Below are 115,343 nucleotides of genomic sequence, written 5' to 3'. Positions count from 1 at the left end.
CGGACTCCATATTGATGAGCTTGGCGGACTCGGCCTCGGTCAGCTTGACCACCGGGATGCCCGTGGTCATGGCCAGCACCTCGGCGACCAGGTTCTCGTCGACCTCGGCCACCTGGTCCAGGTCGCCGTCCTTCCAGGCCTTCTCCTTCTCGGCGCGCTTCTCGGCCAGGCGGCGCTCGTCGTCGCGCAGGGCGGCGGCGCGCTCGAAGTCCTGGTCGTCGATGGCGCTCTCCTTCTCCCGCTTGACGGCGGCGATCTGGTCGTCGATGTCGCGCAGGGCCTGGGGGGCGGTCATACGGCGGATGCGCAGGCGCGCGCCCGCCTCGTCAATGAGGTCGATGGCCTTGTCGGGCAGGAAGCGGTCGTTAATGTAGCGGTCGGCGAGCTTGGCGGCGGCCTGGATGGCGTCGTCGGTGATGACCACCCGGTGGAAGGCCTCGTAGCGGTCGCGCAGCCCGGTGAGGATGCCAATGGTCTCCTCAATACTGGGCTGCTCCACGGTCACCGGCTGGAAGCGGCGCTCCAGGGCGGCGTCCTTCTCGATCTTGCGGTACTCCTCCAGGGTGGTGGCCCCGATGGTCTGGAGCTCGCCGCGGGCCAGCATGGGCTTGAGGATACTGGCGGCGTCCACGGCCCCCTCGGCGGCCCCGGCGCCCACCAGGGTGTGGATCTCGTCAATGAACAGGATAATGTCCCCGCGGGTGCGCACCTCCTTGAGGACCTTCTTGAGGCGCTCCTCGAAGTCGCCGCGGTAGCGCGAGCCGGCCACGAGGCTGCCCATGTCCAGGGAGTAGAGCTGCTTGTCGCGCAGGGTCTCGGGGACGTCGCCGTGGACAATGGCCTGGCTCAGGCCCTCCACGACGGCGGTCTTGCCCACGCCGGGCTCCCCAATGAGGACGGGGTTGTTCTTGGTGCGCCGCGAGAGGATCTGCATGACCCTCTCCATCTCCCTCTTGCGCCCGATGACCGGGTCCAGCTTGCCCTCGCGGGCGGCGGCGGTGAGGTTGCGGCCGAACTGGTCCAGGATGGCGCTGCCCGAGGGCTGGCCCTCCTTGGAGGGGGCGCCGGCGGTGACCGCCTCCTTGCCGTCGTAGCCGGAGAGCATCTGCATGACGGTCTGGCGCACGGCAGGCAGCTCCACCCCCAGCTTGGCCAGGACCTGGGCGGCCACGCCCTCGCCCTCGCGCAGCAGGCCGAGCAGGATGTGCTCGGTGCCGATGTAGTTGTGCCCCAGCTGGAGGGCCTCGCGCAGGGACAGCTCCAGGACCTTCTTGGCCCGGGGGGTGAAGGGGATGTGCCCGGTGGGGGCGGACTGGCCCTCGCCGATGATCTCAATGACCTGGGTGCGGGTGGCGTCCAGGGAGATGTCCATGGACTCCAGGGCCTTGGCAGCCACGCCCTCGCCCTCGTGGATGAGGCCGAGGAGGAGGTGCTCGGTGCCGATGTAGTTGTGGTTGAGCGCGCGGGCCTCGTCCTGGGCCAGGACGACGACGCGGCGGGCTCGGTCGGTAAAGCGTTCGAACATCGGTAGTTTCTCCTCGGCGCATGCGGTTTGGGGTCTCATCGCCAGGGACAGGGACGACGGCGGAGCCGGACGTGGTCCGGGACGTCACCACGGTGGCGACGCGCTGCATGCGCTGACAAGGCTAACCACGTGGATTGCAGGCTCATGTCGCTGTTCGCGGTAGGCGTGTTCCAGCCTTGAGCCACCCGGGCTCAAGGAGGCTCCCCGTCCTCCGGCCCGGGGCAGACGCCCTTGAGGCCGGCTCCGTGAGGCCAGCTCCACCGGGCGCGAGTACCCAGGCCGGCTCCACCAGGGCGCGGGCGCGATCGGGAGCGGCCAGGAGCACCTGGAGCGCCAGGGCCTGGTGGTCCCCCCGGGCGTCGGGGAGGTGTACGTCGCCGACCACGTGCGCGCCGTCCTCGACCTCGTCTACCGCTCCCTCACCCGCTGGGGCAGGGTCCGCAACCTCGTCGGCGCCACCACCGACTGGTTTGAGACCTACGAGGACGGCGTGACGGTGCTTGAGTACGCCGCCCGCCCCCGCTGAGTAGGGGCGACGTAGGCCCATGGGCCCGGCACGCGGCTCCACCGCCTCGCCGGGGCCGCACCACAGCCCTCCTGTACGGCACACCCGTGCCCCTGTGACCACGCGGTCTCCCCGCCGTCAGGACACGGCGGCATTCGTTAGACGTACTACGTGTAACGTAGTACGTTGCTACCATGACACGAGCCCGACCACCACCCGGAAGGAGCCCGCGGTGATCAGCGCCGACGCCATCCGCGGCTACATCGACCTCATTGTGCTGACCCTCCTACGCCGCCGCCCCTCCTACGCCTACGAGCTCGCCAGGACCATTACCGGGGTCTCAGCAGGCGAGTACACCATGAAGCAGACCACCCTCTACTCCGCGCTCAAGCGCCTGGAGGCCGCCGGGCTGACGTCCTCCTACGCCAGCGTCTCCGCCTCCGGCAAGCCCCGCACCTACTACCGCCTCACCGACGCAGGCGCCGCCTACCTGGCGGACAAGCTCGCCGAGTGGGAGGCCACCAAGACCCTTATCGACAGATTCGCGCAAGGACACCACTGATGGATGCCATAGACACCTTCCTCGACGCCATGTTCGCCCCCTACCCCGCCACCCCACGTCTCCTGGAGGCCAAGGCCGAGCTCCGCACCATGATGGAGGACGCCTACTCTGACGCCATCAGCCGGGGCAGGACCCACAACGAGGCCGTCGGCCAGGTGATCACCGACTTCGGCAACCTCGAGGAGCTCGCCCCCACCCTGGGTATCCTGCCCGACCTGCGCTCGGCCCAGGCCGGTGGTGCGGGGGCCGTACCGGGGTCCGTGCCCGGTGCGGGATCCGTACCCGGTGCAGGGGCGCCGGGCGTGCCGCAAGGGGCGCTGGGTGTGCCGCAGGGGGCGCCCGCGGACCCCGGCGGCTACCCCGTGGTCACCCTGTCCGAGGCCCAGGCCCTGGCCCAGGCCCGCCGGTCCACCAGCCGCCTGCTGGCCTGGGGGGTGGCCGTAATCATTATGTCCCCCTGCCCCCTGATCCTCCTGGCCAGCCTGGCCGACGACCACGCCGGGCCGGCCGACGACGTGACCAGCCTGGTCGGTCTGGTCCTGACCCTCCTGGGCATTATCGTCGGCGTCCTCCTCCTGCTGCGTCGCCGCCAGGCCTTCGTGGGCCTGGGCCTGGAGCACCTGATCGACGGTCGCTTCACGCAGAGCCAGGAGGTCTCCGCCTGGGCCTCACGCCTGCGGGCGGACAACGAGGGCCCCCGGTCCCGGGCCCTCATGGTCGCCGTCGGGCTGTTCATGCTCTCACCGGTCCCCACCGTGGTCGCGGCCGTCCTGGGCAGCCGGTACGACCACAGCATCTACCTCGCCGTCGGCGTCTGCCTGACCCTCGCCTTCGTCGCGACCGGCCTGCTGGTCCTCCTGCCGGTCTCCTGGGCCTCCTCCACCTACGAGACCCTCACCGAGGAGGGGCAGCCGACCACCACCGCGGGCAGGTCCAACGCCCTGGTCGGAGCCGTCGCCGCCGTCTACTGGCCCCTGGTCACGGCGGTCTTCCTGGTCTGGGGGTTCCTGGGGTACTGGGACATCTGCTGGATCATCTGGCCGGTCGCCGGCGTGCTCTTCGGCGCGGTCGCGGCCCTGGTCTCCCTCGTCTCCGGGGGCAGCGGCAGCTACTACCGCCGTCAGAGGAGGGACTGGAGGTAGCGCCGGCCCGGGGCGCCCGGTGCGTGTCAGGCACCGGGCTGCCCGGGGCCCGTCTGCCCCCGCCGCGGGGACACGGGGACACAGGACGCCCGGGTTGCCGAGGACCCACTTGCGCTCAGGGGCACGACGTCCTGGGTGAGAACGCCCGGACGGGTGTCGGGGACCCACCCCGGCTGGCTGGCAGCCCGCCCGGGGGCCCCGGCTGTACGTCTCCTCCCCTGGGCGCGTTGAGCCCTACCGCCCGCCCGGGTCCCCCAGGGCCCGCTCAAAGGCCCGCAGCAGGGCCGGGGAGAACAGCACAAAGCGGATGAGGCGCAGCGGGCCCTCCTGGCCGGTGCCAAGGGCGCGGTCCGGGTCGGAGCCGGCGTGTGCACCGGAGTCAGCGTGTGCACCGGGGCTGACGTGTGCGCCGGGGCCACCCAGGTGGGCGCGGGCGCTGGCCACGGCGGTGCGGGCCACCACCTCGGCGTCCCAGCCGTAGGCGCCAGCCGACACGGCAGGCAGGGCCACGCTGGAGCACCCCAGCCCCTGGGCCGTCTCCAGGCTGGTGTCAAAGGCCGAGCGCAGCAGGGCCGGGTCGCTCTGCCCGGCGTACCGGTTGGGGCCCACGGTGTGGATGACCCAGGTGGCGGGCAGGTCGAAGCCGGGGGTGGCCACGGCCTGGCCCACGGGCAGGCCGTCGGGCAGCCTCGTGGCGCGCAGGGAGCGGCAGGCCTCCAGCAGCCGCGGCCCCGCGGCCCGGTGGATGGCCCCGTCCACACCTCCCCCGCCCAGCAGGGAGGAGTTGGCGGCGTTGACGACCGCGTCGACCTCCTGGAGCGTAATGTCCCCGAGTACCGCCTCAATACCCATTTGCCTGCCCTCAGCTCTCTCGTGCTTCCCCTTCCCCGAGGGTACCCCCAGGCGGGGGCCCGGGCGCCACCGACCTGACCGGACTGTACTCTGCGGCGGCAGGGTACCCCCGGGCGCCCCTGCCCTGGTGCGCCAGCCCGCCTACGGGCGTAGGTACCCAGGTGGGGCCCCACTGCCGGGGCTAGTCGGCCTCCACCAGGACGGTGACCGGCCCGTCAGCCTCCATGTCGATCCGCATACGGGCCCCGAACCTCCCGGTGGCCACCTCCAGGCCGCGCGCCCGCAGGTCCGCCACCACGGCGTCCACCAGGGGCTGGGCCACCGGGCCGGGGGCCGCCCCGTTCCACGACGGCCGCCGCCCCTTGCGCACGTCGGCGTAGAGGGTGAACTGGGAGACCACCAGCACCGGCGCCCCCAGGTCGGTGACGGACCTCTCAGGACCGGAGGCGTCGTCCCCCTCAAGGAGGCGCAGCTCAGCGATCTTGCGGGCGATCCTGGCCGCCTGCGCGACACCGTCGGTGTGGGTGACCCCCACCAGCGCCAGCAGGCCCGGGCGCGTAATCCGCCCGACCACCGTGTCCGCCCCGTCCTGGTGGACACGCACGGCCGCGTGGTTGACCCGCTGGAGGACGGCGCGCACTAGTGCCTGCCCCAGTCGCGGCGACGTCGCGGCCGGGACTGGGTGGTGCCGCGGACCACCCGCAGACGGGAGCGGACCCGGACCGGCCTGTAGACGTTCAGGGCGGGGCGCACGTCGGTCAGGTAGACGGCGGCGGCGGTCACGCCCAGCAGGCCCAGCATGCCGAAGCCGCCCACGGCGGCCCCGGGGTCGAGGAGGTTGCCGGTCAGGACCAGGACGGCGGTGGCCGCGCCGGTGACACCGAGCCAGAAGCCCTTGGTGCGCCTGCCGGCGGCAATGAAGTGGTCGGCCGGGCGGACGGCGGCGTCCAGGAGGGCCCACAGCCCCAGCAGGACGCTGACGAGCTGGGCGGCGTACCAGGACCAGACCACGACGTAGGTGGCGTAGGTGGCGATAAGAGCGAGTACGGTCACGGCCCGTGAGCCTAGCCAAGGCACCTGGGAGCAGCCTGTGCCCTCAGCGCCTACGCAGCTCGGCGCCGGGACGCTGGGCGGGGCTCGCCTGGGCCCGGCCCTCAGGGGCGACCAGGATCTCCTGGGTGGCGTCCACACGCGCCGGGCCGCCCCCGGCCTCGAGCTCCTCCAGGTCCACGCTCAGGGCGGCGTCGGACGGCACCCCCCGGCGCAGCAGCGCCAGGGCCATCGGCCCGCACTCGTGGTGGCGTACCACGCTGGTGACCGTCCCGACCGCCCGCTCCCCCAGGCGCACGACGGCACCGGGGACGGGCGCCCGGCCACCCAGCCCGTCGAGCTGAAGGATGGTCAGCCGACGCGGCGGCCGCCCCAGGTTGAGGGTGCGCGCGATCGTCTCCTGCCCGGGGTAGCAGCCCTTGTTCAGGTGCACGGCGGTGCGCAGCCAGTCCAGCTCGTGGGCGATGGTGCGCGCGTCCACCTCCCGGGCCGCCCGCGGCCGCCCGGCCTCCACCCGCAGCGCCTCCCAGGCCAGGGCCCCGGCCAGACGCCGCCCGTCCGGGGCCTCCTCGCCCAGGAACGCCTCAGCCACCTGGGTGACGGCGTCGCGGGGCACCAGGACCATCCCCGCGCGGTAGTCCTGGCCCGGGTGCGGGCGCGTACGCCCCAGGTCGTAGCTCGTCCCGCCCTCCACGACGCCGGGCCACGGGTCGCGCCAGGTGCCGACCAGGGCCGTCCCGGCGTGCGGGTCGGGCAGGTTCACCGAGCGGGCCGCCTCCTCCAGGGCCTCCAGCCCCTGGCCCATGGCCCCCAGGACCTGGACGTCGGGGCGGTCGGTGGCCTCCACGCGCAGCATAAAGCGCATGGAGTCCAGGAAGTCCGCGAGCGCGGGGCCGGCGCCCGCCTCCGTGACCAGCCAGAGGACCTGGCCGTCGTCCAGGGCGGCCAGGGCGTGGGTGATATGGCCCTGGGCGTCCATGAGCAGGGTCTCCACGCCCCCGTCACCGGGGGCCAGGTGGGTCAGGACCTGGCTGGACAGGGTGGTCAGCCAGCTGAGGCGGTCCGGGCCGGTGACGGCGACGACGTCGCGGGCCAGGGCGCTGAGGGCCAGGCCCGCCACCAGGGCGGCCTGCTCGGGCAGGGGTGAGCCGTAGTGGGCGGGGACGGTGGCGTCCACGTCCTGCGGGGCGCCGGCGACGGCGTCGGCGCGCTCCAGCAGCGGTGAGGGGTGCATGAGGCGGCTCCTTACCTGGCGGCCGGGGCTTCGGGGGCACCAGCCTGGGCGTCGGGGGCCTTGGTCGGGGTACCAGCCGGGGTGGTGGGAGTGGCAGACGGGGCGCTGGCGTCCCCTCCCTCGGTCGGGCCCGCCACGGCGTCGGCCGACAGGGGCCTGCTGGCCCCGGTCCCAGAGGTCCTGGTCCCAGAGGCGTCGGGGGCGGAGGCCCCGGGAGCGGTGGCCGGGAGGGGCGGCAGGGCGGAGCCGGGACGGGTGGCGGGGTCCTCGGGGTCCTCCACGCGGCCCAGACGCCCGGAGGCGTAGGTCCGCAGCTCCTGGACGCCGAAGGCGGCCATGTCCTGGGTCCACATGAGGTCGCCGCCCACCAGGCCGAACATACGGGTCATCTCGGTCACCGGGGCGCTGGTGCGGGTGCGTCCCACGGCCTGGGTGCCCACCTGGGCCCGCGGGCCCCGGATCCAGCCCTCCCAGACGGCCACGTGCCCGGCGGGGTCGGCTGAGACCAGCTCCAGGGCGGTCACGGGGATCAGGGGGCCGGTACGGGTGCCCTCAGGTGCGTCATCGCTATCGGCGGGTCCCGGGGTCCGGGTGCTCCCGGCAGGCTCGGCGCTCTCAGTAGGCCCGACGGGTTTGGCAGGCACGGTGGTCCCGGCTGGCTCAGTGGTCTCAACGCTCCCGGCGGGCCCAGTGGGCACGGTGGGCTCAGCGGGTGCAGCTGACATGGTGCTCCCGGTGGGCGCAGCGGGCTCGGTAGGCTTGCCTGGCGCGGCTGGCCTGGGGCCGTCGGCGGGGAGCGCGGCGCCCTGCGCCGGGGCAGGGCGCTCCTCCTCCCCCTGCGCGGCCGCGGGCTGTTCCTGGCCGACCGCGCGCCAGTAGGTGGTCTCGGTCGACCAGATCTGGGCGGGGGCCAGCAGGCAGGCGCCCTGCAGGCCGGGCGTCTCAAAGTCGAGGTCGCGGCTGCGGGTGGCGTCCACGGTCCAGATGGTGGTGGTCTGGCGCAGGTAGGGGCCGCCGTCGTGGTCGAAGGTCATCTCCTGGTAGACGGCCTGCTCGGGGACGTCCTGCCCGTAGGTGAGGATGCCGTAGCCACGCCAGGTACCCACCAGCCAGGCCAGAGGGTAGATCTCGGGGGCGAGGTCGTCAGGAAGTGTGAATGCCATAGGCCCAGCCTACGGGTCCGCCTGCTGGTGCCACTAGATCCTGTCATCGAGTTGCAGGGCCTCTCCAGCCCGCACGCCCGGGCCCGCCCCGCCCGGGGCACTCCGGCCCGAGCTCCAGGCCCCCCTGACGCCTACCGCACACCTACCACGGCGTCCGACCGCACCGGGGAGGCTGCGTCCAAGGCCGGCACCGCGCCCGGTGACCCGGGCACCATCCAAGACCAGCAGCGCACGCACCATCCATGACTATGAGACGGATTTACAGATAATCATACGATGTTTCACATAATCAATCACCTATGTGCGTGTCGTCCATTGTCCCGGATCCCGGTTCTGTCGCAATCTGAGGATCAGAACGAGGGCCACCCTCGTCCACGTCAGGACCCAGGCTCCTGACCTGCACGGACATAAAGTGTACAAACGGTGGGGCGGGGTGGGGTCAGCTCTGATCCTCAGATTGCGACAAACCTGGACGCCCCTGCCGCCAAGGCGTGAATAGTCCTCGTCCTCACGGCGAGCTGGTTCCGTCCTGAATCGCGCAAAGATGACCACGAACACACCGTTGGCGCCGCCCTGCCCCGTAGGATAGGGCGGGTCAGGACCATGGCAGATGCAGAGGCAGTAATGACAGTGCTTGGCCGCCTTCTCCGGCGCACTCCCAGGGACCACGTGGCCCACGGGACGCCATCCTCCCCTTCCCAGGGGCCCTCCCCGACCCCGCCCACCTCTCCTGAGGGTAGTGCGTCAGCCTCGCAGCCGCCCGCCGGGGCGCCCGTCGCCGACGCCCGGGACCGCACGCCGGATCCCCAGGTCTCGCAGCCACTACCCGACCCGCCCGCCCCGCCGTCCTTCGCGCCCCGGGGCATTATGGCGGTCCCGCTGTACCCCGAGGAGCCCACCCAGGCACCCGCCCCCGGCACCCCCCGGTCCGCACCCAGTCCCCAGCCCGCCCCCCAGGTGGTCGCCGCCGACACCCAGGCTGTGCACACCGGCACCCCCCGACCCACCCCCCAGGATGTCGCGCCCCAGGAGCCCGCCCAGGCTCCCGGCCGGGGCCGTCAGCAGGCCCTGGCCAGCGTCCCCTCGAATGCCGCCGGGGCCGACGACCTGGGCACGGGGCAGCGTGACACCCCCGGGCCCGAGGGGCCTTCCCCGACCGACGTCGCGGCGAGCCCGGCCACGGGGCAGGAGGCCGTCGGCGAGACGGCTGCCGCACCCATGGCTGCCTCCCCCTCGGACACCCCCCGGGAGCCCACGGCCTCCCAGGAGCTCGCGGCACCCGCCACCGACCCCGCCGCGGCACCCGCCGTCCCACCCCAGGACCCCACCCCGGGCCCCCGCACCCTGGCAGTCCCTCAGCCGTCGCCCTCCCGGGAACCCGCCCCCCCGGCGGATCCCGCCGAGCCGCCCGTGCAGGAACCCGTCCCAGAGCCCCAGGAGCCCGACGCGCCCTCCCTCCCGACCCCACCTGCCGAGACGCACACCACCGTCCTGAGGACCTCGACCCCACGCGCCGACCTGGCGACCAGCGTCCTCCAGGTCCCCACCCGACCCACGCAGGACACCACCACCCTGCCGACCCCGGCCGCGGACCACCAGGACCCCGACACGCCCCCTCCCACCATCCTCCCCCGGCGCGCACCCGCGCAGCCGGACGAGGAGGACGACGGGCCCCCCGTATACGCCCCACGCCCTGCACGCAGGCGTCGGCTCCTCAGGCGGAGCCTGATCACCCTGGTCGTCCTGGCGCTCCTGGCCGCCGCCGGCCTGACCGGGGCGGAGCTCTACGTGCGCAGCTCCCTGGACCGCGTCGCCCACCAGGCCCTTCCCTGGCTTCCGGGCGACGCCACGATCACCACCGAGGGACTGCTGCTCCCACAGGTCCTCTCCAGCAGACTGCGCACCGTAGGCATCCAGGCCAGCAGCGTCACCCTGCCCACCAAGACCCCGGACGGCACGGGCACAATGACCCTGAACCAGGTGGACGCCCGCGCCACCGGGCTGGCCCTCGACTCCCCCTACCCCGCCAGGAGGCTGAGCGTGGAGGGCACGCTGTCCTGGGACGAGGTCGGGCGCCTGGCACGCACCAGGACCGACTTCCCCAAGGCCGACATTACGGCGGGCACGGTGGGGACAGCCTCCAGTCCCGGGACCATGACCGCCACCGGCCACGTCCTGGCCTGGGACGTCACCCTGACCCTGGAGCCCTCCGTCACCCCGGACGGGGCGCTGACGGTCACCGTCACCCAGGCCTCCCTACGCGGCGTCCCCCTCCCCCTTGAGGGCAGCTTTATGGGCAAGACGACCATGGAGTGGCTCGGCATGTCCCAGACCAGCGCCACCATAGGCAGCGACTCGCTCCCACCGGGGCTGCGCTTCACCTCGGCCACGGTGACCGACGCCGGCCTGCGGGTCACCGTGAGCGGCCAGGACGTGTCACTCAGCTCCTAGGCGCGCCGGTGGGGTGGACCCCACCGGTGCGCGGGGCTGGTTGCCAGTCCCCGCTGGTCAGGCGCTGGGCCATACCACCACCGACGCCTGTCTCCAGGAGCCGCCCCCACCCGCCACAGTAAGCAGGGGCTCCACCAGCAGGGCCCGACCTCCAGGCGAGGGCGGCCGCGGCAGGGCGGCCGCCAGGGCCCGGCCCTGCCCACCGTACCGGCCAGCCCTGCCCTACCGGTACCGGCTAACCCGCCAGCACCGGCCAGGCACCGGGGGCTCACCCGGCGTCGGCCGGGGCGGGCGGCTCAGGCTCCTCCAGCCCCTGGGGCTCAGAGTCTTCCAACCCCTGAGGCCCCTTGGCCAGCAGGCGCTCGAACCCCTCCTCGTCCAGGATGCTCAGGCCCAGGTCACGGGCCTTGGCCTCCTTGGAGCCGGCGTTCTCCCCCACGACCACGTAGCTCGTCCGCCTCGACACGCTCCCGGAGGCCTTCCCGCCCCGCGAGATAATCGCCTCCTTGGCCCCGTCGCGCGTGAAGCGGCTCAGGGTACCGGTGACCACCACGGTGAGCCCGGCCAGGGTCTGGGCGGCCCCTGCCCCGGCGGGGACGTCATCGGCCGTGCGGACCCCGGCGGTCTCCCACCGCCGCAGGACCTCACGGTGCCAGTCCACGGCCAGCCAGTCCGTCCACGAGGCGGCAATAGCGGGCCCCACGCCGTCGACCTCGCTGAGCTCCTCCAGCGTGGCGGCGGACAGGGCCTCCATGCTGCCAAAACGCGCCGCCAGGGCGCGGGCCGCCGTAGGGCCCACGTGGCGCACGGACAGGGCCACCAGGATCCGCCACAGGGGGCGGGTGCGGGCGGTGACGAGCTGGTCGAGCATACTGGTGGCGTTCTTGCCGGGAGCCGTGGGCCTCTTGACCGCCCCGGCCGCGTCGTAGGTCTCCTTGGACCAGAAGAAGCGGGTCAGGCGCCAGTCCCCCGTGGGCTCACCCTTACGGGTCACCTCACGCCACACCATGACGTCGCGCAGGTCCTCCACCGTCAGGTCGAACAGCCCGGCCTCCCCGGTCAGGACCGGGGCCTGGGCCCCCACCCCGCGCGCCTCCAGCAGCCTCTCAGCCGCCTCCACGCGGGCAGAGGGGTGCAGGGCCCGGAGCTCCTTGGCGGGGATCCGAATCCTGGCGCGCTCGGTCTCCAGGACCCGCCCGGCCGCCAGGGCCGCCAGGGCCTGGGCGCGCCCGGCGTCGGGCTGGGTCAGGGCGGTGGCGGCCTCGTCCCCCAGGCCCTCGACGTCCAGGGCGCCGCGTGAGCCAATGTGGGCCACGCGCTCGGTGAGCTGGGCGGGGCAGGAGCGGGTGTTGGGGCAGCGCAGGTCCACGTCCCCCTCCTTGGCGGGGGCCAGGGCGGTCCCGCAGGAGGGGCAGGCGTCCGGCATAACGAAGACGCGCTCAGAGCCGTCCCGGACCTCCAGGACGGGGGCCACGATCTCGGGGATGACGTCCCCGGCCTTGCGCAGGACCACCAGGTCCCCGATGCGCACCCCCTTGCGGGCCACCTCGGTGGGGTTGTGCAGGGTGGCCCGCGACACCGTGGACCCGGCCACACGGACCGGCTCCATAATGCCGAACGGGGTGACCCGGCCGGTACGGCCCACCTGGACGTCAATGTCCAGCAGCCGGGTACGGACCTCCTCGGGCGGGTACTTGTAGGCGGTGGCCCAGCGCGGCACCCGGGAGGTGTGCCCCATACGGTCCTGGAGGGCGCGGGAGTCCACCTTGAAGACAATGCCGTCGATCTCGTGGAGGAGGTCGTGGCGGTGGTCGGCGTAGCGGGCGATAAACGCCTCCCGCTCCTGGCGCCCCCGGACGAGCCCGTTGTAGGGAGAGGTGGGCAGGCCCCAGGACGCCAGGAGCTCGTACCACCGGTGCTGCTCGGCAGGCAGGTCCTCACCCGGCGCCGGGACGATGGCCCCCACCCCGTGGGCGATAAAGGCCAGCGGCCGGGAGGCAGTGACGGCCGGGTCCTTCTGGCGCAGGGACCCGGCGGCGGCGTTGCGGGGGTTGGCGAAGACCTGCAGGGGCGCCCTCCCCCGGGCCTGCCGGGCCAGGTTCTCGGTGCGGCGCGCCTCGTTGAAGGCGTGGAAGGCCTCCACGGGGAGGTAGACCTCGCCGCGGACCTCCAGGAGCGAGGGGTGGGAGTCCCCGGACAGGACCAGGGGCACGGAGGCGATGGTGCGCACGTTGCCGGTGACGTCCTCCCCCACCGTGCCGTCCCCGCGGGTGGCGGCGCGGGTGAGCAGGCCGTCCTCGTAGGTCAGGGCCACGGCGACGCCGTCGATCTTGACCTCCGCGGTCATGGGCAGGTCCGCGTCCGTGGTGGAGGTGTCGGCAGCCACCCGGTCGGCCCACTCCTGGACCTCCTCCAGGCTGAAGACGTCCTGGAGGGAGTACATGCGCTCGTGGTGCGGGGCCGGGGAGAAGTCCGTGACGGCCCGGCCGCCGACCGAGTGCGTGGGCGAGGAGGGCAGGTCCAGGGCCGGGTAGGTGGCCTGGAGCTCCTCCAGCTCACGGTAGAGCAGGTCGTACTGCGCGTCCGAGACGGGGCTCTGGGCGTCCACGGCGTTGTAGTAGGCGTCCCGGGCGGTCTCGACGGCGCGGACCAGCTCGCCCCAGCGCTCGCGGGCGGGTGCGGGGACGGCGGTCAGGGAGTGCGGCTCAGGCTGGCTCATGGGGATATCCTCCCCCATACCCCCGACACCCCCGCCGCCCGCCCGCCTCTCCGCTCCCCTCCCCTCCGCCCCCCTTCCGCGAGAACGGTACTTATTCGTCGCGAGAACGGTACTTATTGCTCGCGAGAACGGTACTTATTCGCCGTGAGAACGGGTCTGGTCCGTGGAGCGCACCAGCTTCTTGCAGATCTCACAAGTTTCTGCAGGAGGGGCTCGCCGACCTGACGGGATTATGCAAATATCCCGGGGTCGTGCAGGGAACTGGCCACCTACGGGGCGCGGGGCGGCCGCCGACGGATATCCCGGGGTCGCGCACGAGGCTGGCGAACGTAGTGAGATCTGCAAGAACTCGTGCAACCCGCGGGGTGGGAAAGCAGGTGGAGGAGGCCCCGGAGCTCGCCGACGGCGGTGCAACCTGTGGGGGTGAGGCACGTGGCCGCACGCGCGGGGATAATCTGCTGGCCGAGGACCCGCCGCTGGTGCACGCCCTCTCAAGTGGCCGCACGCGCGGGGCTAATCCGGCGTCGAAGGCGTGCAACCTGTGGGGGTGGGGCAAGTGGGGTGTACGCGCGGGGTCACCGGGCCCTGGCTGAGGAGGCCCAGGTCGAGGCGGTCGGGACGTACGTTCTCGCGGAAGTCAGTGGTGTCAGGACGTAACGGGCCCGCCCGGTGCCAGCGGGGCCGCCAGCTGGGGACCCTCAGAGCGGGTGGAGCCCACCTCCGGGCCGACCTCGTGCCAGACCAGCTCCGGGTGCGGGGCGCCCAGCAGCCGGGCGGCTGCCGCGCCGTCGCGCATATCGGGGTCCAGCCAGGCCGCCACCTCCCGGCGGTCCAAGACGACCGGCTCACGGTGGTGGAGCCAGGCCAGGTCCTCACCGGCCTGCCGGGTCAGGACGGTGCAGGTCAGGAGCCAGAGGGCACCGTCATGCCGGTGGAGCGCCGCACCGGGCCGCACACCGGCCGAAGGCACACCGACGTCTCCCGGGCTGCCCGACGTCGTGGCCCGGCCCCTGGCAGCCCGGCCGGAGCCACCCAGCCCACTGGGCCCACCCGCACCACCCGGGCCCGCGACAGGCACCCGCCACCAGGAGGCCAGCCCCGCCAGGGCCAGGGGGCCGCCGTCGGCCGCGCTGACCGCAAAGGGACGCTTGCGCGCGCCGTCGGCCAGCCACTCGTAGTAGCAGTCGGCGGGCAGCACAATGCGGAAGGAGCGCATGGCCTCCCGGAAGGTGGGTCGGGAGGCGGCGGTCTCGCTGCGCGCGTTAAAGGCCCGCGCACCCCGACGGGGGTCCTTGGCCCAGGACGGCAGGAGCCCCCAGCGGGCCGCGCGCAGCTCACGGCGGGTCCGGCCGGGCGCCCCGGCAGCGGCGCGCTCGACGACGACCCTCACGTCACTGCCGGGCGCCAGGTTCCAGGACGGGGGCAGGGCGTCGCACTCGGGCGCCGGGCTGGCACCGAAGGCCTCTGCCAGGACGGGGCCCGCGCTCCAGGATCCGTAGCGACCGCACATGCCCACCACTGTGCCACGCAATCGTTTGACACACCAGATCCGCGTGATTATGCGGCCTCACTCAGCACACAGGTGAGGGGGTCGGCCGGGTTCTCCACAGGCCCGGTCCGGGCGATCGCGCCGCCGGCACCGACCATCCCACCCTGGGTGGCATGTCGCCCACCGCCGCCCCAGCCCACGGCCCCCGCACCCCGGAGACCCTTCCTGACCTGTACCGGGGCCGGGCCGGAGGCGCCCACGGCCTCCGCACCCCGGACGCCCTGGAGGGGGAGCTGGACCGCACACCGCGCTCCCCGTCCCGCGCCTGTCAGGAGGCGCTGGCCAGCGAGTGGTACCTGGCGGTCCTGCGCGGGCCCGACGCCGGCCTGGTCCTGCCGGTGCCGCGCTCGGGGGCGGTCGGCCGGGGCCTGGTGGTCACCGACCCCGAGGTCTCACGCGCCCACCTCCTGACCCGGGTGCGCGGGGACCGGGTCCTGGTCTGCGACGCCGGCAGCACCAACGGCACCCGTCTGCGACGCCGGTGCTGGCGCAGGCTCACCGCACGGCCCCGGGCGTGCCGGGCCGGGGCACGCCTACGGGTGGGCAGCACCCTCGTAGAGCTCCGACGGCGCCCGAGCAGCCTGGCCGCCCCCGTCCCGACCTCGGGCGGCCCGGGCCTGGGGGCCATCCTGGGTGGTGGCGTCACCTGCCTGTTCATAGCCGGACCGGTGCTCCTCATGGTGCACGGCGGCGGGCGCAGCGTGCTGGGGGCGGTCTCCTTCCTGCCCATGGTCCTCATGACGCTCATGCGACTGCTGCCTCGCGGCAGGCGGGCCGGCGGGCGCCGGGGCGGGCCGGGGGCGGCCCAGGGGCTGACCGGCTGGCGGGGGAGGCGGTCACGCCGTCCGGACCCCGCCGCCCTCCTGCTGGCCGTCGCCGCCAGGACCGTGGCGGCCCCGCCCGACGCCCGGACCCGGCCAGCGGCCCCGCAGACGCCTCCTGCCAGCCCCGGTCCACCGGGTAGGCAGCCCGCCCCGCGTCGGCGCACCTGGCTGACAGGGGGTCAGGCGGTCATGGGCGCCTGGCTGGCCACACGCCGACGTCGTCACCTGCTCACCGTGGAGGACGGCGACCACCTGGCCCTGACCGGGCCGGGGGCGCGCACGAGCCTGCGCTGGTGGGTGGCCCAGCTCCTGGCCCGAGGTGTCGAGGTGACCCCCCGCGGTGACACCGCCCGGCTCTCCTGGCAGGAGGGCGGGGCGCTCCTGAGCGCCCGGGTGACCGCGGCGGCCGACTGCCCCGTCCCCGCCAGCGCCCTGACCGTCCGCGGCGCCCCGACGCCCCGGGCCTGGGGCGGGCAGGTCCTCACCGACCGCTGGTGGGAGGCCGTGCTCGGCTGCCTGGGCACCTGCCCGGACCAGGAGGAGGACCTGGGGCAGGGCGCCCCCGCGCTGGTGCGTCTGAGCCGGACCGGGTGCCCGCTGACCGCCGCGCGGATCGCGGCCCGGTGGCGGGAGCCGGGGCGCCCGGGGGCGGGCGGAGGCCGCCTGTCCGCCGTCCTGGGCGTGGGGGCGGGCGGGCCCCTGAGCGCGGACCTGGCCCTGGACGGCCCGCACGCGCTCCTGGCGGGGACCACCGGGTCGGGCAAGTCCGAGCTCCTGACCGCCTGGCTACTCCAGCTGGCCTGCACGGTCCCACCGGACCTGCTCAGCCTGGTCCTGGTGGACTACAAGGGCGGGAGCGCCTTCACCCCGCTGCGCGGCCTGCCGCACACCGCCGGGGTCCTCACCGACCTGGACCCGGCGGACACCGCCCGGGCCCTGTCCTCCCTGGAGGCGGAGGTGCGCCGACGCGAGCGGATCCTGACCCGGGCCGGGGCCAAGGACGTCACGCGCCTGCCGGCGGGGACCGTCCTGCCCCGGCTCCTGGTGGTCGTGGACGAGTTCGCCACCCTGGCCTGCGAGCACCCCGACGTCCTGGACACCCTGGTCCGGGTGGCCGCGCAGGGCCGGAGCCTGGGCATCCACCTGGTCCTGGCCACCCAGCGCCCTGGCGGGGTGGTCTCCCCCGCCATCCGCGCCAACACCTCCCTGCGGGTCTGCCTGAAGGTCCTGGACACCGCCGACTCGCGTGAGGTGCTGGGGCACGACGGCGCCGCGCACCTGCCCCGTCACCCCGGGCGGGTGATCGTGGCCGGGGCGGGGCAGGGCGGTGGGGACGGCGGGCAGGCCGACCGGGACTCCGAGGTCCTCCAGGCTCCCTGGTGCGGCACCGAGGAGCAGGTGGCCGGCGTCGTCGCCCAGGTCCGTGAGGCGGCCAGCGGCTGGTCGGCGCCGTGGCGGCCGTGGGCGGAGCCCCTGCCCACCCACCTGGGGCGCGCTGAGCTCAGCCGGGTGCTCCGCCCCGACACGCAGGACGAGGCCCCCAGACGGCAGGCGTCTGCTGGCGCCCCGGTCTCCCCAGGCAGGACTAGCGCGCCCAGCGCCCCGGGCAGGACCGGCACCCCCGGTGCTCCCAGCAGGAGTGGCACCTCGGGTAGGGCTGACACCCCGCTCTCCTCGGGCACAGCCGCCTTGCCCGCCTCAGCCGGTACGGAGGCGGCCACGAGCACCGGGGGACAGCCGGAGGGCAGGACCGGCACAGCGGGCACGGACCACGCCCCGGGGTCGGGCAGCGGCGTGCCCCTGGTGGTGACCGACCTGCCCGAGCGCCAGTGCCTGGGCTCCTGGTCCTGGGACCCGGCCGTGCCCCTGCTCGTCATCGCCCCACCGGGCTCCGGGGGGACGACGGCGGCGGACTGCGCCTGCCAGGGGGCGCTTGACAGGGGGTGGGACGTCCACCTGTGCGGCAGGCCGAGCAGCGCCCGGGGGCTGTCGGAGGGCGAGGTGGGGGTGGGCACGGTGGTGGGCACCGAGGACCCACGCCGCCTGGCACGCCTGTGGTCCCTGGCCGCCGCGGGGCAGCTGCGCGGCTCGGTCCTGCGCCTGGACGACGTCGAGACGCTCATGACGGCGGTGGACGAGGCCCTAGGCGTCGGCGAGGGGCAGGCGCTCCTGGAGCAGGTGGTACGCACCGCCCCGGCCACGGGCACCGGCCTGGTGGTGACCGCGGCGATCCAGGCGGCGAGCGCCCGGTGGGCCGCCCCGATACGCACACGGCTGGTGCTGGGGGCCAGCGACCCCGCCCAGGCGGCCCTGGCCGGGCTGCCCCGGGGAACCGTCACCGGCCGCACCCCCGGGCGGGGCGTGGTCCTGGAGCCTGGTGGCGCCGTGGCCTGCCAGGTGCTGCTGCCCGACCGCGGCGGAGCCCGCGTCCGGGTCCGGGGCGGGGACACGAGGCCGGGCAGGCCCGTGCCCCACACGCTCAGGGCCCTGCCGCGCCTGGTCACCCCCGGGCAGGTACCGGCCGGGACCTGGGCCCTGGGCGGGGACTCGGCCAGCCCCCTGGAGCCGCCCTGCGGCAGCGTCCTGGTAGTCGGCCCGCCCGGCTCGGGACGCACCAGCTGCGTGGAGGCCCTGCGACGGGCGCTGGCCTGCGCCCGGGAGCCGTCCCGTCCGGAGCCCGCTGGAGCGGGGTCCTGCCCGGGTGCCGTTCCTCCTTCAGCGGGGCCGCGGACGGGCGCGGAGGCGGCTGCGCCCGGGAGCAGCGCCCCTGCACCGGCTCCCCTGCCCACGGGAACGACGGCGGAAACGACCGGAACGACGGCGGGGGCAGCCGGGGCAGTGGCGGGAACGACCGAGGCAGTGGCGGGAACGACCGAGGCGGAGCAGCCGGACCCGCCGGACCGTGAGCCGCCCGCTGGCCAGACAGTGTCCACCGACCAGAGAGCGCCCGCCACGCCCGCGCCAGCGGACCCACAAAGCGCACCGCACCCACAGCCCCCGGGGCTAGGCGCACCAGGCCCGCAGCCCCCGGGGCCGGACGAACCGGCCCCCCAAGGCACACCGGCCCCACAGGCCCCGGGGCTAGGCGCACCAGGCCCGCAGCACCCAGCACCGGACGGGCCGGACCAGCCGCTGGTCGTCGACGACCTCGACCTCGCTCCACCCCAGGTCGTGGCGCAGGTGGAGGCCGCCCTGGCCGCCGGTCGGCAGGTCATTGCCTCGGCCACCACGCAGGGCGCGGTGGGCACCTACCGGGGCGCCCTGGCCACGCTCAAGGAGCGCGCCGACCTGGTCATCCTCTGGCCGGGGCTCGGACCCGCGAGCCAGGTCTCGCACCTGAGCCTGCACGGGACGGTGGACCCCCGGGCCCTGACCGTTCCGGGGCGCGGGGTACTCGTCTCGCGTCGCAGCGTCACGCCCCTCCAGTGCGTGGGACCAGCCTCCTGAGGCGGATCCGTCTCCACCTCCATTTTCCCGCAATAACAAAAGGATTACGGGCTGTGAGGATCGCGACACTCTCCGGACGCAAGTTCCCATGTTCCACCCCTTGCCCCACTGTCCTCACCATGTGATGGTAGGCCCAGGAAACGGCCGTGGAACCTCGCCAACCGCATAGGCGTACCTTTGGGTGCGGCAATGGGGTGTGGTGCCCCCGTCCGGAGGACGTCGCGAAACACATGAAAAGGAGAGCCTCATGGACTGGCGTAGCCAGGCAGCATGTCTCACCGTTGACCCCGAGCTGTTCTTCCCGGTGGGCAACACGGGTCCGGCGATTGCCCAGATCGCCCGGGCCAAGGAGGTCTGCGCGCGCTGTGACGTCGTGGAGACCTGCCTGAAGTGGGCCCTGGAGAACGGCCAGGACGCCGGCGTGTGGGGTGGAATGAGCGAGGACGAGCGCCGTTCCCTCAAGCGCCGCGCCGCCCGCGCCCGACGCTCCTCCTGAGCGCAGGGCACGGGTCCCGCCAGGACGACAGGTCCTGCCCCTACGCACGTCGGCACCGAATCCAGGCCGCCACCGCCGTCGGCCTGGATTCGGTGCCGCTACTGCTGTCACACGCGATTGTGCCGGTGTCACGCCGATGATGATCCTGCTGGCACCTCCGCGACCCGTGATTCCGTCGTGACCGCACCGTCGCGAGCCGTCTCGTCACCATCACGGACCGTCCAGGATGACGCTCCTGTCACGGTGGCGACGATTTCGCCGCCAGCAGCCCGTCTTTGTATCGAGGGCGTATCGGATCCGGCCCCGCGGTCCCGTCACGACCGTGATGATTCCGGTACCGCCCACATCCGTGACGCGATTCCGTCCTCCCTGCATCAGGCAGCCCTGTACCAGCAACCTGGCAACGCTCCCATAGAACCGTCCACAACGGAGACGAAAAGCGTGCGACCCCGTCAAACGCCACTTCTCAATGGGTAGGTGAACAGGATCACTAGCACAGACGGAGCCACAGTCCGCCGTCCCCGGGCCCGCGGCTCCGTCCCGGCGGCAGGAACGGCACCCCCGCCCGCCCCTGACGCGAGAACGGTACTTATTCCTCGCGAGAACGGTACTTGTTTACCGCGAGAACGGACACCACCGGGGGCGGCCAGGAGACAACCTCAGCGGCGGCCACGCCCCAGACGGGCCCAGACCACCACGTCGGTGCCCTTCCCGGGGGCAGGCCTCCAGTCGATCGTGCCGTTCAGCTCGCCGCGCACCAGGGTGGTAACGATCTGGGTACCCAGGCCGGCCATAATCGCCGAGGGCGGCACCCCCACGCCGTCGTCAATGACGTGGACGGTCAGGTCGTCGCCCTCGCGGTGGGCCTGCACCGTCACCGTGCCGTCGCGGTTCTCCAGCCCGTGCTCGACGGCGTTGGTGACCAGCTCGGCCAGGACCGTGGACAGCGCCTGGGCGGTGTCGGCGTCAATGATCCCGAAGCGTCCCTCCAGGCGGGTGGTCACCTGCCCCACGGGGGTGGCCACGACCGCCGCCACCCGCAGGATCGAGGCGAAGACCTCGTCAAAGTCCACCTGCTCGTCCACGTTGTGGCTCAGGGCCTCGTGGACGGTGGCTATTGCCGCCACCCGCCGCTCGGCCTCCTTCAGGGCCCGGCGCGTCTCCTCGTTGGTGGCCCGGCGCCCCTGCATACGCAGCAGCGCCGAGACCGTCTGAAGGTTGTTCTTCACGCGGTGGTGGATCTCGCGGATGGTGGCGTCCTTGTTCAGGAGCACCTGCTCCCGGCGGCGTATCTCGGTGACGTCACGCACCAGGAGGATCGCGCCGGCCCGCTGCCCGGCCTGGAGCAGGGGCAGGGAGCGCACGGAGAGGTAGACCCCGCTGGCCTCCACCTCCGTGAGCCAGGCCTGGCGCCCCATGAGGACCACCGCCAGGGTCTCGTCAACCTGGGTGCGCTCGGGGATGATGTCCGCGATGGCCGCCGCGAGCTGGACCTGGTCCAGGCCCTGGTCCAGCCCCAGGCGGTGCAGGGCGGAGCGGGCGTTGGGGCTGGCGTAGAGGATGGCGCCGTCCCCGTCGAGGCGTACGACGCCGTCGGCCACGCGCGGGGTCCCGTGGCGGATCGAGGTGCCCGCGCCCTGGATCGGGAAGCTGCCCTCGGCGATCATGAGGCACAGGCTGTCGGCGACGTCCTCCAGGGCCTGGTCGATAATGCGTCCCCCCCGGATGACGCCCACGGCGGTCTCCCGGGTGATGACGGCGATGGCGCGACCGTCGCGGACCACGGGCACGTACTCCTCGCGCACGGCCACGGTCCCGGTCCACAGCGGGTCCGCCGCGACCTGACGCCGGCCGCTGGTGAGAGTCTCCAGGGCCACCGCCTCCCGGGAGGAGGGCATGCGCCGGCCCATGACGTCCTCGGAGTGGACCGTGGCGCCCGTCGAGGGCCGGGAGTGGGCAATGGCCACAAAACGCCCGGAGGCGTTGCGGGCCCACAGGACGAGGTCGGAGACGCTCAGGTCGGCAATAACCTGCCAGTCGGCAATGAGCTGGTGGAGCCAGTCGCGGTCGGTGGCGGACAGGTCCACCATGGTGCGCACAGTAGCCGGAAACGGAGACGACACACAGCTATTCTATGGCGGCGCCCCGTTACGGTCCCGGCGATAACGGCAACGCCCGAATACGGCGGCGGGTACCCAGGCTCACCGCCTCCAGCAGGCACCCAGGCTCACGTGGGAGGATTCGCGGCCATGAGGAAGACCCTGACCGTGCGTTACCCCGCCTCCCCCGAGCGCGTCGCCACCATGCTGGCGGACGAGGGGTTCCAGCGCAGCCGGGTGGCGGGCCTGCCCCAGGCCTCCACGACCGTGGAGACCGCCACCCCCGCCGGGGGCCTGGAGGCCAGGATCTCCGGCTCGGTACCCGCCCGCTCCCTGCCGCCGGCGGTCTCACGCTTTATCAAGGGACCGGTGAGCTTCCGGCTCAGGGAGTCCTGGGGCGCCCCGACGGCCACCGGCGCCCGCACCGGGCAGATGGACGTGCTCCTCAAGGGGGCACCGGTGTCCGTGAGGGCCACGACCGCCATGCGCGGCACGGGGACGGACACGGTGGTCCGGTTCGAGGTCAGCCTCAGCGTCAAGGTCCCGATCGTGGGCGGACGTCTGGAGGCCAAGGCCCTGTCCATGGTGGACCAGGTCGTCGCCGACGAGGAGCGCCGCGCCGCCGCCTGGCTCGCCGACCACTGACTCCCCGCCTGCCCTGGCGTTCTAGGAGGAGCCGCCGCCCAGGGGCCGCCGCTGGCACTCCCCCTGCCCCAGCACCCCGGTCCCCGCGGACGCGGGCCGCCAGCCGGGCCCGCGCGGCGCCCCACCCCGCTGTCAAAACGGGGTGGGGCGCCGCGGACAGCCTTGCCAGAGTCGCCCGGGAGCCGCCGGGCTCCCGGCGCGGTAGGGCGCCTCCGGATCTCCTGGAGGCCGCGGGCCCTGCTGAGGCCGGGCTCCCGGCGCGGTAGGGCACCTCCGGGGCTCAGGAACCCACCTTGGTGACGGTGGCCCGGGGCTCGGAGGCGTCCACACCCTCCACCCCCACGCTGTCGGCGCCCACCTGGGTGCCGATCCACTCGGCGTACTGGCGGGTCCAGGCCTCCTTGGCGCCGGGGACGCTCAGGAGCAGGTCAATGCGGTCGGCCACGTGCAGGCCCACGGCCTTGCGCTCGTCCTGGACCAGGCGCACCAGGTCACGTGCCCAGCCCTCGGCCAGGAGGTGGTCGTCCAGGGCGGTGTCCAGGACCACGAAGGCACCCGACGGCAGCATGGCGGCCACCAGGTCCTCCCGGTCCAGGTCAATGGTGGAGGTAATGGTGACGGCCTCGCCCCACAGGACCACGGGCCGGCCGTCGACCTCCACGCCGTCGAACCGCACCGCCTTACCGGAGCCGTCGGGGGCCTGGACCAGGGTCCACTGCCCGGTCTTGACGGCGGCGAAGAGCCGGCTGGTATGGCGGCGCACCTCCGGGTCGAGGGCGCGCGGGTTGAGGCTGACCTCCTGGCTGAGGGTGTAGCCGGTCTCGGCGGCGCGCACCAGGTCCACGCGCTTGACGTTGACCTCCTCGGCAATGAGCCCCGCGAAGGGCTCCAGGCCCGTGTTGGGGGTGGAGGAGGCCACCAGCAGGGAGGCCAGGGGCTGGCGCACCCGCAGCTTGTGGGCCTTGCGCAGGGCCAGGGCGGCCGAGACGGCGGAGCGGACCTCGTCCATGGAGGCCACCAGGGCGGGGTCGGCCACGTAGTCCGGCAGGACCGGCCAATCGGTCAGGTGCACGGAGCGCCCCCCGGTCAGGCCCCGCCAGATCTCCTCGGTGGTCAGCGGGGCCAGAGGCGCCATGACCTCCATGAGGGTGCGCAGGACCGTGACCAGGGTGTCGAAGGCCTGCTTGTCGCCCTCGGTGAAGCGGGAGCGGGAGGTACGCAGGTACCAGTTGGTGAGCACGTCCAGGAACTCGCGGATCGTGGAGCAGGCCCCGGTGATGTCGTAGGCGTCCATCTGGGTGCGCACGGTGTCGGCCACGGACTTGACCTCGGCCAGGACGTAGCGGTCCATGACCGGCAGGGCGGCGGGCTGGCGGGCGTCGAACAGGCGCGCGTCACCCAGGTCCACGCCGGGGCTGACGTAGGGGGCGCCGTCGTCGGCGGTGGCCGCGTACAGGCTCAGGAAGTACCAGACGTTCCACAGCGGCAACAGCACCTGGCGCACGGTGTCGCGGATGGCCTTGCCGGTGACCACGAGGTCGCCCCCGCGCATGACCGGGGCGGAGAGCAGGAACCAGCGCATGGCGTCGGCCCCGTCACGGTCCAGGACTGTGGTGACGTCGGGATAGTTGCGCAGGGACTTGCTCATCTTGGCCCCGTCGCTGCCCAGCAGGACGCCGTGGGACACGCAGGTGGTGAAGGCGGGGCGGTCGAACAGGGCCGTGGCCAGCACGTGCAGGGTGTAGAACCAGCCGCGGGTCTGGCCGATGTACTCCACGATAAAGTCCCCCGGGTAGTGGGACTCGAACCAGTCGACGTTCTCGAACGGGTAGTGCACCTGGGCGAAGGGCATGGAGCCGGACTCGAACCAGCAGTCCAGGACGTCGGGGATGCGGCGCATCATGGACCGCCCCGTGGGGTCGTCCGGGTTGGGCCTCACCAGGGTGTCGATAAAGGGCCGGTGCAGGTCGGTGACCTTGACCCCGAAGTCGCGCTCCAGCTCGGCGAAGGAGCCGTAGACGTCGGTGCGCGGGTGGTCGGGGTCGTCGCTGACCCACACCGGGATGGGGGCGCCCCAGAAGCGGTTGCGGGAGATGGACCAGTCGCGGGCGCCGGCCAGCCACTTGCCGAAGATGCCCTCCTTAATGTGCTCGGGGACCCAGGTGATCTCCTGGTTGAGCTCGACCATGCGGTCACGGATGGCGGTCACGCGCACGAACCAGGAGCCCACGGCCTTGTAGATCAGCGGCCTGCGGCAGCGCCAGCAGTGCGGGTAGGAGTGGACGTAGCTCTTCTGCTCCACCAGGACCGCGCGGTGCCGGGCCGGGGTGGCGGCCAGGTTGCCGGTGGAGTCGCGCAGGTCGCGCACCACCGGCTTGTTGGCGTCAAAGACCTGGATCCCGGCGTAGTCGGGGACCTCGGCGGTGAAGCAGCCGCCCTCGTCCACCGGGATGACGGTGCCGATCCCGGCGGCCTGGCAGACCAGCATGTCCTCCTCACCGAAGGCGGGGGCGATGTGGACCAGGCCGGTGCCGTCCTCGGTGGTGACGTAGTCGGCGGGGATGATCGTCCAGGCGCGGGGCCCCAGCAGGCCGCCCTCGGCACGGTTGGCCGGGGTGTCGAAGTAGGTGAAGATCGGGTGGTAGGCGGCCCCCACGAGCTCGGAGCCGGTCAGGGTGGCCACCACCACCGGATCCTGGCCGACGTGCCGGGCGTAGGCGCCCAGGCGCTCGGCGCCCAGGACCACCCGCTGCCCGGCCACCGGGGAGTCCGCGTCGGCGGGGACCTCCACGACGGCGTAGGTGATGTCGGGCCCCACGGCGACGGCCAGGTTGGAGGGCAGGGTCCAGGGGGTGGTGGTCCAGATGAGGACCAGCTCGGGGGTGGTGGAGTCCGCCAGCAGGGGGGCGGTCAGGCGCAGGCCCACCGTGACGGTGTTGTCCTGGCGGTCCTGGTAGACGTCGTCGTCCATCTTGAGCTCGTGGTTGCTCAGGGGGGTGCGGTCGTGCCAGCAGTAGGGCAGCACGCGGTAGCCCTGGTAGGCCAGGCCCTTGTCGTACAGGGACTTGAAGGCCCAGATGACGCTCTCCATGTAGGTGGGGTCGAGGGTCTTGTAGTCGCCCTCGAAGTCCACCCAGCGGGCCTGGCGGGTGACGTAGTCCTCCCACTCCTTGGTGTAGCGCAGCACGGAGGTGCGGCACTCGGCGTTGAAGCGCTCAATGCCGATACCGCCGGGGCGGGTGATCTCGGTGACGTCGTCAATGCCGAGCAGGCGCTGGGCCTCCAGCTCGGCGGGCAGGCCGTGGGTGTCCCAGCCGAAGCGGCGCTCCACCCGCTTGCCGCGCTGGGTCTGGTAGCGGCCCACGGCGTCCTTGACGTAGCCGGTCAGCAGGTGGCCGTAGTGGGGCAGGCCGTTGGCGAAGGGCGGGCCGTCGTAGAAGACGAACTCGTCGCAGGGCTGCGCCCGGTTGGCGATGGAGGCGGCGAAGGTGCCGTCGGCCTTCCAGTAGGCCAGGACGTCCTTCTCAATGGCCGGGAAGGAGGGCGAGACCGGCACGGACTGCCCGGGGCGGTGCAGGGGGTAGAAGGACGCGCCGGTGTGGGCGCCGGGGGTGGTGGGAGCCGTCTCAGCCACGGGGTACCTCGCTCGTCAGGGTCTCGTTCGTCCTGGGCGGGCGCCCAGGTGCCACGAGGACGACGCCGGTGCCCACCGGCCCCAGGGCCAGCGGGCGGTGCACCGCGGTACCACCTCGTTTGCCGCGCGCCACCGGCTCCCGGCCCGGGGACGCCGCCCGGGGGCGGGCCAGCAGGCCAGGGAGGGGCCGCCGTGGGTGGCCCCGGCGAGGACGTCGCAGGGACCGCCGGGCAGCCCGGCTCCGGCGGTGCACGACCGCTTGATTCTCAGCTGTGACGGGCTGTCCCGTCCGGTTCTACTGGGGCCCGCACCGGGCTCGGGGCCAGGGTGCGGGCCGGTTCTTCCGGAGGCTCGCCGGTGATAGCCGGGTCAGCGCCTTGCCCGCCGGATTGTAGTGGGGACGGCGGGCAGCGGGCCAGCCCGGCAGGTGGCGCCGGGACGTCGTCCTGGCCACACCTGGCGACGGGGGCGGCACCCAGCGGCAGGGCGGCACCCGGCGGCGGGCGGCGGGGGCGGCGGCACGCCCTGGGGCGTCACCGCGGTCCTCTGGGCGGCACCCGGCGGCGGGGAGTGGCACCCAGCGGGGGGCGGCACCTGGCGGCGGGGCGGCGGGGAGCGTCGCCGGAGTCCGCGCCACCGAGTCCGGAACCCGCACCACCGGCCAGGGCCCCTGACCGCCCCCGACCTCGTGACGGTGCTCCTGCGCGCCGTATAGGCTGGCCCCCGTGCTAGCGCCCCGCCTCTTTGCCGCGCGTGACCTGGGGTCGCGCGACAACTCCCTCAACCTGGTCCGGCTCCTGCTGGCGTCCGTCGTGCTCTACTCCCACGCCGTCGGCCTGTCAGGGGCGGGGAACGGCATCGCCTGGCAGGGCCGGGGCCTGGGCGAGTGGGCCGTGGTGGGCTTCTTCGTCCTGTCCGGGTTCCTCATCACCGGCTCACGGGAGCGCTCCGACGGCGGACGCTACCTGCTGAACCGGGTCGTGCGGATCTTCCCCGGCTACCTCCTGGTCCAGGCGTTCGTGGTCCTGCTCCTGGCCCCGGCGGCCCAGGTTATTAACACCGGCGGCCTCGGCGGCTACCTGGGGACCCCGGTCACCCCCCTGAACTACATGTTCAGCAACCTCCTGCTGAGGATCTCGTCCTACGGGATCGGCACCACCCTGGCGGGCCTGCCCGTCGCCGACACCTGGAACGGCTCGCTGTGGAGCCTGTACATTGAGTTCTGGTGCTACATCGTCATCGGTGTCTTCCTGTCCTGGAAGCTGCCCCGCACCCGGGCGTGGCCCACGGTCCTGCTGCTCGTGCTTAGTACCGCCACCCACGTGGCCGTCTCCAGCACCGGCCCGTACAACAACAGCGAGTTCGTGACGCTGGTGAGCATGCTCCCCTACTTCCTGGGCGGGGCGGTGGTGTACAAGCTGCGCGACCACCTGCCCATGCGGGCCCTGCCAGCACTGGCCTGCACGGTGGCGGCGGTGGCCCTGATCGCCCGGTCCGACCAGTTCGGGGCGCAGCTGGCCTCCCCCCTGATCGCCTACGTGGTGCTGTGGCTGGGGGCGGTCCTGCCCTCACCCTCGCTGGTCAAGATCCACGACATCTCCTACGGGGTGTACATCTTCCACTTCCCCGTCATCCAGTTCCTGGTCCTGCTGGGCCTGCACCGCCACGGGTTCGCCCTCCTGCTCCTGGTCACGGTCCTGCTCACCATGGCCCTGGCCACCGCCAGCTGGCTGGGCGTGGAGCGCGCCACCATGCGCTGGACGCGCGGACTCAGCCCCTGGGGCGACCTCCACCAGGCCGCCCGCTGACAACCGACCCCGAGGAGGATACGTGCGCGTGCTCGCGGCCCTGTCCGGCGGGGTGGACTCCGCCGTCGCCGCCGCGCGCGCCGTGGACGCCGGGCACGAGGTGGTGGGCGTCCACATGGCACTGACCCGCCACCGCGCCCAGACCCGCTCGGGCTCACGGGGCTGCTGCTCCATCGAGGACTCCTCCGACGCCCGGTGGGCCGCCGAGATCCTGGGCATCCCGTTCTACGTGTGGGACCTGTCCGAGCAGTTCGAGGAGCAGGTGGTGGCCGACTTCCTGTCCGAGTACCAGGCCGGGCGCACCCCCAACCCCTGCGTGCGCTGCAACGAGCGGGTCAAGTTCGACGCCCTGCTCTCCCGGGCCCTGGCCCTGGGCTTCGACGCCGTGGCCACCGGGCACTACGCGCGTCTGGAGGGCGGGGCCGCGTCCGGCTCCCCCGGGAGTACCGAGAGCCTGAGGCTGCGCCGCGCGGCTAACGCCGCCAAGGACCAGTCCTACGTGCTGGCGGTCTCGGGGCGGGAGGGCCTGGCCCGGGCGCTCTTCCCGCTGGGCGACGCCCCCTCCAAGGCGGTGGTGCGCGCCGAGGCGGCGGCGCGCGGCCTGCCGGTGGCCTCCAAGCCCGACTCCTACGACATCTGCTTCGTGGCCGACGGCGACACCCGCGGCTTCCTGGCCCGCAGCCTCGGCGTGCGCGAGGGGAACCTGGTGACCCCCGACGGGCAGGTGCTGGGACGCCACCAGGGCTACTTCGGCTTCACGGTGGGACAGCGCAGGGGCCTGGGCCTGGACCGCCCGGCCCCCGACGGCCGCCCCCGCTACGTGCTGGGCACCCGCCCGGACACCAACGAGGTGGTGGTCGGCCCGCTCGAGCTGCTCAGCCGCAGCAGCATCGAGGGCGAGGCCCTGGTCCTGCTGGCCGGGCCCGGCCAGCTCGACGGCGCCCGCGGCTGGGACGACGTCACCGTCCAGGTGCGGGCGCACGGCCGCCCCGCACCCGCGCGCGTGGAGGTGGACGAGGCGGCGGGCAGGTTGCACGTGAAACTGGCCGAGCCGCTGCGGGGCCTGGCGGCTGGCCAGTCCGTCGTCGTCTACGGCGGTCAGTCCGGCGACCAGGTCCTGGCCCAGGCCACCGTGGCCTGAGGCGCCTGGGCCCGGTGCCCTGGTGCGCGACGCCGTGCGGAGGGTAGAGCGCGAGAACGGTACCGTTCTCACGGCAAACAAGTACCGTTCTCGCGGGCAATAAGTACCGTTCTCACGGAAGGGGGGAAGGGGCGGTTCCTACTACGGCGCGGTAGTCGGCGTAGCACTCGGCCAGCAGGACGGGCGGCACCTGGTCCAGGGGCACCGGGCGGCCTGCGCGACGCAGGGTCAGGGCGCCGGTGGTCGTGGTCTGTCCCTCGTCCCAGGCATCAGCACCGTCGAGGTCAATGACGCTGCGCAGGCCCAGGTCCGGGAAGTCCTTGGTGAGCTCCCGGTAACGGTACCTGGTCGAGGCGCGCTCATAGCCACGGGCCTGCGCCGCCCGCCGCAGGTCACGCGCCACAACACGCCGTCCGGCACCGTCCTGGATGGTCGTCTGACCGGCGTCGACGTCGACGGCGGGGGCCGAGAACTGGTCGAACAGGGGGTCCACCTGGTAGTCGGCCAGGTGGGCCCGCCAGGCCTCCACCTGCCCGGGCCCCAGGAGCGTGCCGTGGGCCAGGCGCACGCCCACGTCGTCAGCCAGCTCGACGCCCGCGTCGTCGACCCCCAGGAGCACCCCGTCCTCGGTGGGCCGGAATGTGACCAGCCCCTCGCCGGAAGCGGTCCACACCAGGCGGACGACCAGGTGCCTGAGAAGCGGGTGGGTGGCCAGCAGCTCGCGCCACCGGGCCAGCGGCCAGGTCCGTCCGGCGCACATGGCCTCGTACAGCCGACGCCGCTGGGTGTCCAGGACGGCGCGCAGCTCCTTGCGCGCCGCGGCCAGGCGCGCCCTGGCCTCGGCCACGACCTCGGGATCCTCGCTCTTACGGGGCGGCGGCAGGGTCTTGCGGGGCCGCCCGTCGGCGTCGCTCAGGCTCACGGTCAGTCCGGGGGTCAGGCGCCCGAGGAACTCGCGGTCCCCGTAGGACAGGTGCAGCAGGCCGTCGTCGGAGAAGCCGACGGTCGGGACGGTGCGGTCGCCGAGCTCCGCGGGGCTCCAGCCGCGCTCGGCGGCGGCGGCCTCGGCCAGCGACCGGGCTGCGTCCCGCACCCGGGGCAGCCGGTGGCCCGCGGCCGCGGCGAGCACCACCTGGAGGGCCTCGGGCGCCCGGTTGGCGGCGACGGCGGTCAGCACCGTCTCGGACTCGACCCGCCAGGCGGCGTTGCGGCGCAGAGCCGACCTGGCGTCGGCGGCGAGCCGGGCGCCGTCCATCCCGACGGCGAAGGCGAGCAGACCCTTGGTCCTCAGGCTCTCCCCCTTGCCCAGCTCGCGGTTGCGGGCGATCCAGGACTCCACGACGACGGCGCTCAGCTCGCGGGCGGAGCGGGGGTCGAGCAGGCTGAGGTAGGCGGCGACCGTGCCGCGCCCGTCGGGGTCCTTCAGGCCGTGGGCCAGGAGGACCCAGCGTCGCACGGCGTCGGCGTCCAGGGCGGTGCCGTCGGTCAGGCGCACGGCCGGCAGGGTCTCGAAGGGGAACCAGGCCAGCGCCACCGGCACGCGGGGCCGTCGCGCGGGCACCGCCAGGGCCTCGGGTGCCACAATGTCGGTGACGTCGTCGCCGTAGGCCACCAGGGCGCGCAGGATGTCACCGCGTACGAGCTGGTCCCCCTCAGCGGCCCAGGCGGCGCGCAGGCGTTCCGTGCCCCCAGGTAGTCCCAGGTCGGCCAGCCAGGCGGCACCGGCCCTGCGCGTAGCGGCCTGCGGGCTGCCCAGGGCCTGGAGGGCGAGCTCGGCGGCCGCGGGAGTGCGGGCGAGCAGCCTCTGGGCGAGGGCACGGTTGCCCTCGGAGCGTCCTACGGCCGCCTGCGCCAGGGCGGGCAGGAGCACGGTGGGCAGGGAGGGGGCGTAGGTGAGCGCCCGCAGCACCGCCCTGGCCGAGAACCAGTCCTCCCCCAGGGCCCTTAGGGCCAGGTCGGGGTTCTGGAGGATCCACGGCCAGGTGGCCTCGGGCCCGGCGTCGTACAGGACCCAGCTGGTGACCACCTCCTGCGCCTGGGACGGTGGCAGGCCGCCGCGTTCCAGGGCGTCCTGGACGGCCCGCGGGTCGGTGTCCCAGGTCAGGCGGGATGCCAGCAGGCTCCACTCCAGGCGCTCGCCCCAGGCCAGGAACAGGCGCGTGAGGTGGGTCAGGCCCAGGCTCGGGACCTGGTGGGCGACCCACCAGGCGCCCAGGGCCAGCACCGAGGCGGGCAGCTGGTCGGCACGCCCCTCGGCGACGGCCACGAAGGCGTCCAGGTCGGCGTCACCCACCTGCCGGGCCGCCTTCCCTGGGGTGCCGGGCTCGTCGGTGGTGCCGGTGGCGCCCGGCCCCCACCCCAGGGCGCGTCGCAGCTCGTCGGCCGCCGGTGCCGCGCTGGCCGCCGGTTCCGCACTCGCCTCCGGTGCCGCGCCCGGCCCGGGCAGGGGTGCCACGGGCGGGAGAGGGACCGGCGCCCCCTCAGGAACCACGGCCAGGGCGCGCTCACGGCCGCGCAGCTCGTCGGCCAGGGCCATGAGGTCAGGGCGCTCGGCCCCCAGGTGGGTGAGGACCTCCTGCCCGCCCTCACGCCGCAGGAGGTGGGTCAGCGCCTCGGCGGCCCGGGTGAGCGGTGCCACCCGGAGCGCGGCACCCAGCCCCTGAGACTCCAGAGCGGCCAGCCCCTGGCGGCCCGCGGCGGGCTGGGCCTCGGCAGCTGACCCCTGCCCCAGGGCGAGATCGGTGTCCTCAAGGGCCTGGACCGCGGCACGGCGCACCGCCTGCGCCCGGTCAGTGCTGAGCGAGGTCAGGACCAGGACCAGGTCGGGGGTGGTCGGCAGGGCGTCGTGGACGGCGCGGACGAGCCTGAGCCTGTCCTCGACGGCGGGCACGGGCGAGCCGAGCGGGTCCGTCAGGTAGCCGACCACCGCCTGGAGCCTGTCGTCCAGGCCGGTCAGGGCCCCCAGGGCCCGCGTCATCCGGTCACTCGCCCGGGGCAGCGGGTTCACGGGCGCGTCCTGCCACGGCCCCGACGGCGGACCGGGGCGGCCTCGGCCACGGCGCGGTAGTCGGCGTAGCACTCGGCCAGCAGGACGGGCGGCACCTGGTCCAGGGGCACCGGGCGACGTCCGCGGCTGAAGGACAGGTCACCCAGGGTGCAGGGGGCCTCCTGCTCGAGAAACTCCGCCCCGGAGAAGCTAATGACCGCTCTCAGGTGAAGGGAGGCGAAGTCCTTGGTGTAGTCCATGAACCAAGGGCCGTCCACGGCCTCACCGTGCTGGTAGCCGCGCCTGGTCGCGCCCTGGCGCAGGGTGAAGGTCGTGGTCGGCCGCCCCTGAAGGTCATCGATCCGCTCCGTGCTGTGCACCGCCTGGGGCGTGGTGGCGGTCAGCTGGTCGAACAGGGGGTCCACCTGGTAGTCGGCCAGGTGGGCCCGCCAGGCCTCCACCAGCCCGGGCCCCAGGAGCGTGCCGTGGGCCAGGCGCACGCTCACGTCGTCAGCCAGGGACACCTCGACGTCGTCGACCCCCAGGAGCGCCCCGTCCCCGGTGGGGCGGAATGTAATCAGCCCCTCACCAGATGTAGCGGTCCACACCAACCGGGTCACCAGCCGACCCACCAGGGGATGGCCCGCCAACAGCTCCCGCCAGTCGGCGCCGGACCAGGTACGCGAGGCGCACATGGCCTCGTACAACCGGGCCGACTGGAGGCCCAGGACCGCCTTGGCCTCCTTACGGGCAGCACGCAGCTCCTTCTTGGCGGCGTTCACGACCACGCTGTCCTCGCTCACTCGCGCCTCAGGCAGGGTCTTGAGGACCTTACCTGAGGCGTCGGAGAGCACAATCCGAAGGTCAGGGGTCAGACGCCCCGTGAACTCCCGCTCCCCGTAGGACAGGCGCAGCACCCCGTCAGAGCCGAAGCCCGCGGTCGGCACGGTACGGTCCGCCAGCTCCTGGGCACTCCAGCCGCGCCACTGCGCGACCTGCTCGACCAGGCCGACAGCGGCCTGACGGACCACGCGCATCTTGTGCCCGGTGGCCTCCTGCAGCACGGTCAGGGCCTTGGGGTGGCCGTTGGCGGCCAGGGCGGTCAGCAGGGCCGTAAGCTGGGCGCGGTGCTCACCCTGGGGGCGCTGCGCCTGGCGCTCGTAGGCGCGCACGACCTGCGCCAGCTCGGCCCCGTCCATGCGCACGGTCAGCGCCAGCAGCCCCTTGTCGGCAATGGCCGAGCCCGCAAACAGCCCCCGGTAGTAGCGCAGGGCCCGCTCCACGTGCTCCTCCAGGGGAACGGCGGCCCCCTGGCGCGCGCTCTCCAGCTGCTCCGGCCTCCTCATCCTGGCCACCGGCCTGCTCGCCCTGGCCAGGAAGCGCTGGGCGGCGTCGTACTCGCGGCGCCCGTCGGCCTGCGCGCGCGAGCGGCACTCGTCCTCACCCAGACCCCGGGTGTCCTGGGCGATCCAGGCGTGCAGGACGTGGGAGCCCAGGGCGGCGGCGTCGGCGGCGTCGAGCCGGTCCAGGTAGAGCTCCCACAGGCCGTGACCGCTGGGATCCTTGAGCCTGTCGGCCAGCACCACCCACCAGCGCACGACGTCGGGGGCCACCGTGCTCCCGTCGCGCCACCGCAGCGCGGGCAGGGCGTCGAGGTCGAGCCAGCTCAGTGAGTCAGGTACCTTCCTCCTCAGGCCCTTGGCCGCCTCGGCCCCCAGGGCCGCCGGTGAGAGCAGGTCGTCGGTGTCACCGCCGCAGGCCGCCAGCGCGTGCAGGAGCGCGGCCCGCACGGAGGCCACCTTCTCCCCGACGACGGCCCGGCGCAGCGCGGGCACCGCCGCCGAGTCACCCAGGTCCGCGAGCCACTGGGCCGCGGCCTCCCGCACAGGGGCGGCGCCACCCAGGGACCGCTCGGCCAGCTCGCGGACGTCGGGGTAGGTGCGCAGGACCTTCTGCGCCAGGAGCCGGTTGGTCGCCGAGCCGCCCACGGCCATGTCCGCCACGACCGGCAGGAGCTGCTCGGGCAGGCCGGGAAAGAACGCCAGGGCCCTCAAGGCGTCAGCGGCCTGGGAGGTGTCACGCAGGCGCTCGAGCACCAGGTCAAGGTGGGTGGCCGCCCACGCCCAGACCTGCTCGGGGGCGTACGCCTCCCACACCATGCGGGTGAAGTCCTCACCGGTGGGCACGCCGACCGCGCGCAGGGCCTGCTCGAGGGTGCGCGGGTCGCTGCAGGTGGAGTCACTGCGCAGGACCCGCCACGGGGACGGGTGCGCCGCGCGGGCCTGGAGCTGGCACAGGTGCAGCAGGTACAGCCTGGGGCACCGACGCGCCTCCTCCCAGATCATCCACTCGTCGAGAACGCCCAGGGGACCCTCGCTCACGCCGTCGGCGATCGCCACCAGGCGCTCGAGGTCGGCGTCAGTGACCTTCTTCAGCGCACGCCGCTCGTAGGAGGAGCCGGTGGCGCCCTCCAGCCGCGCGATCCTGGCGTCGATCTGCTCACGCAGCGCGGCCTTGGCGGGCCCCGCCGAGGGGGCGTCCAGGGCGGAGGCGAAGGGGGGCAGCTCGAGGGCCCACTCGCTTTCAGGGGCGTGCCCGTCCCCGGGGCCGGTCAGCGCACCGGCCAGGCGGGCCACGGCGGGGTTGGCCTCGGCGCTCTTCCTCAAGGCCCGCTCACCTCCCGGAGCCGTGGCGAGCCAGGTGACGACCTCCTTGAGGCGGGAGGGCCTGGCGGTCGCGAGGCCCTCGACCAGGGCGGGGTCGCGTACCTGGGTGGGCAGGGCGGCCAGTGCCGTGATCGCCGCGCGTCGTACGGTGGCGGCGCTGCCCACCGCCAGGGCCACCAGCAGGCGGGAGCACTCCGCGGCGGCCTGCGGGTGGGACCCCAGGCGCTGGACCAGGTGGGTCCTGGCCCGGGCGGACAGTGCGGTGAGCGTGCTGGCGGGGACCTGCCCGCCGTGGGCGGCCAGGTAGTCCTCAATACCCGGCAGGCGTTGTGCGGGACCGTCGTACCAGGCGGAGACCCCGGTGGCCTCGGCGAGCCAGGCGAGGAGCACGACGGCGGGGACCTGCCCGGGGGCCGTGCCGGTGGCCTGCAGCAGGTCCGCGACCGTCGTCGGGTTCCAGCGCCCGGACACCGGGGGCCGGGCGCTGGCGTCCCTGTAGCCCGCGGGCGCCATGTAGCCCACGTACGGCTCGGTCACGACGACGTCGTTGAGCAGGGCGCACAGCCAGTCGGGAACCCCTGGGGCGCACCGGTTGGGTCCCTCTCCGAGGGCGGCGAGGAGGCGGCCGAACCGCTCCCACTGGGCGGGCGCGAGGTCCCCCCACAGGTACAGGACGGCCCGCAGGGAGCGCACGGGGTACTCCATGGGCTCCTCCGGGTCGTCAAGCCGGTTCGGGTCGCCCACGCCGACCGCGTGCAGACGCCGGCGCTCCTGGTCGCCCAGGTCCGCCCCCGGCCCGATCCGGCCGGGGTCGGCGAGGAGCAGACGGGTGTCCGCCAGCGAGACGTCCGCGGGCACCTGCGGGTCGGTGCCGTCAAGGACGTAGTCGACGGCGCGGGTGTGCAGGGTCGTATCGACCGCCCTGAGCGGCAGAAGGGCACGCTCGGTGAGCTGGCGGGCCGCCAAACCGGTCACGGCACTCTCCTTTCCCATCCCACCCCCCTGTGGGGCGGCTCTCATGTCCTGAGAGTAGCGGCCGGGTACGACACGAATCCGCCCCGCCAGGGCGGGCCCGCCACCAGCCCCGGCCCCGGTGAGCCGGTCGGCCCGCACGGCCTCAGTGGCCGCCGCGCCGGCCCCCGGCCCTGGTGAGCAGCCGGCCCGCGCTCACCACGGGCTGGCGTTCCTCCTCCAGTCGGGGTCAAAGGGGCCCAGGTCCGCCACGGCGCGGTAGTCGGCGTAGCACTCGGCCAGCAGGACGGGCGGCACGGTGGCGAGCCCGACGTCCTGGCCCCTGCGCGTAAAGGACAGGCTGGTGGTGGCGCACGGCATGCTCTCCTCGGGCACCCAGGAGCCGGTAAAGCCCAGCACCGCGGTCAGGTCCGCGGAGGGGAACCTCTTGACGTAGTCGTGGAAGGTGCCCGAGTCCACGTCCCCGCGCTGGTAGCCGCGCCTGGTGGCCGCGCCCCGGAAGGCGAGGGTGTCGGTCACGTGCCCCTGGAGGTCGTCCAGGACCGTCTGCCTCGGGCCGACCTGGGGCGTGGTGGCGGTCAGCTGGTCGAAGAGGGGGTCCACCTGGTAGTCGGCCAGGTGGGCCCGCCAGGCCTCCACCAGCGCGGGCTCCAGGGCCGTGCCGTGGGCCAGGCCCACGCTCGCGTTGTCAGCCAGGGACACCTCGACGTCGTCGACCCCCAGGAGCGCCCCGTCCCCGGTGGGGCGGAATGTGACCAGCCCCTCACCAGATGTGGCGGTCCACACCAGCCGGGTCACCAGCCGACCCACCAGGGGATGACCAGCCAGCAGCCCCCGCCAGTCGGCGCCGGACCAGGTACGCGAGGCGCACATGGCCTCGTACAACCGGGCCGACTGGAGGGCCAGGACCGCCTTGGCGTCCTTACGCGCCACACGCAGCAGCCTCCGCGCCTCCTTGACCACCTCGGGATCCTCATCCACCCGTGGCGCCGGCAGGGACCTGACCGGCCTGCCCGAGGCGTCAGAGACCACAATCCGAAGATCCGACCCCAGACGCCCAACGAACTCACGCTCCCCGTAGGACAGTCGCAGCAGCCCGTCAGAGCCGAAGCCCGCGGTCGGCACAGTACGGTCCGCCAGCTCCTGGGCACTCCAGCCCCGTTCGTCAGCCACCTCCTGGGCCAGGGCGGTGGCGGTGGCCTGGACGCCGGCCATCCTGTGACGGCGGGCGACGCTCAGGAGCACCTGGAGCGCGGCGTCCTGCCCGTTGGCGGCCAGGGCGCGGACCAGCATCTCGAACTGGGCCCGCCGCCCGGGGTTGTCGCGCATGTAGGAGCGCACCAGCCCGGCCAGCTCGGCCCCGTCCATCCTCACCGCGAAGGCCAGCAGCCCCTTGTCGGCGATCGCCGAGCCCACGTAGGTGCGCTGGTGCTCCGCGTAGGCCTGGGCGACACGCTCCTCCAGGCCGACGGCGGCCTCGGCCTCGGCCTGGGGCAGGGAGTCCGCCAGCCGGGGGGTCGTACGGCAGCTGGCGAGCCACCGCCGGGCCTGGTCGTACCGCTGCCGACCGGCGGTCTGGGCGTACGCCTGGCTGTCCTGCGCACTGGGGTGGGCGGTGTCCTGGACCACCCAGGCCCGGACCACGTGCGCGGCCAGCACCGCGGCGTCGGCGGGCTCCAAGAGGGACAGGTAGAGGTCAACAGGCCCACGGCCTGAGGGGTTCTTCAACCTGTCGGCCAGCACCACCCACCACCACAGCGTGCGGGGGTCGACGGCGTCGCCGCCCTTCCAGCGGACGGACGGCAGCGAGAGCGGGTCGAACCAGGACAGTGAGGCGGGGATCTTCCTCCTCAGGCCCTTGGCCGCCTCGGCCCCCAGGGCCTGGGGGGAGAGGAACTCCGTCATGTCGGCGCCGCAGTCCTCCAGGGCGGCCAGCAGGGCGGCCGGTACCACGCCCCCTTCTCCCGGCTCAGGGCCGTGCGCAGCGCGGGCACCGACTCAGGGCGCGCCAGGGAGCCGACCCAGGCCGCCGCCGAGGTACGCACCGCGACCGTCCTGGCGGCAAGCCCCTGCTCGGCCAGCTCACGCACCCGCGGGTGGGAGCGCAGCGCCGCCTGGGCCAGCGGGCGGGCCACCTTGGAGGGGCCCACGGCGGCGTCGGCGACCGCGGGCAGCAGCTCGGTGGGAACGCGGGGGAAGGCCGCCAGGATCTCCAGGGCGCGCGGCGCCGTGGCGGCCTCCCCGAGCCGCTCGCGCAGCAGCTCGGGGCGGGTGGCGTACCACGGCCAGGACGTCCTGGCGTCAACGGCGTAGAAGACGTGGGAGGGCAGGCCCTCCTCGTACAGGTCCCGGACGGCCTCAGGATCCAGGTCCAGGCGCGCCACGAGGTCCTCCACGGCCCGCGGGTCGGTGTCCGGCCCCGTGTAGTGGCGCAGGACGGTGTACCAGTGGTCGGAGCGTTTCACGGCCCGGAGCCGCAGCGCGTGGGCAAAGGTCAGGCTCGGGGCGTGCTCAATGAACCACAGGACGCTGAACATGCTCAGCAGCGCGGGCGGCTGGTGGCGCCTGCCGTCGGCGACGGCCACCAGCGCGTCCAGCGTCTCGTCCACGACCTCCATCAGCTCCCTGACCTGTCCTCGCACCCACGAGTGACGTGAGTCGGAGCGGCTGGCGACCTGCTCCAGGGCGGCGCGCAGCTCGTCCTTGACGGGTGCGGCCTCCGGCCCTACCTCCAGGGGGGTGAACGGGGGCAGGTCCAGGGGCTCATCGATTCCCGCGGCGTCGAGCGTGTCGTGGCGGGCCCGGGTCGCGCCCACCAGCTCGGCCAGCCTCCGGTTCTCCTCGGCAACCCGGGTGAGCAGGTCGGGGCCGCCGGGGAGCTGGTCCAGGAAGTCCACCAACTCCTGGCAGCGTGACGCCGAGGCCTGGGCCAGGACCGGGGCCAGCGCACCGGCCCTGGTCGTAGCGTCCAGGCCCTTGAGCAGGTCAAGGGCCTCCCGACGCAGCTCCTTGCAGTCCCCCACGGCCACGGCGGCGACCATGTGGGCTCCCGCGGCGGCCCACTGTGGGCTGGCCGCCATACGCCTGAGCACGTTATGGCGCTCCTGGCGGCGCAGGCTGCCCAGGAGCGGGCCGGGCAGGGCGGGCGCGTGCTCGGTGAGGTAGCTGGTGATCCCGGGCAGGTCCACGGCCGACAGCCTCCGGTGCCAGGTCGGCTTCCTGGTGGACTCGGAGTAGGCTGCCAGGAGGACGACGGCGGGGACGTCGTCCTCCTGGCAGCCCGCCTGCCGCAGCAGGGTCACCAGGCGCCCGGCGTCCCAGGACGGCCGCTCCTGGCTGACCTTGCGCGCCCAGGACTCGGGCGTGGAGCCGGCGTCCCGGGCGTCCACGGTGAACACGACGTCCGCGAGCAGGGCGTCCAGCCAGCCGGGTACCTGCTGGGGGGCGGGCGGGTCGTAGACGGGGTCGGCCTGGAGGATGGCGGCCAGGAGGCGTCCGAGCCGCACCCACTGGTCCGGGAGCACGCTCCTGCCGCGGTAGAGGGCGTCACGCCGGGTCAGGAGCGGGCCCGCCGAGCCGTCCCCCCTCTTCCACCTGATCCCCGCCTCCTCCTGCAGGGACCTGAGCCAGGTCCGGCCGTACCAGTGGGTGTAGGAGGCGTTCGAGGTCGCCAGGACCAGGCAGTCGGCGGGGTCCCTGCCCTTGGTGGTGGCCTCCCGCAGGACCTCGGGCTGCGTGCCGTTGAGGACGTAGTCGACGGCGCGGGCGCACAGGCCCGCGTCAACCACCGTGAGGGGCAGCAGGGCGTCGGAGACAAGTCTGCGGGCGGAGGCCGGGAGGAAAGCGATCATGACAGTCCGTTGGTCGTAGCCGGGTGCGGCCACGGCTCCGGGGCCGGGCCTGGTTGGTAAGGATAACGTGCTGGTCTCGGGCGCCCGGGCAGGCACGGGGCCAGCTGCTCGTCCGGCCCTCCGGCTGCGTGTCCGGCCCGCGACCACCGGTCCGACCCCAAACACAGCGTGATATACACCACTTTGTGTCATAGCTAACCTATGTGGTCCTACGCTGGCCCCATGCCTGCCGCGCCCTCCCCAGCACCCACAGGCCCAGGGGCAGAGCACACCCTAGACTTCGCCCCGCCTGCACCGCTCCCGCCGGATGACGAGCCGTTCCCCGCGCCACCCGCCCCCGGCGCCCTCCCGCCCCGCCCCAGGGCGTCGAAACCTAGCCCGAGGTGGTACACCCTGCCCCTGAGCCGCCGTGTCATGCGCCGGCTGGTCGTGACCCTGGTCGTGGCCCTGGTGCTGGCGCTCACCGGCTGGGAGGTGGTCAGCTCCTGGACGTCCCTGGACCACCGCAGGCCTCCTGCTGCCCCGAGGGCCAGGCTGGACCTGTCAGCCCTGGGCCAGGACCTGACGCCCGTTCCCGTCAACGCCCGGGGCGACCTCGTCGTGAGGTTCCAGGACGTCAGGGTCATGCGGGTGGCCCAGGACGGCCGCGAGGCGCTCATAGGTACTGACGACCTCACCAGCGGCAGGATGTCCTACCCCAACTGGCAGGTGCCCGTGCCCGACGAGCTGGTCGGCTCGCCCCTGAGCTGCCAGCGCGTCGGGACGCTCCTGGACTGCGGCCAGATGCTGCGTGTCGACATGACGGCCGGCGTCAACCAGGCCACCGCCCCCTACACGCTGTCGGCCGCCCCGGCGATGGAGGGGACGACCGGGGCGAGCTCGCCCGCCCCGGCGGGCACAGGGAGCACAGCGGCCCCGGCGGGCCCGGGAAGCACGGGGAGCCCGGCCGCCTCGTCAGGGGCGGGCACGTCCACGGGGCTCACGGAGCCCAGCGACTGGATGTCGCCCCCCGCCGTGCGCCTGGGCCCCTCCGCCTCCGCCACCACGCCCCTGGCCGTGGGCGCGGACGGGACCCTGAGCGTCCGAGGGACGCCCGTGACGGGGCTCACGCTTGACGGCTCCGTACCGGTGTGGGCGTCCCGCGTCGACATGCCCCGCAGGCTCCTGGGCCTGCCCCTGCCCCTGAACCGCCGGGTGTGGCTGGTCAGCGACGGCACCACCCTGGCGGGGGTGGAGGGCACCACCCTGCGGTGGTCCGCCACCCTGCCCCAGGGTTCCGGCAGGCTCAACTCCCTGGGCACCCAGGACCCGCCGCGGTGGCTGGCCGGGCGGGGCGCCCTGGTCCTGGCCCACCCCGACGCCCTGGTGGCCCTGGACCCCGTGGACGGCAGCACCCTGTGGCAGGTGCAGGGCCCGGTGACCTCGTGGGCCAGCTTCGGCAACACGATTATGGCCTTCAGCGGCTCCATGGCCTCCCTCATGTTCTTCGGCGGCTCGTCCGACCCCACGCCCGCCCTGGCCACAGAGCCCTTCAAGGACCTGAAGGCCCCCAGCCCGGAGGAGCTGAGGAACTCCGCCCTGGACGTCCCCGACCGGTGCGCCCCCGCCCGGACCAGGGACCAGGGACCAGGGAGCAAGGCGGTCTTCGTCGACAGCAAGGCGGTCTTCGTCAACGGCGTGGCCACCGGGCCCGCCGACTCCGGGCAGGTGCCTCCGACCGCCACCATGAGCGCGATCAGGTCGGGGGTCGTGGACAGCTGGCCGGTGACCATTGCCGTCCTGAGGTGCTACGGGGGCGGCAACACCGTCTCCGACGTGGTCGCCGTCTACGACGTCGACAAGCACCTCAAGGGATCCGTGGACCTGGTGCTCAAGGACAGCACCGGCCACGCCGACCAGGTGGTGGCGCACCTGCGTGCGGTAGGTGACACCCTGGTGTACACCGTGCCCGGTATCAAGGTGGCCGGTGACACCGACTGCCACGCCTGCCGCGGCAGCGCCAGCGCCACGGTCACCGTCCAGTGGGACAAGACCTCCCGATCCTTCGTCCTCGCCAGCACCCTGTACCACCTGCCCTCAGGGGACGTCCGGGTGCCCTCCGCCCAGGACGTCCAGACCGCCTACGACGCCATTGCCTCCGGCGACGCCGCCAGCGCCTCGGGCCTGGTGTCCTCCCAGGCGCTCACCACGCTCGACCAGCCCCTGGGCACCGACAGCCTCGGCCCCTCCTCCACGGTGCGCTCGTTCCTGTTCCCCTCCGGGGGCCGGGTGGTCAGCTGCACCCTGGCCGGGCCCCCCGGGGTGGGCTACGGCGTCCCCGAGCCCGCCACGAGCCTGCCGTCCGGGGCGATTATCTGCCCGGTGACCAGCGACGACCCGTCCCGCACCTGGCTGCAGCCGGCGGCCGACCCCAACGGCCGCGACATCTACCCCGTCTGGCTCGTGCTCACGGCCGACCGGTACGGCAGCTACCAGGTGGTCGGCGTCCAGTGGTCCCTCTTCGGCTGACCGGGGCCACCCGGGGCGGGAGGGAGCCCACTGCCAGCTGGCGCCGGTAGCAGGGATCCGGGGCCACCCCGGGGCGGCGGGAGCACCGGCCCCTGCCGGCCCTGCCTGGGCGAACCGGCAGGGGCGCGGCGTCAGCGTGCCAGCGCCCGCACCCGGTCCACGAGCGCGCAGGCACGTAGGAGGGCCTGCGGGGAGCACCCGGCCTCCACCTCGTCCAGGGCGGCGGCCAGGGTCTGGAGCTGGAGGCCACGGGCCGTACGGGCCCGGGTGACCAGCACGTGCGCACCCGTCCCCTGCGCACGCGGCGCCCCGGAGGCCGCCAGCGCCGTCAGCGTCTCGCGGACGTCGGCGCACAGGACCTGAACCGGCCCCGTCTCGGGAGGCGGCAGGGTACGCACCTCAGAACGCAGACGCTCCATGCGCCCGGCCAGACGGCGGTAGAGGCCGGGGTCGTCGGCCCGCACCGAGGAGATGGTGGGTGAGAGCAGGGTGGGCACGCCCCGGTCGCGCACGAGTATCCCGGCGGGCCGGTCCCCCTCCAGGGCGACGGCGTCCACCGGGAGGTCGCGGGTCAGGACGGCCGCCACCAGGCGACAGGAGGCGTCCTCGGCCCCCAGGCGCAGCAGGTGGTCCTGACCGGCCAGGTCGCGCACGGGCCACACGTACTGCTGGTGGAGCTCGTCAAGGTCGATCCGCCCCAGGCCCGGGGAGCAGGTCAGCAGCAGCGTGACCGGTGGGGGCGGGGCCTCGAAGCCCGCCGCCTGCGGACCGTGCCGCAGCGCCCCCAGCTCCCGGGCGATCCCGGCCAGGTCGATGCCGTCGTAGCCGCCGCAGCGGGTCACGGTGGTACGGGCGGAGGGGGCCAGGGTGCCGTCGCCCCGCCGGGTGGCCCCCGTCAGACGCAGCGGACCAGCCAGCAGGGTCCGCACGCAGACGCCCCACAGCAGCACGGCGTCCTCACTGCGCCGGAAGGTGGGGTCGGTGCCCGCGGCCCGCCCGGTGGTCACCGACTCCAGCCGGTGGTTCTCAGCGTCCCAGAGGCGGACGGTCAGGCCGCGGCTGCCCGAGACGGCCGACCACCAGGTGGCCGCCAGGGGCACCAGCAGGCCGGGCTGGGCCTGCTCGGTACCGGCGCGCCCGGTCAGGGCGGGGTCGGCGTCACTGGCCTCCAGGGCCCGGGCCAGGGACCAGGCGGCGGCCAGGGCGCTGAGCGCGGTGTCCTCCTGGACGGCGTCGTCGCGGCGGGCCACCGCCCGCACCGCCCCGGCGGCAGAGGTCAGGAGCCGGGCCAGGCGCGGGACCTCCTCCAGGCGGGCGGCCTGGGCCAGGCTGCTGAGCTCGTCGGCGCTGCGGGGCCCGGCGTGGGAGATCCCGGCGGCCACGACGCCCTCAAGGGTGGCGGCGACCGAGGCGAGCAGGCGGCGCTGGCCGGCGCTCAGGGTGGTCTGCCGGACCTCCCACGGCCAGGCCCTGCCCGCGAGGGCGAACAGGCGCACCACGGCCTGGAGGCGCCAGGTGGCATGGGCGACCTGGGAGTGGCGGCCGGAGACGACCATTCCCGCCGGTCCCAGGCCCGCGACCACGACGACCTGCGGGGAGCCCGGCCACGACACGCTCAGGCGCCCCGGCGCGCGGGCGACCAGGGTGTCGGCGGCGAGCCGGGCGGGGTCGGTGCCGGCCAGGGCGGTGGTGGCGCGGCGCACGGCGGCCGCCCCCAGGCTCCGGGAGACGGCAGCCGGGTCCCAGGTGAGCACCTGGGCCAGGACCGGGTCGTCCGCACCCGTCCCCGGCCCGGTGGCCTCGGGCCCGGCGGGGGCACCAGCGGGGCCACCAGCGCCCTCAGATCCAGCGCCCTCGGGCCCGCTCCCGGGTGCGCCCGTGCCGGCGGTCCCGGTGGAGCCAGCAGGCCCGGTGGAGCTGGCTGCCCCGGCACCGGCTGTCCCGGCACCGGGCGGGGCGGTACCGGCACCGCCCGCCACGGCCTGGCGCGCCCACAGGCAGGCGGCGACCACGTGGACGCACACCCCGGCCACCGGGCAGGGGCAGCGTGCCTGCGCCGGGCCGTCAGCGGTGAGCACCACCTCGACCCCGGGCCGCCCGACCACCACCGTGACCGCCTCCTGGTCCGTCTCACGGGCCTCCACGCGCCCGGCGGCCACCTCGGCACGGGCGCGCCGCACCAGCCCGCGGCTGGCCAGGGCGGCCAGGGCGACGTCGTCAAAGGCGGCGTAGAGCGCCCCCCAGTCCGGCAGGGCGCTCATGTGGTCACCTGGGCCAGCCACTGGGCGAAACGGTCCGGGGTCATGGCGGCCACCCGCATACCGGCGTCCACGAGCCTGTCGGCCACGGCCCGGTCGAACCAGGGCGCACCGGCGTCGGTCAGGGAGGCCAGCCCCAGCACGTTCACCCCCGAGTCCACCAGCCCCCGCACGTGGGACACCAGGGCGGAGACCGACCCGCCCTCCTCGAAGTCGCTGACCAGGGCCAGCACCGTGCGGGTGGGCTGGGTGACCTGGGAGGCGGCGTAGGCGACGGCGTTGGCAATGTCGGTGCCGCCGCCCAGCTGGGAGGTCATGAGGATCTCCACGGGGTCGTGGGCCAGGTGGCTGACGTCCACCACGGTGGTGTCGAACAGCACCAGGCGTACCGACATCCCCGGCAGGGCAGCCAGGATCGAGGCCATGACGGCGCTGTGAAGCAGGGAGGAGGCCATGGAGGCGGACTGGTCCACCAGGATGACAATGTCCCAGGCCACGTTACGACGTCGCTGGCGGGCCGTGAAACGCAGGTCCGTCACGAGCACGCGCCCGGTGCCCGGGTCCGTACGACCCAGGTTCGCGGCAATGGTGCGGCGCCAGTCGAGGTCGCGCGCCGAGGCACGGAGGCTGCGACGGTGGCGCTGGCGCGCACCGCTGAGGGCCGTCGTCACGGGGGGCCGCAGCCGCTCGACGACGTCGGCGACGACACGGGCGATCAGCGCCCGCAGCCCGTCGGCCAGGGCGGGCGAGATCGTGCCCTTAATGCGCAGCAGGGCGGCTCCGAGCTCGGGGCTGGTCCTGACCGAGCCCACCGCGCCGGGGTCGGCCAGCAGGTCGGTCAGCCCGTAGCGGGTCAGGGCGTCACGCTCCAGGCGCTCCAGGGTGGAGACGGGGAACAGGCGGCGGGCGCCGTCGAGCCAGTCCACCGCCCGCAGCGCCGAGGCCTCACGGCCACCGCCACCACCGGGGCCCGAGGGGTCCGGCCCACCCAGGACGTGACCGCGCCCGGTGTACTCCCGGTCGTAGAGGTAGCCCAGGGTGTCGTCCAGGCCGATGTCGGCGGGGCTGCGCGGCAGGACGGGCTCGGCGTAGCGTCCCAGGACCATGCGCCAGCGGCGCGCCGCCAGGGCGGGGTCAATCCCCTCGCCCAGGGCGCCGCTACCGGCCGGGGTGCCAGGCGGGCCGGCCTGGGCACCCCCGCCCGGGCCGGCGCGGCGGGGCCCACCGCCGTCGGCCGCGTGCCCGCCGCCCCCGGGCGGCCTCACGACGCTCACGTCCCCACCCACTGCCCCAGGCCGTCACGCACCAGGGAGGCCACGAGGTCACGCTCGATCTGCCAGCCGAGCTCCGCCTGGGCCGGGTCCACGTCCCACACCACGTCGATCCGGGAGGCGTCGGTGGCCGTCAGCGCGGCGACCTGCTCGGCCAGGCGGTGCGTCTCAAGAGGACGCAGGACCGTGAAGGCGCGCCGCAGGTCGGGCAGGAGCGCCAGGAACCCGGGCTCCTCCAGGCCGGTGAGGGTACGGGTCAGGGCCACCAGGGTATCGGGGGCGCGCAGGACCACCTCCGGGCAGGTGCGCACCAGCCCCACGAGGAAGTCGGCCAGCGCGGCCGGGTCGGCCCCCGGGCTCAGGTGCGCGGTGACGGCGTCGGTCACCTCCTGGGGGCCCAGGGCCCCGGTGGTCGAGGCGATACCGGTGGCACAGCCCACGAGCACCGGTGCGGTGGCCCTATCCCGGCGCAGGGCGTCGACCTCACGCAGGACGACGTCACGCCCCCAGGCGGCCACGTCAACCGCCCCGACACCATTAGGGACGTCACTACCACCAGCAACACCATTACCGCCACCAGCAGTACTACCAGAAGCATTACCACGACTGACATCACCAGCACTGTCATTAGAGACATGACCGCCGTCATTAGAATGGCTGCCGCCACTAGCGTCACTATTAGAGACGCCACCATGGCCGACCACATTATTAGAGGCGCCACCACCGGCACTGTCACGAGTGCCAGCAACCCGCGTCAGCCGGGCCAGCAGGTCACGCACGGCAATGAGGGCGTCCACCGCCCCGGCCGCCTCGTCGTCCTCCAGCCCGACCAGCTCACCCACCAGGCGGGCGGCCGCGGCCGTGCCCCGCCCCAGCATGAGGCGCAGGCGCGGGACGGCCCCCTCCAGGCTCAGGCGCCCCAGGCCCTCCACGAGGCCGGCCAGGCGGTGCAGGACGTCGGTGAGCTCGGCCAGGTCACTGACCTCGGCCAGGGCGGTCTCCAGGGCGTCGCACACCCGCACCACCACCGGCTCCCCCAGCCCCATGACCGCCGTCTCGGTCAGGAGCCGGGCCAGGTCGCCGGCACCGACCTCACCCTCCAGGTGCCCCTCCAGGCGGGTGAGCACCAGGATCTCCAGGGTGGGGGCCGTGGCGGCGGCACGCACCAGGGCGGCCTCCACCAGGGGGGTCCAGGCGTAAGCCCACTCCTCGATAAACTGCCCCAGGCCGGTACCGGCCACCAGGTCGGCGCCCCCGACCTGACGGGCCAGGCCGACGTCGGCAAAGCGCAGGCGGGCCAGCAGCTCGCGGCGCTCGCGGTGGCGGGGCCTGCGGGCGGTGTCCAGGCTGACGCGGTGCTCCACGGGGTCGTCGAGGTTGAGGCGCAGGGCACTGAGGCGCTCACGCACCTCGGCCACCAGCGGCGGGCTGGGGGTACCCTGGGGAACCTGCCCCAGTCCGGAGGCGGCGAAGACGGTGGCGACGGCGGCCCCCAGGCTTCCCGACAGGCCGGAGTCGTCCTTGACCAGGCAGCTGGTCAGGGCGTCCAGCAGGTCGGTGCGCCCGGGCCAGGCGCGTCCGCGCAGCGCCGCCAGCCCCAGGGCCTGCTCCACGGTACCGAGCACCTGGGCGGTCCCCAGGGGCTCACCCTGGTCACGCAGGGCGGAGGCGACGTCGAGGACCACGGTGGTGGCAAAACCGCGGGGGCCGGTGAGGGCACCGTTCGGGCCAGGGCGGCTGCCCTTGGTCCCACGGCGCCCGCCAGGGGCGGCGTCGGCCCCCGGGGCGGTGGTGCGGGCCCGCCAGGCACGCTGCCACAGGCCCGGGGAGGGCATGCCGGCCCCGTAGCCGCGCAGGGAGTCCAGGCGGGCGAAGTCGTAGCGGATGAGCCAGCCCTGGGTGCCGGTACCCGTCTCGGGCTCGGGCAGCCAGGCGGCCTCGGGGGTGTTGTCGAGCACGTCCAGGAGGGCCAGGGTGTGGAAGGCGCCGGTGACGACGACCACCGGGCCCTTGCCGCCCCCGCCGTCGGCCTGCGGCAGGTGCTGGCGCACGGCGTCGGCCATGACCGCCTCACGGGCGTGGGTGGAGTCGGCGTCGAGGACCTCGCGCCCGGCGTCCAGGCGGGCCAGGGCCGACCAGGCCAGGGTGTCGGCGAAGAAGCCGCGCCAGGCGCGTATGTCGGCGGTGTCCCGGTCCTCGAAGAGCTGCTCCCAGACCTCGTCGTGGTCCCGGCAGCCCAGGCGCCGGGCCAGGGCGTCCAGGGTGGTGGAGCGGGCCAGGTGGTACTCGGCCTGCAGGGTGCGTACCGCCCGCCCGGCGTCGGGGGCGGTGGGACCGCGGTCAATGAAGGCGGCCCTGGCACCGTGCCGCCCGGCCCAGCGCAGGGCGACCCACTCCGGGGAGAACGCGGCCAGCGGGTAGTAGGAGGCGGCGTGGTCGGTCAGTGAGAGCACCGCGACCGGGGGGACAGTGGCCGGGTCCTGGAGGGCGGGCAGCAGGCTGGTGTACTCGGCGGGCCCCTCAATGAGGACGACGCCGGGGCGGACCTCCTCCAGCAGCGCGGACAGGGCCAGGGCGCAGGCCGGGGAGTGGTGGCGGACGGGCACCAGGTGGACCCCGGCCCTCCCCCAGGCGCGCTGGGAGCCCAGGGCGCGGCGCACTCGGGGCGGGACCGTCCCACCCACCCCGGCGGGGTGAGGCGCACGCCCCGGCCCGGCGTCAGGGGCGGGCCCTGCCGTGGGAGCGGGCTCTACCCGCGCCGCCCCCGCCCCCGCCGTCGGCGACACCGCCGTCGGCGACACCGCGGGCCCCGCCGTCGGCCCCCTCACTCCCACAGCCCCCGGGCGGCGGTGAGGAAGTCCTTCCAGTGCGCCGAGGTGCGGGCGCGCTCACGCACCACGGAGTCGACGTAGAAGCGCATGCGCCGGGCGTCCTCCTCCTCGCCCTTGAGGGCCACGCCCACCAGCTGGCGGGCGATGTCGGAGGCGCGGACGGACCCGTCACCCAGGTAGCGGGCGCTCATGGAGGCGGCCACCCCGACGTTGACGGCCTCGGCGGTGGACATGACGGCGTCGGGGCGCTTGACCGGGGCACCGGAGGCGGTGGTGCCGGTGCGCAGGTCCGCGAAGGTGGTGACCAGCACGTCGAGGACCTGCGGGCTCATGGGGGCCCGGTCGGGACCGAGCTCGGCCTCCAGGGCCCGGGAGATGAGCTCGGCCTCGAAGGCCCGGTCGGTAAGAGGGCGCACCGTCTCGAAGTTGAAACGGCGTTTGAGGGCGGCGCTCATCTCGTGGACGCCGCGGTCTCGCAGGTTGGCGGTGGCAATAATATTGAAGCCGGGGGCGGCGGCCACGCGGAAGCCGTCGCCGAGCTCGGGCACCATGAGCTGCTTCTCCGACAGGACCGACACGAGGGTGTCCTGGATCTCGGGCGGGCAGCGGGTGATCTCCTCAAAGCGCACCAGGCGGCCGGACTCCATGGCCTGGTAGACCGGGGAGGGCACCAGGGCGCGGCGCGAGGGCCCCTCGGCAATGAGCAGGGCGTAGTTCCACGAGTAGCGGACGTGGTCCTCGGTGGTGCCCGCCGAGCCCTGGACGGTCAGGGTCGAGGTCCCGCTGACCGCCGCGGCGAGCAGCTCGGAGAGCATGGACTTGGCCGTGCCCGGCTCGCCCACGAGCATGAGCCCCTGGCGTCCCAGCAGCGTGACGACGGCGCGGTCCACCAGGGGGTCGTCGCCGTAGAACTTGCGGGTCACCCCGAGCCGCTCGTCGCCCACGACGAAGGCGCGCACGGAGCGGGGCGACAGCCTCCAGCCGTCGGGGACCTCGGCGCCGGAAGCGGCGTCGGAATCGGCCAGGGCCGCCAGCTCGCTCGCCCAGCGGTCCTCGGCGGGCGGGCGCAGCTCGGCCCTGGCAGGGCCTGCCCCGGCCCCCGTCCCGGCACCCCGACCCGCCCCGCGGGGCGGGGTACCTGCCCGACGCGGGGCGGGGGCTCCTGGCTGCACGACGACGTCCCGGTGGCGGGCTCAGCCGCGCAGGCGGACGAGCTCGTCCACCAGCTGGGGGACGACCTCGGTCACGTCGCCCACGACGCCGTAGTCCGCCATCTCCAGGATCGGGGCCTCGGAGTCGTCCACCACGGCCACGATCGTCTCGGCCCCCTGGATGCCGCTGGTGTGGTGCACGGCCCCGGAGACCCCCAGGCCGACGTACAGGTGCGGGGCCACGGACACGCCGGTCTGGCCGATCTGGGCGGACCGCTCGATCCAGCCCTCGTCGCAGGCCACCCGGGTGGCCCCCACGGCGGCGTCCAGCACCTCGGCCAGCGAGCGGACCAGGGCGAAGTCGCCGTCCACCCCGCGGCCACCGACCACCACGGTGCGGGCCTCGCCCAGGTCGGGCCCGGCGGCCACGGCGGCCCGCTCCCGGGACACCAGGGACACCGTGCCCGCGGCGCCCACGGCCGGCTCCAGGGGCTCGGCGTCCAGGGACCGGGCACCCACGACCGGCTCCAGGGGCCCGGAGGCCGCCTGGGCGCCACCGGGGCGCACGGCGACCACGGGCGGCTGGCCGGGGTGGGGCCGGATAGCCAGGGTGGTGGTCCACGAGCCGGACAGGACCAGCCGGCTGGCGCGCAGGACGCCGTCGGCCACCTCCAGGTCGGCGGCGTCGGCCACGACCGCGGAGCCCAGCAGCACGGCGGCGTGGGCGGCGGCCTCCCGGCCCCGGTAGTCGCCGGGCACCAGGACCAGGCCGACGTCCGCGGCACGGGCGGCGGCGACCAGGGCGTCACCGGTCACGCCCGCCAGGGCGGCACGCTGGCCGACGTCGGCCACGAGCAGGCGGGTGGCCCCCGCCCCGGCCAGCGCCGCCCGGGCCCGCGGTCCCACGTCGGCCAGCGCCAGGGCGATGACGCCGGAGCCGGTCAGGTGGGAGGCGGTGGTGAGCAGCTCCAGGGCGCCGGGGGCGGGGGCCCCGGCGTCGTCCAGGTCCGTGAGTACCAGGACCGGGGAGTCAAGCAGGTCAGACATGGTTCAGCTTCTTTCTGCACCCGGGGCCCGGGCGCCTCTCCTAGACGAGCTTGTTCTCCACGAGCCAGGCGGCGAGCTCACGGCCCGCCTCGCCGGCGTCGGTACGGATGGTCCCGGCCTGGCGGGCGGGACGCTGCCGGGTGGCGACCACCGCGACGTCGCCCTGCCCCGGCTCCTCCAGGCCCAGGTCGCCCAGGTCCCAGGTGTCCACGGGCTTCCTGCGGGCGGCGCGCATGGCGGCGAAGTTGGGGTAGCGCGGCTCGTTGGCCTGGTCGGTGACCGAGACGAGGGCGGGCAGCGGGGCGGAGAGGACCTCGTGGACGGTACCGGCCGCGCGGCTGACCGTCACCGACTGCGCGGTGACCTCCAGGGACGTGGCCAGGGTCAGGGCGGGGATGCCGGCGGCGGCGGCCAGCGCCCCGGGCAGCATGGAGGTCATGGCGTCCAGGGAGGCCATGCCGGTGACAATGAGGTCCACGTCGCCGACGCCGGTGGGGACGGAGGCGGCCTCGACCCCGCCGATACGCGCCACGGCGGCTGCCAGGACCCGGGCGGTGGTGACCACGTCGGAGCCGGCCAGGGCCTCGTCACTGACCACGACGCCGGAGTCGGCACCCATCTGCAGGGCGCGGCGCACCGCGTCCTCGCTGTCCTCGGGCCCCATGGTCAGGGCGACCACCTCCCCGCCGAGCTCCTCGACCAGGGCCACGGCGGCCTCGACGGCGTTCTCGTCGAGCTCGTTGAGGACGTCGTCCTCACCGCGGACCAGGCGACCGTCCTCCATGCGCCGCTCGGACTGCACGTCAGGAACGTGCTTGATGCAGACCACGATTTTCATGCCCCTAAGGTTGCCATATCCCCTCCCGGGCGGGAACGGGCGCAGCCGGGAGCCCGGGTGAGCCATCAGTCACGCCGCGGCCGGGTCTGGCCTGCCACTTTGGTGAGCGGACAGGCGCAGGATGTCACAGCTGTACACGTCACCTCGCGTTGCGACGTCCTGAAGCCGTAGCGAGAATAGGCCTCATGTCCTACTCGTCCTTTGTTACACCGGCGTTGCGTGCGCCGCGCGACGCTACTGACCGCACGCGCCTGGGCGCCACCGTGACCGCGGACGGCACGGACTTCGTCGTGGCGGCCCCCCACGCCTCCGCGGTAGACCTCTGCCTGTTCTCACTGGACACGGACGGCACGATCGTGGCCGAGACCCGGGTGGGCATGCACGGCCCGGCACGCGGGCTGTGGGGCGTCCACCTGCCCGATATCGGGGCCGGTCAGCGCTACGGCTACCGCGCCCACGGGGAGTGGAACCCCTCCGAGGGGCTCCTGTACAACCCCTGTAAGCTCCTGCTGGACCCCTACGCCAGGGCCCTGGACGGTGAGCCCGTGCTGGGCCCCTCCCTCTACGCCCACCAGGTGGACGCCAACCTGTGTCCCACCAGCTCCCCCCCGACCCCCTCGTCCCTGGACTCGGCCCCGGACATGGCCCTGGGCGTGGTCACCGGGCCGTCCTTCGCCGTGGTCCCCGGCCCGCGCGTGCCCCGCGAGCGCACCGTCATCTACGAGACCCACGTCAAGGGGCTCACCCTGGGCCTGCCCGACGTCCCTGAGAGCCTGCGAGGCACCTACGCGGGCCTGGCCCACCCGGCCACGGTGGCCTACCTCAAGGACCTGGGCATCACCACCATTGAGCTCCTGCCCATCCACGCGGCCTTCTCCGAGACCTTCCTGCAGGCCAAGGGGATGCGCAACTACTGGGGCTACTCCACGCTGAGCTACTTCGCCCCGGAGGCCTCCTACGCCACGGTGGCCTCCCGTGAGGCGGGCCCCCAGGCCGTCCTGGACGAGGTGCGGGGCATGGTCTCGATCCTCCACGAGGCCGGCCTGGAGGTGGTCATGGACGTGGTCTACAACCACACCTGCGAGGGCGGGGTGGACGGCCCGTCCCTGTCGCTGCGCGGCCTGGACAACCTGGAGTACTACCTCCACGCCCCCCACCGGCCCGCCACCTACTTCGACGTCACCGGCACCGGCAACAGCGTGGACGTGCGCTCCACGCGGGCGATCCAGCTCATCCTGGACTCCCTGCGCTACTGGGCCAGCGACGTGCGCGTGGACGGGTTCCGCTTCGACCTGGCGGCCACCCTGGGGCGCAATGCCGCGGAGTTCTCCTCCCGCCACCCCCTGCTGACCGCCATGGCCACCGACCCGGTGCTCTCGGGGGTCAAGCTCATTGCCGAGCCCTGGGACGTGGGCCCGGGCGGCTGGCGCACCGGGGAGTTCCCCGAGCCCTTCCAGGACTGGAACGACCGCTACCGCGGCACGGTGCGCTCCTTCTGGCTCTCTGACGCCTCGGAGATCTCCAAGGGCCGCCCCGGGGCGGATCTGCGGGACCTGGCCACCCGGCTGTCGGGGAGTGCGGACATGTTCATCCACGGGGAGTACCCCGGTGGGCGCGGGCCGCTGGCGAGCGTCAACTTCGTCACCGCCCACGACGGCTTCACGCTGCGGGACCTGACCTGTTACGACCACAAGTACAACCTGGCCAACCTGGAGGACAACCGGGACGGCACCGACGACAACCGCTCCTGGAACCACGGCTTCGAGGGGCCCCTGCCCGAGGGCCTGGGCGGCGGCCCGATCGAGGTGCTGCGACGTCGCAACACCCGCAACCTGCTGGGCACCCTCCTGGTGAGCGCCGGGACGCCCATGATCCTGGGCGGGGACGAGATGGGCCGCACCCAGGACGGCAACAACAACTCCTACTGCCAGGACTCCCCCATCTCCTGGTACAACTGGAACCTGGAGCCCTGGCAGAAGGGCCTGGCCGCCACCACCCGGTTCCTGCTGCGCCTGCGCGACAGGCACCCGGTCCTGCGCCCTGACGTCTTCGCCACCGGGGCGGTCCCGCCGGGGGACACCCTGCCGGACCTGTCCTGGTTCAAGGCGAACGCCACCCTCATGGACACCAACGCCTGGCACGACCCCTACACGCGCGTGGTCCAGATGCTGCGCTCGGGCACCCGGTGGGGCGACAACGACCTCCTGGTGGTCATTAACGGCTCCCTGGACCAGGTGGACGTCGTCCTGCCTGACGGGCACAACACCGACTGGCACCTGACCTGGGACTCCACCTGGGCGGTGCCGCGCCCGCACACCTCCGCCTTCGCCCTGGCCCACCGGGTGGAGCGGGGCCCGGCCGCCCAGGCCGAGGTGCGTATCCCCGGGCGCGCCCAGCGCACCCACCAGGGCACCATGATCTGCCGCCAGGACCGGCCGGGGGACACCACCACCCTGGACGCCCTGTCGGTGAGGATCTACCTGTCCGGGGAGACCCTGGTCATGCGCCCCGCGCCCGCGGGGCAGGGCGGGTCGGACGAGCTGGCTGAGGGGCTGCTGACCGAGGGGCTGCTGGCTGACGCCTAGGCCGGCCCTGCATCCTGGCTTACGACATGCGCGACATCCTGACACGCACGTGGGACCGGCTCCGCCCGGACACCGTCGGCCTGGTGCTGGGCGCCGTCTTCTTCGTCCTGGCCCTGACGCCCTCGCTGCTCCCCCGCGACCTGGCCACCCAGGGCCTGGCCTGCGGCCTGTGCGCGGGGACGGGCTACATGCTGGGCACCTTCCTGGCCTGGTGCTGGCGGGCCTGGGCCCGCACGCTGGCCCTGGCCGTGGCCCACGCCTTCGGCTGGTACCCCACCCCGAGGTGGAGCCGGTGGCGCCGGGGGGCGGAGGCGGTGCTGAGCGGCATCGTGGTCCTGACCCTCAACGTCGTCCTGCTGTTCGCGGTGCGGTGGCAGGGGCAGGTCGCCGCCCTGACCGGCTCACGGGCCTACTCGCCCCTGACCTACCTGCTGGTCTTCCCGGTGGGGTTCGGGGTGTGGATGGCCCTGGTGTGGGTCGGCCGGGGGTTCCTGCACCTGGAGGGCTGGCTGCGCGCCCGCCTGCCCCAGCGCCTGCCCGTGGTCGTCCGCTCCCTGACCGCCTGGCTGGTCACCCTGGTCCTGATTCTCGCCCTGGTCCTGCAGGCCGTCCCCGGCGTGCTCACCCAGGGGGCCGACCTGCTGTTCTCCGGCCCTGACGCCACCTCCGTGCCGGACCTGGCCACCCGGCCCACGGTCCCCGAGCGCTCCGGCTCCCCGGCATCGCCCGTGGCCTGGGAGACGGTCGGGTTCCAGGGGCGGGCCTTCCTGGGCCGGGGCCTGGACGCCTCGGGGCTGGAGGCGGTCACCGGCCGGGCGGCCCGGGAGCCGGTGCGCGTCTACGCGGGCCTGGCCAGCGCCCCCACCGACGAGGCCCGGGCGGCCCTGGTGGTGCAGGAGCTGGAGCGTACCGGTGCCGCCGACCGCCGGGTGGTCATGATCGCCCCCACCACGGGGACGGGCTGGGTGGACCCCACCGCCGCCCTGTCCCTGGAGGTCCTGTACGACGGCGACACGGCCATCGCCGCGGCGCAGTACTCCTACCTGCCCAGCTGGGTGCAGTTCATCGCCGACCCGGACACCGCGCGCTCCAGCGGGCGGGCCCTGGTGGAGGCCGTCGTGGCCTGGTGGCGCACCCTGCCGGAGGACCACCGCCCCAGGCTGCTGCTGTACGGCGAGTCCCTGGGGGTGGTGGCCGGCGAGGCGGCCTTTGGCGGGCTCGCCGACCTGGTGGGGTCCGTGGACGGCGTGCTGTGGGTGGGCCCGCCCCGCAGCTCGCGGATCTGGGACCAGCTGGTGGCCCGGCGCGACCCGGGCACCACCCAGGCGGACCCGGTCTACTCCGCCGGGATGACGGTGCGCTTCGCCCAGGACCGCGCCCAGCTCAGCTCCTTCGTGGGGGACCCCACGTGGACGGGCAGACGGATCCTGTTCATACAGCACGCCAGCGACCCGGTGGTGTGGTGGTCGCCCGACCTGGTGCGTACCCAGCCGGACTGGCTCCAGGAGCCCGCGGGCGCCGACCGCTCCCCCTCCATGGTGTGGATGCCCTACATCACCTTCTTCCAGGTGAGCATGGACCTGGCGCGCGCCGCTGACGTCCCCCACGGCCACGGGCACAACTACGGCACGGAGGTACTCACCGGCCTGGCCCTGGTGGGTGCCGACCCCGCCTTCACCGCCGAGCGCATCGCGCACGACCAGGAGGCGGTCGACGCCGCCCTGGCGGCCACCGAGCCGGCTGACGGGTAGGGGTGCGATCCCTCTGACGGGTAGGGGCGCGACCCCTTCGGCCGGGCACCCCCACCAGACCCCGCCCGGGCCCCACCGGCCCCGGTCTGCCGGGAGGATCGGCGCCCCTAGGATGGGCCCATGACACACACCCCCTCCGCGGCCGAGGAGGCCCTGGCCAACGCCACCAACGACGCCTCCCTGGCCCGCTCGATCGCCCGGTCCGCCCAGATCGAGGCGGACATCGCCGTCAACCCCGGCCGCTACCGGATGCTCACCGGCGTGCGCCCCACCGGCAATATGCACCTGGGCCACTACTTCGGCACCATGCACTCCTGGGCCACGATCCAGGACGCGGGGGTGGACACCTGGATCCTGGTGGCCGACTACCAGGTCATTACCGACCGTGACGCCGTGGGCCCCGTCCGCGAGCGCGTGCTGTCCCTGGTGGCCGACACCCTGGCCGTGGGGGTGGACCCTAACCGCTCCACGGTCTTCGCCCACTCGGCGGTGCCTGCGGCCAACCAGCTCATGCTGCCCTTCCTGTCCCTGGTCACCGAGGCCGAGCTGCACCGCAACCCCACGGTCAAGGCCGAGCTGGAGGCCACCGACGGGCGGGCCATGAGCGGGCTGCTGCTGACCTACCCGGTCCACCAGGCGGCCGACATCCTCTTCTGCCAGGCCAACCTGGTGCCGGTGGGCAAGGACCAGCTGCCCCACCTGGAGCAGGCGCGCCTGATCGCCCAGCGCTTTGACAGGCGCTACGGGCGGGCCGTCAAGGAGCACCCGGTCTTCCGCCGTCCCGAGGCGCTGCTGAGCGAGGCCCCCCTGCTGCTGGGCCTGGACGGGGAGAAGATGAGCAAGTCGCGCCGCAACACCATCGAGCTGCGCATGAGCGCCGACGAGACCGCCAGGGCCCTGAGGAAGGCCAAGACGGACTCCGAGCGGCACATCACCTACGACCCTCTCGCCCGCCCGGAGGTGGCCAACCTGCTCGTGCTGGCCTCCCTGTGCGGGGCCGGGGCGCCCCAGGAGGTCGCCGAGAGGATCGGCGACGGCGGGGCGGGCGCCCTCAAGAAGCTCACCATCGAGGCGGTCAACGAGTTCTTCGCCCCTATCCGCGCCCGGCGCGCCGAGCTGGCGGCCGACGAGGGCCACCTGCTCGAGGTGCTCCGGGCCGGCAACGCCCGCGCCAACGAGGTGGCCGACCGGACGCTGGACGCCGTGCGCACCGCCATGGGCATGAGCTACTGAGGCCGTCGGCGGGCCGGGCGTGGACGGGGGCGGCCCCGCACGCGCCCGGGACACGGCGGTCGGTGTGCAGCAGCGGGGACAGGCCGAAAGGCAGCCCCGCCCGGGCCCGGGACACGGTCCGACCCCCCAGGTAGGGCGGGAGCGGGGAGGCGAGATTATAGGTCAGAGCTACCCGTATGTCAATCCGCCGATCGACGGACAGATCACGGCCCGCTCGCCGTGACAAGACCGTGACACGTTCCTATGCTGTACTCAGGCGTGCCGCCCCGCCCCTTCTCCGAGCCAGGGGGCCGGACGGCGCGCCACCTCTTTCGCGAGAACGGTACTTGTTCGTCGCGAGAACGGTACTTATTGCCCGTGAGAACGGGCGGCCACGGGGTGGCAGGGCACCGGCGCCCCCCCAGGGCGCCGCGGCCACCCGACGCCGTCGCCCGCCGCGCGTGGTAGCCGGCCCGCCGCCCAGGCACGACCGCGCCCCGCTGCCGACACCCGGGGAACCCCAGGGCACCCGGCACCGCGGGGCGCGGTCAATCTCAGCGAGCCACTGCGAGCAGATCCAGCTGCCAGCACCCGGCACCATGGCAAGGCACGGCGGTGGGCAGGGCACCGTCGCCCGCCTACCGCGATCGCCTACCGCGCCCCCGCGGACTGGTCTTGACCCACCTGGCGCGGGCCGCGGTCACGGCCTCGCCTACCGCGTCCCCGCGGACTGGTCAGTCTGGTCAGACTGGTCCGTCCCGGGCGAGCCGCTCGCGCGGCCGAGGTACAGGTACAGCACGAGGAAGGTGCCGGTGCAGACGAGGAGCGACAGCCGCGGGTCCTCGTCCGCGGCGAGGAGGAGGGCGCACCAGCCCCCCAGGATCCCCCCGAGGGCCCCGGCCGCCTGCGCCCAGGTGGTGGCGTCCAGGAACTGCTTCCCCTTGAGCAGCACCTGCCTCTCGCCCACGAAGGAGGTCCCCAGCGCCCAGCTCGCGGTCTGGACGAGCACGAGCATGAGGCAGCCAGCATAGAGGCCGCTCCGGGCGGGAAGCAGAAGCGCTGCCCCCAGGGAGGCCGCGGCGCTGGCGGCAGCCAGTACCCGGAGCGTCGTCGCGGTCCCCACGGCGGCCCTCAGCCTGCGGCCCAGCTGCGGCCCCAGGGCCGAGCCCAGGCCGGTACAGACCATGAGCCACAGGTAGAAGTCGTGGCCGTGCACGGTGCCGATGTAGATCAGGACGTAGGAGCCTGACAGCGCGGCGCAGAATGAACGCCCCAGGACGCTCAGTGGGGAGACCACCGGCCGTCTCAGGAGAAAGGCCAGCGCAGCCGTTGACGAGGCGAAGAGCTCCTCGTCCTGCGCGTCCTGCTCCACCTCACCGCCCAGGAGGACGGCCCTCTCCTCGGCACGGGCCCCGAGGTACCTCAGCGCGATGGCGATCAGGGACAGGACGAGGTTGGCAACCAGGACCAGTACGGGCGAGACGAACGTCAGGGCGACCCCTACGGGCACCGAGACCACGTTGTTGACGAGCGCGGAGACGGAGTAGAAGTGCGTGGTGAACCTGAACGACATCTCGGGGTCGAACTCCGCCATCTCGGCGCCGTATATCTCCTCGACGATATCGAGCACGAGCGGGAGCGGGGACGCGGCCACGAGGTAGGCGGCCAGCACGCCACCGATGGGGATCCCTAAGGAGAAGGCGGTCAGGGACCCCAGCAGGAGGACGACGTCGTACACCTCGCAGGCCACCAGGACACGTCCCGGCCTGAGCCCTCCCAGGAGGCGCACGGCCAGCGGGGAGATCATGTCCTCGACGTTCCCCAGGGTGGAGTAGAAGGCGACCCAGGCCGCCGGCAGGGAGGAGAGCACGACCAGCGCCGGAGAGGATCCTTCTGTCAGGGAGCTCCCTACCGCAGACAGGACCCAGCCAAGAAGCATGCTCATCCGGGACTGCCGCACCAGACGGGACAATGCGGCCTGCTGCCGCTTGTCATCGGTCATAATACCGTTCCCTTCCCTTACACCCAATGCAGGCTACCAGAACAGGTGTCAGCAGACGATACTGAAACATGAAGAAAATACCCGCCCCGCTGCCACTGGAGAACCCAGTCGTCGGGCTCGCGCTCAGCCTGACTGCCAGGAACGCCACAGGGAGGCGTAGTGCCCGCCTAGGGCCACCAGCTGGTCGTGGCTGCCCAGCTCGACGACCCGTCCGTCCATGACCACCGCCACTCGGTCGGCGTCGGTGGCGGTGCGCAGCCGGTGGGCGATCGCCACCACGGTCCGGCCCCGCAGGACGGCGTCCAGGACGTGCTCGGCCTCCTGGGCGCTGGCGGGGTCCATGAGGCTGGTGGCCTCGTCCAGGACCACCATGGCGGGGTCCATGAGCACGACCCGGGCCAGGGCCACCTGCTGGGCCTGGCCGGGGGTAAGGGTCAGGCCCCCGGAGCCCACGCCGGTGTCCAGCCCGTCTCCCAGCCCCGTCACCCACTCCAGGGCCCCGACGGCGTCCAGCGCCTGGCGAAGCTCGGCATCGGTGGCCCCGGGCCGCGCGAGCCGGAGGTTGTCGGCCAGGGAGGCGGCAAAGACGTGGTGCTCCTGGGTGACCAGGACCACCTGGCGGTGGAGGTCGGCCTCGCTCAGGGCGGTCAGCTCGGTACCCCCCACGCTCACCGAGCCCGAGGTGGGTGGGTGGATGCCCGCGAGCATGCGCCCCAGCGTGGACTTGCCCGCCCCGGAGGGGCCCACGACCGCCAGGCGCTCTCCGGGGACCAGGTCCAGGCTGACGTCGTGGAGCACCTCGTGTCCCGCCACGTAGGAGTAGCGCACATGACGCAGGCGCACGGCCTGCCCCACCGCCTGCCCCCCGGTCCCTACCGCCGGGGGCCGGTCCGGCTCCACCAGGTCCACCCCCACCACACGGGCCATGGCGGCGCCGGCGGACTGCACCAGGTCGAGCCAGAAGGTCGCCTGGCTCAGGGGCTCGCGCAACGAGAAGGCGTAGAGGGCCAGGGTGGTGACGGCCCCCAGGGTGGCCTGCCCCCGTCCCATGAGCCAGGCGCCCCAGGCCACCACGGCCACCACCGGGCTGAGCAGGACCGCGGTGACGGCGCCCATCATCCAGATCCGCAGCCACATGGTGTACCGCTCCACGGACCACACTTGGGTCAGGCGGCGGTCGAACACCCTGGCGCGCAGCCTGCCCAGGCCCAGAGCGTCCACGGTGACGGCCTGCTCGGCGGTCTCGGCCACGGTGGCCTCCACGACCGCCCACAGGGCGCCCTCGGCCCGGTAGGCGGGGACCGCCCGGGGCAGGTACCAGCGCAGGACGGGGACCAGGAGGAGGGCGGGCAGGAGAAGGGCCGGGCTGAGCAGCGGGGAGGTGAGCACCGCCGCCAGGAAGACGCTCAGGACCGTCAGCACGATGACGAGGATCTGGGACACGCCGCGTTGCACCAGGTACTGGAGGCGGCCCAGGTCGTGGGTGGTGCGCCCCAGCAGGTCGCCGGTGCCGGCGGCCTCCACGGCGGACAGGGGCAGGTGGATGACGGTGGACACCAGGTGCTCACGCAGGGAGGCGAAGACCCGCTCCCCCAGCACCCGCGCGCCGTACTCCCCCACCCCGGCGAGCAGGGCGTGGGCCAGTGCCAGGACGGCGAGCACCACGACCACCCGGGCGACGTCGGCACGCCCCGCCCCGGAGCGGACCATGTCCACCAGGGCGCCCAGGACCCGCGGCACCGCCACGGCCGCCAGGGCGGAGACCACCTGCACCACGGTCACCCAGATCAGGACCCTGCGGTGCTCCCGGGCGAGCTCACCGAAGCGGCGGCGTACCGCCGCGGAGCCGGCGACGGGCAGGCGGTAGCTCACGCCTCCTCCTCGCCGCCGGCGGGCGCCTGCGGGCCGGGGACGCCCCGGCCCTCCTCGCCGGTCCCCTCCTCGTCGTCCCCCTGGGAGCGGTGGACGAGGCGACGGTAGTCGGCCCGGCCGGCCACCAGCGCGCGGTGGGTCCCGCGGGCGGCCAGGCGCACCCGGCGGGGGCACCCGCCCGGCTCCCCGTCCCCGTCGGGCACCGCCTCCAGGAGCACCACCTCGTCGCAGTACCCCAGCACCAGCGGGGAGGTGGTGGCCACCACGGTGGTGCGCCCTGAGCGCCAGGAGGCCAGGGAGCGGGCCACCAGGTCCTCGGTGTGGGGGTCCAGGGCGCTGGTGGGCTCCACCAGCACCAGGACGGGCGCCTGGGTGGCCAGGGCCCGGGCCAGGGCCACGCGCTGGCGCTGCCCGCCGGAGAGGTTGCGCCCCCTCTCAGCCAGGGCGCCGTCCACCGATCCCAGGGAGTCCACGACGTCGTCGCACACGGCGGCCTCCAGGGCGGCACCGACCGCCGAGCGCTGAGCGGGGCTCAGGGGGGCACTGGCGACGGAGTCCTGGCCGTGCTGGTCCCGGCCCGCCTGCTCGGCCAGGAGGGCGGGGAGACCGGCCGGCTCGGCCGGCTGCGCGCTGGCGCCCAGGACCGCCTCGCCCAGGCTCCCGGCGAAGAGCTCGGCGTGGGAGGCGCTGACCACGACGGTGCGCCGCACTGTGTCCACCGGGACGCGCCGCAGGTCCACCCCGCCCAGGGTCACGGCGCCCGCGGCGTCGTCGCCGCGCCCCAGGCGCTCGGCGAGGTCGGCCGCCAGGGCGGGGTCGGGGCCCACCAGAGCGGTCAGGCACCCACCGGCCAGGGTCACCCCGGTGACCTGGTCGCACAGGTCCCCCAGCGGGTCGAGCACGGGCACCGGGTCGGCGAGGCGCGCGTCGGTCACCAGGGGCCTGACCGCCAGCAGGCGTCCCACCTTGCGGGCCCCCACCCAGGAGCGGGTGGCGATGACAATGAGGTCCACGGCCACGTTGAGGGGGTCCACCAGGTAGGTGGTGAACCCGTAGAAGGTGACGAGCTGGCCCACGCTCAGGCGCCCGGCGACGACCTGGAGGGCGCACGCCCCCACCACGACGGTGGTGAAGAGGGCGGGGAGACCGGCCCCCAGCCCCTCCAGGAGGGCCTGGGGGCCGGCCACCCGGATCCCGGCGTCGCGCACGGCCGCGGACTGGGCGGTGTAGCGGCGCGCGTAGACGTCCTCCCCGCCGATGCCCCGCAGGACGCGCAGGCCGGCGACGGCGTCGGTGGTAATGGTGGACAGCCTGCCCTGCTCCTCACGCTGAAGGGACCTGCGGGCGTGGATGGGCCTGCCGACCCAGGCCAGGAGCGCCAGGCAGGCCGGCAGGCCCAGGAGGACCAGCAGACCCAGTCGCAGGTCGGTACGCAGCATAATGACCGCCACCACGGTCACGGTGCCCAGCGCCGCGGCCAGGGTGACCAGGCGGTTGACCAGGGCGCCGACGTAGTCAGTGTCGTCGTTGACGGTAGTGACCACGTCCCCGGCCGGGATCTCGGCGGTGACGGCCCGCCCGCGCTCGCTGACCCGGTGCGCGGCCGCGCGCGCCGAGGCCATGTACCCGGCCCCCCAGGAGGCGATCTCGGCGGTCTGGACCGCGGCGGCGGCCAGGGTGTTGAGCAGGGCCAGCCCTACCAGGGCCGCCAGCGGGGCCGCCAGGTGGGCCCCCAGCCCCCGCTCCAGCCCGGCGTCCAGGAGGTGGCCCAGGGCCAGGGGGATGAGGGCCCCGCACAGGTAGCCCAGGCCGGTGGCCAGTGCCGTGGCCACCACGCTGCGCGCTGACATCCGCACGACGGCGCCCAGGAGCCGACCTGGGGCGGTGGGCAGCTCCGGGGGCGGCCCGAGGGGGACCGACAGCATGCGCGGCCAGCGTCGGGGGTGGCGTGCTACCAGGATCGACGCCGTCGGGCCCGGTCGTATCCCACCCGTCTCGCTGCTGTCCACGGGCGTCATGGTAGGTCGGTGTGCCGACACGCGCGGGTAACGACCGCCCCGAGGCCCGGGGCACGCCGGTGGGCGACCAGTTTCACCGCCAGCCGCACACGAAGTGGCTGACGATACCCTCATGCCTTACCCTGGTCCTGTGACCCGACACACGCAGACCCCCGACAGCAGTTCCTCCGAGCCCGCCGACCCCCAGACACCACCCGCCGACCCCCAGGCGCCACCGCAGCCCGCCCCGTTCTCCTTCGTCGGCCGGATCCCGGTCACCGAGGTCTTCCCGGTGGTGGAGGACGGCCGCTGGCCCGCCAAGGCGGTGGCCGGGGAGGTCATCCCCATCCGCGCCACCGTCTTCCGCGAGGGGCACGACCGCTTCGGCGCCACCGCGGTCCTGGTGCGCCCTGACGGCACCGACGGCCCCAGCGCCCGCATGTACGATATCGCCCTGGGCCTGGACCGCTACGAGGCCCGCCTGGCCGCCGACGAGCCGGGCTCCTGGTCCTTCCGGGTGGAGGGCTGGTCCGACCCCTACGCCACGTGGTCCCACGACGCGGGGATCAAGGTCCCCGCGGGCGTGGACGTCGAGCTCATGCTGGAGGAGGGCGCCCTGGTCATGGAGCGGGCCGCCGCCGTGCCCGGCCGCGCCCCCGAGGACGTCGAGACCCTGGTGTTGGCCGCCACCGTCCTGCGCGACCGCGACCGCGACCCCCGCGAGCGCCTGGCGGCGGGCCTGAGCGACGACGTCGCCGCCGTCCTGGACCGCCTGCCCCTGCGCGACCACGTCTCCCCCTCGGCGGCCTACCCGCTGCAGGTGGACCGCCCCCGGGCCCTGGCCGGCTCCTGGTACGAGATCTTCCCGCGCTCCCTGGGGGCCACCCACCAGGACGGGCAGTGGCACTCGGGCACGCTGCGCACCGCGGCGTCCCGCCTGGACCGCATTGCCGCCATGGGCTTCGACGTGCTCTACCTCACCCCTCTCTCCCCGATCGGCACCACCAACCGCAAGGGCCGCAACAACACCCTGAACGCCCTGCCCGGGGACCCGGGCTCCCCCTACGGCATCGGGTCGGCGGACGGCGGGCACGACGCCATTAACCCGGACCTGGGGACCTTCGAGGACTTTGACGCCCTGGTGGCCCGGGCCGGCGAGCTGGGCATGGAGGTGGCCCTGGACCTGGCCCTCCAGTGCTCCCCGGACCACCCGTGGGTGAGCGAGCACCCCGAGTGGTTCACGGTCCTGGCCGACGGCTCCATCGCCTACGCGGAGAACCCGCCCAAGAAGTACCAGGACATCTACCCCCTGAACTTCGACAACGACCCCGAGGGGATCTACCAGGCCATCCTGGGAGTGGTGCGCACCTGGATCGCCCACGGCGTGACGATCTTCCGGGTGGACAACCCCCACACCAAGCCCCTGCCCTTCTGGCAGCGCCTCATCCGCGAGGTGCGCTCCACCAACCCGGAGATCCTGTTCCTGGCGGAGGCCTTCACCCGCCCGGCCATGATGCGCACCCTGGGCAAGATCGGCTTCCACCAGTCCTACACCTACTTCGCCTGGCGCAACACCAAGCAGGAGCTCACCGACTACCTGGTCGAGCTCTCCCAGGACACCGCCCACGTGCTGCGCCCCGCGTTCTGGCCCACCACCCACGACATCCTCACTCCCTTCATGACCAACGGGAAGGTGCCGGCCTTCAAGCTGCGGGCCGTCCTGGCCGCGACCATGAGCCCCACCTGGGGCATCTACTCCGGCTACGAGCTGGCCGAGTCCACGCCGCGCCCGGGCTACGAGGAGCAGATCGACAACGAGAAGTACGAGTACAAGCCGCGCGACTTCGCCGCCGCCCGCACCAACGGCATTGAGATCCTGCTCACCCGCCTCAACGCCGCCCGCGCCGCCCACCCGGCCCTGCGCCAGCTGCGTGACGTGTGGTTCCACGGCACGAGCAACGACCAGCTCATCGCCTACTCCAAGCGGGTGGACGCGGCCTTCTCCCCCACCGGCAAGCAGGACGTGGTCCTGACGGTGGTGAACCTGGACCCGCACCAGGCCCAGGAGGGCGAGGTCTACCTCAACCTGGAGCAGCTGGGGCTGCCGCCGGGCACCGACGGCTCCCGCCCGGTCCTGCGCGTGACCGACGAGCTGACCGGTGCGGCCTACGAGTGGAGCGGGCAGAACTACGTGCGCCTGGATCCCTTCGAGGGGCGCGTCGCCCACGTCTTCCGGGTCGAGCCCCTGGTCGAGTCCCCGGCCGAGCCCCAGTGAGCGGGGCGGGGTCCGGCCCCGGGTCGGACCCCGCCCGGGCGGGCGCCGGTCGGAGCTCGGCGCCCGCCCCTCCAACCACCTATCCACTCCGACCGCCCTCTCCAATACGATCCGTCCGATACGACAAGGAGCAATAATGCCCCCCACCGATCCGACCGGGCCCTGGCCCGAGCAGCAGGTCCTGCTGACCCACCTGGCGGCGTGGATGAGCGAACGCCGCTGGTTCCCGCTCAAGGACGGGCAGCCGCCCGACGGCGCCGCGCTGCGCGTGGTGGCGGACTCGCGCCTCGCCCCCGGGGTGCGCGACCTGGTCGTGGCCGTGCCCCGCACCGACCACTCCCCGGTCCTCATGCACGTGCCCCTCGTCCTGGACTCCCCCGGGGCCCTGGAGCGCCTCACCGGCGCGGGCGAGGCGCCCGGCGCGGCCGGCTTCGCCCTGCCGGACGGGACGGCCCTCGTGGACGGCCCGCACCACCCCGCCTTCTGGCGGGCCTGGGCCCGGGACGTGGAACGGGCCGGGACCGTGCTGGACGCCGCCGGGGTGCGGGCCATCGCCCGGCGCGCCGAGCGGGTCCGGGTGCTGACGGGCGAGCAGTCCAACACCAGCGTGGTCCTGCCGGCCCCGGACGGCGGGGACGCCCCCGCCCGGTCCCGCCCCGACCAGGGGGCCGGTAGCCAGGACGCGGCCACGGAGGGCCTGATCATCAAGCTCTTCCGCGTCCTGGCGCCCGGGCGCAACCCCGACGTCGAGGTCTCCGTCGCCCTGGCCCGCGACGGCTGGGACCGTGTCCCGGCGCCCGTGGCCTGGTCCACCGTCCAGCTCGCCGGGACCCTTGAGCCCGGGGGCGCGGCGTCCGAGGACGCTGCGCCCAGGGACGCGGCGTCCGAGGCGGCGGACGGCGCCGTCGCCAGCGTCCTGGTGGACCAGGCCACTGACGGCTTCAACCTGTTCTGCTCCCTGGCGGGGAGCGACGACGGCCCAGGCTCCCCGGTGCGGGAGCGGGCCGTGGCGCTGGCCCGGGACCTGGGTGCCACCACCGCCCAGATGCACGCCCACCTGGCGTCGGCCCTGGGGACCTACGAGCCGGTCAGCCCGCGCGCCCTGGAGGCGGAGCTGCGCCGTCGGGCCCGGTGGGCCCTGGCCGAGGTCCCCTCCCTGGGCGCCGAGGTACCTGGCCTCCAGGCCGCTGTGGACGCCCTCTACGCCCGCCTGGGCTCCCTGGACCACCTGCCGGCCTCCACGCGGGTGCACGGCGACGACCACCTGGGGCAGGTGCTCTACTGCGAGCCTCAGGGGCGCTGGTACGTCCTGGACTTCGAGGGCGAGCCCCTGCGCCCCCTGGCCCAGCGCCGTGAGCCCGACCAGCCCCTGCGGGACGTGGCCGGGATGCTGCGCTCCTTCGACTACGCCGCGGCCGTCGGCAAGGCGCCCGACCCCACCTGGCTGCCCGCCGTGCGCGCCGCCTTCCTGGCGGGCTACCGGTCCTCCTCCGAAGGGCCCGGGGGCGAGGAGGGCGAGACCGTCCTGGCCGCCCTGGAGCTGGACAAGGCCCTGTACGAGGCGGTCTACGAGGCCCGCAACCGTCCGGACTGGTCCGCGATCCCCCGGCGGGGCCTGAAGGCCCTGACAGGAGCTGGCCTGCGAGGATAACCACCTTAAGATGATTTCCAGTACAAAGTCCCCCCAACCAGAGCCCACTCATGGGAGAGTGAGAACATGACAGACGTCACCAGCCCCGACCCCGCCCGCACCGCGCCGGCCCCCATCCACGTGGACCCCTGGGTTCTCGCGGACGTCGCCTACGCGCGCTACTACAACCCGCACGAGGTCCTCGGCGCCCACGTCGGCACCGACGGCATCACCATCCGCACCGTGCGCCACCTGGCCGACAACGTGACTGTCCTCACTACCGAGGGCAGCTACCCGGCCACCCACGAGCAGGACGGCATCTGGGTCGCGGTCCTGCCGGGCACCGAGATCCCGGACTACCGCCTGGCCGTGACCTACGGCGAGGACACCACCACGGTCGACGACCCCTACCGCTACCTGCCGACCCTGGGCGAGATGGACATCTACCTCATCTCCGAGGGCCGCCACGAGGACCTGTGGAACGTCCTGGGGGCGCACCTCAAGCGCTACCCGGGCCCCATGGGCGAGGTGGAGGGCACCGCCTTCGCCGTCTGGGCGCCCAACGCCCGGGCCGTGCGCGTGGTCGGGGACTTCAACTACTGGGACGGCACGGCCACCGCCATGCGCTCCCTGGGCTCCTCCGGGGTGTGGGAGCTGTTCGTCCCCGGCGTGGGGGTGGGGGCCCGCTACAAGTTCGAGATCTGCTTCCAGGACGGCAGCTGGCACCAGAAGGCCGACCCCATGGCGCGCGCCACGGAGGTCCCCCCGGCCACCGCCTCGGTGGTCACCGAGGCCACCCACAAGTGGGGCGACGAGGCCTGGATGGAGGCCCGCAAGCACCGTGACCCGCACTCGGGCCCCATGAGCATCTACGAGGTGCACGTGGGCTCCTGGCGCCAGGGCCTGGGCTACCGGGGCCTGGCCGAGGAGCTGGTGCCCTACATTAAAGAGACGGGCTTCACCCACGTGGAGTTCCTGCCGGTGGCCGAGCACCCCTTCGGGGGCTCCTGGGGCTACCAGGTCAGCGGCTACTACGCCCCCACCGCGCGGTTCGGCACGCCGGACGACTTCAGGTACCTGGTGGACCAGCTCCACCAGGCCGGCATCGGCGTCATCCTGGACTGGGTGCCCGCCCACTTCCCCAAGGACGAGTGGGCCCTGGCCCGCTTCGACGGCACGGCCCTGTACGAGGACCCCGACCCCCAGCGCGGGGAGCACCCCGACTGGGGTACCTACGTGTTCAACTTCGGACGCAACGAGGTGCGTAACTTCCTGGTGGCCAACGCCCTGTACTGGCTGGAGGAGTTCCACGCCGACGGCCTGCGCGTGGACGCCGTGGCCTCCATGCTCTACCTGGACTACTCGCGCCAGGAGGGCCAGTGGCACCCCAACCAGTACGGTGGCCGCGAGCACCTGGAGGCCATTAGCTTCCTCCAGGAGGCCACCGCCACCGCCTACCGGAAGAACCCCGGTATCGTCATGGCCGCCGAGGAGTCCACGGCCTGGCCCGGCGTCACCGCCCCCACCGAGTACGGTGGGCTGGGCTTCGGCCTGAAGTGGAACATGGGCTGGATGAACGACACCCTGCGCTACCTGGCCGAGGAGCCGATCAACCGGCGCTACCACCACGGGGAGCTGACGTTCTCCCTGGTCTACGCCTTCTCCGAGCAGTTCGTCCTGCCGCTGAGCCACGACGAGGTGGTCCACGGCAAGGGTTCCCTGCTGTCCAAGATGCCCGGCGACGCCTGGCAGGAGCTGGCGGGCCTGCGCGCCCTGTACGCCTACCAGTGGTCCCACCCCGGCAAGCAGCTGCTGTTCATGGGACAGGAGTTCGGCCAGGGCTCGGAGTGGAACTCCGACAACTCCCTGGACTGGTGGATCCTGGACGACCCGGGCCACCAGGGCCTGCTGCACCTGGTGAGCGACCTCAACGCCCTGTACAAGGACTCCCCCGCGCTGTGGGCGGACGACTTCTCCCACCGGGGGTTCGAGTGGATCGAGGCCGGCGACGGCGACCACAACGTCATCTCCTACCTGCGTAAGGGCACCGGTGCCGACGGCCACAACGACCTGCTGGTCTGCGTGGTGAACTTCGCCGGGACCCCGCACGAGGGCTACCGGGTGGGCCTGCCCTTCGCCGGTGGCTGGGACGAGATCCTCAACACCGACTCCGAGGAGTACGGCGGCTCCGGGGTGGGCAACCTCGGGCACGTGGAGGCCGAGGAGCTGCCGTGGAACGGCCGCCCGGCCTCGGTGCGCCTGCGGGTCCCCCCCATGGGCGCGGTCTTCCTGCGCCCGACCCGCGACTGAGGAGCCTCAGCAGCGGACCCACGCCGGGCTAATATCCCGGGTACCCGGGCCGTGAGACCTGGTACCTGGGCTGTGGTCCAGACCTGGCACCTGGGCTAATATCCCGGTACCCGGGCTGTGGTCGAGGGCCTGAGGGCCGTCCCGGCAGCCAAGGGGGTGCCCCCGCCACCGCGGCAGGGGCACCCCCTTTCCGCGAGAACGGTACTTATTGCTCGCGAGAACGGTACTTGTTCGTCGTGAGAACGGTACTTGTTCGTCGTGAGAACGGACGGCACCCGCGGTGCTACCAGGACGGTCCCGACCAGCACTGTCCAGAGGCCGTGCCGACAGCCCGCGGGGCCTTGCACGGTCTGCACGATCCCCGCACCCGCCTCGGGCCCGCACCGGCCTGTCCTCATGGCCCGCCCGGACCAGGACAGACCCCGGTGGGGTAAGGGCTAGCCTCGCTGAGAGCGGCCTGGCCCCTTACGGGAGCGGGGCCCAGTGAGAGCAGCCCGCAGCAGGTCGCGCGCCTACAGCCCGAGGCGACGGCGCAGGTCCTCAGGGAGGGCGGCCCTGGGGTCGGCCTCCTGGGCCGGGGTGCGCTCGGTGCTGGGCATAATCCCGTAGCCTCCGGCGGAGGCGCCGCCCCCCAGCCCGAAGGAGGCCCCCTGGGCAGGGGCCGGTGCGTCGTCGCCCCCGGCCGATCGCCTGCGTGCCGCCTCCTGGGCCTGGCGGGCGGCCTTGGCGGGGTTGCCGCTGCGTCCCTTCTTACCGCCCTTGCCCCGCTTGGCCTTGGGGGCCTGGCGGGCCCCGGCGCGCCTGCCGGCACCGGGCAGGGAGCCCATCCCGGGCATGCCCGCCCCCAGGCCCCCGCCGCCCGCGGCCATGGCCTCCATCATCTTCTTGGCGGCCACGAACCGCTCCACCAGGTTGTTGACGGCCTGCACGGTGGTCCCCGAGCCCTTGGCGATACGGCTGCGGCGCGAGCCGTTGAGAATGGACAGGTCGGCCCGCTCGGCGGGGGTCATTGAGCACACGATCGCCTCAATACGATCCACCTCGCGCTCGTCAAAGGCCTCCAGCGCCTCACGCATCTGACCCATGCCGGGCATCATGCCCAGGAGCTTCTTCATGGAGCCCAGCTTGCGGATCTGGCGCAGCTGGCTCAGGAAGTCGTCCAGGGTGAAGGTGCCCTGGGCGAGCTTGGCGGCGGCGTCCTCGGCCTCCTTCTGGTTCATGGTCCGCTCGGCCTGCTCAATGAGGGTCAGCAGGTCCCCCATGTCCAGGATGCGGCTGGCCATGCGGTCGGGGTGGAAACGCTCGAAGTCACCCAGGCCCTCGCCGGTGGAGGAGAACAGGACCGGGGCGCCGGTGACCCCGCGCACCGACAGGGCCGCACCGCCCCGGGCGTCGCCGTCGAGCTTGGAGAGGACCACGCCGGTGAAGCCCACGCCGTCGCGGAAGGCCACCGAGGTGTTGACGGCGTCCTGGCCGACCATGGCGTCCAGGACGAAAAGGATCTCGTGGGGGGACACGGCGTCGCGGATGCGGACGGCCTGGTCCATCATCTCGGCGTCCACGCCCAGGCGCCCGGCGGTGTCCACCACGACCACGTCGTAGCCGCTGGCCCGGGCGTGCTCGACGCCGGAGCGGGCCACGGCGACCGGGTCGCCCACGCCGTTGCCGGGCTCGGGCGCCCACACCTGCACCCCGGCGCGCCCGGCCACCACGCTCAGCTGGGTGACGGCGTTGGGACGCTGGAGGTCGGAGGCCACCAGCAGGACGCGCTTGCCCTGGTCGCGCAGCCAGCGCCCCAGCTTGCCGGCCAGGGTGGTCTTGCCGGCACCCTGGAGGCCGGCGAGCATAATGACGGTGGGGCCGTGGGGGGCCCAGTTGATCTCGCGGGAGTCCCCGCCCAGGACCTCGACGAGCTCGTCGTTGACGATCTTCACGACCTGCTGGGCCGGGTTGAGGGCCTGGGAGCGGGCCACGTCCTTGGCCTTCTCGCGCACGGCCGCGGTGAAGGAGCGCACCACCGGCAGGGCGACGTCGGCCTCCAGCAGGGCGCGGCGGATCTCGGTGACGGTGGCGTCAATGTCCGCCTCCGTGAGCCTGCCCTTGCCACGCAGGGAGTTGAAGGAGGCGGTGAGCCGATCGGAGAGGTTGCCGAACACGTGAGGTCCTCGTGGTGCTGGTAGGTGGTCCCACACACCGCGGGGGCGCGCGGGCGCGGCGGAGGGCCGCAGGTTCTGGCCCCAGGATAGCGGGACTGCCCGGTCTGCCGGATACCGGTTTCTGCCGACCCGGCCCGGTCTGCCGGATCCCTGCCCGGCTGGCCCGCGCCGGCCCCGCTCCCCCGCTCCCACCCGCCAACCTGCTCCCACCTGCCTGGCAGGCCCTCGCCGCCCTGGCCGGCCCACGCCAGCCCGCTCCCCCGCTCCCACCCGCCTGGCCCCTGACGTTTGTCATGGTCAGGTAGTGACCGATGGGCTAGGGACGGCGGCCCGACCCGCGCCAGGCTCCGACCATGAGCACGACGACACCGTGGTCCGCCCCGACGGACCCGGACCAGGCCAGACTCCCGGACGCCGTCCACCTGAGCGGCGTCCACCGGTCCTTCGGCGCCCTTGAGGCCGTGGCCGGCATCGACCTGCGAATCCGTCCCGGCGAGGTGCTGGCCCTCCTGGGACCCAACGGAGCAGGCAAGACCACCACCGTTGACATGATCCTGGGACTGGGACGTCCCACCAGCGGCCAGGTGCGCGTCTTCGGGATGACGCCGCGCCAGGCCGTGGACCGCGGCCTGGTCTCCGCCGTCATGCAGGCCGGCGGGCTCCTGCCCGACATCACCGTGCGCGAGACGGTGACCCTGGTCACGAGCTTCTTCCCCCGGCACGCCGACGTCGAGGAGGTCATGCGTCGCGCCGGCGTGCAGGACATTGCCTCACGGACAGTCAGCAGGTGCTCGGGCGGGCAGCAGCAGCGGCTGCGCTTCGCCATGGCGCTGGCGGGCGACCCGGCGCTGCTGGTCCTGGACGAGCCCACCACCGGGATGGACGTCGAGGGCCGCCGCAGCTTCTGGGAGGCCGTCCACGCCGACGCCGAGAACGGGCGAACAGTGATCTTCGCCACACACTATTTGGAGGAGGCCGACGCCTTCGCCGACCGCATCGTCCTGGTCAGCCACGGGCGGGTCGTGGCCGACGGCACCACCGCGCAGGTCCGCGCCTCGGTGAGCGGCAGGACCCTGCGGGCCACCCTGACCGCCGGTACCGACCGGGTGCGTCGCGCGCTGGCGGGCACGGACGCCCACGACGTGGAGATCCTGGGTGACAGCCTCACCCTCGCCTCCCAGGACACCGACGCCGTCGCCGCGGTCCTGCTGAGCGGACGCCTCGCCAGGGACCTGGAGATCACCAGCCGGGGCCTGGAGGACGCCTTTATCGCCCTGACCGGCGACGACGCCGCCTCACCGGCCCCGCTATCCCGCCTACAGCCCACCCGGCCCGCCTGAGGAGCACCACCATGAGCAGCACGAGCAACATCCCCCGCACCCCCCGTACCGTCGTCCTGCCCACCAGCACGGGCTCCCCCGACCGGGTGGCCCGCCACCTGGACGTCACCTCCCGCAGGACGCCACGCCTCGGCGGTCTGAACCTGACCCTCCTGGGCCTGGAGATCCGCAGGCGCCTGCGCAACCGACGGGCCATGATCTTCTCCCTGGCCATGCCGGTCGTCTTCCTCCTCATGTTCACCACCTCCCAGGACGGCACCCAGGCCTACGGGAGCGGCAACGTGGCGTCCTACCTCACGATCGGCATGGCCCTGTTCGGGGCCCTCATGACCACCACGGGCGCCGGGGCGGCGGTGAGCACCGAGCGGGCCAGCGGGTGGAGCCGCCAGCTGCGCCTGACGCCCCTGCGCCCCGTGTGCTACGTCCTGACCAAGGCCGCGGTGGGCATGCTCGTCAGCATGGTCGTGATCGCGGGCGTCTACGCCGTCGGGGCCCTGCGCCACGCCCGGATGCCGGCCGGGGCCTGGGCCGCCTCGGCGCTCATTGTGTGGGTCGGGTCACTGGTCTTCGTGGCCTTCGGCCTGTTCGTGGGCTACGTCCTGTCCTCGGACAACGCCACGCAGCTCGTGGGCGGGCTCATGGCCCTGCTCGCCTTCCTCGGCGGCATGTTCGTCCCCCTGACCCCGGGCTCGCTCCTGGACCGCGTCGGCAGCCTCACCCCCGTGTACGGGCTGCACAGGCTGGCCCTGTGGCCCCTGGGGGCGGAGGGCTTCTCCTGGTGGTGGGTGGTCAACGCCGTCGCCTGGCTGGCCGTCTTCCTGGGCGGGGCCGCGTGGCGTATGAGCCGTGACACCGGCCGGGTATGACCTACGATCCGCTCATGACCACCCTACCCAGGCACGACGGCGCCCCGATACGCCTCCACCTGGTCCTGAGGTGGGCCTGGGCGGTGGTGTGGGTGGTCGTCACCGTGCCCGTGGTGCGCACCGGGCTCGCCCAGGGCAGGCTCGGCGTGGTGGGGGCCGGGTGCGCCGTGGCGGCCTGCGCGGGCCTGACCACCGCCTGGTTCCGCAGCTTCGACCTGGTCGCCCGCGGCAGGCACCTGCCTGACCGCCTCGGCGCCTGGGCGCTGGCCGCAGGCACGTCCGCCACCGCCGGGACCGTGGCACTGCTCGGCGCCTCCGGGGTCCAGATGGTGGTCCTCCTGGTGGTGACCGCCGCCTTCGCCCTGCCCTGGCAGGCGTCCACGCCGGTGACCGTGGCCCTGTGCGCGCTCCTCCTCCTGGCCGCACGCACCTGCCCGTCCTGGAGGGAGGCGGGCGAGGCGGCCCTGCCCACGCTCGGCGGGGGCACCGCCTGCGTACTCGCACGACGCAATATGGAGCAGAGGCGGGAGACCCGCCTGCTGGAGCGGCGCAACCACGAGCTGGGGATCAATGAGGAGCGCAACCGCATGGCCCGTGACCTGCACGACGTCCTGGGGCACTCCCTGACCGTCATCGCCCTCAAGAGCGAGCTCGCCGGCAGGCTGGTGGAGGCCGCCCCCGCCCAGGCCAGGCAGGAGATCGACGACGTCCAGTCCCTGGCGCGCACCGCGCTGGCCGACGTGCGCGCCACCGTCAACAACTACCGGGAGCTGAGCCTGGCCGGTGAGCTGGCCCGCGCCGCCACCACCCTCGACGCCGCTGGCGTGCGCGCCCACCTCCCGGTCACCACTGACGTCGTCAGCCCCGAGCTGCAGGAGCTCTTCGCCTGGGGGGTGCGCGAGGGGGTCACCAACGTGGTGCGCCACGCCCACGCCACCCGCTGCCGGGTGAGCCTGGCCGCCGACGCCATTGAGGTGGTCGACGACGGCGTGGGGCCGGGCGGGCCCACGGACGGCCACGGCCTGGAGGGCCTGCGCCACCGCTGCGAGACCAATGACGCCGAGCTGGCCGTGGGCCCCGGGCCGGGCGGCACGGGGACGCTCCTGCGGGTCACCGCCCACCGCCGGCCCGCCCTGCCCGCCACCCCACCGGGCGACGCCGCGAGGGAGGCCCCGTGATCCGTGTCGTGCTGGCCGACGACCAGGCCATGGTCCGAGGGGCCCTCGCCGCGCTCCTGGCCCTGGAGCGGGACATTGAGGTCGTGGCGCAGGTGGGCTCCGGCGACGACGTTCTGCCCGCCGCCCTGGAGCACCGGCCCGACGTGGTCCTCATGGACGTCGACATGCCCGGGACCGACGGGCTGAGCGCCACCGCCCAGCTGCTCAGACGGCTGCCCGGGATCCGGGTCCTCGTTGTCACCACCTTCGGCCGCCCCGGCTTCCTGCGCCGCGCCATCCAGTCCGGCGCCCACGGCTTCGTGGTCAAGGACGCCCCGGCCTCCGAGCTGGCCGAGTCGGTGCGGCGGGTGCACGCCGGGTTGCGCGTCATTGACCCCGCCCTGGCCGCGGACTCCCTGGTCCTGGGCGACTCCCCCCTGACGGCCCGGGAGACCGAGGTGCTGCAGGCGGCCGCCGACGGCGCCACGGTCGCCGAGGTGGCGCGCCGGGTCCACCTGACCGAGGGCACCACCCGCAACCACCTCTCACAGGCCATGGCCAAGACCGGGGCTCCGACCCGCGCGGCCGCGGTCCACATTGCCGCCGAACGGGGCTGGATCCTCACCTAGGCCCGGGACGCCCGCGACCGTCCGAACCCGCTAATCCGGCCTGGATACCGGGCCAGGACCGGCCTAGTGGGCAGGCCCTACCTGCCAGGCCCTGCTCCACCGGCCGGCCCCGCTGGCTCACCGCCTGGTGCCGCTGGCTCCCGGCAGCGAGTACCACGGGCTCGGCGCGGAAGCCGCCGCCTGGCGCGCCACTCACCGCCTGGCGCGCCGCCGCTCACCGGCTGGTCCCACTGGCGCTGTTCAGCCGTCGCTGGCCGTGTTGACCAGGGTGACGCTGCCCGAGCCGACGGAGACGTCCAGCCGCCCCGCAGCCCCCTGGGCGTCGTCGGCCAGACGGTTGTCCAGCTCCCCGGAGCCCACGTCCTGGGTGAGCGCGTAGTGGCCGGTGGGCAGGCTGAGCCTGGCCTCGCCCGAGCCGACGTCGACGCGCAGCGTCCCGGGAACCTGCGTGAACCAGGCGTACAGCTCCCCGGAGCCCACCCTCACGCTGGCCCGGTCGGCGCCGTCGATGTCCATGCCGACGCTCCCGGAGCCCACGTCGGCGGCCACGGAGTCCGCCAGACCGCTCAGGTTGAGGGTCCCTGAGCCTACGTCGGCGGTTACGTCCTTGAAGCCGGCGCTGACACGCAGGTTCCCGGAGCCAATGCGCAGGGCCGCGTCGAGGGACTGGTGGCACAACGACTCCGGGACGGTCAGGGTGACCTTCTCCGCACCGCCGCCCAGCCACCCGACGCTGAACAGGCCGCCGGAGTCGCGCCAGACCCTCAGCACGCTCCCCTGGCGCTCCATCACCGCATCCTACGGGCCAAGCGCCCCTACGAGCAGGGAGGACCTGGCGCTCGCGGTCGCTCAGGCCAGGAGGGCGTCCACGAACCCCTCGGGGTCGAAGGGGGCCAGGTCGTCGGCCCCCTCGCCGAGCCCGACGAGCTTGACCGGCACGCCCAGCTCCTTCTGGACGGTGACCACAATGCCGCCCTTGGCGGTACCGTCCATCTTGGTCAGCACAATGCCGGTAATGCCCACGGCCTGGGAGAACACCTGCGCCTGGCGCATGCCGTTCTGGCCGGTGGTGGCGTCCAGGACCAGGAGGACCTCGCCCACGGGCGCGACCTTGCCCATGACCCGCTTGATCTTGCCCAGCTCGTCCATGAGGCCGGCCTTGTTCTGCAGGCGCCCGGCGGTGTCCACGAGCACCACGTCCACGTCCTCGGCTGCGGCGGCGCGCACGGCGTCGTAGGCCACGGAGGCGGGGTCAGCGCCCTCACGCTCGGAGCGCACCACGGTGACGCCCACGCGCTGGCCCCAGGTGGTCAGCTGGTCGGCGGCGGCGGCCCGGAAGGTGTCGGCGGCGCCCATGATCACGGTCTTGTCCTGGGCCACCAGGACCCGGGCGAGCTTGCCGCAGGTGGTGGTCTTGCCGGTGCCGTTGACCCCCACCATGAGCACAGCGGCGGCGGGACGGCCCGCGGCGGGGTCGGCGCCGTCGGCGGGCTCGGGGCGGACCAGGTTGAGGGAGCGGTCCATGGTGGGGTCCACCAGGCGCACGAGCTCGTCGCGCAGGACGGCGCGGATGGCGGCTGGGTCGGAGGTGGCCAGGACCTTGGCCTGGGTGCGCAGGTCGTCCATGAGGCCGGTGGTCACCTCGATCCCCAGGTCGGAGGTCAGGAGGGTGTCCTCGATCTCCTCCCAGTCGGCCTCGGTGAGGTCGCCGCGCGACAGGACCGCCAGGACGGCCCGCCCGAACCCGCCGGATCCGGCCAGGCGCGCGCGCAGGCGCTGCATGCGCCCGGGGATGGACTCGGGGTGCTCCAGGGTCCCGACGGGTTCCTGGGTCGGCGCGGCGGGCTCGGACGGCTCACCGGCGTCAGGCTCCCGGTCGGCGGGCAGGACGTCCTGGGCGCTGGTAGGTGTGTGGGCGGTGACCTCGGGCGGAAGCTGTCCGCCCGAACGGTGCCCCGCGTAGTACCACAGGCCACCGACGACGGCGAGGACAGCCAGGACGGCGAGAACGATGAGGATGGGGTCCATGGCCTCATCATGCCCGATACCGGCGGGGTGTGTCCGGGGTCATCCGTCCCGATCGCCTGCCCACCCCCTCCTCCGCGAGAACGGTACTTATTGCTCGCGAGAACGGTACTTGTTCGTCGTGAGAACGGTACTTATTGCTCGTGAGAACGGGGGTGCGCACAGCTGGTTCTCAGGATCACCCTGACCCATGTGGGATCTGGCGGCAGGCTGCGACCCCTGGTAGCCCAGAAGGTCGTCCCGCCCCGCACGGGCTCTGGTATAAGAGGGCTGCGGCCTGACCGGGCCGACGTCGTCAGGACCGGTCGCGGTCCCGGCTCCCGGTCAGCGTCCGGCCAGGATGTCCTCCAGCCGGGCGTCCTGGGGGACGATGGTGACAGGCTCGGGCCTTTCCGTGACCTCGGCCACCAGCTCGTGCAGGTACCCGCGCCAGGTGTGCGGGGGGAAGCGCTCGGAGACGATCAGGGCCAGGATGAACAGGGCGGAGAACAGGACGACCAGGAGAGGCACGATCATTGTCACGCCCCCATTGTGGACCCCGCCCCTCCCCTGGTTTCAAGAGGTTGTGGCCGAGTGTCCAGCACGTGCTCGGCGATCTATGGCACACGTTTGACACAATCCGCTCTGACCTGCGTAAACGCCGTCCGGTGCGGCCTTGCGGAAGCGCGCTCAGGCTCAGTCCGCACGAGTTATGTCACGCAAATCACAAGAACCACTCGGGAAACACGAGTCACAGGCGCACCGCCTGCCGACGAGGACTCCGACGACAGCCGCCCATGCGGCAACCAGTGCCCCACCATGACGTAGGCCACCTGCGACTGGCAGCCCGATGCCGTCCGGAGCGTATTGAGGTTGCCCGGACCGTATCGATGCTGCCCCCAGCAGAACACCCCGGGCAGGAAGAGTGCGCCAATAGCCCCAACCCGGCCCGGCCGCATGCCCCTTCTGCGCCTCGCACCCTCTCGTGAGAACGGTACTTATTGCCCGTGAGAACGGTACTTATTGTGTGCGGGGGTGGCGCGTCATGCTGGGGGTCCAGCTCGGCGCCTGTCTCGAGCGGTGTTTGGTGCGCGTGGTGGTGTGTGTTGGGTTTTAGTGTCCTTGTTTGTGTTCTGCGTGGTCGGTGAGGTGTGTTGTGGTGTCTACTAGGTTGAAGGTGTCAGACTGTTGGGTGGTTGTGACGGTGCCTTGGACGTCGTGCCAGGTTCCGTCCTGGGGGCGGTAGCGGGCGGTCCAGGTGGTGGTCAGGGTGAGGTGGACGCCGGTCTGGGAGTGGTGGTAGCGGTGGGTCAGGGTCTGGTGGGGCCAGGGGGCGCCGGGGCTGGTGGTGGTCGTGGTGGTGGCGTCGCCCCAGTCCCAGTGGTAGGAGGTGGGGGTGGCCTCCACCTCCACGGCCACCCCGGCCACGGTGGTGGACAGGGAGCGGGTGGAGGGGTCGGTGTAGGCGATGAGGTCCATGTCCACCCGGGCCGTGGTACCCGGTGGCTGACGGGCGATGCCCGACCCGTCCACCATCAGGGAGGCCACGTCCCTGGCCGAGACCACCACCGGCACCACTGCCGGCGCGGGCTCCTCGGGCTCCTCGGGCTCGTAGGGCCTGCAGAACAGGTGGTTGGGGTCCGGGGCGTAGGCCACGCACACCAGCGGGGTCTTGCCCGGCTTCGACACCGAGAACGACACCACCACACCAGACGACCCACCAGACGAACCCGACCCCGACCCACCAGACGAACCCGCACCCGAGGAGCCCGCAGCCGGATCCAGACGCTCATACTGATCACCAATAACCGTAATGGTACTCCCACCTGACGATCCGGTGGCACTGAAGTCCAGAGAGGACTCGTCTGCCTCGGCGGTAGGGGTGCATGTGATAACCAGGGAGGCGGCTAGTACCACCTCGAGGTGAGTCAAAGGCTTCCTTTTCATGACCCTACTACCTCCGCGTCTCCTACGGTCCATGTGCCGTCGTGGTAGCGAATCGCTACGCGCATGAGGACGGTCTCGGCCGGGGAGTTCTTTCCGTCCGAGCCGTCCCCGTGGTGGGTCGAGATGTCCCCGCTGCGCAGGGTGACGTCTACCTGGTGGTATTCGTATCCGGGGTTGAGGGGGTAGGCCTCGACCTTCTCGGCGGTCTGCTCCCAGGGGTCGGCCCAGCCCCCCTCCTGGTGCAGCCTGGTGGCCCTGTCGATAATGTTGTTGCAGAACTTGCACTGCTGCTCGCTCATGGCCTCGAAGTCCTTGGTGTCACCAGTGACCGCCGCGTACCGGTAGAGCCGGAGGAAGTACACGGCCGCGGCCGCTGCCGCCTCCAGACTGTCCTCACCCAGGTTCTCGGGCCGCTCCGGTGGTGGCGTGGCCAGGGCCGCCTCGCGCCTGGCCGCCAGGTCCGGCCCCAGGGCCGCGTCACGACTGGCCCGCGCACTGGCCGACGCAGAGGCCGCAGCCGCCATCGCACTGGCACCCACCTCATAGGGATCCACACTCGGCGACGCCCCCGCACCAGCCCCGCCAGAGCACCCCACCAGGCCACCGGACCCCACCATGACCACCACCAGGACAGGCGTCGTCCACGACCGGACCCGCACCATCACGACCCCCTCACACGCTCGGGAACACGAGGGGCGGGCCCGGCGGCACCAGCGCCACCACGACCAACCCCACCGCCAACCAGACGACACACACCACCATAACACCACCACCCAACCCACGCACACACACCACAACCACCACACACCAGAACCCCAGACACCCCCACACCCACACCCCCCAAACCAGGACCCACGTCCCACACCCCACCCGACCCGGCAACCCGGCACCCAGCCAGCAGCCCAGAGACCCGGCACCCGCCAGACCCCGAACACCAACCCAGACGCCCCCCTCAGGACACACCCAGGCAAACACGCCAACAACCCAGCAGCCCGCCGCCAGCCACACCCCAGACACCAACCCAGCCGAGCCCCTCAGGACACACCCAGACAAGCACACCAACAACCCGGCACCCAGGCAGCAACCCGCCACCAGCCACACCCCGGACACCACCAGCCCGCACAACAACACACACCCGTTCTCACGACGAATAAGTACCGTTCTCGCGAGCAACAAGTACCGTTCTCACGACGAATAAGTACCGTTCTCGCGGAAGGGCTAGAGAGCTGTCACCTGTCTTCTAGGCCGGGACCGGGGCCATGCGTCCGGTCTCAGCCACACCCACGGGATCCGCCCGCCCTCTCATCCCAGTCTCAACCGCTCTCAGGATCTGCTCGCCCTCTTACCCCGGCCCAGACGCTGGCTGACTACCGTGGTGATGCCGTCGCGCATAGTGACGCCATACAGGGCGTCAGCTACCTCCATGGTGCGCCGCTGGTGGGTAATGACAATAATCTGGCTAGAGGCGCGCAGCTCGGTGAGGATGTCCAGGAGCCGGCCCAGGTTGGTGTCGTCCAGGGCGGCCTCGACCTCGTCCAGGACGTAGAAGGGAGAGGGCCGGGCCTTGAATATCGCGACCAGTAGTGCCACGGCTACCAGGGACCTCTCCCCGCCTGACAGCAGGGACAGGCGCTTGACCTTCTTTCCCGCCGGACGGGCCTCAATCTCAATGCCCGTGGTCAGCATGTCGTCGGGATCGGTGAGGACCAGGCGCCCCTGGCCTCCGGGGAAGAGCCTGTCAAAGACCTGCTCGAACTGCTCGGCGGTGTCAGCGTAGGCCGAGGAGAAGACCTCCTGCACACGGGCGTCGATCTCCTCCACGACGGTCATGAGCTCCGCACGTGAGCGCCTGAGGTCAGCCAGCTGGGTGGCCAGGAACCGGTGCCGCTCGGCCAGTGCCGCGTGCTCCTCCAGGGCCAGGGGGTTGACCTTGCCCAGGCGCGCCAGGTCACGCTTGGCCCGGGCCAGGCGTTTGACCTGCTCCGAGCGCACGTAGGGACGGCCCAACGGCGTCGGCCAGCTCCTGTTGCCCGGGGCGGCCCCGGCGCCTCCAGGCCCGCCGGTAGCCAGTCCACCCACCGACTCGCTGGCAGCCAGCCCGTCGGCACCCGGCCCCGCAGCCCCGAGGTCGGACTCCCTGGCCCCGGCGCCCGGCCCCCCGGCCCCGAGGTCGGACTCCCTGGTCCCAGGACCCGCCCCCTCGGCCCCGGGATCAGCCCCGGACTGGTCGGGCCCCCGAGGCTCCGGTTCATCAGAGTCCACCAGCTGGCTGACCTCGGGTACGGGCAGGTGGGGACCGAACTCCTCCACGAGCACCCCGGTCTCCAGACCCAGCTCGCTCAGGGCCCGCTGCTCCAGGGCCTCCAGGCGCGCACGTTGCTCAGCCCGCGCCACCTCCTCACGGTGGGCGGCGTCGGTCAGGGAGGCGATCTCACCCCTGGCCTGGTCAACCTCCCGACGCAGGCGGTGGCTGGCCTCCAGGGCCTGGTCACGCTCGGTCTCAGCGGCGGTTCGCCCGGCGGCGGCCTCCTCCACGCTGGCACGGGCCACGGCGGCAGCATAATGAGCCAGATCACGAACTTGGGTGGCGGTGCCCAGCCGGGCCAGGCGTCGTCGCTCGGCACGGGCGGCCTCGGCACGGGCCTGACGCTCCCGACGGGCCGCGGCGCGCAGGGACTCCGCCCGCCCCCGACCGCTGCGCTCACGCTCCTCAGCGGTGCGCAGCGCCAGGCGGGCCTCGGTCTCACCAGCCCGTGCCTGTCGGGCGGCGTCGGCGGCGCGCTGACGGCCTGACCGGGCCTCCTCCAACGCGGCAGCCGGGTGCGGCCCCTGATCAGCAGCCTCCTCGATCTGGGCCAGGGCTGTCGTGGCCGTGGCGAGCTCAGCGGTACGCCGGGCCGCCTCCTCCTCGGCCCGGGCGACGGCGGCCCGGGCGCGCCCGGCCTCCTGACGTGCGGCGTGGGCGGCGGAGGCCAGGCGGGCCAGGGTCTCGGCCTCGGCGGCGGCCTCGGCGTCAGCCCGGCGCAGGGCCGTCAGGGCGCGGGCGAGCCCCGAGCGCGCCGCCTCCTCCTGGTCTCGCGCGGCCTCGGCGGCGGCCTTGGCGGCAGCCTCGGCGTCAGCGGCGTCCCTGGCCCGTCCGACGGCGTCCTCGTGGGCGGCGGCGAGCTCCAGGACCGAGGCCGCTCCTCCTCCGGCGCCCACCAGCCAGCCGGGGCCCAGGACGTCACCGTCCCGGGTGGCCACCACGGCCTGGGGGTCCGCCTCGCGCAGGGCCTGTGCCGCCGCCACGTCCCTGACCACCCAGCAGCGGTGCAGGAGCGTGGACACCGGCCCGGCCAGGCCGGGGCGGCTGACCGACACCAGGCTGGCCGCAGGCCGGGCTCCGGGCACGGCGGACGGCTCCGCGGGGCCAGAGACGGTAGCGGGAGCGGAGCCGGGCACAAGACGGCCGCCCGGTCCGGCGGGGTCGGTGTCCGGGACCCGTCCGGGCCGGGTGACCTTGACGTCGCCACCCGGCCCAGCAGGGTCACCAGCAGGGTCAGTGGGGGCCGCCTCCGGGGAGGCAGGAGGGGGGTCGACCACGCCGCCAGGAGCTGCCGCCGAGGCGACCACCTCGCTACCGGGGGCGAGACCGGCACCGGCCGCGGCAGCCACCTGGGCGACCACGAGCCTCACCGCCCCCAGCTCGGCCCGACGGGCCTGGTCCAGGGCCGCGAGCGCAGCCTGCTCACCGGCCACGACAGCAGCCTCCGCCAACTGCCCCAGGAGGGCGGCGACGGCGTTCTCCCACCCCCGTTCCACGCCCAGGTGGGACGACAGGGGGCCCAGGATGCCGTCAGCACCCGCCTGGGCTAGGCCCCGGGTGCCGTCCTGGGAGCGCAGGGACAGGGCCAGGGTGTCGCGGCGCGCAGCCCAGGTGGCGCGCTCGGCGGCGGCCTCACGACGCGCCTCGGTGGCGGCGCCGACGGCCTGGCGGGCGGCGGCCAGGGCGGCGGAGGCCCGCTCGTGCTCGGCGGCGGCCCGCTCCTGGGGGCTCAGGGGCCGCTGGTCCGGGTCGGAGGAGGCGGGCAGTCCGCAGGGACCGGGGGCGGACGGGCCCGGGGCCGCCGTCTGGCGGGAAGCAGCCTGGGGGCCCCGGGCGTCCCTGAGGGCGGTCTCGGCGGCGGCCTGACGCTCCTGGGCCTCCCCCAGGGCCGCCCGGGCCTGGTCCAGGGATGACCTGGCGGCCTCGTGGCGGCTGCGGGCGGAGGCCACCCGTCCCCCGGCCCGGGCCAGGGTCTCACGGCGCTCAGCCTCACGACGTGTCAGCTCGGACAGGGCCGACTCCGCGCGGGACTCAGCGGCCTCAGCCTCCAGGCGGGCACCGGTGGCCGCGGTCAGCAGCTGGCGCGCCTGGTCAATAGCGGCCCGGGCCTCGTCCTCGGCGGCGGCCGCCTCCTCGGCCCGGCGCTCCAACTCCTGGGGGTCGGTGCCCTGGGCGGGGCGGGGTGCGGCCGCCAGGCCCCGCAGGCGCTCAGCGGCCACCTGCTCCAGGGCGCGCAGGGACTGCTCGGCCGCGGTGAGCTCCTCCCAGGTGCGGCTGGCCTCCCGCAGGCGCTGCCCGGCACCGGCCTCGGCCGCGGTGAGCTCCTTCAGGCGGGCGCGGGCGGCCTGCTCGGCCTCCTCCAGGGCGGTACGACGTCGTTCCAGGGCGGCGGTGTCCGCCTCCCCGGCAGCCAGGAGGGCCTGGGCCTGGACGACGTCGTCGGCCAGGAGGCGGGCGGTGGCGTCACGGACCTCGGCCTGGATGGTGCGGGCCCGCCGGGCGATGGCGGCCTGCCGGGCCAGGGGGCCGAGCTGGCGGTTGAGCTCAGCGGCCAGGTCGGTCAGGCGCGTGAGGTCGGCGGCCATGGAGTCGAGCTTGCGCAGGGCGCGCTCCTTGCGTCGCCGGTGCTTGAGGACGCCCGCGGCCTCCTCGATAAAGCCGCGACGGTCCTCGGGGGTGGCGCTCAGGACGGCGTCGAGCCTGCCCTGGCCCACCACGGAGTGCATCTGGCGGCCCAGGCCCGTGTCGCTCAGCAGCTCGGCGACGTCCAGGAGGCGCACGGCGGTGCCGTTGATCTGGTACTCGCTGCCCCCGCCCCTGAAGAGGGTGCGGGCGATGGTGACCTCGGTGTAGTCAATGGGCAGGGCGCCGTCGGTGTTGTCAATGGTCAGGGCGACCTCGGCGCGTCCGAGCGCCGGGCGGGAACCGGCCCCGGCGAAGATGACGTCGGCCATGGAGCCGCCGCGCAGGTTCTTGGCCCCCTGCTCCCCCATGACCCAGGTTAGGGCGTCCACCACATTGGACTTGCCGCTCCCGTTGGGCCCCACCACGGCGGTGATACCGGGCTCCAGGCGCAGGGTGGTTGACGAGGCAAAGGACTTGAATCCCCTGATCGTCAACGTCTTGAGGTACACGCCCTCACCTTACCGGGGCCGGGCGCGCCCAGCTGGCTGCCGCGGCGCGGCGCGGTTACGTGACGTCCAGGGCAGGGGCGCAGCCAGCGGCCGCGTAGCCAGCGGTCCCGCGCGTCGGGCACAGCCGGAGCGCACGGGGTGGCGCCGTACGGGCGAGGACGACCCCCCCCCGCGTGTGCGGGGATGATCCGCACACTGGGGACCGCCCCGTACGGGCGAGGACGACCCCGGACCGGAGGGCGGCTACCAGACCTGGCCCCGGGCGCGGCCCTCCTCCGCGCGGCCGAGGCGGACCAGGACAGGCTCCTCCTGCGGGAGGATGTCCTGACGTGGTGACGGTCGTTACCATAACGACCGTTCCACGAACCTAATCCCGGAGAGATCATATGATCCGTATTACCAGTCTTACCAAGGACTATGGCACCCTCAGAGCCCTCGACCACCTTGACCTCCATGTTGACGACGGTGAGATCGTAGGCTTTGTGGGTGCCAATGGTGCGGGCAAGTCCACTACCATGCGTATCATTATGGGTTCCCTGATTAGCGATGAAGGCGAGGTCCTGTGGGTTAAGGACGGTCAGCAGGTCCCCATGGACGCCTATCACCGTCGCCTGGTGGGCTACATGCCTGAGGAAAGGGGCCTGTACCCCAAGATGAAGGTCGCGGACCAGCTGACCTACCTCGCCCGCCTCCACGGCCTGAGCCGCCACGAGGCCACCAGCGCCGCCAACGGCTGGATGGAGCGCCTGGCGGTGGGGCAGCGGGCAGGGGACGAGGTCCAGAAGCTCTCCCTGGGTAACCAGCAGCGGGTCCAGCTCGCTGCGGCCCTGGTGTCCGACCCCGAGCTCCTGGTCCTGGACGAGCCCTTCTCCGGCCTGGACCCGGTGGCCGTGGACGTCATGAGCGAGGTCCTGCGCGAGCGGGCGCAGGCCGGGGTCGGGACCCTGTTCTCCTCCCACCAGCTCGACGTCGTCGAGCGGCTGTGCGACCGGGTGGTCATTATCCGCTCCGGGAAGCTCGTGGCCGACGGCACCGTGGCCGAGCTCCAGGCCAGCGCCGGGCTGCGCTGGCAGGCCACCATCACGCCGTCCGCCGGGGTGCCCGCCCGGGCCCTGGAGGGCCTGGAGGACGCGCGCACGCAGTCCCACGCGGACGGCAGGGTCACCGTCAGCGCCGGGGGCCCCTCGGAGCAGCCGCTCCTGGAGGCGGTCCGCCCCCTGGGCACCCTCCACCAGCTCGGCCCCGTCCGCCACTCCCTGACCGAGATCTTCCGGGAGGTCCTGGCCGCCCCCGCCGCGGGTACTCCGGCGGACCCCGCCCCCACCGCCCCCGCCACGAAGGAGGACCGCGCATGAGCGCCCAGGCCATGACCCGCAGCCAGGAGATCCGGCTCGTCGCCGGGCGGGAGCTGCGCACCTACCTGTTCAAGAAGGCCGCGGTCATTACCAACCTGGTCCTGCTGCTCCTGACCGTGGGCGGGATCGTGGTGGTGGGGCTGCTCACCGGCGGGGACAAGGAGCCCTACCGCCTGGGGGTCCAGGCCGACGCCGCCACCATCACCACCCTGGCCCCCGCCCTGGAGAAGGTGACGGCCTCCAACGGCCAGCCCCTGAAGGTCAAGGACCTGGCCGGGGCCGACGCCCGGACCGCCCTGGGCGAGAGCACCCCCGAGGACAGCCGCCCCGACATGGTCCTGGTGACCGGGCAGGCCCCCGCCCTCCTGGTGCAGGAGAAGGCCGACGAGCAGGTGGTGGCCGGGATCACCTCCGTCCTCCAGCAGGCGGTGCTGACCCGCAGCGTCACCGAGCTGGGCGGGGACCCGGGCACCGTGAGCACCGCCCTGGCCTCGGCCGTGCCCAAGGTGACCGTCCTGGAGCCGCCCACCACCGACCAGGCGGGCTTCGGGCAGCGCTACGCCGTCCTCCAGGTGGTCAGCATCCTCATGTACATGGTCATCCTCATCGGGGGCCAGGCCATCGCCGGCGGTGTGGTCACCGAGAAGGGCTCGCGGATCGTGGAGATCCTCCTGGCCTGCGTACGCCCCACCTCCCTCCTGGCCGGCAAGATCCTGGGGATCGGCTGCGCCGCGACCCTGACCACCGGCGCCATCGCCGTTATCGCGGCGGCCACCGCCAGGGTCATGGACGTGCTGCCCGACCTGGACGTCAACCTGGACGCCACGGTGGGCTGGATGCTGGCGTGGATGGTGGTCGGGTTCCTTCTGTACGCGGTCCTGTTCGCGGCGGTAGCCTCCCTGGTCAGCCGCCAGGAGGACCTGGCCACGGTCACAATGCCCCTGATCCTGACCATCGTGGTGCCCTACGTCCTGTCCTTCTCCATGGTGAGCGACCCCCAGAACACGCTCTTCCGGGTGCTGGCCTACCTGCCGCCCTTCGCCCCCTTCCTCATGCCCGCGCGCATGACCATCGGGGTCTCCTCGGTGGTCGAGCAGCTCGCGGCCCTGGGCCTGGCGGTGGTCACCCTGCCGCTGCTCATGCGCCTGTCGGCGACCGTCTACACCCGGGCCGTGACCCGTACCGGCAGCCGGGTGCCCCTCAAGGAGGTGCTCGGGCGCAGGGCCCGGTAGGGTCCAGCCCGGTAGCGGGGTGCGAGGGGCCGCGTCACCACTGGCAGGTGGCGCGGCCCCTCCTCCCCGGTCTGGCTCCGGCCCTGGGTGCGCCAATGGAGCCGGTGCGTCCGCGCACTACCCCCGGCAGCCCGGACTGAGGCCCTCCCTTGGCCCGCCCCCGGCTCTGGCCCGGCAGCGGGCCCTCAGCCGGCCACGAACCGCCCCATGAGCCGCGCGACGGTGTAGACCGGGGCCCCGGCCGCCAGGACCGGGACCAGGGCGCTGGCCACCGCCGCACGCCCCCCGGGCACCCAGCGGTAGGCCCACAGCACCCGGTTGGCCACGGCCATCATGACCCCCGCCATGAACCCGACCAGGAGACAGGCCGCCGCCGACTGGAGCGCCTCGGTGAGCCCCGTGTGCCCCGGGCCGAAGAAGCCCACTGCCGCCAGCAGGCCGCCGACCAGGCCCGCCACCAGCGCCGGGAGCGTCATGGTCAGGGTCTCCAGGACCCCGGCACGCACCTCCAGGACGGTCAGCAGTGCCCCGGTGACCAGGGCCAGGGCGCAGGGCACGGTCACCGCCGGGTGGGCGCCGCTGGTCCCCAGGGCGCACCAGGCGGCCCCCGAGACCACCACCAGGTTGCCGGTCACCGTGGCGGAGAGGTCCTCCACCAGGTCGGGGCGGCCGTCCTTGCGCAGCATCTGGCCCACGAAGGCCAGCAGCACGCTGAAGGCCATGACCACGGCCGCGGCCCCGTAGTCCTCCCGGAGGGTCACGGCGACGGCGGCGGCCACCCCCGTCAGCCCCACCACCACGGCGGTGCCCCAGTCGTGGCGGGCGCGCACCAGCGCCGACCACCCCTGGGCCATCAGCGGCACGAGGACCAGCACCAGCACCAGCCGGGCACGCGACGGCAGGGAGGCGCTGGCCGCCAGGAGGACGGGGGCGAGGCTGGCCGCGGCCAGACGTGTCCACGAGGGGTCCACCAGCCCCGGTACCACGGGGTCGGGGGCGTCGTGGCCGGTGGCGTAGGTGCCTTCCTGAGGTGTACTGCTCACGCGTCGTATCGTCCCACACACACAGCCGCGATACGATCTGTCCGGGGCGCACGGGGTCCTCGGCTCACGCCTGCGAGGAGACCGTCCCGCCCTGACAGCACACCCTCCTCGGAAGGAGCGTCATGAGGATCATCATGTTCACGCCTCTGTCCGACGCCGCCAAGGTCCTCCCCGCCACGTCCTTCCTCGACGCCCACATCGAGTGCCTCCCTGCCGTCCCCTCCTCCTACGCCACCGCCGCCGACGCCGACGTGGTCCTCCTGGACGCCCGCGGCGACCTCGTGCGGGCCCGCGCCCTGTGCCAGCTCCTGACCGGCCCCATGAGCTGCGGGCCGGTCATGCTGGTCCTGGAGGAGGGCGGCGCCGCCGTGGTCCAGGCGGACTGGGGGGCGGCGGACTTCGTCCTGGCCGGGGCGACGCCGGCCGAGCTCTCCGCCCGCCTGCGCCTGGTCCGGCGGGTGGCCCAGGCGCCCCTCCCGGTGGACGAGGACCGTATCGAGGTCGGTGACCTGGTCATTGACACCACCGCCTACACGGCCCGCATCCGCGGCTCGATTATCGACCTGACCTACAAGGAGTTCGAGCTCCTCAAGCACCTGGCCCTCAACCAGGGGCGGGTCCTGACCCGCCAGACGCTCCTCCAGGAGGTCTGGGGGGAGGACTACATCGGGGGCTCACGCACGGTAGACGTCCACATCCGTCGTCTGCGCGCCAAGCTGGGCACCGAGCACGACCACCTCATCGGGACGGTGCGCAACGTGGGCTACCGCCTGAACTCCCCCGAGGAGCAGGACTAGGCGCACCGGGCGTCGGCGCACGCCGGCGCAGGAGCCCGCCGGGAGACCACGTACCGGGAGCCCACGTACCGAGACGGCCGCGCACCGGCGCCGCACCGCACGTCGTGCCCCTACGTGTCCTGAAGCGAGAACGCAGCGAGAACGCCGGGCCCGACCGGAGGTAGTCGGGCCCGGCGTCTAGCTGGGGACGTCGGGCCGCAAGAACGCCAGTCGGCGCTTAAAGGCCGCTCGTGGCGGCTGTGTGTGGAGCCCGGGGCCCATAGCGACCCGACGTCGGGGTACACCATACCCGACGTCCGCGCCCTGTAGCCCCGCTGCGGGTCCCGGAACAAGGAGAGCTACCTCTCGCACTGCCCAGGGCCCTAGCGTCCCGGGCCTGCCGGACCCGGAGCGTCGCGCGCCTGCCGGCCAGGCCGGCCAGCGGGTGGCACGGGCCCGCGCTACCGGCCGGACCTGCGGGAACGTGACCAGACCAGCCACTGGGCCACCGCACCGCCCCCGACCACACCGCACATGACGTACCAGGACAGGGAGGCGTCAACCGGGGCCGCCACCCAGTTCCAGGCCTCGGCGGACCCGTAGGGGGAGCCGAACCAGACCAAGAGGAAGACGCCCGCCAGGGGCAGCACCCAGCTGAGGGACTCCCGCAGGAGCGCGGAGGAGAGCAGGGCCAGGCCCAGCCAGGTGAGGGTGGAGCGCAGGGAGGTAAGGGCCGTGCGGCCCCCGTCGGCGCTCCCCAGCAGGTCCGCCCCACCCAGCAGGGCCGTGCAGACCAGGGCGGCGGCCGCGAGGTGGAGCCAGCGGGCCCTCGCCACCACCCCGGAGGCGCCGTCCAGGAGCGGCAGGGGCGAGGCCAGTGAGCTCACGACGCAGGAGGAGGCGAGGGCCGCCAGGACGAACCGGTAGGGCATGCTCGCCGGGTGCTCCGCCGACCCCAGGGAGAGGACCCGGCCGCCCACGAGCGTGCTGAGGACGGCGAGGAGGACCAGCACGACCGCGAGGACGTGCAGCCTCCGGGAGCGCAGGTAGAGCCGCACCGCACTCACCCGCACCGGGCTGCCATGAGGCCGGTCATGGTGTCCACGCGCTGTCCGGCCCAGGCCAGGCGCACCGCCTGGTCCGCGCGCCACACCTGGGCCACCTCCGCGCCGTCCACCCCGGTGGTGTCGGCCATGCTGCGCGGGGCCTCCTGCTGCTGGAGCTCAAGGAGGAGGAGCGCCCGGAGCTGGAAGTAGGCCCCCCAGAACCTCTCCGCGGCCACCGGGTCGGCCTCGTCGGAGGGCACGCAGGCGGGGTCGGTAATGAGCGAGGAGGCGAGCTCGCCGGCCAGGCTGGAGGCCACGAACCAGGACCCCTCCCCGGCGATGACGGTGCGGACGCCGCCGGGGATCCCCGAGGCGGTGAGACGGGAGGTGCCGGTGAGCCCGTAGACCTGCCCCACGGCGTCGGCCCGCTGCGCCAGGGCCGTGAGCTCGGGGAGGTAGACGGCCTGCTCCGGCCAGACGCAGACGTCGATCCGGGTCTGCGTGCACACGGTGGTGGTGGGCACCCTGTCGGTGGTCATGACGGTGCCGGGCAGGACGGTGGGCAGGGCCAGGACGAGGGCGGCCGCCGCCGTCAGCACCGCCCCGCGCCTCCCGGCGGGACTGAGCGGGTAGGTGCTGCCGGAACGGCGCGCGGCCAGCCGGCCGACGAGCCAGGGGACCGCCAGGGCCGCGCCGAGGACCAGCACGGTCTCGCCCAGGGCCCCGAGCACCCCGCTGACCGCGATACTGATCTCCGGGGGCCCGGAGAGGATGACGCGGGTGAGACGGCCCGCCGGCGGCAGGTCCGAGCCGGGCAGGGTGAGTACGATCCGCAGGAAGACCAGCATGACGGAGGTCACCGGGGCGAACCACAGGGGTCCCGGCACGCGCCCCAGGAGGTGCCCGCAGGCCACGGCCTCGGCCGCCACGCACAGCGCGAGGACGACGTAGCCGGGCCACAGGAGGCCCTGCGGCGCCCCGGCGGCCAGGTTGACCACCACGGCGGTCACGCAGCCGCAGGCCACGACGACGCCGGCCGCGACCACCTGGACGCCCAGGAGGGGCGCGGCCCAGGGCGGGCGGGGCGCCGCCCACCGGGTGCTGCGGCGGCTCACCTCCAGGGCGGTGAGCCCCGCCAGCGCGGGGGCGGTGAAGATGAGGGGGCTGAGGACGGCCGCGCTCGCCTGGGGCCAGACACCGCGCCAGCTGCTGACCTGGCTGAGCATAATGGCGACGTGGGCCAGGGCAATCAGCGGGCTCAGCCGGAGCAGGAGGCTGCGCCGGGCCTCAATGCGCAGGACGTCACCCATGGCTGTGCCCTCCCTGGTCCGGGTCGTCGGCCAGGACGCTCATGTAGGCGCGCTCCAGGACCGAGTCCCCGGGGGCGTCGGGAGCCGCCCGCTCCTTCAGCTCGGCCACAGTGCCCCGGAAGCGCTCCCGGCCGTGGTCCAGGACGAGGACCTGGTCGGCGAGGACCGCAACGTCCTCCACCAGGTGGGTGGACAGGACGACGGCGGCCTCGGCCAGCTCCGAGACGAGCTGGCGGAACTCGATGCGCTGGGCGGGGTCGAGGCCGACGGTGGGCTCGTCGAGGAGGAGGAGCCGGGGCCGGGAGACGATGACGGAGGCGAGCATGGTGCGCTGGACCATGCCCCCTGAGAGGGTCTTCATCCTCCGTGAGGCCACGTCCGCCAGGTGCACCCGCTCCAGGGCCTCCAGGCAGGCGGCCCTCCTGCGGGCCCTGGGGACGCCCTTGGTCCAGGCCGCGTACTCCACGGTCTCCAGGGCGGTGAAGGAGGGGAGCCACTGCGGGTGCTGGGGCAGGTACCCCAGCACCCGCTGGGCCGCTCGGGCGTCTCGCGTGCTCCGCACCTCGGTCCCGGCCAGGGCCACGCTCCCGCTGCTGGGCGCCAGGAGGCCGCTCATGACGGACATGAGCGTGGTCTTCCCCGCCCCGTTGGGCCCCAGCAGGCCCAGGACCGTGCCCGGTGCGATGGTCAGGGAGAGCGGGCACAGCACCTGCCGTGAGCCGAAGGAGCGAGTCACCCGGGTGAGGCTGAGGACGGCGGGGTCGCGAGATGCCATGGCTCAGCCCCGGTAGCTCACCCAGCCGGTCTGGACACCCCGCCAGGCCTGACCGCGCTCAAGGACGCCCCTCGTGCCGACGGGCAGGTAGTGCGTCCTCCGTACGTCTTGTTGAAACTCCATCGCCCTCTCCTCGTTCCTGGTTCCTATGCTATAGCTCACGACCGGCTCGACGGGCTCGGTCCGCACGGGGCGACCCCGCCCCGGCAGGTCCTTTGGGCCCGGCCTACCGTGCCCGGGGCAGGACCGGGCGCTGCTTCTCAATGGCCACGGCACGCACCTTGCCCCGGGGGCGGCGGGCCAGGTGCACCACCAGGATCTCCCCGGTCTTGAGCCAGGGATCCTGGTGGGGCACGGAGCGCAGGAGCTTGCCGGGGGCGACCCGGGCCACCGCGTCCATGACGCTGGGCAGCACCGGGCGGTGGGTGCACAGGGCCACCGGGGCCTGGGCCCGCCCCAGGAGCCGGGAGACCAGGGTGCGTACGGGCTTGGCGCGCGCCGCGTGGGCGTGCTCGGTCAGCTCCGGGCGCTCCTCGAGCTCCAGGCCGGCGGCGGCCGCGTAGGGTGCCACGGTGTCGGCGCACCGGCGCCACGGGCTGGTCAGGACCCTCTCCACCCCGTAGGCCGCCAGGATGGGCACGATCGCCCGGGCCCGGACCTCCCCCTGGTCCTGGGTCAGGGGCCGGGTGGCCTCGTTGTCCTCCGTCGAGCGCTCCTTGCGGTTCCACACCGAGCGCTTGACGGCGCGGGCGTGGCGTACCAGGACCAGGGTCCAGGTGTCCAGCTTGCCGTCCTCCCACAGGTCCACCAGGGCCCCCAGGAGATCCCGGTCGGCGTCCCGCTCCAGGCGCTTGCGGGCCTCCTTGACCCGGACCCACTCGACGCCGTCGATCTCACTGGCCGGGGCGGGGGTGACCGCCTGCTGGGCGCGGCGGGCCGGGGAGGCCGGGTCCAGGGGCCGGGCCGCCCAGTAGACCACCTCCTTGCGCGTGCCCGCGCCCAGCCGGTAGGACACCCGCCCCAGGGGCTGGCCCAGGGCCACGGGCACACCGGTCTCCTCGGTGACCTCGCGCACGGCGCAGGTGCGCAGGGACTCCCCCCTCTCCAGCTTGCCCTTGGGGAAGGACCAGTCGTCGTAGCGGGGGCGGTGGACGAGCAGCACCTCCAGGTGCCTGCCCCGCTCACGCCACACCAGGGCCCCGGCGGCGTGGACCAGGCGCCGGGAGCGTGAGCGGGCGCGGGGGGCCTCCTCCGGGGTGCGGGCGGTGGGCAGCCCGGTGCGGGCGGTGCTGACGGTGGCCACGGCCTCAGCCCCGGCCCTTGACACGGCCGCGGGCCTGGGCCATGAAGGTGGTCTGGATGTCCTCCAGGGGCCTGCCCTCGGCGTCGGTGTGGTGCCGCCTCCAGGAGCCGTCGGGGAGCATGTGCCAGGAGGAGACGGCGTCGGAGGCCTCGTGGGTGACGACCCACTCCAGCTCGGCGAGCATCGCCGGGTCGGTAATACGTACCAGGGCCTCCACCCGACGGTCGAGGTTGCGGTGCATGAGGTCGGCCGAGCCGATGTAGAGCTCGGTGGCGCCCCCGTTGGCGAAGGCGTAGATGCGCGAGTGCTCCAGGTAGCGTCCCAGGATGGAGCGCACCCGGATGTTCTCGCTCAGGCCCTCCACCCCGGCGCGCAGGCCGCAGATGCCGCGCACCACGATGTCCACCTCCACCCCGGCCCGGCTGGCCCGGTAGAGGGCGTCAATGACGGCCTCGTCGATAATGGAGTTGACCTTAATGCGGATCCAGGCGGGAAGGCCCTGACGGTGGTGGACGATCTCGCGCTCGATACGCTCCACCAGGCCGTCGCGCACGGTGCGCGGGGCCACCAGCAGGCGGCGGAAGCGGGCCCGGGGCGCGTAGCCGGAGAGCTGGTTGAACAGGGTGGTCATGTCCTGGGCGACGTCGCGGTCGCAGGTCAGCAGCCCCAGGTCCTCGTAGCCGCGGGCGGTCTTGGGGTGGTAGTTGCCGGTGCCCACGTGGCAGTAGCGGCGCAGGCCGTCAGACTCCTGGCGCACCACCAGCAGGAGCTTGCAGTGGGTCTTGAGGCCCACCATGCCGTAGACCACGTGGACCCCGGCCCGTTCGAGCTTGCGGGCCCAGGAGATGTTGTTCTCCTCGTCGAAGCGGGCCTTGATCTCCACAATGGCCACGACCTGCTTGCCCTCCTCGGCGGCGTCAATGAGGGCGTCCACGATGGGCGAGTCGCCACTCGTGCGGTAGAGGGTCTGCTTAATGGCCAGGACCTTGGGGTCGGCCGCCGCCTGGGCCACGAACTCCTGCACGGAGGTGGAGAAGGAGTCGTAGGGGTGGTGCAGGAGGATGTCGTGGTCGCGCATGGCGGCGAAGATGTCGCTGGGGCGGGAGGACTCGTGGGCGGCCAGGCCGGCGGCCGTGACCGGCACGAAGCGCGGGTACTTCAGGTCGGGGACGTCCAGGTCGTGGAGCTGGTTGAGGCAGGTCAGGTCCAGGGGGGCGGGGAGCTCGAAGACGTCGTCGTCGCGCAGGCCCAGGGCCTTGACCAGGTAGCGGCGGGTGAAGGGGCTGATGGTGTCCTCCACCTCCAGGCGCACGGAGGCCCCGAAGCGGCGCCGCTCCAGCTCCTTCTCCATGGCGGTCAGGAGGTTCTCGGCGTCGTCCTCCTCCACCTCCAGGTTCTCGTTGCGGGTGACCCGGAAGAGGTGGTGCTCCAGGATGTCCATGCCCGGGAAGAGGTGGTCCAGGTGCTGGCCGATGACGACCTCGATGGGGATGACGGCGGTACCGGCCCGCTTGTCCGAGGAGGACAGCTCGCGTCCGGGCACGGTGACCAGGCGGGGCAGGGAGTCAGGCACCTTGACGCGGGCGAAGTGCTCCTTGCCGGACCGGGGGTTGCGCAGGATGACGGCGAGGTTGAGCGACAGTCCCGAGATGTAGGGGAAGGGGTGGGAGGGGTCCACCGCCAGGGGGGTCAGGACGGGGTAGATCTGGTAGCGGAAGTAGCGGGTGAGCTTCTCGCACTGCTCGGCGCTGAGGTCGTCCCAGGCCAGCAGGTCGATGTTCTGGCGGGCCAGGAGGGGGCGGATGTCCTCCTGGAACAGGGCGGCCTGCCGGCTGGTGAGCGCCTTGGCTCGGGCGGTGATTATGTCCACGACCTCGTGGGCGTCCAGGCCCGAGGCGCGCACCGGGGTGATGCCGGCCTTGATGCGGCGCTTGAGGCCGGCCACGCGCACCATGTAGAACTCGTCGAGGTTGGAGGAGAAGATGGCCAGGAACCAGGCGCGCTCCAGCAGCGGCAGGGTGGGGTCCTCGGCCTGCTCCAGGACCCGCTCGTTGAAGTCCAGCCAGGTCAGCTCACGGTCGGTGAAGCGGTTGGTAAAGGACTCCAGGGGCGGCAGGGTGGGGTCCTCGGCCAGGAGGTCCTCGGCCTCGTCCTGCGGCCCGGTGCCGTCGGGGCGAGGCGGTGTGGGCGCGCCGGTGTGCCCGGCGGGCTGGGGTGCGCCGTCCGGGGTGCCGACGTGCCCGGCGGGCGGGGGCGCCGCGGCGGGAGAGGCCCCCCGGTCTGCACCGCCCTGGTCCTCGGCGGCCGGCTGCGGCTTCTCCTCGAAGTCCTCGTCGGAGTAGCCCGGCTCGGCGTCGTCGGCGAAGTCGCGGGGGTCGGCGGGCTCCAGGACGTGCTCCTCGGGCGGCTCGGTCTCCTCGGCGCTGCTGGCAGAGGGCGCGTCCTCGTCCTCCCACGGGTCGGTGGCCGCGTGCTCCGGCGGTGCGGGGCGCCCGGCGGCGGGGCTGGTACGGGCCCAGCCGCCTACGAAGGAGGACAGGGCGGAGGCCGGCTGTCCCGCGGCGGGGCTGGGAGCCGGGTGGGGGTCGTCCCCACCGCCCAGGGGAGCGGGGGGCTGGTTGCTCGGGGCGTCGGTACCGGCAGGCGTCATGGGGGCATTGTCCCACCAGCACCGGGCAGGTGGCGGGATCTGGGCGCCTCAGTCCAGCGTGCCCGCCCGGGCCCGGCCCGCCGCCTGCCTCAGCTCGTCGGCCGTGGCCAGGAGGGCGGAGTCGCGCCGGGTGACCTGGTAGGCGAGCTCGTCGGACTCCGACTCGATCCAGGTCGCCCCCGAGCCGGCCGCCAGGGCGGCCAGGAAGTCCGCCGCGCCCACCAGCACCGGGGACAGGCCCGCAAGGCCCCCGGCCTGCCCGGTAAGCACCTCGTCCAGGCGCTCGCGCACCTGCCCGGGGGTGGGCACGCGCCGCCCCTCGGAGCTGGCCGCCGAGAAGCGCTCCAGGACCTGGGCGTCGGCCCCGCGCAGGTCCACCTCGGTGGCGTAGCGGCGCTCCACCAGGTCCGGGTCGCGCCGGATCCACTCCCGCACCAGGTAGAGGCGCCACAGGGCCCCGGGCAGGGTGGTGGCCGGGGAGTCCGCCCACAGCTCGGCGACCTGGTCCACCCCGTGGCAGGCGACGGCGTCGACCACGGCGTCGCGGGTGAGCACGTCCGTGGCCGGGGCGGGTCCGGTGCCTGCGCCGGTGACGACGGGGGCGGTCTCACCCCGGCGGTCGGGGCCGGGCACGGGCGTGCCGCTGGCGAACCCGCCGGTAAGGAGCTGGGCGGTGTGGTGGGCGAGCTCGGAGGTGGCGGCGGTGTCCGCGTTGCCCTCGATCTGCTCGGCGACGTCGGGGTCGAGGCGGGCGGGACGGTGGAAGGCGCGAGTCATGTCCCGTATTGTCCCCCTCCCGCTGCCCCGTCCCCCGCACCTGACCGGCGTCGTACCTTAGTGGTGGGCGACGTACCTTGGTCACCGAGGACGTACCTTAGAGGTACGTCGCCGCCAGCTAAGGTACGTCGCCGCCGGCTAAGGCCGGCTACAGTACGTCGCCGGTCAGGATCCTTTTAGAATCCGACGGCGACCGGCTCGGGCACCAGCGTGACCCCGAAGCGCTGGGCCACGCGCTCGACGACGGTGTCGCGCAGGGCCACCATGTCGGCGCTGGTGGCCTGGCCCCGGTTGGTCAGGGCCAGGACGTGCTTGGTGGACAGGGAGGCGGCCGCCCCCGGCAGGCTGAAGCCGCGGCCCAGGCCCGCGTGCTCTATGAGCCAGGCCGCGCTGGTCTTGGTCAGGCCCTCGACGACGGGGGCGGCCCTGGTGCCCAGGACCACCTGGGAGTGGTCGGTGACGGGGAAGCGGGGGGCGTCCTCGGGCAGGGTGGCGGCCTGGGCGCTGGTGAGGACCGGGTTGGTGAAGAAGGATCCCGCCGACCAGGTGTCGTGGTCGGAGGCGTCCAGGACCATGCCCTTGGAGCGGCGCAGGAAGAGCACGGCGTCGCGCAGCTCGCGGTCGGGGACCCGCTCCCCCAGCTCCACGCCCAGCGTCCGCGCCAGCTGGGAGTAGGCCACCGGTGCGGACAGGGAGCCCTGGCGCACGGCGAAGGTGGCGTCCAGGACCACCCAGCGTCCGGTGGGGCCCCAGGTCCGCCCGCCGCCGACCTCGGCGTCGCTAAGGGACCGCTTGAGGCGGGAGTCGCGGTAGGCCAGGCGCAGCTCGCTCAGGGACAGCCAGACCACCCGGTTGGCCGCCCGGTCCCAGGCGCGCACCGAGGCGATGAGCTCGGCGACCTCCGCCCCGTAGGCCCCGATGTTCTGTACCGGGGCGGCACCCACCGTCCCGGGGATCCCCGACAGGGGGGCGAACCCCGCCCACTGCCGAGCGATGGCCTCGCAGACCAGGTCGTCCCAGGTGGTTCCGGCCGTGGCGGTGACCTCCACGCCCCCGCAGGCGGAGTCCGAGTCCAGCCTGACCTGCTGACGGGCGTCACGGACAACCAGGCCGTCGAAGCCCGCGTCGGAGGCCAGGACGTTGCTTCCCCCGCCAATGACCAGGACCGGCGTGCCCTCGGCGTCGGCCTGCCGCACCGCCTGGGTGACCTCCTCCTGGGTGGTGGCCTCCAGGTAGGAGCGCACGGGCCCGCCCACGCGCAGGGTGGTGAGCTCGCCCAGGGTGGGGTGCGGCCCCGGGTCGGCCCCCAGGGGCCGGGCCAGGGCCGTCACCGGCTCAGGCCGGTCCTGCTCCCCGACCTCAGCGGAGAGCGGGACCGTGCAGGCCTCCTGGCTCTCCATGCCCACGAACATATTGACGCTGTCGCTCATGGCCGCTCCTTCAGGCTCCTGGGTCCGGGTACCGGCTGGGCGTCGCCGCCCCCGTGGCCGGCGGCCCCTCCGGGACGGCGCCGACCCGCAGCCGGGACCGGCACCGAGGGTACAGGCACGCCGGGCCCCGCACGAGTGTGCGGGGCCCGCAGGGCTCACACGGCTGGCGTCACTTCTTGTTACGACGCTGGTGGCGCGTCTTGCGAAGCAGCTTGCGGTGCTTCTTCTTGGCCATACGCTTGCGGCGCTTCTTAATGACAGATCCCATGGAACTACCTCACAGTGTGCGTGCCGATCGCCCGCGCGTCCCGGCGGACCGGGACGATCCGAGGACGACTACGCGAGTGGTGACAGGGACAGGCCCTGCCACACAGGTGACCGTGCGATTCTAACGGGTCTCAGGTGCCCATTGACTCCGCCTCCTCGTGGCCCCAGTCACCAAGCCCGGCGGCCAGGTACTGCTCGACGGCGCGCTGGGGCACCCGGAAGGAACGGCCTACCTGCATGGCAGGGAGGTCGCCGGAGTGCACCATGCGGTAGACCGTCATCTTGGAGACACGCAGCATCTCCGCGACCTCGGCCACGGTGAGGAAGGAGGGTGCCTTGGAAGCGGGGGTGGGGAGACCCGGTGCCATTGTCAGTCCCGTCTCGAGAGGGGTGGGTGGTGCACGGCCACCGGGAGGAGGCCGCCTGCTCAGGTGGAGCCCGCCTACTATATCGTGCACCACATCCGACACACAGGAATAACCTGCCACTGTGGCCCCAATAGTCACATCTCACACTGTTGTCATTCCGACGGCGGCGTCACCGGGACGCCCCTACCCGCCACGCACTGCCACGCACCGCTTCCGCGTCCGCCCCCTGCCCGGTCAGCGCGAGGCGGCGCAGGTCCCCGCGCCGTGGCACCCGAGCGCACGGGCGGCAGCTCCCCGCCGTGCCCGCCCCTCGGCGCCCACCGGCGCCCTCCGCCCCTCGGCGCCCACTGGCCTCCGACCAGCGCCAGTACCGGCGTCGGCCTGGCTGGCCCGGTTGGCCCGGCTGGCCCCGCTGACCCTGTGCCCGGGGCGGCTGCCCCGGCGTCGGCTCCCTGTATGGGTGAGAATGAGACCGTGGCCTCCCAGACAGCACCCTCTGAGCCCCCTGAGCCCCCGCACCAGGCCGGCTGCCGGCCGCACCCGGTAGCGCACCCGGCCTCGGGGCTGGGAGGCAAGCGGCTGGTCACCGCCGAGCCCGCCACCGGCCTGCGCGGACTGGTCGAGCGCCTGCACCTGCGGACCACCCTGGAGCGGGCCGCCCGCTTCTCCACCGCGCGCCTGGCCGTCGCGGTGTTCGCCCTCATTATCGTGGTGGTCGCCACCCTGCTGTCCCTGCCCTTCGCCAGCGCCGAGGACGCCTCGCCCTCCTTCGTGGACGCCCTGTTCACCGCCACCTCCGCGGTGTGCGTCACCGGGCTGACCGTCGTGGACACGGCGACCTACTGGTCCACCTTCGGCCAGCTCGTCATTATCGTGGGCGCGGCCATAGGCGGCCTGGGCGTCATGACCCTGGCGTCCCTGCTCTCCCTGGCGGTGTCACGGCACGTGGGCCTGACCCAGCGCATGATGGCCGCCACGGAGAACCAGTCCCGCCTGGGGGACGTCGCCTCCCTGCTGCGCGCCGTCGTCCTGACCGCCACCATTGTGGAGTCCGTCCTGACCATCGTCCTGCTGCCGCGCTTCATGACCCTGGGCATGGACCCCTTCCACGCCCTGTGGTACGCGTTCTTCATGGCGCTGTCCATCTTCAACAACGCCGGGTTCGTGGTCATGCCCGAGGGCCTGACCCCCTACGCCACCGACTGGTGGATGGGCCTGCCGATCGTGGTGGGCACCTTCGTGGGCGCGGTCGGCTTCCCCGTCATCCTGGACGTCACCCGCAACCTGACCCGCCCGCGGCGCTGGACGCTGCACTCCAAGCTCACCCTGGCCACCTACACCGGCCTGTCGGCGGTCTCGGCGGTCACGATCGCCGCCTTCGAGTGGACCAACAGGGCCACCTACGGCTCCCTGCCCACCAGCGGCAGGATCCTGACCGCCCTGGTCAACGGGGTCAACGCCCGCTCCTCAGGGCTGTCGACCATCGCCCCGGAGCACATGCACGAGTCCACCTGGTTCCTCCAGGACGTGCTCATGTTCGTGGGCGGGGGCTCGGCCTCGACCGCCGGGGGCATTAAGGTCTCCACCTTCGCGGTGCTCCTGCTGGCCATTCTCGCCGAGGCCCGCGGGGACCAGGACATTGAGGCCTTCGGACGGCGGATCACGCCCTCGACCGTGCGCCTGAGCGTGGCGGTGGCCTTTATCGGAGCCTCCATCGTGGGCCTGGCCTCCCTGGCGCTGCTGGAGATGACGGACCTGTCCCTGGACCGGATCCTCTTCGAGGTCATTAGCGCCCTGGCCACCGTGGGACTGTCCACGGGGATCACCCCGCTGCTGCCCGACAACGCCAAGTACGTGCTCATTGCGCTCATGTTCCTGGGGAGGGTGGGGACCATGACCGCGGCGAGCGCCCTGGCCCTGCGGGAACGACGCCGGGTCATCCGCATGCCCGAGGAGCGCCCGCTCATTGGCTGACCCCGCCCCACCCATCTGCCCTCCTCCCGCCCTTCCGCGAGAACGGTACTTGTTCGTCGTGAGAACGGTACTTGTTCGTCGTGAGAACGGTACTTGTTCGTGCCGGGGCGGGTAGCCGGCTCCTGCGTGTCGTGGGCGGCGTGCTGAGGGACGTACGCGGGCGTGGCCTCGGCCGGCAACCCAGCCCGCACGGAAGGCGACCAGGACCCTGCCGCGAGCCTCAGGGCGCCAGCAGGCGGGCGATCCCACCGGCCGCCGCGGCGACGTCGTCCTGGGTACCCTCCCCCACCAGCGCCCGCTGCACGATCAGGCCCATGACGGTGGTGTGGATGACGGCGGCGGCCTGCTCAGGGGCTATCGCGGCGGTCACAGCCCCCGCGTCCTGCCAGCGCCGCACCAGGGAGACGATCCTGCCGCGCACCTGCTGGTAGCGCTCGCGGCTGCCGACGTCGTAGAGCCGGGGCTCACGGGCCAGCTCGGCCCAGATGCTGACCAGGAGGGCCATCCGCCCGGGCTCCCCCTCCAGGGCCCAGACGTACCCGACCCCCTCCAGGAAGGCCTCCTCCAAGTCGGGTACCTGCTCGCGGGCCGCCAGGTCGGCGATCCACTCCACCACCGGGTCGGTGGCCTGCTCCAGGACGGTCTGGATGAGGGAGCGCTTGCCCTGGGGGAAGTAGCGGTAGACGGTGGAGGAGGACATGCCCGCCTCGGCAATGATCTCGTCCATGGACGCGGCGTGGAAGCCGTGACGGGCAAAGCACGTCTCGGCGGCCGCCAGGATCCTGGCGGCCTGCTGGTCCCTGTGCGACTGCGTGACCCGTGGCATGCCCTCATGGTAGGGGGTCCGCGCCTCCCTCGTCTGCGGTGTCCCAGTTCATATCTAAAACGAAACGGTCGTTGTTGACAGGACAGAGGCCTCACCCTACGCTGACGACCGCAAGCGAAAAGATCTCTTTCGATTTGAGGTACCCAGTATGAGGTCACCTGCCCGGCCCCCGCAGCCGCACCCCCTGGAGGTCCAGGACTCCACGCCCGACGCCGTGGCCCCCTCCCCGTCATCCTCCGGTACCGCGGGGCTCCCGGCACCCGCCACGTCGGCCCCCTCAGCCCTGGCCAGCTCGTCCGCGTCGGCCCCGGCCAGCTCGTCCGCGTCGGCCCCAGACCCCTCGGCCCCGGCCGACCCACCCACCGCAGCCCCGGTACAGCCGGCGTTCCGTCGCCGCGCGCTGGCCCTGGTGGCCAGCTCGCTCATTACCCAGCTCATGATCGTCCTGGACATGACGATCATTGCCGTGGCCCTGCCCAGGATGCAGGAGGACCTGGGGCTGTCCACCTCCCAGCGCCCGTGGGTGGTGACCGCCTACACCCTGGCCTACGGTGGGCTGGTGCTGCTGGGCGGCCGCCTGGTGACGGCCCTTGGCCTCAGGCGCGCCTACCGGATCGGTCAGATCGGCTTCGCGACGGCGAGCCTGGTGGCCGGGCTGGCCCCCGCCTTCCCCCTGCTGGTGACCGCCCGGGCCGTCCAGGGGGCGTTCGCCGCGCTCCTGTCCCCCGCCTCCCTGGTCCTGCTCAGCACCACCTTCCCCTCCGGGCCCCGACGTCGTCAGGTCTTCGCCCTCTTCGGCGCCACCGGCGGGCTGGGCGCCGCCGCCGGGCTCCTCATCGGCGGGGCCCTGACGGACTGGCTGAGCTGGCGCTGGTCGCTCTACGTCAACGTGCCCATTGCCGCGGCGGGCTTCGTCATCGGCCTGCGCAGCCTGCCCGCCCCGGGACGCCGTCACGAGCAGTCCGCCTGGGACCTGCCCGGCCTGGCCCTGGGGTGCACGGCCTGCTTCGCTGTCGTGTTCGGCCTGGACCGGGCCGAGCAGACCTCCTGGACCTCGACGTCGACCCTCCTGTGGCTGGGGGCCGCGGTAGTGCTCGCCATCCTCTTCGTGGTGCGCGAGCACCTGGCCGAGGCCCCGGCTCTGCCCCTGTGGATCACCTCGGCACCCGGTCGGGCCGCCTCCTACGCGGCGGTGGCAACATTCGGGGCGGCCCAGATGGGCGGAGCCGTGTACCTGACCTACTACCTGCAGAACCACTTCGGCTACTCGCCCCTGCGCACCGGCGTCGCCTTCCTGCCCATGATCGCGGCCCTGGTCCCGAGCGCGCCGCTGGCCGGCCGCCTGCTCGTCCCCTACCTGGGCGTGCGCGGCACGCTGCCGCTGGGGGTGGGCGTGGAGGCCCTGGCCTTCGTGGTCCTGGCGCAGGTGGGGCCCGACTCCGGCTACGCCCAGGTGGCGGTCCCGGGCCTGGTCCTCATGGGGATCGGGGCGGGCCTGATTATGCCGGTCGCCTTCAGCGCCGGCACCCGGGGCATCCCGCAGCGCCACTCCGGCCTGGCCTCGGCCGTCCTGACCATCACCCAGCAGATCGGGGGCTCCTTCGGCGTCGCCCTACTGGCCACCTACGCCACCCGGCACGTGCAGGACTACGTCACCACGCACACCGAGGCCGTCCGCGCCCAGGCCACCCAGGCCCTGGTCCAGGCGCAGGCGCTGCCTGACTCCCCGGCCGGCAAGGAGATTATCGCCAGGTTCACCGCCGACCTGTCCGACCGCGCCCAGATCGACGCCTACGCCGGGGGCTTCCTGCTCATGGCCTGCCTGCTGGCCGCGGTAACGGTGCTCCTGGTGCTGGGAGCGCTCACCGTCAGGCGGGTGCGCAGCCGGTAGCAGGCGGCCGGGAGCCAGCGGCCTCCCCGGCCCCCGCGCCGGCCTCCCCCGGCCACGGCACCGGCCCTGCCCGCGCCCCGAGGGCCCACCGCCCACCTCGGCCCTCGAACCACGACGGAACCACCCCCGGGGCACCGGGACAGGGTCCGCGATACCGTAGGCTTATGCCCGCCGCAGACTCCCGTACCGACTCCACGCTCGTCATTGGGCTGGGACGCTTCGGCTCCGCCGTGGCCGCCACCCTGGACCGTCTGGGACGTGAGGTCCTGGCCGTCGAGTCCAACCCCACGCTGGTGCGCCAGTGGAGCGGACGCATCCCCCTGATAGAGGCCGACGCCACCGACATGGAGGCCCTGGAGCAGCTGGGGGCCACGGAGTTCGGCACGGCGGTGGTGGGCGTGGGCTCCTCCCTGGAGGCCTCCGTGCTCATCGCCGGCAACCTGGTGGACCTGGAGACCCCGCAGATCTGGGCCAAGGCCATCTCCCGGGCCCACGGGCGCATTCTGCGGCGTATCGGCGCCCACCACGTGGTCTACCCCGAGTTCGACGCCGGGCAGCGCGCCGCCCACCTCGTGTCCGGACGCATGCTGGACTACATTGAGATGGAGAAGGGCGGCTTCACCATTGTCAAGATGCGACCGCCGCGCGAGCTCCACGGGTTCACCATCGGTGAGGCCAGGATCCGCTCCCGCTACGGGGTCACCGTCTTCGGTCTCATGAGTCCGGGCGAGCCCTTTGAGTACGCCAGCGCCGAGACCCTCGTCTCCTCCGACGACGTCCTGGTGGTCGGGGGGGACGCCACCCTCCTGGAGCGGTTCGCCAACCGGGCCTAAGGCGCGCACCCCCGCCGGACCCGGGGCACCGCCGTGGACCTGCAGCCCCGAGCGGGTGGACCCGGCGCGCTCCCGATGGGCCCGGGGCACTAGGCCTGATCGCGCTCCCCGCGCGCCGCGCATGCGACGCGGGTCCTAGGATCGGATTAAAAGTGCGCAGGAAAGGGCGCCCCCGCGCGTGCGATGAAGGTCAGCTCTTAGGGGTCCAATATAAGAGGGTATAAGACGCACTCCCATACGTACGACGCAAGCAGTGGATGTAAAGAGCGCACTCGTACAGCCAGAATGCACTAGGACTATATAGCGCTGGCTATATAGTGCCGGCTAGGACCACTCGGGCGGCTCGTAGGGGCTGCGTCCCGGGGCCACGGGGCCCGGCGCGCCCGGGTAGCCCCCACCACCCGAGTACCCCCCACTGCCCGGGACGCCCTGGACCCCGCCCGGGTAGCCCCCACCGCCCGGGACCGACTGGGTCCCCGAGGGAGCCGGGTAGCCCGGTGCGCCCGGTACGCCTGTGGGAAGGCCGTAGACGGGTGTCGGCGGTACCTGTGCGGGCACCCCGGGCGCCCCCGGAGCACTCTGGGCACCCGGCCAGGCGGGCGCCCCCGAAGCCCCGGGCACCCCAGGAGCCCCTGGAGCCCCCGGGTACGCAGGTACGACGCCGGGGACGCCCCCGCGCGCCCGCCTCCTCTCGGCCCTGCCCGCGGCGAACCACGCCCGTGACGAGGGCGTGAGCAACACCGGGGACACCGCGAGAGGAACCGCCCCCACGACAATGACGACCGCCGTGATACTGGCCGTGTAGGACATCGCGACAGCGACCAGGACGTGGGTCACGAGGAAGACGCAGGCCCCGGCCAGACCGGTCCCCAGCAGCAGCCCCCAGTTGCGTACGGAGAAGGCGACGACGGCAGGGACACTGAGCGCCAGGAGCAGGACGGCGAGCAGGGTGCCGACGACCACGGACAGGCCGGGCGAGCCCGGGAACGAGGGCATCCAGCTCAGGAACTCCCTCATCCTCACCTCCAGCGTCTGCTCGCCGAAGTTCCTGGAGGAAATGGCCGTCAGGTTCAGGGGCAGGGAGATGAGCGCGCTGGCGCTCGCGGCAAGGAGCCAGTAGGCGACCCCCGCCCCCAGCGCCGCGCCGACAGGGGTCCGGAGCCGGGGGGCGGCCACCACTGCCAGGATCCCGGCGACGGTGGCGACGACGCAGGCCAGCACCGCGAGGACGTCACTGCTGACGTAGGGGTAGGCGTAGTTGCCGGGGAGCGTGGCCAGGCGCAGCACAATGAGGACGGCCCTGAGCACCGCCAGCACGACGACGCCGGCCAGCGCCCCGTTGACCCGGCGCACAGCGCCCTGGACCAGGCCCACCACGAGCAGGATAATGAGCGGGTCGACCAGGAACCCCACCAGGATGTATGCCACCAGAGAAGGTCCTGCGTTCCTCATCACCCCCTGTGTCCTCAGGAACAGCTGCACGCCCTCGAGCAGGAGGGCGACGGCTGCCAGTACGATCGCCGCGACCTCCACGCCGCTACGTCGGGGGGCCTGTGCCCCCGCCCTGAGCATGGCGTCGTAGGAGGCTCCCGGATCCTGCGGCGTAAGCGTGGGGTAGACCGCCTGCTCCCCAGAAGGGGCAGCCGGGTACTGGGGGGAGTAGCTCATAGGTGAATCCTCCCACACCCTGCCCGCTACTCGGTGGCGATCGCCTCCAGGACCGGCAGGCGTGAGGCGCGCAGGGCCGGCCACAGGGCCGCCACCACACCCACCCCGACGGCGACCAGGAGCATGGCCACCAGCTGCCCCCAGGGGATCGTCACCGTGGAGATCCCCTCGTCCTTGAGCACCTCGCACAGGGCGACGGCGAGCACCACCCCGGCACCACCCCCCACCACGGTGCCGTACAGGGCAGTGAGGACCGACTCCGCCATGATCTCCCCGCTGAGCTGGGCCCTCCCCAGGCCCACCGCCCGCATGAGCCCGATCTCCCGGGTGCGCTCACTGACCGAGAGCACCAGGGTGTTGACGATCCCCAGGACGGCAATGGCGATGGACAGCCCCAGCAGCCCGTACAGGACGGCCAGGACCTGGTTGACCTGCTGGCCCACCATGTCGGAGATCTCGGAGGCGTCGAGCACCGTGTACAGGTAGGTAGGGGCCACGACCTGCTTGATCTGGGCGCGTACGGTCTCCAGGTCGGCGCCCTGGGCCAGGGTGACGAACACGCCCACCGGGCTGGCCAGGACCTGGGCGGGGTCAGCAGGGGTGTACCCGCCCCACGAGCCCAGGGCCGCGGCGAGCTCAGGCGAGGCGGAGAAGGACCCCGCGATCCCCTTTGGGTCAATGACCGCAACCACACCCGCCTCCACCGAGCCCGCCGGGCCGGTGAGGGTGACCGTGTCCCCCACGTGCAGGCCGGCGCTCTTGTAGGCGGCCACGTGCGTGGCGTCCATGTCCGCGACGTCGCCCTCGGTCACCGCCAGGTCGTAGGCCCGCAGGAAGGCCTCCGGCTCACTGACGTTGAGGGCCACCGTGTCAGTGCCGTCCGCGCCCGTGGCCGAGATCAGGTAGACGGTGTAGGAGGTGGTGGAGGCCACGCCGTCGAGCTCATTGACCTGGGCCAGCATCTGCGCGGGGAGCTGGCCGCCCACGCCCCCGGCGGGCTGGAGCAGGAGGTCGGCCTTCATGGACCGGTTGACCACGTCGGAGACGGAGTCGTTGACCGACGTCGCCAGGGTGGCGCCCGCGCACACCAGGGCCATGCCCACCATGAGGGCGCCGGAGGTGTTGGCGGTGCGGCGCGGGTTGTGCACGATATTGCGCACCGCCAGGCGCCCGGAGGGGCGCAGCAGACGCAGGGGCAGGCCCAGGACCCCCACCACCGGCCGGGCCAGCACCGGGGAGACGGCGAGCAGGCCGAGCACGACCCCGCCCGCCCCCACCCCCAGGACGAGCTTGCGCTGGGGTATGCCCTCACTGAGCCAGGCCGCGGCCACGACCGCCACCCCGGCGGCCAGGAGGAGCCCGCCCAGGACGGTGCGCACCACCAGGGACTTCTCGCGGGCCCCCGACACGCCCCGCATGGCCTCCACCGGGTGGGTCAGGGCCGCCTCGCGCGCGGGCAGCAGGGCGCCGACAACGGTCACCAGGATCCCCACCACCAGCGACACCACGATGATCGGCCCGGTCATGGCCACGCCGTCGAGCAGGGGCATGTCCATGGCACGCAGGAGGGCCACCAGCCCCGACAGCAGCCCGGCGCCCGCGGCCACCCCCAGGGCCGAGCCGACCGCCCCGATGACCAGCGCCTGCACCAGCACGACGCCGAACACGGAGCCCGGGGAGGCCCCCACCGCCCGTAGGAGGGCGAACTCCTTGACCCGCTGGCGCACGCTCATGGCAAAGGAGTTCATAATAATGAAGGAGCCCACGAACATGGCCAGGATGACGAAGACCAGGATAAAGGTCTGGACGAACCCCAGGATCCTCTCAATGGAGGCGTTCTGCTCCTCGATCTTCTCGGCCCGGGTCAGCAGGCGCGCCCCGTCGGGCAGGATCCGGGCCACCTGTGACCTGACCTCATCCACCGAGGCCCCCGGGGACACGTCAATGGAGATGTCGCTGACCTGGTCGTCGGGGGCGGCCAGCGGCATGAACCAGTCGGCGTCCATGCCCACGATGGTGGCCCCGGCCATGGTGGTGCCGAAGTTGAACTCGCCGACCACCGTGACCTCGACGGGCTGGCCCTGGACCACCACGTGGGTGGTGTCCCCGATGCTCAGGCCCGAGCGTCCCAGGGCCCCGGACTCCAGGGCGATCTCGCTCCCGCCGTGGGGGTGGGACCCCTGGACCCAGGTCATCCCCGGCTCCTGGGGGTAGACGGGGATCAGGAGCGTGGGGGCTCCCGAGGAGGTCACGGGGGCCTGGTCGGCCCCCAGCAGGACGCCGGTCAGGGACGCCCCGCGGTGGACCACCTCCACCCCGTCGATCTGCTTGATCCTCTCGGCCAGGGAGCCGTCCACGGGCTTGGTCAGGACGGTGCCGGTGGCGCTGGCGTTGCCGGCGACCTTCTCGCCGCTCACGTACAGGTCGGAGGTGATGGTGGAGGACGTCAGGGCGGAGAAGGTGTCCGACAGGACGGCACGCAGGGCCAGGGTGCCCGAGAGGAAGGCCACCCCCAGCACCACCGCCAGGGTGGTCAGGACGAACTGCTTGGCGTGGGCGCGCACAGAGCGCCAGGCGACGCGGCCCACGGCTCAGGCCTCCGGGCGCTGGTCGGAGCCCCGGCCCTCGCCCGCCCCGGCGTCGGCCCCGTCCCGCTCCCGGGGCACGGAGGCCGCCTCCTGCGCGACCAGGGGCCCGGCACCCTCGCCCAGGACCCGCAGGGCGTCCAGGACGCTGTCGCGGTCCGGCTCACCCAGCTCGGCCACCACGTGCCCGTCACGCAGGAACAGGACCGTGTCCGCCCAGGCGGCGGCCTCCGGCTCGTGAGTCACCATGACCACCGACTGGCCCAGGTCGTCCACGCTGCGGCGCAGGATCTCGAGGACCTGGACGGTGGAGCGGGAGTCCAGGTTACCGGTGGGCTCGTCGGCGAAGACGACGGCGGGCCTGCCCACCAGCGCCCGGGCGCAGGCCACGCGCTGGACCTGGCCCCCGGAGAGCTCCGCGGGACGGTGGGTCAGGCGGTCGGCGATCCCGACGGCCTGGACCACCTGGTCAAAGCGCTCACGGTCGACCTTGACGCGGGCGATGTCCAGGGGCAGGGTGATGTTCTCGGCGGCGGTGAGGGTGGGAACCAGGTTGAAGGCCTGGAAGATGAAGCCGATACGCTCACGGCGCAGGCGGGTCAGACGACGCTGGCTCATGGAGGAGACCTCGTCGCCGTCAAGGACGATGGTCCCGGAGGTGACCGAGTCCAGCCCCGCCAGGCAGTGCATGAGGGTGGACTTGCCCGAGCCGGAGGGGCCCATGACGGCGGTGAAGCGGCCCCGGGCGATATCCACGTCCACGGAGTCCAGGGCGGTGACCGCCCCGGCGCCCCGCCCGTAGACCTTGGTCAGCGCCCGGGCGGTAATGACCGGGTCCTCCACCTGCCGACAGGGGGCCAGGGCGGGCGGGGAGGCGCTGGCGGAGATGCTCATGGGCCCAGTCTGGCACGCATGACGGGGGCCTACGTGGGCGCCACCTGCGCCGCGGGCGCCGTTGTGGCAGGTGACACGGGGCTCCCTGCCCGTCCTGCCCCCGGCGCGGCCCCCGCCGGGCGGGCGGCGCCCGGGTCCCAGCGGGCGGGCGTGGCAGGCTGGCGTCATGAGCCCGGTTCACCTCACCCCCGCCGACTTCGAGGACGCCGTCGGAGCGGCCCTGGATCTCCTGCCGCCCGAGCTGGCCGAGCAGATGGACAATGTCGCCGTCATGGTCCAGGACGAGCCCGACGCCGAGGTGCTGGGGCCCGAGGACTACGACGAGGAGGGCATGCCCACCCTCCTGGGCCTCTACGACGGCGTGCCCCTGACCGAGCGCGACGATTCCTGGTCCCTGGTCCTGCCCGACCGGGTCCTCGTCTTCCAGGGGCCGTTGGAGCGCTGGTGCACCAGCGAGGAGGAGCTGCGTGAGGAGATCGCGGTGACGGTGCTCCACGAGGTCGCCCACCACTTCGGCATCCCCGACGCCCGGCTGCACGAGCTGGGCTGGGCCTGAGCCCGGGGCGGGCGGCGCCCGTCCGTTCCAACACCGGCACGACGTCGGTGCCGTGGTCCCGGCGCCCTCACCGCCCTTGACGACGGGCCCTCCCACTGGTGGGATACCCCACAGGACCATCCGTCACCACAGCCTGGGAGGAGCCCATGCCCCAGACACCCCCTGTCCCCCCGTTCCCCCGGCTACGCGACTACGTGGCGTGGCACGACGCCTACCGGGACCCCGCCTCGGAGCTGTCGGTACGGCTGCGCCACGTCCAGCAGGTGATCTCCGCGGAGTTCGACGTCCGGCCCGGCACGGTCAGGGTCATGAGCTCCTGCGCCGGGCAGGGGCACGACGTCCTCGGCGTCCTGGCGGCCCGCCCCGAGCTGTACAACCGCGTCCGGGGCACCCTCCTGGAGATCAACCCGGTCAACGCCGCCATCGCCCGCGAGCGCATCACCTCCCTGGGCGTGGACCTGCGCGTGGTGGAGGACGACGCCTCGGTCTCGGACGCCTACGTGGGCGCGGTCCCGGCCGACCTGGTGCTGCTCGTGGGGATCCTGGGCAATGTCTCGGTGGAGGACACCCGGCGGCTCGTGGCCGTCGCCCCGCAGTTCTGCGCCCCGGGCGCCACGCTCGTGTGGACCCGCGGGTCCCAGGAGCCCGACCCCGGGGCGGAGATCCGCCACTGGTTCTCCCGGGCCGGGTTCACGGAGCTCGCCTACGAGGAGGGTATGGAGGGCACGTCCATGCGCATGGGGGTCCACCGGTGGGAGGGGGCCACGCCGCCCCTGCGCCGGGGCGTCAAGCTCTTCACCTTCCTGCGCTAGGACCCACCCCCACCCGCGAGAACGGTACTTATTCCCCGCGAGAACGGTACTTGTTCGTCGTGAGAACGGTACTTATTGCTCGCGAGAACGGACGGACCGCTCAGGGCGCCCTCGCAAGCCTGTCCTGACCTGCGAAGACACCTTGGTGCCACGGCCCCTCGCCCTGCTGGCGTCCCCTGCCCGGCTCACGGGGTTCACGGACGCAAGCGCCTGCTCCGTGCAGGAGGTAGCCGAGTAGACCGGCGCCTGCTCCGTGCACCAGGACGACGCACGGGGCGCCAGCTCCCGGCACAGTCCCGCACCGGCCCCTGAGCTGCGCCCGACGCGTTCCAGTTGAGCCGGACGCTAAGGCTCCTGGCCCGCCGCCCCTGCTCCGCGCCCAGGACCTTCCGCGACGTAGGACGCCAGCAGGCCACGCACGCGCCCCCGCTCCGCGCCCGGGGGCGTTCCGTAAGGCAGGCCGCTCAGCCCTCCCGGGCCACCAGGGTGTTGGAGGCCTGGGCGCGGGGGCGCACCACCATGGAGTCGATATTGACGTGGGCGGGCCGCTCCAGGGCCCACACAATGCACTCGGCGACGTCCTGGGCCACGAGGGGGCCTGCCACGCCCGCGTAGACGGCGTCGGCCTCGGCCTGGTCCCCGTGGAACCGGTTGAGGCTGAACTCCTCGGTGCGCACCATGCCCGGGGCGATCTCGATGACGCGCACGGGCTCGCCCACGAGCTCCAGGCGCAGGGTGGCCGCCACCACCCTCTCGGCGTGCTTGGCAGCCACGTACCCGGCACCCCCCGGATAGGTGTCGTGGGCGGCGGTGGAGGTGAGGAACAGCAGGTCACCGCCACGCTCGCGCAGGGTGGGCAGGAAGGCCTGGCTCACGCGCAGGGCGGCCAGGGCGTTGCGCTCGTACATGGTGAGCCAGTCCTCCGGCCTGCCCTGCGCCACCGGGTCGAGGCCGATGGCGCCGCCCGCGTTGTTGACGACGGCGTCCACCGGGCCTCCCGCGAGCACCTCGGTGGCAAGGCGGGCGACGTCGGCGGCATCCTGGAGGTCGGCGGCGACCCAGGTGCAGCCGGCCTCCTTAGCCAGGGCTGCCAGGCGGGCGGCGCGGCGGGCGGTGGCGACCACGTCCCAGCCGTGGGCGCGCAGGAGGCGGACGGTGGCGGCGCCAATGCCTGTGGAGGCCCCGGTGACGACGGCGCGGCGGGGCGCGCCCGCAGGGGAGGCGGACACAGCGGCAGACCCGCCGGGCGCCACCGCGGCAGCGGGAGCGTCAGACGCAGCGGCAGACCCGTCAGGCACGCCCGCAGGGGAGGCAGGCACAGCGGGCACACCCGCAGCGTCAGGGGCGGGCACGGTGGTCGTAGTGGCCATAGGAGGAGTCTGCCCCACCTCTTGGCGCGTGGCGCAGGACGACGTGTCGAGGTCATGCTGGAGGACGGCCTGACCAGCGCTTCTTCGCGCATGGCGCAAGACGACGGCATCCTCCTGGTGCTGCGCCACCAGCAGCCCGAGCAGTAACATAGTGCCCCCATGACTGACTCCACAGGTACCCCTGTCCCCGCCGAGTTCTCCCCCACCGCTGGGATCAGCGCGCCCCAGCACCTTCCCCCCGCCCCGGCCTGGAGTCGGCACGCCATTGTCTGGCAGGTCTTCCCCCTGGGGTTCGTGGGCGCCCCCACCCTGGCCCCGCAGGGGGACCCTGACGACCCGTCCACCCCGGCCGGGGCCCTGGCCGCCGAGCACCGCCTGCTGCGCCTGGTGGACTGGCTGGACTACCTGGTGAGCCTGGGGTGCAACGTCCTGGCCCTGGGGCCGGTCTTCGCCTCCATGTCCCACGGCTACGACACGGTGGACTACTTCCGCATCGACCCCCGCCTGGGTACCAATGAGGACTTTGAGACCCTGGCGCGCCAGGCCCATGCCCGCGGGGTGCGCCTGGTCCTGGACGGCGTCTTCAACCACGTGGGCAAGGACTTCCCCGCCTTCGCCGCCCTGCCCCAGGCGGGGCCGGGGTCGGAGGCCTCGCGCCTGTTCCGCCTGACCTGGCCCGAGGACTGGCAGCCGGGCACCGCCCCGGACTACGAGCGCTTTGAGGGCCAGGAGTGGCTGCCGGCGCTCAACCACGCCGAGCCGGCCGTGGCCGACATGGTCGTCGAGGTCATGAAGTTCTGGCTGGAGCACGGGGCCGACGCCTGGCGGCTGGACGCGGCCTACGCCGTCGACCCCGCCTTCTGGACCCGGGTGCTGCCACGGGTGCGCGAGCACTACCCGGAGGCCTACTTCGTGGGGGAGGTCATCCACGGGGACTACACGGGTATTACCGCGGCCTCGGGCATGGACTCGGTGACGCAGTACGAGCTGTGGAAGGCCGTCTGGTCCTCGATCGAGTCCCGGAACTTCTACGAGCTGGACTGGGCGCTCCGGCGCCACGCCGAGTTCCTGCGCAGCCTGGTGCCCTGGACCTTCCTGGGCAACCACGACACCACCCGCATCGCCTCCCAGATCTCCGAGCCCGCCCACCTGTCCCACGCGGTCGCGCTGCTGGCCACCCTGCCGGGCCTGCCCGCCATCTACTACGGCGACGAGCAGGGCTACCGGGGGGTCAAGGAGGACCGCCTGGGCGGGGACGACGAGATCCGCCCGCCCTTCCCGGCGACCCCCGCCGACATGTCCGACCTGGGGGCGCCCACGCTGCGCCTCTACCAGGACCTGGTGGGCCTGCGCCGCCGCCTGCCCTGGCTGCACGACGCCGACCTGGCCACCCTCCACCTGGACAACCGCCTCTACTCCCTTGAGCTCACCGGCCGGACCGGATGGGCTGACGCGGGCGCCTCGGACGGGGGCCCGGGCAGCGTGGTGGTGGTCCTGAGCCTGGAGGAGCACGAGGCCTGGGTGCCCACGGCCGGCCACCACGCGGTGCTCGCCACCTCCCCCGGCTCGGCCGCGCCCCGCCCCGAGGGCGACGGCGTCGTCCTGCCCGCCCACGCCTGGGCGGTCCTGGGCACCTCCTGACCCACCGCCCGCCCCGGGGGGACGTACAGCACCTGCCGTCCTGGCCGCCCGCCCCGGGCGCCCGGCCAGCCTCACCAGGTGAGGGGCCCGGGGCTGCCGCTACCACGCCCGCCCCGGGCGCCCGCCTAAGGAAAGGAGGCCCATGGTCCCCGACCGCGCCCACCTCGCCGCCCTCATTGACCACACCCTGCTCACCCCCGAGGCCACCGGTGCGCAGGTGCGTGACCTGGTGGCCGAGGCCGCCGCACTGGGCACCTACTCGGTGTGCGTCAGCCCCAGCCAGCTCCCGCTGACGGTCCCTGCGGGGCTGCGCGTGGTCACGGTCTGCGGCTTCCCCTCGGGCGCCCACCCCACCGTCGTCAAGGCCGCCGAGGCCGCCGACGCCGTGGCCAAGGGCGCCCAGGAGGTGGACATGGTGGTCAACCTCGGCCTGGTCAGGGAGGGGAGGTGGGGGGACGTCGAGGCGGACGTCCGGGCCGTGCGGGAGGCGTGCGGGCCCGCCGGGCTCAAGGTCATTATTGAGTCCGCCGTCCTGAGCGACGAGGAGATCGTGGCCTGCTGCCGGGCCGCCCGGGCGGCGGGGGCCGACTTCGTCAAGACCTCGACGGGCTTCCACCCGGCGGGCGGCGCCTCCACCCACGCGGTCCGCCTCATGCGCCGCGTCGTGGGCAAGCATCTGGGGGTCAAGGCCTCCGGCGGCATCCGCACCGCCCAGGCGGCCCTGGCCATGCTCGACGCCGGTGCCTCCCGCCTGGGGCTGTCCGCCTCCGCCGCGGTCCTGGACGGGCTGGCGCAGCTGTCGTCGCGCACTCGCCCGGGCGCCCCCCACACCCTGACCCCGCTTCACATGAACAGACTGCAGGTCTAAGGCGCGCCCCCGTGTCTATTGGCCCCTGACCCCGCCTCACGGGGACGGACTCGCCCATCGAGGCCTCCGGCGCCCCTGCGCACTGACCCCTCGCGCACTAAGCCCCCTCGCGCACTAAGCCCCTGTGCCCTGAGCCCACCACGCTCTGAGACCCCACCTGAGACCCACGCCCTGAGAAACCGTGGAGCCCCGGTCGGGGCGGCACCGTACGCCAGCCTGAGCCCAGCCTGAGACCCTCACGCCTTGCGAAACCGTTGGAATGACACCGGTTCCCGGCTGGCGTCCGGGGACACACGCGCAGGCGGCGGGTCCGGGGCCGCACCCACGAACCGGCTCGGCACGCGAGATAGCCACCGACCTGTATGTGATACCAACCACAAACAAAGACTGTCCAGGTTTTCGGTTTGCCAAACTTAGGGTACACGAACTTATGATGCCGACCATGCGCACCATTCCCGTCTCGCGCCGGGGCCTGGCCCTGGCCGCCTCCCTGACCCTGGCCGCCTCCCTGACCGCCTGCGGCTCGGCGACCACCTCCAGCCCCACCGCCAGCGGTACGGGCACCACCGTCAAGGTCGTCGCCTCCACCACCCAGATCTGCGACTACGTCACCCAGCTGGCCTCCGGGGACAGCACCGACAACCTGTCCTTCGACCGCACCGGCGCCGACGGCCAGAGCGCCCACTTCGGCGCCGA

General features: G+C 73.4%; 76 protein-coding genes and 1 pseudogene (2 of these 77 only partly in view). 32 read left to right on the top strand and 45 right to left on the bottom strand.

Annotated features, from left to right (window positions below; translation table 11 throughout):
- A protein-coding gene (locus C3V41_RS12605; protein ID WP_106110540.1) for an ATP-dependent Clp protease ATP-binding subunit crosses the window boundary here: on the bottom strand, positions 1-1,525 show its 5' portion. 1,019 nt of this gene lie to the left of the window's left edge; only the first 1,525 of its 2,544 coding nucleotides appear in the window; its start codon is at positions 1,523-1,525; its stop codon lies off the left edge, out of view.
- Between the two features lie 343 nt (positions 1,526-1,868).
- Between C3V41_RS12605 and C3V41_RS12600 the strand changes: the two genes are divergently transcribed.
- The 3 genes from C3V41_RS12600 (at position 1,869) to C3V41_RS12590 (ending at position 3,734) form a co-directional block, all read left to right on the top strand.
- On the top strand, positions 1,869-2,051 hold the full coding sequence (locus C3V41_RS12600; protein ID WP_106110539.1) for a hypothetical protein: 183 nt from the start codon (positions 1,869-1,871) through the stop codon (positions 2,049-2,051).
- Between the two features lie 211 nt (positions 2,052-2,262).
- On the top strand, positions 2,263-2,592 hold the full coding sequence (locus C3V41_RS12595; protein ID WP_106110538.1) for a PadR family transcriptional regulator: 330 nt from the start codon (positions 2,263-2,265) through the stop codon (positions 2,590-2,592).
- Positions 2,592-3,734 (top strand): permease prefix domain 1-containing protein, encoded by a 1,143-nt coding sequence (locus C3V41_RS12590; RefSeq protein WP_106110537.1) that lies wholly within the window; start codon positions 2,592-2,594, stop codon positions 3,732-3,734. The genes C3V41_RS12595 and C3V41_RS12590 overlap by 1 nt, the downstream gene beginning before the upstream one ends.
- 234 nt (positions 3,735-3,968) lie before the next feature.
- Here the strand turns inward: C3V41_RS12590 and C3V41_RS12585 are convergent, their stop codons facing one another.
- The 5 genes from C3V41_RS12585 to C3V41_RS14540 all read right to left on the bottom strand — a co-directional run bounded on the left by C3V41_RS12585 (position 3,969) and on the right by C3V41_RS14540 (position 8,033).
- Positions 3,969-4,586 carry a macro domain-containing protein gene (locus C3V41_RS12585; RefSeq protein ID WP_106110536.1) on the bottom strand — a complete coding sequence of 206 codons (618 nt, stop codon included), beginning with the start codon at positions 4,584-4,586 and terminating at the stop codon, positions 3,969-3,971.
- Positions 4,587-4,767: 181 nt separating this feature from the next.
- The gene (gene dtd, locus C3V41_RS12580) at positions 4,768-5,226 is read right to left on the bottom strand and encodes a D-aminoacyl-tRNA deacylase (RefSeq protein ID WP_106110535.1); all 459 of its coding nucleotides are present in this window, start codon (positions 5,224-5,226) and stop codon (positions 4,768-4,770) included.
- Positions 5,226-5,639 carry a DUF2516 family protein gene (locus C3V41_RS12575; protein ID WP_106110534.1) on the bottom strand — a complete coding sequence of 138 codons (414 nt, stop codon included), beginning with the start codon at positions 5,637-5,639 and terminating at the stop codon, positions 5,226-5,228. Before C3V41_RS12575 ends, dtd begins: the two co-directional genes overlap by 1 nt.
- Before the next feature lie 43 nt (positions 5,640-5,682).
- Entirely contained in the window at positions 5,683-6,870 is a 1,188-nt protein-coding gene (gene ygfZ / locus C3V41_RS12570; RefSeq protein ID WP_106110533.1) for a CAF17-like 4Fe-4S cluster assembly/insertion protein YgfZ, read from the bottom strand.
- Between the two features lie 11 nt (positions 6,871-6,881).
- The gene (locus C3V41_RS14540; RefSeq protein WP_441299709.1) at positions 6,882-8,033 is read right to left on the bottom strand and encodes a heme-binding beta-barrel domain-containing protein; all 1,152 of its coding nucleotides are present in this window, start codon (positions 8,031-8,033) and stop codon (positions 6,882-6,884) included.
- 867 nt (positions 8,034-8,900) lie between these two features.
- Here C3V41_RS14540 and C3V41_RS12555 point away from each other — a divergent pair.
- Positions 8,901-10,484: an LmeA family phospholipid-binding protein gene (locus tag C3V41_RS12555; protein WP_106110532.1), complete on the top strand. Its 1,584-nt coding sequence runs from the start codon at positions 8,901-8,903 to the stop codon at positions 10,482-10,484.
- 268 nt (positions 10,485-10,752) lie between these two features.
- Here the strand turns inward: C3V41_RS12555 and ligA are convergent, their stop codons facing one another.
- Both ligA and C3V41_RS12545 read right to left on the bottom strand, forming a co-directional pair.
- On the bottom strand, positions 10,753-13,203 hold the full coding sequence (ligA, locus tag C3V41_RS12550; protein WP_254423612.1) for an NAD-dependent DNA ligase LigA: 2,451 nt from the start codon (positions 13,201-13,203) through the stop codon (positions 10,753-10,755).
- A 646-nt stretch (positions 13,204-13,849) separates the two neighbouring features.
- A complete protein-coding gene (locus tag C3V41_RS12545; RefSeq protein WP_106110530.1) occupies positions 13,850-14,713 on the bottom strand; it encodes an SOS response-associated peptidase in 864 nt (287 codons plus the stop codon).
- Between the two features lie 152 nt (positions 14,714-14,865).
- Here C3V41_RS12545 and C3V41_RS13330 point away from each other — a divergent pair, with 152 nt between their 5' ends.
- Entirely contained in the window at positions 14,866-19,023 is a 4,158-nt protein-coding gene (locus C3V41_RS13330; protein WP_174714782.1) for an FtsK/SpoIIIE domain-containing protein, read from the top strand.
- A 247-nt stretch (positions 19,024-19,270) separates the two neighbouring features.
- Positions 19,271-19,519: a WhiB family transcriptional regulator gene (locus C3V41_RS12535; protein WP_106110529.1), complete on the top strand. Its 249-nt coding sequence runs from the start codon at positions 19,271-19,273 to the stop codon at positions 19,517-19,519.
- A gap of 659 nt (positions 19,520-20,178) precedes the next feature.
- On the opposite strand, the gene C3V41_RS12530 is transcribed toward C3V41_RS12535, so the two are convergent.
- The gene (locus C3V41_RS12530) at positions 20,179-21,609 is read right to left on the bottom strand and encodes a sensor histidine kinase (RefSeq protein WP_106110528.1); all 1,431 of its coding nucleotides are present in this window, start codon (positions 21,607-21,609) and stop codon (positions 20,179-20,181) included.
- Between the two features lie 159 nt (positions 21,610-21,768).
- On the opposite strand from C3V41_RS12530, the gene C3V41_RS12525 reads away from it, so the two are divergent.
- Entirely contained in the window at positions 21,769-22,263 is a 495-nt protein-coding gene (locus C3V41_RS12525) for a DUF2505 domain-containing protein (RefSeq protein ID WP_106110527.1), read from the top strand.
- 280 nt (positions 22,264-22,543) lie between these two features.
- On the opposite strand, the gene ileS is transcribed toward C3V41_RS12525, so the two are convergent.
- Positions 22,544-25,897 carry an isoleucine--tRNA ligase gene (ileS, locus tag C3V41_RS12520; protein WP_106110526.1) on the bottom strand — a complete coding sequence of 1,118 codons (3,354 nt, stop codon included), beginning with the start codon at positions 25,895-25,897 and terminating at the stop codon, positions 22,544-22,546.
- Between the two features lie 725 nt (positions 25,898-26,622).
- Here ileS and C3V41_RS12510 point away from each other — a divergent pair.
- Positions 26,623-27,705 carry an acyltransferase family protein gene (locus C3V41_RS12510; RefSeq protein WP_106110525.1) on the top strand — a complete coding sequence of 361 codons (1,083 nt, stop codon included), beginning with the start codon at positions 26,623-26,625 and terminating at the stop codon, positions 27,703-27,705.
- Between the two features lie 22 nt (positions 27,706-27,727).
- Positions 27,728-28,846, top strand: coding sequence for a tRNA 2-thiouridine(34) synthase MnmA (gene mnmA, locus C3V41_RS12505; protein ID WP_106110524.1), 1,119 nt, complete (start codon positions 27,728-27,730; stop codon positions 28,844-28,846).
- Positions 28,847-28,958: 112 nt separating this feature from the next.
- Here the strand turns inward: mnmA and C3V41_RS12500 are convergent, their stop codons facing one another.
- From C3V41_RS12500 to C3V41_RS12485, 4 genes are all read right to left on the bottom strand, one after another.
- The gene (locus tag C3V41_RS12500; RefSeq protein WP_254423611.1) at positions 28,959-31,853 is read right to left on the bottom strand and encodes a DUF4132 domain-containing protein; all 2,895 of its coding nucleotides are present in this window, start codon (positions 31,851-31,853) and stop codon (positions 28,959-28,961) included.
- Positions 31,850-35,473: a DUF4132 domain-containing protein gene (locus tag C3V41_RS14325; RefSeq protein WP_302475977.1), complete on the bottom strand. Its 3,624-nt coding sequence runs from the start codon at positions 35,471-35,473 to the stop codon at positions 31,850-31,852. The genes C3V41_RS12500 and C3V41_RS14325 overlap by 4 nt, the downstream gene beginning before the upstream one ends.
- A 192-nt stretch (positions 35,474-35,665) precedes the next feature.
- Positions 35,666-37,423 (bottom strand): DUF4132 domain-containing protein, encoded by a 1,758-nt coding sequence (locus C3V41_RS12490; protein ID WP_254423610.1) that lies wholly within the window; start codon positions 37,421-37,423, stop codon positions 35,666-35,668.
- Entirely contained in the window at positions 37,372-39,321 is a 1,950-nt protein-coding gene (locus C3V41_RS12485; protein ID WP_106110522.1) for a hypothetical protein, read from the bottom strand. Before C3V41_RS12485 ends, C3V41_RS12490 begins: the two co-directional genes overlap by 52 nt.
- Before the next feature lie 414 nt (positions 39,322-39,735).
- Here C3V41_RS12485 and C3V41_RS12480 point away from each other — a divergent pair, with 414 nt between their 5' ends.
- Positions 39,736-41,829 carry a hypothetical protein gene (locus C3V41_RS12480; RefSeq protein WP_106110521.1) on the top strand — a complete coding sequence of 698 codons (2,094 nt, stop codon included), beginning with the start codon at positions 39,736-39,738 and terminating at the stop codon, positions 41,827-41,829.
- Between the two features lie 131 nt (positions 41,830-41,960).
- On the opposite strand, the gene C3V41_RS12475 is transcribed toward C3V41_RS12480, so the two are convergent.
- The 6 genes from C3V41_RS12475 to C3V41_RS12450 form a co-directional block, all read right to left on the bottom strand.
- Positions 41,961-44,090 carry a hypothetical protein gene (locus C3V41_RS12475; protein WP_106110520.1) on the bottom strand — a complete coding sequence of 710 codons (2,130 nt, stop codon included), beginning with the start codon at positions 44,088-44,090 and terminating at the stop codon, positions 41,961-41,963.
- Positions 44,087-45,361: a VWA domain-containing protein gene (locus tag C3V41_RS12470; RefSeq protein WP_302475976.1), complete on the bottom strand. Its 1,275-nt coding sequence runs from the start codon at positions 45,359-45,361 to the stop codon at positions 44,087-44,089. The genes C3V41_RS12475 and C3V41_RS12470 overlap by 4 nt, the downstream gene beginning before the upstream one ends.
- A complete protein-coding gene (locus C3V41_RS12465) occupies positions 45,358-48,018 on the bottom strand; it encodes a DUF5682 family protein (RefSeq protein ID WP_254423609.1) in 2,661 nt (886 codons plus the stop codon). Before C3V41_RS12465 ends, C3V41_RS12470 begins: the two co-directional genes overlap by 4 nt.
- Before the next feature lie 164 nt (positions 48,019-48,182).
- A complete protein-coding gene (locus tag C3V41_RS12460) occupies positions 48,183-49,361 on the bottom strand; it encodes an ATP-binding protein (RefSeq protein ID WP_254423608.1) in 1,179 nt (392 codons plus the stop codon).
- 21 nt (positions 49,362-49,382) lie between these two features.
- Positions 49,383-50,387, bottom strand: a complete 1,005-nt coding sequence (locus tag C3V41_RS12455) for an electron transfer flavoprotein subunit alpha/FixB family protein (RefSeq protein WP_106110519.1) — start codon at positions 50,385-50,387, stop codon at positions 49,383-49,385.
- Positions 50,388-50,427: 40 nt separating this feature from the next.
- The gene (locus C3V41_RS12450; protein ID WP_106110518.1) at positions 50,428-51,225 is read right to left on the bottom strand and encodes an electron transfer flavoprotein subunit beta/FixA family protein; all 798 of its coding nucleotides are present in this window, start codon (positions 51,223-51,225) and stop codon (positions 50,428-50,430) included.
- Positions 51,226-51,410: 185 nt separating this feature from the next.
- Between C3V41_RS12450 and glgX the strand changes: the two genes are divergently transcribed.
- From glgX to trpS, 3 genes are all read left to right on the top strand, one after another.
- Positions 51,411-53,810, top strand: a complete 2,400-nt coding sequence (gene glgX, locus C3V41_RS12445; protein ID WP_106110517.1) for a glycogen debranching protein GlgX — start codon at positions 51,411-51,413, stop codon at positions 53,808-53,810.
- Positions 53,811-53,836: 26 nt separating this feature from the next.
- Positions 53,837-55,561: an alpha/beta hydrolase gene (locus tag C3V41_RS12440; RefSeq protein ID WP_106110516.1), complete on the top strand. Its 1,725-nt coding sequence runs from the start codon at positions 53,837-53,839 to the stop codon at positions 55,559-55,561.
- A gap of 120 nt (positions 55,562-55,681) precedes the next feature.
- Entirely contained in the window at positions 55,682-56,794 is a 1,113-nt protein-coding gene (gene trpS / locus C3V41_RS12435; protein ID WP_106110515.1) for a tryptophan--tRNA ligase, read from the top strand.
- Between the two features lie 691 nt (positions 56,795-57,485).
- On the opposite strand, the gene C3V41_RS12430 is transcribed toward trpS, so the two are convergent.
- From C3V41_RS12430 to C3V41_RS12420, 3 genes are all read right to left on the bottom strand, one after another.
- Positions 57,486-58,775 (bottom strand): MFS transporter, encoded by a 1,290-nt coding sequence (locus C3V41_RS12430; RefSeq protein ID WP_129591619.1) that lies wholly within the window; start codon positions 58,773-58,775, stop codon positions 57,486-57,488.
- A 123-nt stretch (positions 58,776-58,898) separates the two neighbouring features.
- Positions 58,899-60,647, bottom strand: coding sequence for an ABC transporter ATP-binding protein (locus C3V41_RS12425; RefSeq protein WP_106110513.1), 1,749 nt, complete (start codon positions 60,645-60,647; stop codon positions 58,899-58,901).
- The gene (locus tag C3V41_RS12420) at positions 60,644-62,656 is read right to left on the bottom strand and encodes an ABC transporter transmembrane domain-containing protein (RefSeq protein WP_165271650.1); all 2,013 of its coding nucleotides are present in this window, start codon (positions 62,654-62,656) and stop codon (positions 60,644-60,646) included. The genes C3V41_RS12425 and C3V41_RS12420 overlap by 4 nt, the downstream gene beginning before the upstream one ends.
- A gap of 121 nt (positions 62,657-62,777) precedes the next feature.
- Between C3V41_RS12420 and C3V41_RS12415 the strand changes: the two genes are divergently transcribed.
- The 3 genes from C3V41_RS12415 to glgB all read left to right on the top strand — a co-directional run bounded on the left by C3V41_RS12415 (position 62,778) and on the right by glgB (position 68,859).
- Positions 62,778-64,919, top strand: coding sequence for an alpha-1,4-glucan--maltose-1-phosphate maltosyltransferase (locus tag C3V41_RS12415; protein ID WP_106110511.1), 2,142 nt, complete (start codon positions 62,778-62,780; stop codon positions 64,917-64,919).
- Positions 64,920-65,055: 136 nt separating this feature from the next.
- The gene (locus C3V41_RS12410) at positions 65,056-66,570 is read left to right on the top strand and encodes a 1,4-alpha-glucan branching protein (RefSeq protein ID WP_106110510.1); all 1,515 of its coding nucleotides are present in this window, start codon (positions 65,056-65,058) and stop codon (positions 66,568-66,570) included.
- A 66-nt stretch (positions 66,571-66,636) separates the two neighbouring features.
- A complete protein-coding gene (glgB, locus tag C3V41_RS12405; protein WP_106110509.1) occupies positions 66,637-68,859 on the top strand; it encodes a 1,4-alpha-glucan branching protein GlgB in 2,223 nt (740 codons plus the stop codon).
- 512 nt (positions 68,860-69,371) lie between these two features.
- On the opposite strand, the gene ffh is transcribed toward glgB, so the two are convergent.
- Positions 69,372-71,015: a signal recognition particle protein gene (gene ffh / locus C3V41_RS12400; RefSeq protein ID WP_106110508.1), complete on the bottom strand. Its 1,644-nt coding sequence runs from the start codon at positions 71,013-71,015 to the stop codon at positions 69,372-69,374.
- A 353-nt stretch (positions 71,016-71,368) separates the two neighbouring features.
- Between ffh and C3V41_RS12395 the strand changes: the two genes are divergently transcribed.
- From C3V41_RS12395 to C3V41_RS12380, 4 genes are all read left to right on the top strand, one after another.
- Positions 71,369-72,355: an ABC transporter ATP-binding protein gene (locus tag C3V41_RS12395; protein ID WP_106110507.1), complete on the top strand. Its 987-nt coding sequence runs from the start codon at positions 71,369-71,371 to the stop codon at positions 72,353-72,355.
- A gap of 137 nt (positions 72,356-72,492) precedes the next feature.
- On the top strand, positions 72,493-73,221 hold the full coding sequence (locus C3V41_RS12390; protein WP_441299729.1) for an ABC transporter permease: 729 nt from the start codon (positions 72,493-72,495) through the stop codon (positions 73,219-73,221).
- Positions 73,222-73,235: 14 nt separating this feature from the next.
- Entirely contained in the window at positions 73,236-74,399 is a 1,164-nt protein-coding gene (locus tag C3V41_RS12385) for a sensor histidine kinase (protein ID WP_106110858.1), read from the top strand.
- A complete protein-coding gene (locus C3V41_RS12380; protein ID WP_106110505.1) occupies positions 74,396-75,007 on the top strand; it encodes a response regulator transcription factor in 612 nt (203 codons plus the stop codon). Before C3V41_RS12385 ends, C3V41_RS12380 begins: the two co-directional genes overlap by 4 nt.
- A gap of 240 nt (positions 75,008-75,247) precedes the next feature.
- Here C3V41_RS12380 and C3V41_RS12375 read toward each other — a convergent pair whose 3' ends face one another.
- The 6 genes from C3V41_RS12375 to C3V41_RS12350 form a co-directional block, all read right to left on the bottom strand.
- Positions 75,248-75,796 (bottom strand): DUF4097 family beta strand repeat-containing protein, encoded by a 549-nt coding sequence (locus C3V41_RS12375; RefSeq protein ID WP_106110504.1) that lies wholly within the window; start codon positions 75,794-75,796, stop codon positions 75,248-75,250.
- A gap of 60 nt (positions 75,797-75,856) precedes the next feature.
- On the bottom strand, positions 75,857-77,035 hold the full coding sequence (gene ftsY, locus C3V41_RS12370) for a signal recognition particle-docking protein FtsY (RefSeq protein ID WP_106110503.1): 1,179 nt from the start codon (positions 77,033-77,035) through the stop codon (positions 75,857-75,859).
- Between the two features lie 321 nt (positions 77,036-77,356).
- Complete coding sequence (locus tag C3V41_RS12365) at positions 77,357-77,554, bottom strand: hypothetical protein (RefSeq protein ID WP_129591618.1); 198 nt, start codon at positions 77,552-77,554, stop codon at positions 77,357-77,359.
- 570 nt (positions 77,555-78,124) lie between these two features.
- Positions 78,125-78,712, bottom strand: a complete 588-nt coding sequence (locus C3V41_RS12975) for a zinc transporter (protein ID WP_217350942.1) — start codon at positions 78,710-78,712, stop codon at positions 78,125-78,127.
- A gap of 242 nt (positions 78,713-78,954) precedes the next feature.
- Entirely contained in the window at positions 78,955-79,620 is a 666-nt protein-coding gene (locus C3V41_RS12355) for a DUF6318 family protein (RefSeq protein ID WP_165271649.1), read from the bottom strand.
- A 661-nt stretch (positions 79,621-80,281) separates the two neighbouring features.
- Complete coding sequence (locus tag C3V41_RS12350; RefSeq protein ID WP_106110500.1) at positions 80,282-84,397, bottom strand: chromosome segregation SMC family protein; 4,116 nt, start codon at positions 84,395-84,397, stop codon at positions 80,282-80,284.
- A 386-nt stretch (positions 84,398-84,783) separates the two neighbouring features.
- Here C3V41_RS12350 and C3V41_RS12345 point away from each other — a divergent pair, with 386 nt between their 5' ends.
- Positions 84,784-85,752 carry an ABC transporter ATP-binding protein gene (locus C3V41_RS12345; RefSeq protein ID WP_106110499.1) on the top strand — a complete coding sequence of 323 codons (969 nt, stop codon included), beginning with the start codon at positions 84,784-84,786 and terminating at the stop codon, positions 85,750-85,752.
- The gene (locus C3V41_RS12340; protein ID WP_106110498.1) at positions 85,749-86,984 is read left to right on the top strand and encodes an ABC transporter permease; all 1,236 of its coding nucleotides are present in this window, start codon (positions 85,749-85,751) and stop codon (positions 86,982-86,984) included. The genes C3V41_RS12345 and C3V41_RS12340 overlap by 4 nt, the downstream gene beginning before the upstream one ends.
- A gap of 185 nt (positions 86,985-87,169) precedes the next feature.
- On the opposite strand, the gene C3V41_RS12335 is transcribed toward C3V41_RS12340, so the two are convergent.
- The gene (locus tag C3V41_RS12335) at positions 87,170-88,027 is read right to left on the bottom strand and encodes a tellurium resistance protein TerC (protein WP_246742013.1); all 858 of its coding nucleotides are present in this window, start codon (positions 88,025-88,027) and stop codon (positions 87,170-87,172) included.
- A 122-nt stretch (positions 88,028-88,149) separates the two neighbouring features.
- Here C3V41_RS12335 and C3V41_RS12330 point away from each other — a divergent pair, with 122 nt between their 5' ends.
- Entirely contained in the window at positions 88,150-88,824 is a 675-nt protein-coding gene (locus tag C3V41_RS12330) for a response regulator transcription factor (RefSeq protein WP_106110497.1), read from the top strand.
- 440 nt (positions 88,825-89,264) lie between these two features.
- Here the strand turns inward: C3V41_RS12330 and C3V41_RS12325 are convergent, their stop codons facing one another.
- The 9 genes and pseudogenes from C3V41_RS12325 to C3V41_RS12280 all read right to left on the bottom strand — a co-directional run bounded on the left by C3V41_RS12325 (position 89,265) and on the right by C3V41_RS12280 (position 98,729).
- Positions 89,265-89,870: a hypothetical protein gene (locus C3V41_RS12325; protein WP_129591615.1), complete on the bottom strand. Its 606-nt coding sequence runs from the start codon at positions 89,868-89,870 to the stop codon at positions 89,265-89,267.
- Positions 89,867-91,159 (bottom strand): hypothetical protein, encoded by a 1,293-nt coding sequence (locus tag C3V41_RS12320; protein ID WP_106110495.1) that lies wholly within the window; start codon positions 91,157-91,159, stop codon positions 89,867-89,869. The genes C3V41_RS12325 and C3V41_RS12320 overlap by 4 nt, the downstream gene beginning before the upstream one ends.
- Positions 91,152-91,853, bottom strand: a pseudogene (locus C3V41_RS12315) (ABC transporter ATP-binding protein); the annotation flags it as partial. The pseudogene C3V41_RS12315 and the gene C3V41_RS12320, both read right to left, overlap by 8 nt.
- 307 nt (positions 91,854-92,160) lie before the next feature.
- Positions 92,161-93,207, bottom strand: a complete 1,047-nt coding sequence (locus C3V41_RS12305) for an NUDIX hydrolase (RefSeq protein WP_106110856.1) — start codon at positions 93,205-93,207, stop codon at positions 92,161-92,163.
- Between the two features lie 34 nt (positions 93,208-93,241).
- On the bottom strand, positions 93,242-95,887 hold the full coding sequence (locus C3V41_RS12300; protein ID WP_106110492.1) for an RNA degradosome polyphosphate kinase: 2,646 nt from the start codon (positions 95,885-95,887) through the stop codon (positions 93,242-93,244).
- A 48-nt stretch (positions 95,888-95,935) separates the two neighbouring features.
- Complete coding sequence (locus C3V41_RS12295; protein WP_106110491.1) at positions 95,936-96,664, bottom strand: hypothetical protein; 729 nt, start codon at positions 96,662-96,664, stop codon at positions 95,936-95,938.
- Positions 96,665-96,840: 176 nt separating this feature from the next.
- Positions 96,841-98,094 carry a UDP-N-acetylmuramate dehydrogenase gene (locus tag C3V41_RS12290; RefSeq protein ID WP_254423607.1) on the bottom strand — a complete coding sequence of 418 codons (1,254 nt, stop codon included), beginning with the start codon at positions 98,092-98,094 and terminating at the stop codon, positions 96,841-96,843.
- 169 nt (positions 98,095-98,263) lie between these two features.
- Entirely contained in the window at positions 98,264-98,362 is a 99-nt protein-coding gene (locus C3V41_RS12285) for a 30S ribosomal protein bS22 (RefSeq protein ID WP_003792170.1), read from the bottom strand.
- Positions 98,363-98,492: 130 nt separating this feature from the next.
- On the bottom strand, positions 98,493-98,729 hold the full coding sequence (locus tag C3V41_RS12280; protein WP_106110490.1) for a helix-turn-helix domain-containing protein: 237 nt from the start codon (positions 98,727-98,729) through the stop codon (positions 98,493-98,495).
- A gap of 456 nt (positions 98,730-99,185) precedes the next feature.
- On the opposite strand from C3V41_RS12280, the gene C3V41_RS12275 reads away from it, so the two are divergent.
- Positions 99,186-100,703 carry a TrkH family potassium uptake protein gene (locus C3V41_RS12275; protein ID WP_106110489.1) on the top strand — a complete coding sequence of 506 codons (1,518 nt, stop codon included), beginning with the start codon at positions 99,186-99,188 and terminating at the stop codon, positions 100,701-100,703.
- Between the two features lie 220 nt (positions 100,704-100,923).
- Here the strand turns inward: C3V41_RS12275 and C3V41_RS12270 are convergent, their stop codons facing one another.
- Positions 100,924-101,529: a TetR/AcrR family transcriptional regulator gene (locus C3V41_RS12270; protein ID WP_106110488.1), complete on the bottom strand. Its 606-nt coding sequence runs from the start codon at positions 101,527-101,529 to the stop codon at positions 100,924-100,926.
- Positions 101,530-101,677: 148 nt separating this feature from the next.
- Between C3V41_RS12270 and C3V41_RS12265 the strand changes: the two genes are divergently transcribed.
- Positions 101,678-103,420 (top strand): MFS transporter, encoded by a 1,743-nt coding sequence (locus C3V41_RS12265; RefSeq protein WP_106110487.1) that lies wholly within the window; start codon positions 101,678-101,680, stop codon positions 103,418-103,420.
- Positions 103,421-103,584: 164 nt separating this feature from the next.
- On the top strand, positions 103,585-104,253 hold the full coding sequence (locus C3V41_RS12260; RefSeq protein ID WP_106110486.1) for a potassium channel family protein: 669 nt from the start codon (positions 103,585-103,587) through the stop codon (positions 104,251-104,253).
- A 324-nt stretch (positions 104,254-104,577) separates the two neighbouring features.
- On the opposite strand, the gene C3V41_RS12970 is transcribed toward C3V41_RS12260, so the two are convergent.
- Genes C3V41_RS12970 through C3V41_RS12245 form a run of 3 tightly spaced genes read right to left on the bottom strand, consistent with a single transcriptional unit; the run spans position 104,578 to position 109,400 of the window.
- The gene (locus tag C3V41_RS12970) at positions 104,578-105,921 is read right to left on the bottom strand and encodes a collagen-like triple helix repeat-containing protein (RefSeq protein WP_129591614.1); all 1,344 of its coding nucleotides are present in this window, start codon (positions 105,919-105,921) and stop codon (positions 104,578-104,580) included.
- Positions 105,922-105,947: 26 nt separating this feature from the next.
- A complete protein-coding gene (locus C3V41_RS12250; protein ID WP_106110485.1) occupies positions 105,948-108,509 on the bottom strand; it encodes an ABC transporter permease in 2,562 nt (853 codons plus the stop codon).
- Between the two features lie 3 nt (positions 108,510-108,512).
- Entirely contained in the window at positions 108,513-109,400 is an 888-nt protein-coding gene (locus C3V41_RS12245; RefSeq protein WP_106110484.1) for an ABC transporter ATP-binding protein, read from the bottom strand.
- Positions 109,401-109,566: 166 nt separating this feature from the next.
- On the opposite strand from C3V41_RS12245, the gene C3V41_RS12240 reads away from it, so the two are divergent.
- Together C3V41_RS12240 and C3V41_RS12235 are read left to right on the top strand one after the other, a co-directional pair.
- The gene (locus C3V41_RS12240) at positions 109,567-109,956 is read left to right on the top strand and encodes a metallopeptidase family protein (RefSeq protein ID WP_106110483.1); all 390 of its coding nucleotides are present in this window, start codon (positions 109,567-109,569) and stop codon (positions 109,954-109,956) included.
- Positions 109,957-110,102: 146 nt separating this feature from the next.
- Positions 110,103-110,768 (top strand): SAM-dependent methyltransferase, encoded by a 666-nt coding sequence (locus tag C3V41_RS12235; protein ID WP_106110482.1) that lies wholly within the window; start codon positions 110,103-110,105, stop codon positions 110,766-110,768.
- A gap of 464 nt (positions 110,769-111,232) precedes the next feature.
- Here the strand turns inward: C3V41_RS12235 and C3V41_RS12230 are convergent, their stop codons facing one another.
- Entirely contained in the window at positions 111,233-111,997 is a 765-nt protein-coding gene (locus tag C3V41_RS12230) for an SDR family NAD(P)-dependent oxidoreductase (RefSeq protein ID WP_254423759.1), read from the bottom strand.
- A 162-nt stretch (positions 111,998-112,159) separates the two neighbouring features.
- On the opposite strand from C3V41_RS12230, the gene C3V41_RS14320 reads away from it, so the two are divergent.
- The 4 genes from C3V41_RS14320 to C3V41_RS12215 all read left to right on the top strand — a co-directional run.
- On the top strand, positions 112,160-112,285 hold the full coding sequence (locus C3V41_RS14320) for a hypothetical protein (RefSeq protein ID WP_302475974.1): 126 nt from the start codon (positions 112,160-112,162) through the stop codon (positions 112,283-112,285).
- Positions 112,286-112,297: 12 nt separating this feature from the next.
- The gene (locus C3V41_RS12225) at positions 112,298-113,779 is read left to right on the top strand and encodes an alpha-amylase family protein (RefSeq protein WP_106110480.1); all 1,482 of its coding nucleotides are present in this window, start codon (positions 112,298-112,300) and stop codon (positions 113,777-113,779) included.
- 142 nt (positions 113,780-113,921) lie between these two features.
- Positions 113,922-114,647 carry a deoxyribose-phosphate aldolase gene (gene deoC, locus C3V41_RS12220; RefSeq protein ID WP_106110479.1) on the top strand — a complete coding sequence of 242 codons (726 nt, stop codon included), beginning with the start codon at positions 113,922-113,924 and terminating at the stop codon, positions 114,645-114,647.
- A gap of 442 nt (positions 114,648-115,089) precedes the next feature.
- Positions 115,090-115,343: the start of a metal ABC transporter substrate-binding protein gene (locus C3V41_RS12215; RefSeq protein ID WP_106110854.1), read on the top strand. 955 nt of this gene lie beyond the right edge of the window; the window shows 254 of its 1,209 coding nt (coding positions 1-254); its start codon is at positions 115,090-115,092; the stop codon falls past the right edge of the window.

This window comes from Actinomyces sp. oral taxon 897, from assembly GCF_002999235.1.
Taxonomy (GTDB): Bacteria; Actinomycetota; Actinomycetes; order Actinomycetales; family Actinomycetaceae; genus Actinomyces.
Note: the sequence above shows the minus strand (reverse complement) of the source record. Positions and strands in the feature narration are given on the sequence as shown.

Coding starts and splice junctions, on each gene's coding strand:
- C3V41_RS12590 (WP_106110537.1), top strand. CDS start 2,592: ATGGATGCCATAGACACCTTCCTCGACGCCATGTTCGCCCCCTACCCC.
- C3V41_RS12585 (WP_106110536.1), bottom strand. CDS start 4,586: ATGGGTATTGAGGCGGTACTCGGGGACATTACGCTCCAGGAGGTCGAC.
- ygfZ (WP_106110533.1), bottom strand. CDS start 6,870: ATGCACCCCTCACCGCTGCTGGAGCGCGCCGACGCCGTCGCCGGCGCC.
- C3V41_RS14540 (WP_441299709.1), bottom strand. CDS start 8,033: ATGGCATTCACACTTCCTGACGACCTCGCCCCCGAGATCTACCCTCTG.
- C3V41_RS12555 (WP_106110532.1), top strand. CDS start 8,901: ATGGCGGTCCCGCTGTACCCCGAGGAGCCCACCCAGGCACCCGCCCCC.
- ligA (WP_254423612.1), bottom strand. CDS start 13,203: ATGAGCCAGCCTGAGCCGCACTCCCTGACCGCCGTCCCCGCACCCGCC.
- C3V41_RS12545 (WP_106110530.1), bottom strand. CDS start 14,713: ATGTGCGGTCGCTACGGATCCTGGAGCGCGGGCCCCGTCCTGGCAGAG.
- C3V41_RS13330 (WP_174714782.1), top strand. CDS start 14,866: ATGTCGCCCACCGCCGCCCCAGCCCACGGCCCCCGCACCCCGGAGACC.
- C3V41_RS12535 (WP_106110529.1), top strand. CDS start 19,271: ATGGACTGGCGTAGCCAGGCAGCATGTCTCACCGTTGACCCCGAGCTG.
- C3V41_RS12530 (WP_106110528.1), bottom strand. CDS start 21,609: ATGGTGGACCTGTCCGCCACCGACCGCGACTGGCTCCACCAGCTCATT.
- C3V41_RS12525 (WP_106110527.1), top strand. CDS start 21,769: ATGAGGAAGACCCTGACCGTGCGTTACCCCGCCTCCCCCGAGCGCGTC.
- C3V41_RS12485 (WP_106110522.1), bottom strand. CDS start 39,321: ATGATCGCTTTCCTCCCGGCCTCCGCCCGCAGACTTGTCTCCGACGCC.
- C3V41_RS12480 (WP_106110521.1), top strand. CDS start 39,736: ATGCGCCGGCTGGTCGTGACCCTGGTCGTGGCCCTGGTGCTGGCGCTC.
- C3V41_RS12475 (WP_106110520.1), bottom strand. CDS start 44,090: ATGAGCGCCCTGCCGGACTGGGGGGCGCTCTACGCCGCCTTTGACGAC.
- C3V41_RS12455 (WP_106110519.1), bottom strand. CDS start 50,387: ATGTCTGACCTGCTTGACTCCCCGGTCCTGGTACTCACGGACCTGGAC.
- C3V41_RS12450 (WP_106110518.1), bottom strand. CDS start 51,225: ATGAAAATCGTGGTCTGCATCAAGCACGTTCCTGACGTGCAGTCCGAG.
- glgX (WP_106110517.1), top strand. CDS start 51,411: ATGTCCTACTCGTCCTTTGTTACACCGGCGTTGCGTGCGCCGCGCGAC.
- C3V41_RS12440 (WP_106110516.1), top strand. CDS start 53,837: ATGCGCGACATCCTGACACGCACGTGGGACCGGCTCCGCCCGGACACC.
- trpS (WP_106110515.1), top strand. CDS start 55,682: ATGACACACACCCCCTCCGCGGCCGAGGAGGCCCTGGCCAACGCCACC.
- C3V41_RS12430 (WP_129591619.1), bottom strand. CDS start 58,775: ATGACCGATGACAAGCGGCAGCAGGCCGCATTGTCCCGTCTGGTGCGG.
- C3V41_RS12415 (WP_106110511.1), top strand. CDS start 62,778: ATGCCTTACCCTGGTCCTGTGACCCGACACACGCAGACCCCCGACAGC.
- C3V41_RS12410 (WP_106110510.1), top strand. CDS start 65,056: ATGCCCCCCACCGATCCGACCGGGCCCTGGCCCGAGCAGCAGGTCCTG.
- glgB (WP_106110509.1), top strand. CDS start 66,637: ATGACAGACGTCACCAGCCCCGACCCCGCCCGCACCGCGCCGGCCCCC.
- C3V41_RS12395 (WP_106110507.1), top strand. CDS start 71,369: ATGAGCACGACGACACCGTGGTCCGCCCCGACGGACCCGGACCAGGCC.
- C3V41_RS12385 (WP_106110858.1), top strand. CDS start 73,236: ATGACCACCCTACCCAGGCACGACGGCGCCCCGATACGCCTCCACCTG.
- C3V41_RS12375 (WP_106110504.1), bottom strand. CDS start 75,796: ATGGAGCGCCAGGGGAGCGTGCTGAGGGTCTGGCGCGACTCCGGCGGC.
- ftsY (WP_106110503.1), bottom strand. CDS start 77,035: ATGGACCCCATCCTCATCGTTCTCGCCGTCCTGGCTGTCCTCGCCGTC.
- C3V41_RS12355 (WP_165271649.1), bottom strand. CDS start 79,620: ATGGTGCGGGTCCGGTCGTGGACGACGCCTGTCCTGGTGGTGGTCATG.
- C3V41_RS12345 (WP_106110499.1), top strand. CDS start 84,784: ATGATCCGTATTACCAGTCTTACCAAGGACTATGGCACCCTCAGAGCC.
- C3V41_RS12340 (WP_106110498.1), top strand. CDS start 85,749: ATGAGCGCCCAGGCCATGACCCGCAGCCAGGAGATCCGGCTCGTCGCC.
- C3V41_RS12330 (WP_106110497.1), top strand. CDS start 88,150: ATGAGGATCATCATGTTCACGCCTCTGTCCGACGCCGCCAAGGTCCTC.
- C3V41_RS12320 (WP_106110495.1), bottom strand. CDS start 91,159: ATGGGTGACGTCCTGCGCATTGAGGCCCGGCGCAGCCTCCTGCTCCGG.
- C3V41_RS12300 (WP_106110492.1), bottom strand. CDS start 95,887: ATGACGCCTGCCGGTACCGACGCCCCGAGCAACCAGCCCCCCGCTCCC.
- C3V41_RS12295 (WP_106110491.1), bottom strand. CDS start 96,664: ATGACTCGCGCCTTCCACCGTCCCGCCCGCCTCGACCCCGACGTCGCC.
- C3V41_RS12290 (WP_254423607.1), bottom strand. CDS start 98,094: ATGAGCGACAGCGTCAATATGTTCGTGGGCATGGAGAGCCAGGAGGCC.
- C3V41_RS12285 (WP_003792170.1), bottom strand. CDS start 98,362: ATGGGATCTGTCATTAAGAAGCGCCGCAAGCGTATGGCCAAGAAGAAG.
- C3V41_RS12280 (WP_106110490.1), bottom strand. CDS start 98,729: ATGGCACCGGGTCTCCCCACCCCCGCTTCCAAGGCACCCTCCTTCCTC.
- C3V41_RS12275 (WP_106110489.1), top strand. CDS start 99,186: ATGGGTGAGAATGAGACCGTGGCCTCCCAGACAGCACCCTCTGAGCCC.
- C3V41_RS12270 (WP_106110488.1), bottom strand. CDS start 101,529: ATGCCACGGGTCACGCAGTCGCACAGGGACCAGCAGGCCGCCAGGATC.
- C3V41_RS12265 (WP_106110487.1), top strand. CDS start 101,678: ATGAGGTCACCTGCCCGGCCCCCGCAGCCGCACCCCCTGGAGGTCCAG.
- C3V41_RS12260 (WP_106110486.1), top strand. CDS start 103,585: ATGCCCGCCGCAGACTCCCGTACCGACTCCACGCTCGTCATTGGGCTG.
- C3V41_RS12970 (WP_129591614.1), bottom strand. CDS start 105,921: ATGAGCTACTCCCCCCAGTACCCGGCTGCCCCTTCTGGGGAGCAGGCG.
- C3V41_RS12245 (WP_106110484.1), bottom strand. CDS start 109,400: ATGAGCATCTCCGCCAGCGCCTCCCCGCCCGCCCTGGCCCCCTGTCGG.
- C3V41_RS12240 (WP_106110483.1), top strand. CDS start 109,567: ATGAGCCCGGTTCACCTCACCCCCGCCGACTTCGAGGACGCCGTCGGA.
- C3V41_RS12235 (WP_106110482.1), top strand. CDS start 110,103: ATGCCCCAGACACCCCCTGTCCCCCCGTTCCCCCGGCTACGCGACTAC.
- C3V41_RS12225 (WP_106110480.1), top strand. CDS start 112,298: ATGACTGACTCCACAGGTACCCCTGTCCCCGCCGAGTTCTCCCCCACC.
- deoC (WP_106110479.1), top strand. CDS start 113,922: ATGGTCCCCGACCGCGCCCACCTCGCCGCCCTCATTGACCACACCCTG.